The 113,502-nt window shown below is 62.3% G+C and carries 105 protein-coding genes, 2 tRNA genes and 2 pseudogenes (2 of these 109 running past the window's edge); 51 read left to right on the top strand and 58 right to left on the bottom strand.

What is annotated here, in order from left to right; genetic code table 11:
• Both ACLGL5_RS23970 and ACLGL5_RS23965 read right to left on the bottom strand, forming a co-directional pair.
• On the bottom strand, positions 1–1,368 hold the 5' portion of the coding sequence (locus ACLGL5_RS23970) for an NCS1 family nucleobase:cation symporter-1 (protein ID WP_020628874.1). The gene continues 90 nt to the left of window position 1, outside the view; the window shows 1,368 of its 1,458 coding nt (coding positions 1–1,368); the start codon lies at positions 1,366–1,368; its stop codon lies off the left edge, out of view.
• A gap of 209 nt (positions 1,369–1,577) precedes the next feature.
• Positions 1,578–2,480 carry a LysR substrate-binding domain-containing protein gene (locus ACLGL5_RS23965; protein WP_019858163.1) on the bottom strand — a complete coding sequence of 301 codons (903 nt, stop codon included), beginning with the start codon at positions 2,478–2,480 and terminating at the stop codon, positions 1,578–1,580.
• A 250-nt stretch (positions 2,481–2,730) separates the two neighbouring features.
• Between ACLGL5_RS23965 and ACLGL5_RS23960 the strand changes: the two genes are divergently transcribed.
• The 8 genes from ACLGL5_RS23960 (at position 2,731) to ACLGL5_RS23925 (ending at position 11,255) form a co-directional block, all read left to right on the top strand.
• Positions 2,731–4,239 carry a leucyl aminopeptidase gene (locus ACLGL5_RS23960; RefSeq protein WP_069092182.1) on the top strand — a complete coding sequence of 503 codons (1,509 nt, stop codon included), beginning with the start codon at positions 2,731–2,733 and terminating at the stop codon, positions 4,237–4,239.
• A gap of 54 nt (positions 4,240–4,293) precedes the next feature.
• Complete coding sequence (locus tag ACLGL5_RS23955; protein WP_069092181.1) at positions 4,294–5,199, top strand: proline iminopeptidase-family hydrolase; 906 nt, start codon at positions 4,294–4,296, stop codon at positions 5,197–5,199.
• An 18-nt stretch (positions 5,200–5,217) separates the two neighbouring features.
• A complete protein-coding gene (locus ACLGL5_RS23950) occupies positions 5,218–6,879 on the top strand; it encodes an ABC transporter substrate-binding protein (protein WP_038646838.1) in 1,662 nt (553 codons plus the stop codon).
• A 21-nt stretch (positions 6,880–6,900) separates the two neighbouring features.
• Positions 6,901–7,917 carry an ABC transporter permease gene (locus ACLGL5_RS23945; protein ID WP_019858159.1) on the top strand — a complete coding sequence of 339 codons (1,017 nt, stop codon included), beginning with the start codon at positions 6,901–6,903 and terminating at the stop codon, positions 7,915–7,917.
• Entirely contained in the window at positions 7,917–8,888 is a 972-nt protein-coding gene (locus tag ACLGL5_RS23940) for an ABC transporter permease (protein WP_069092180.1), read from the top strand. Before ACLGL5_RS23945 ends, ACLGL5_RS23940 begins: the two co-directional genes overlap by 1 nt.
• Positions 8,885–9,844: an ABC transporter ATP-binding protein gene (locus tag ACLGL5_RS23935; protein ID WP_038646833.1), complete on the top strand. Its 960-nt coding sequence runs from the start codon at positions 8,885–8,887 to the stop codon at positions 9,842–9,844. The genes ACLGL5_RS23940 and ACLGL5_RS23935 overlap by 4 nt, the downstream gene beginning before the upstream one ends.
• An 8-nt stretch (positions 9,845–9,852) precedes the next feature.
• Positions 9,853–10,833 (top strand): ABC transporter ATP-binding protein, encoded by a 981-nt coding sequence (locus tag ACLGL5_RS23930; RefSeq protein WP_069093420.1) that lies wholly within the window; start codon positions 9,853–9,855, stop codon positions 10,831–10,833.
• Between the two features lie 119 nt (positions 10,834–10,952).
• A complete protein-coding gene (locus tag ACLGL5_RS23925; RefSeq protein WP_010909507.1) occupies positions 10,953–11,255 on the top strand; it encodes a DUF982 domain-containing protein in 303 nt (100 codons plus the stop codon).
• Positions 11,256–11,352: 97 nt separating this feature from the next.
• Here ACLGL5_RS23925 and ACLGL5_RS23920 read toward each other — a convergent pair whose 3' ends face one another.
• The 7 genes from ACLGL5_RS23920 to ACLGL5_RS23890 form a co-directional block, all read right to left on the bottom strand.
• Positions 11,353–11,718 carry a YybH family protein gene (locus tag ACLGL5_RS23920; RefSeq protein ID WP_064985491.1) on the bottom strand — a complete coding sequence of 122 codons (366 nt, stop codon included), beginning with the start codon at positions 11,716–11,718 and terminating at the stop codon, positions 11,353–11,355.
• An 89-nt stretch (positions 11,719–11,807) separates the two neighbouring features.
• Positions 11,808–13,544, bottom strand: coding sequence for an SEL1-like repeat protein (locus ACLGL5_RS23915; RefSeq protein ID WP_069092179.1), 1,737 nt, complete (start codon positions 13,542–13,544; stop codon positions 11,808–11,810).
• 29 nt (positions 13,545–13,573) lie between these two features.
• Positions 13,574–14,935, bottom strand: a complete 1,362-nt coding sequence (locus ACLGL5_RS23910; RefSeq protein WP_019858151.1) for an HlyD family type I secretion periplasmic adaptor subunit — start codon at positions 14,933–14,935, stop codon at positions 13,574–13,576.
• 86 nt (positions 14,936–15,021) lie between these two features.
• The gene (locus tag ACLGL5_RS23905; RefSeq protein WP_083246762.1) at positions 15,022–17,316 is read right to left on the bottom strand and encodes a peptidase domain-containing ABC transporter; all 2,295 of its coding nucleotides are present in this window, start codon (positions 17,314–17,316) and stop codon (positions 15,022–15,024) included.
• Positions 17,317–17,524: 208 nt separating this feature from the next.
• On the bottom strand, positions 17,525–23,464 hold the full coding sequence (locus ACLGL5_RS23900; RefSeq protein WP_494372775.1) for a DUF4347 domain-containing protein: 5,940 nt from the start codon (positions 23,462–23,464) through the stop codon (positions 17,525–17,527).
• Positions 23,464–24,462 (bottom strand): DUF4347 domain-containing protein, encoded by a 999-nt coding sequence (locus ACLGL5_RS23895; protein ID WP_171903292.1) that lies wholly within the window; start codon positions 24,460–24,462, stop codon positions 23,464–23,466. The genes ACLGL5_RS23900 and ACLGL5_RS23895 overlap by 1 nt, the downstream gene beginning before the upstream one ends.
• 598 nt (positions 24,463–25,060) lie before the next feature.
• Positions 25,061–25,240: a hypothetical protein gene (locus tag ACLGL5_RS23890; RefSeq protein ID WP_064985486.1), complete on the bottom strand. Its 180-nt coding sequence runs from the start codon at positions 25,238–25,240 to the stop codon at positions 25,061–25,063.
• Positions 25,241–25,607: 367 nt separating this feature from the next.
• Here ACLGL5_RS23890 and ACLGL5_RS23885 point away from each other — a divergent pair, with 367 nt between their 5' ends.
• Positions 25,608–29,057 (top strand): hypothetical protein, encoded by a 3,450-nt coding sequence (locus ACLGL5_RS23885; protein ID WP_494372965.1) that lies wholly within the window; start codon positions 25,608–25,610, stop codon positions 29,055–29,057.
• Between the two features lie 425 nt (positions 29,058–29,482).
• Here ACLGL5_RS23885 and ACLGL5_RS23880 read toward each other — a convergent pair.
• Positions 29,483–29,932, bottom strand: a pseudogene (locus ACLGL5_RS23880) (DUF4347 domain-containing protein); the annotation flags it as partial.
• 94 nt (positions 29,933–30,026) lie between these two features.
• Positions 30,027–30,341, bottom strand: coding sequence for a hypothetical protein (locus tag ACLGL5_RS23875; RefSeq protein ID WP_069092176.1), 315 nt, complete (start codon positions 30,339–30,341; stop codon positions 30,027–30,029).
• 1,277 nt (positions 30,342–31,618) lie between these two features.
• Between ACLGL5_RS23875 and ACLGL5_RS23870 the strand changes: the two genes are divergently transcribed.
• The 5 genes from ACLGL5_RS23870 to ACLGL5_RS23850 all read left to right on the top strand — a co-directional run bounded on the left by ACLGL5_RS23870 (position 31,619) and on the right by ACLGL5_RS23850 (position 38,632).
• On the top strand, positions 31,619–31,873 hold the full coding sequence (locus tag ACLGL5_RS23870; protein ID WP_069092174.1) for a glycosyltransferase family protein: 255 nt from the start codon (positions 31,619–31,621) through the stop codon (positions 31,871–31,873).
• Complete coding sequence (locus ACLGL5_RS23865; protein WP_069092173.1) at positions 31,870–34,674, top strand: glycosyltransferase family 2 protein; 2,805 nt, start codon at positions 31,870–31,872, stop codon at positions 34,672–34,674. The genes ACLGL5_RS23870 and ACLGL5_RS23865 overlap by 4 nt, the downstream gene beginning before the upstream one ends.
• A 203-nt stretch (positions 34,675–34,877) precedes the next feature.
• On the top strand, positions 34,878–36,314 hold the full coding sequence (locus ACLGL5_RS23860) for a hypothetical protein (protein WP_069092172.1): 1,437 nt from the start codon (positions 34,878–34,880) through the stop codon (positions 36,312–36,314).
• 550 nt (positions 36,315–36,864) lie between these two features.
• A complete protein-coding gene (locus tag ACLGL5_RS23855; protein ID WP_083246759.1) occupies positions 36,865–37,446 on the top strand; it encodes a CatB-related O-acetyltransferase in 582 nt (193 codons plus the stop codon).
• Between the two features lie 325 nt (positions 37,447–37,771).
• Positions 37,772–38,632: a hypothetical protein gene (locus ACLGL5_RS23850; RefSeq protein WP_245307147.1), complete on the top strand. Its 861-nt coding sequence runs from the start codon at positions 37,772–37,774 to the stop codon at positions 38,630–38,632.
• Between the two features lie 1,909 nt (positions 38,633–40,541).
• Here the strand turns inward: ACLGL5_RS23850 and ACLGL5_RS23845 are convergent.
• Positions 40,542–40,838: a hypothetical protein gene (locus tag ACLGL5_RS23845; protein WP_069092168.1), complete on the bottom strand. Its 297-nt coding sequence runs from the start codon at positions 40,836–40,838 to the stop codon at positions 40,542–40,544.
• 114 nt (positions 40,839–40,952) lie between these two features.
• On the opposite strand from ACLGL5_RS23845, the gene dusA reads away from it, so the two are divergent.
• On the top strand, positions 40,953–41,951 hold the full coding sequence (gene dusA / locus ACLGL5_RS23840; RefSeq protein WP_019858135.1) for a tRNA dihydrouridine(20/20a) synthase DusA: 999 nt from the start codon (positions 40,953–40,955) through the stop codon (positions 41,949–41,951).
• 2 nt (positions 41,952–41,953) lie between these two features.
• On the opposite strand, the gene ACLGL5_RS23835 is transcribed toward dusA, so the two are convergent.
• A complete protein-coding gene (locus ACLGL5_RS23835; RefSeq protein WP_038646810.1) occupies positions 41,954–42,661 on the bottom strand; it encodes a TIGR02281 family clan AA aspartic protease in 708 nt (235 codons plus the stop codon).
• A 112-nt stretch (positions 42,662–42,773) separates the two neighbouring features.
• On the bottom strand, positions 42,774–43,004 hold the full coding sequence (locus tag ACLGL5_RS23830) for a DUF1289 domain-containing protein (RefSeq protein ID WP_010909481.1): 231 nt from the start codon (positions 43,002–43,004) through the stop codon (positions 42,774–42,776).
• 197 nt (positions 43,005–43,201) lie between these two features.
• On the opposite strand from ACLGL5_RS23830, the gene ACLGL5_RS23825 reads away from it, so the two are divergent.
• The gene (locus ACLGL5_RS23825; protein WP_069093418.1) at positions 43,202–44,200 is read left to right on the top strand and encodes a nicotinate-nucleotide--dimethylbenzimidazole phosphoribosyltransferase; all 999 of its coding nucleotides are present in this window, start codon (positions 43,202–43,204) and stop codon (positions 44,198–44,200) included.
• Between the two features lie 20 nt (positions 44,201–44,220).
• Here the strand turns inward: ACLGL5_RS23825 and ACLGL5_RS23820 are convergent, their stop codons facing one another.
• Positions 44,221–44,748, bottom strand: coding sequence for a GNAT family N-acetyltransferase (locus tag ACLGL5_RS23820; RefSeq protein ID WP_069092167.1), 528 nt, complete (start codon positions 44,746–44,748; stop codon positions 44,221–44,223).
• A gap of 53 nt (positions 44,749–44,801) precedes the next feature.
• A complete protein-coding gene (locus ACLGL5_RS23815) occupies positions 44,802–46,322 on the bottom strand; it encodes a sensor histidine kinase (protein ID WP_069092166.1) in 1,521 nt (506 codons plus the stop codon).
• Between the two features lie 76 nt (positions 46,323–46,398).
• Here ACLGL5_RS23815 and ACLGL5_RS23810 point away from each other — a divergent pair, with 76 nt between their 5' ends.
• The 4 genes from ACLGL5_RS23810 (at position 46,399) to ACLGL5_RS23795 (ending at position 48,875) form a co-directional block, all read left to right on the top strand.
• Positions 46,399–47,016, top strand: coding sequence for a thermonuclease family protein (locus ACLGL5_RS23810; protein ID WP_069092165.1), 618 nt, complete (start codon positions 46,399–46,401; stop codon positions 47,014–47,016).
• Between the two features lie 34 nt (positions 47,017–47,050).
• A complete protein-coding gene (locus tag ACLGL5_RS23805) occupies positions 47,051–47,662 on the top strand; it encodes a glutathione S-transferase (RefSeq protein ID WP_069092164.1) in 612 nt (203 codons plus the stop codon).
• Positions 47,602–48,276, top strand: a complete 675-nt coding sequence (locus tag ACLGL5_RS23800) for a uracil-DNA glycosylase family protein (RefSeq protein ID WP_038646800.1) — start codon at positions 47,602–47,604, stop codon at positions 48,274–48,276. Before ACLGL5_RS23805 ends, ACLGL5_RS23800 begins: the two co-directional genes overlap by 61 nt.
• 107 nt (positions 48,277–48,383) lie before the next feature.
• A complete protein-coding gene (locus ACLGL5_RS23795) occupies positions 48,384–48,875 on the top strand; it encodes an Lrp/AsnC family transcriptional regulator (protein ID WP_006205209.1) in 492 nt (163 codons plus the stop codon).
• Between the two features lie 15 nt (positions 48,876–48,890).
• Here the strand turns inward: ACLGL5_RS23795 and ACLGL5_RS23790 are convergent, their stop codons facing one another.
• The 14 genes from ACLGL5_RS23790 to moaA form a co-directional block, all read right to left on the bottom strand.
• Complete coding sequence (locus ACLGL5_RS23790; RefSeq protein WP_019858125.1) at positions 48,891–49,454, bottom strand: DUF3299 domain-containing protein; 564 nt, start codon at positions 49,452–49,454, stop codon at positions 48,891–48,893.
• A gap of 45 nt (positions 49,455–49,499) precedes the next feature.
• Positions 49,500–49,883, bottom strand: a complete 384-nt coding sequence (locus ACLGL5_RS23785; protein ID WP_244748183.1) for a GNAT family N-acetyltransferase — start codon at positions 49,881–49,883, stop codon at positions 49,500–49,502.
• 12 nt (positions 49,884–49,895) lie between these two features.
• Positions 49,896–50,078 (bottom strand): hypothetical protein, encoded by a 183-nt coding sequence (locus tag ACLGL5_RS23780; RefSeq protein WP_494372774.1) that lies wholly within the window; start codon positions 50,076–50,078, stop codon positions 49,896–49,898.
• Positions 50,038–50,742 (bottom strand): DNA alkylation repair protein, encoded by a 705-nt coding sequence (locus ACLGL5_RS23775; RefSeq protein WP_069092163.1) that lies wholly within the window; start codon positions 50,740–50,742, stop codon positions 50,038–50,040. The genes ACLGL5_RS23780 and ACLGL5_RS23775 overlap by 41 nt, the downstream gene beginning before the upstream one ends.
• 8 nt (positions 50,743–50,750) lie before the next feature.
• Positions 50,751–51,620 (bottom strand): NAD(P)-dependent oxidoreductase, encoded by an 870-nt coding sequence (locus ACLGL5_RS23770; RefSeq protein ID WP_069092162.1) that lies wholly within the window; start codon positions 51,618–51,620, stop codon positions 50,751–50,753.
• A gap of 107 nt (positions 51,621–51,727) precedes the next feature.
• On the bottom strand, positions 51,728–52,549 hold the full coding sequence (locus ACLGL5_RS23765; protein WP_038646794.1) for an ABC transporter permease: 822 nt from the start codon (positions 52,547–52,549) through the stop codon (positions 51,728–51,730).
• Entirely contained in the window at positions 52,546–53,265 is a 720-nt protein-coding gene (locus ACLGL5_RS23760; protein WP_019858121.1) for an ABC transporter permease, read from the bottom strand. Before ACLGL5_RS23760 ends, ACLGL5_RS23765 begins: the two co-directional genes overlap by 4 nt.
• Positions 53,266–53,345: 80 nt before the next feature.
• Positions 53,346–54,131 (bottom strand): ABC transporter substrate-binding protein, encoded by a 786-nt coding sequence (locus ACLGL5_RS23755; RefSeq protein ID WP_019858120.1) that lies wholly within the window; start codon positions 54,129–54,131, stop codon positions 53,346–53,348.
• Between the two features lie 159 nt (positions 54,132–54,290).
• Positions 54,291–54,794: a molybdopterin-guanine dinucleotide biosynthesis protein B gene (gene mobB, locus ACLGL5_RS23750; RefSeq protein ID WP_019858119.1), complete on the bottom strand. Its 504-nt coding sequence runs from the start codon at positions 54,792–54,794 to the stop codon at positions 54,291–54,293.
• Positions 54,791–55,417, bottom strand: a complete 627-nt coding sequence (gene mobA / locus ACLGL5_RS23745) for a molybdenum cofactor guanylyltransferase MobA (protein WP_038646790.1) — start codon at positions 55,415–55,417, stop codon at positions 54,791–54,793. The genes mobB and mobA overlap by 4 nt, the downstream gene beginning before the upstream one ends.
• Before the next feature lie 43 nt (positions 55,418–55,460).
• Positions 55,461–56,381 (bottom strand): DMT family transporter, encoded by a 921-nt coding sequence (locus ACLGL5_RS23740; RefSeq protein ID WP_069093417.1) that lies wholly within the window; start codon positions 56,379–56,381, stop codon positions 55,461–55,463.
• 182 nt (positions 56,382–56,563) lie between these two features.
• Positions 56,564–56,923, bottom strand: coding sequence for a hypothetical protein (locus tag ACLGL5_RS23735; RefSeq protein ID WP_038646786.1), 360 nt, complete (start codon positions 56,921–56,923; stop codon positions 56,564–56,566).
• A 120-nt stretch (positions 56,924–57,043) separates the two neighbouring features.
• On the bottom strand, positions 57,044–57,538 hold the full coding sequence (locus ACLGL5_RS23730; RefSeq protein WP_064985461.1) for a hypothetical protein: 495 nt from the start codon (positions 57,536–57,538) through the stop codon (positions 57,044–57,046).
• A gap of 56 nt (positions 57,539–57,594) precedes the next feature.
• Positions 57,595–58,590, bottom strand: a complete 996-nt coding sequence (gene moaA / locus ACLGL5_RS23725) for a GTP 3',8-cyclase MoaA (RefSeq protein ID WP_069092161.1) — start codon at positions 58,588–58,590, stop codon at positions 57,595–57,597.
• 196 nt (positions 58,591–58,786) lie between these two features.
• Between moaA and ACLGL5_RS23720 the strand changes: the two genes are divergently transcribed.
• Both ACLGL5_RS23720 and ACLGL5_RS23715 read left to right on the top strand, forming a co-directional pair.
• A complete protein-coding gene (locus tag ACLGL5_RS23720) occupies positions 58,787–59,140 on the top strand; it encodes a gamma-butyrobetaine hydroxylase family protein (RefSeq protein WP_069093416.1) in 354 nt (117 codons plus the stop codon).
• Positions 59,141–59,208: 68 nt separating this feature from the next.
• Positions 59,209–59,820, top strand: a complete 612-nt coding sequence (locus ACLGL5_RS23715) for a pyridoxamine 5'-phosphate oxidase family protein (protein WP_069093415.1) — start codon at positions 59,209–59,211, stop codon at positions 59,818–59,820.
• A 16-nt stretch (positions 59,821–59,836) separates the two neighbouring features.
• Here ACLGL5_RS23715 and ACLGL5_RS23710 read toward each other — a convergent pair whose 3' ends face one another.
• Entirely contained in the window at positions 59,837–60,289 is a 453-nt protein-coding gene (locus tag ACLGL5_RS23710) for a MarR family winged helix-turn-helix transcriptional regulator (RefSeq protein WP_019858112.1), read from the bottom strand.
• 47 nt (positions 60,290–60,336) lie between these two features.
• Here ACLGL5_RS23710 and ACLGL5_RS23705 point away from each other — a divergent pair, with 47 nt between their 5' ends.
• Positions 60,337–61,245, top strand: coding sequence for an alpha/beta hydrolase (locus ACLGL5_RS23705; RefSeq protein WP_069092160.1), 909 nt, complete (start codon positions 60,337–60,339; stop codon positions 61,243–61,245).
• Positions 61,246–61,257: 12 nt separating this feature from the next.
• On the opposite strand, the gene ACLGL5_RS23700 is transcribed toward ACLGL5_RS23705, so the two are convergent.
• Together ACLGL5_RS23700 and ACLGL5_RS23695 are read right to left on the bottom strand one after the other, a co-directional pair.
• A complete protein-coding gene (locus ACLGL5_RS23700) occupies positions 61,258–61,653 on the bottom strand; it encodes a rhodanese-like domain-containing protein (protein ID WP_038652669.1) in 396 nt (131 codons plus the stop codon).
• A gap of 59 nt (positions 61,654–61,712) precedes the next feature.
• Positions 61,713–62,327, bottom strand: coding sequence for a TetR/AcrR family transcriptional regulator (locus tag ACLGL5_RS23695; RefSeq protein WP_069093414.1), 615 nt, complete (start codon positions 62,325–62,327; stop codon positions 61,713–61,715).
• A gap of 100 nt (positions 62,328–62,427) precedes the next feature.
• On the opposite strand from ACLGL5_RS23695, the gene ACLGL5_RS23690 reads away from it, so the two are divergent.
• Positions 62,428–63,174 carry a 3-oxoacyl-ACP reductase family protein gene (locus ACLGL5_RS23690; RefSeq protein ID WP_069092159.1) on the top strand — a complete coding sequence of 249 codons (747 nt, stop codon included), beginning with the start codon at positions 62,428–62,430 and terminating at the stop codon, positions 63,172–63,174.
• 209 nt (positions 63,175–63,383) lie between these two features.
• Positions 63,384–65,270 carry a L,D-transpeptidase family protein gene (locus tag ACLGL5_RS23685; protein WP_038646778.1) on the top strand — a complete coding sequence of 629 codons (1,887 nt, stop codon included), beginning with the start codon at positions 63,384–63,386 and terminating at the stop codon, positions 65,268–65,270.
• A 4-nt stretch (positions 65,271–65,274) separates the two neighbouring features.
• Here the strand turns inward: ACLGL5_RS23685 and ACLGL5_RS23680 are convergent, their stop codons facing one another.
• The 3 genes from ACLGL5_RS23680 to ACLGL5_RS23670 form a co-directional block, all read right to left on the bottom strand.
• On the bottom strand, positions 65,275–65,757 hold the full coding sequence (locus ACLGL5_RS23680; protein ID WP_038646776.1) for a hypothetical protein: 483 nt from the start codon (positions 65,755–65,757) through the stop codon (positions 65,275–65,277).
• Positions 65,758–65,870: 113 nt separating this feature from the next.
• Positions 65,871–66,611: a lysozyme inhibitor LprI family protein gene (locus tag ACLGL5_RS23675; RefSeq protein WP_245307146.1), complete on the bottom strand. Its 741-nt coding sequence runs from the start codon at positions 66,609–66,611 to the stop codon at positions 65,871–65,873.
• A gap of 148 nt (positions 66,612–66,759) precedes the next feature.
• Positions 66,760–67,017, bottom strand: coding sequence for a PepSY domain-containing protein (locus ACLGL5_RS23670; protein WP_019858102.1), 258 nt, complete (start codon positions 67,015–67,017; stop codon positions 66,760–66,762).
• Between the two features lie 659 nt (positions 67,018–67,676).
• On the opposite strand from ACLGL5_RS23670, the gene ACLGL5_RS23665 reads away from it, so the two are divergent.
• The 3 genes from ACLGL5_RS23665 (at position 67,677) to ACLGL5_RS23655 (ending at position 71,171) form a co-directional block, all read left to right on the top strand.
• Positions 67,677–69,194 (top strand): hypothetical protein, encoded by a 1,518-nt coding sequence (locus ACLGL5_RS23665; protein WP_494372773.1) that lies wholly within the window; start codon positions 67,677–67,679, stop codon positions 69,192–69,194.
• A gap of 40 nt (positions 69,195–69,234) precedes the next feature.
• Positions 69,235–69,957 (top strand): hypothetical protein, encoded by a 723-nt coding sequence (locus ACLGL5_RS23660; protein ID WP_069092157.1) that lies wholly within the window; start codon positions 69,235–69,237, stop codon positions 69,955–69,957.
• 281 nt (positions 69,958–70,238) lie between these two features.
• Complete coding sequence (locus ACLGL5_RS23655) at positions 70,239–71,171, top strand: DUF4238 domain-containing protein (RefSeq protein WP_494372772.1); 933 nt, start codon at positions 70,239–70,241, stop codon at positions 71,169–71,171.
• A gap of 115 nt (positions 71,172–71,286) precedes the next feature.
• Here the strand turns inward: ACLGL5_RS23655 and ACLGL5_RS23650 are convergent.
• Positions 71,287–71,361: transfer RNA gene (locus tag ACLGL5_RS23650), tRNA-Val, on the bottom strand.
• A gap of 138 nt (positions 71,362–71,499) precedes the next feature.
• A complete protein-coding gene (locus tag ACLGL5_RS23645; RefSeq protein ID WP_069092155.1) occupies positions 71,500–72,183 on the bottom strand; it encodes a phosphoglycolate phosphatase in 684 nt (227 codons plus the stop codon).
• A gap of 190 nt (positions 72,184–72,373) precedes the next feature.
• Between ACLGL5_RS23645 and rpiA the strand changes: the two genes are divergently transcribed.
• The 3 genes from rpiA to gor all read left to right on the top strand — a co-directional run bounded on the left by rpiA (position 72,374) and on the right by gor (position 75,242).
• Positions 72,374–73,105 carry a ribose-5-phosphate isomerase RpiA gene (gene rpiA / locus ACLGL5_RS23640; protein WP_019858100.1) on the top strand — a complete coding sequence of 244 codons (732 nt, stop codon included), beginning with the start codon at positions 72,374–72,376 and terminating at the stop codon, positions 73,103–73,105.
• Positions 73,092–73,730 carry a DUF2059 domain-containing protein gene (locus tag ACLGL5_RS23635; RefSeq protein ID WP_038646770.1) on the top strand — a complete coding sequence of 213 codons (639 nt, stop codon included), beginning with the start codon at positions 73,092–73,094 and terminating at the stop codon, positions 73,728–73,730. The genes rpiA and ACLGL5_RS23635 overlap by 14 nt, the downstream gene beginning before the upstream one ends.
• A 120-nt stretch (positions 73,731–73,850) precedes the next feature.
• Positions 73,851–75,242: a glutathione-disulfide reductase gene (gene gor, locus ACLGL5_RS23630; RefSeq protein ID WP_019858098.1), complete on the top strand. Its 1,392-nt coding sequence runs from the start codon at positions 73,851–73,853 to the stop codon at positions 75,240–75,242.
• Between the two features lie 106 nt (positions 75,243–75,348).
• Here gor and mgtE read toward each other — a convergent pair whose 3' ends face one another.
• The 4 genes from mgtE to ACLGL5_RS23610 form a co-directional block, all read right to left on the bottom strand.
• Positions 75,349–76,713, bottom strand: coding sequence for a magnesium transporter (gene mgtE, locus ACLGL5_RS23625; RefSeq protein ID WP_069092154.1), 1,365 nt, complete (start codon positions 76,711–76,713; stop codon positions 75,349–75,351).
• Positions 76,714–76,984: 271 nt separating this feature from the next.
• Positions 76,985–78,877, bottom strand: a complete 1,893-nt coding sequence (locus ACLGL5_RS23620; protein ID WP_038646766.1) for an ABC transporter ATP-binding protein/permease — start codon at positions 78,875–78,877, stop codon at positions 76,985–76,987.
• Positions 78,878–79,379: 502 nt separating this feature from the next.
• A complete protein-coding gene (locus tag ACLGL5_RS23615) occupies positions 79,380–80,060 on the bottom strand; it encodes a DsbA family oxidoreductase (protein WP_019858095.1) in 681 nt (226 codons plus the stop codon).
• Positions 80,061–80,076: 16 nt separating this feature from the next.
• Positions 80,077–81,897 carry an extracellular solute-binding protein gene (locus ACLGL5_RS23610; RefSeq protein WP_038646764.1) on the bottom strand — a complete coding sequence of 607 codons (1,821 nt, stop codon included), beginning with the start codon at positions 81,895–81,897 and terminating at the stop codon, positions 80,077–80,079.
• 234 nt (positions 81,898–82,131) lie between these two features.
• On the opposite strand from ACLGL5_RS23610, the gene ACLGL5_RS23605 reads away from it, so the two are divergent.
• On the top strand, positions 82,132–82,761 hold the full coding sequence (locus ACLGL5_RS23605; protein ID WP_027046833.1) for an invasion associated locus B family protein: 630 nt from the start codon (positions 82,132–82,134) through the stop codon (positions 82,759–82,761).
• Positions 82,762–82,870: 109 nt separating this feature from the next.
• Here the strand turns inward: ACLGL5_RS23605 and hspQ are convergent, their stop codons facing one another.
• Both hspQ and ACLGL5_RS23595 read right to left on the bottom strand, forming a co-directional pair.
• Positions 82,871–83,194 carry a heat shock protein HspQ gene (gene hspQ / locus ACLGL5_RS23600; RefSeq protein WP_019858091.1) on the bottom strand — a complete coding sequence of 108 codons (324 nt, stop codon included), beginning with the start codon at positions 83,192–83,194 and terminating at the stop codon, positions 82,871–82,873.
• Positions 83,195–83,342: 148 nt separating this feature from the next.
• Positions 83,343–84,557, bottom strand: coding sequence for a UbiH/UbiF family hydroxylase (locus tag ACLGL5_RS23595; RefSeq protein ID WP_069092153.1), 1,215 nt, complete (start codon positions 84,555–84,557; stop codon positions 83,343–83,345).
• 112 nt (positions 84,558–84,669) lie between these two features.
• Between ACLGL5_RS23595 and ACLGL5_RS23590 the strand changes: the two genes are divergently transcribed.
• From ACLGL5_RS23590 to ACLGL5_RS23555, 8 genes are all read left to right on the top strand, one after another.
• Positions 84,670–85,557 (top strand): DUF2182 domain-containing protein, encoded by an 888-nt coding sequence (locus ACLGL5_RS23590; protein ID WP_064985707.1) that lies wholly within the window; start codon positions 84,670–84,672, stop codon positions 85,555–85,557.
• A gap of 14 nt (positions 85,558–85,571) precedes the next feature.
• Positions 85,572–86,186, top strand: coding sequence for a DUF1326 domain-containing protein (locus tag ACLGL5_RS23585; protein WP_027046832.1), 615 nt, complete (start codon positions 85,572–85,574; stop codon positions 86,184–86,186).
• Between the two features lie 23 nt (positions 86,187–86,209).
• A complete protein-coding gene (gene pcsA / locus ACLGL5_RS23580; protein ID WP_027046831.1) occupies positions 86,210–87,016 on the top strand; it encodes a phosphatidylcholine synthase in 807 nt (268 codons plus the stop codon).
• 28 nt (positions 87,017–87,044) lie between these two features.
• On the top strand, positions 87,045–88,022 hold the full coding sequence (locus ACLGL5_RS23575; protein WP_069092152.1) for a quinone oxidoreductase family protein: 978 nt from the start codon (positions 87,045–87,047) through the stop codon (positions 88,020–88,022).
• Between the two features lie 133 nt (positions 88,023–88,155).
• On the top strand, positions 88,156–89,733 hold the full coding sequence (locus ACLGL5_RS23570) for an ABC transporter ATP-binding protein (RefSeq protein WP_038646759.1): 1,578 nt from the start codon (positions 88,156–88,158) through the stop codon (positions 89,731–89,733).
• The gene (locus ACLGL5_RS23565) at positions 89,730–90,860 is read left to right on the top strand and encodes an ABC transporter permease (RefSeq protein ID WP_020628867.1); all 1,131 of its coding nucleotides are present in this window, start codon (positions 89,730–89,732) and stop codon (positions 90,858–90,860) included. The genes ACLGL5_RS23570 and ACLGL5_RS23565 overlap by 4 nt, the downstream gene beginning before the upstream one ends.
• Entirely contained in the window at positions 90,860–91,780 is a 921-nt protein-coding gene (locus ACLGL5_RS23560) for an ABC transporter permease (RefSeq protein ID WP_038646757.1), read from the top strand. Before ACLGL5_RS23565 ends, ACLGL5_RS23560 begins: the two co-directional genes overlap by 1 nt.
• Positions 91,781–91,831: 51 nt before the next feature.
• Positions 91,832–92,899, top strand: coding sequence for a BMP family ABC transporter substrate-binding protein (locus tag ACLGL5_RS23555; RefSeq protein WP_494372771.1), 1,068 nt, complete (start codon positions 91,832–91,834; stop codon positions 92,897–92,899).
• Between the two features lie 76 nt (positions 92,900–92,975).
• Here the strand turns inward: ACLGL5_RS23555 and rimO are convergent, their stop codons facing one another.
• The 8 genes from rimO to ACLGL5_RS23515 form a co-directional block, all read right to left on the bottom strand.
• Positions 92,976–94,289 (bottom strand): 30S ribosomal protein S12 methylthiotransferase RimO, encoded by a 1,314-nt coding sequence (gene rimO / locus ACLGL5_RS23550; RefSeq protein ID WP_069092150.1) that lies wholly within the window; start codon positions 94,287–94,289, stop codon positions 92,976–92,978.
• 164 nt (positions 94,290–94,453) lie between these two features.
• Positions 94,454–95,140: a TerC family protein gene (locus ACLGL5_RS23545; protein WP_019858078.1), complete on the bottom strand. Its 687-nt coding sequence runs from the start codon at positions 95,138–95,140 to the stop codon at positions 94,454–94,456.
• A 185-nt stretch (positions 95,141–95,325) separates the two neighbouring features.
• Positions 95,326–95,733, bottom strand: coding sequence for a DUF930 domain-containing protein (locus tag ACLGL5_RS23540; RefSeq protein WP_019858077.1), 408 nt, complete (start codon positions 95,731–95,733; stop codon positions 95,326–95,328).
• Positions 95,734–95,789: 56 nt separating this feature from the next.
• Positions 95,790–96,488: a DUF2161 domain-containing phosphodiesterase gene (locus tag ACLGL5_RS23535; protein ID WP_064985446.1), complete on the bottom strand. Its 699-nt coding sequence runs from the start codon at positions 96,486–96,488 to the stop codon at positions 95,790–95,792.
• Between the two features lie 65 nt (positions 96,489–96,553).
• The gene (locus ACLGL5_RS23530) at positions 96,554–97,360 is read right to left on the bottom strand and encodes an alpha/beta fold hydrolase (protein ID WP_069092149.1); all 807 of its coding nucleotides are present in this window, start codon (positions 97,358–97,360) and stop codon (positions 96,554–96,556) included.
• A 144-nt stretch (positions 97,361–97,504) separates the two neighbouring features.
• Complete coding sequence (locus ACLGL5_RS23525) at positions 97,505–98,302, bottom strand: sterol desaturase family protein (RefSeq protein WP_069092148.1); 798 nt, start codon at positions 98,300–98,302, stop codon at positions 97,505–97,507.
• A 412-nt stretch (positions 98,303–98,714) separates the two neighbouring features.
• On the bottom strand, positions 98,715–99,245 hold the full coding sequence (locus tag ACLGL5_RS23520) for a hypothetical protein (protein ID WP_069092147.1): 531 nt from the start codon (positions 99,243–99,245) through the stop codon (positions 98,715–98,717).
• Positions 99,246–99,584: 339 nt separating this feature from the next.
• Positions 99,585–100,454, bottom strand: coding sequence for a LysR family transcriptional regulator (locus ACLGL5_RS23515; protein ID WP_019858070.1), 870 nt, complete (start codon positions 100,452–100,454; stop codon positions 99,585–99,587).
• Positions 100,455–100,569: 115 nt separating this feature from the next.
• On the opposite strand from ACLGL5_RS23515, the gene ACLGL5_RS23510 reads away from it, so the two are divergent.
• Together ACLGL5_RS23510 and ACLGL5_RS23505 are read left to right on the top strand one after the other, a co-directional pair.
• On the top strand, positions 100,570–101,988 hold the full coding sequence (locus tag ACLGL5_RS23510) for an MFS transporter (RefSeq protein ID WP_069092146.1): 1,419 nt from the start codon (positions 100,570–100,572) through the stop codon (positions 101,986–101,988).
• 46 nt (positions 101,989–102,034) lie between these two features.
• Entirely contained in the window at positions 102,035–102,256 is a 222-nt protein-coding gene (locus ACLGL5_RS23505; protein WP_083246967.1) for a hypothetical protein, read from the top strand.
• On the opposite strand, the gene ACLGL5_RS23500 is transcribed toward ACLGL5_RS23505, so the two are convergent.
• The 4 genes and pseudogenes from ACLGL5_RS23500 to ACLGL5_RS23485 all read right to left on the bottom strand — a co-directional run bounded on the left by ACLGL5_RS23500 (position 102,253) and on the right by ACLGL5_RS23485 (position 104,059).
• Positions 102,253–102,759, bottom strand: a complete 507-nt coding sequence (locus tag ACLGL5_RS23500; RefSeq protein WP_019858067.1) for a hypothetical protein — start codon at positions 102,757–102,759, stop codon at positions 102,253–102,255. The genes ACLGL5_RS23505 and ACLGL5_RS23500 overlap by 4 nt on opposite strands.
• A pseudogene (locus tag ACLGL5_RS23495) lies at positions 102,756–102,890 on the bottom strand (sunset domain-containing protein); the annotation flags it as partial. The gene ACLGL5_RS23500 and the pseudogene ACLGL5_RS23495, both read right to left, overlap by 4 nt.
• A 326-nt stretch (positions 102,891–103,216) precedes the next feature.
• Positions 103,217–103,510 carry a helix-turn-helix domain-containing protein gene (locus ACLGL5_RS23490; protein ID WP_064985437.1) on the bottom strand — a complete coding sequence of 98 codons (294 nt, stop codon included), beginning with the start codon at positions 103,508–103,510 and terminating at the stop codon, positions 103,217–103,219.
• Between the two features lie 300 nt (positions 103,511–103,810).
• Positions 103,811–104,059, bottom strand: coding sequence for a hypothetical protein (locus tag ACLGL5_RS23485; RefSeq protein WP_141700936.1), 249 nt, complete (start codon positions 104,057–104,059; stop codon positions 103,811–103,813).
• A gap of 170 nt (positions 104,060–104,229) precedes the next feature.
• Between ACLGL5_RS23485 and ACLGL5_RS23480 the strand changes: the two genes are divergently transcribed.
• On the top strand, positions 104,230–104,754 hold the full coding sequence (locus ACLGL5_RS23480) for a hypothetical protein (RefSeq protein WP_069092143.1): 525 nt from the start codon (positions 104,230–104,232) through the stop codon (positions 104,752–104,754).
• Positions 104,755–104,830: 76 nt separating this feature from the next.
• Here the strand turns inward: ACLGL5_RS23480 and ACLGL5_RS23475 are convergent, their stop codons facing one another.
• On the bottom strand, positions 104,831–105,067 hold the full coding sequence (locus ACLGL5_RS23475; protein WP_245307142.1) for a hypothetical protein: 237 nt from the start codon (positions 105,065–105,067) through the stop codon (positions 104,831–104,833).
• Positions 105,068–105,138: 71 nt separating this feature from the next.
• Between ACLGL5_RS23475 and ACLGL5_RS23470 the strand changes: the two genes are divergently transcribed.
• Both ACLGL5_RS23470 and ACLGL5_RS23465 read left to right on the top strand, forming a co-directional pair.
• Entirely contained in the window at positions 105,139–106,002 is an 864-nt protein-coding gene (locus ACLGL5_RS23470) for an ATP-dependent DNA ligase (RefSeq protein ID WP_069092142.1), read from the top strand.
• Positions 106,003–106,088: 86 nt separating this feature from the next.
• Positions 106,089–106,544: a YidB family protein gene (locus tag ACLGL5_RS23465; protein ID WP_069092141.1), complete on the top strand. Its 456-nt coding sequence runs from the start codon at positions 106,089–106,091 to the stop codon at positions 106,542–106,544.
• A 658-nt stretch (positions 106,545–107,202) separates the two neighbouring features.
• Here ACLGL5_RS23465 and ACLGL5_RS23460 read toward each other — a convergent pair.
• Positions 107,203–107,292, bottom strand: a tRNA-Ser gene (locus ACLGL5_RS23460).
• Positions 107,293–107,569: 277 nt separating this feature from the next.
• Between ACLGL5_RS23460 and ACLGL5_RS23455 the strand changes: the two genes are divergently transcribed.
• From ACLGL5_RS23455 to ACLGL5_RS23430, 6 genes are all read left to right on the top strand, one after another.
• Positions 107,570–108,793 (top strand): septal ring lytic transglycosylase RlpA family protein, encoded by a 1,224-nt coding sequence (locus ACLGL5_RS23455; protein ID WP_069092140.1) that lies wholly within the window; start codon positions 107,570–107,572, stop codon positions 108,791–108,793.
• An 83-nt stretch (positions 108,794–108,876) separates the two neighbouring features.
• The gene (locus tag ACLGL5_RS23450; protein ID WP_069092139.1) at positions 108,877–110,043 is read left to right on the top strand and encodes a D-alanyl-D-alanine carboxypeptidase family protein; all 1,167 of its coding nucleotides are present in this window, start codon (positions 108,877–108,879) and stop codon (positions 110,041–110,043) included.
• Positions 110,044–110,119: 76 nt separating this feature from the next.
• The gene (gene tmk / locus ACLGL5_RS23445) at positions 110,120–110,794 is read left to right on the top strand and encodes a dTMP kinase (RefSeq protein ID WP_019858058.1); all 675 of its coding nucleotides are present in this window, start codon (positions 110,120–110,122) and stop codon (positions 110,792–110,794) included.
• The gene (locus ACLGL5_RS23440; RefSeq protein WP_069092138.1) at positions 110,791–111,846 is read left to right on the top strand and encodes a DNA polymerase III subunit delta'; all 1,056 of its coding nucleotides are present in this window, start codon (positions 110,791–110,793) and stop codon (positions 111,844–111,846) included. The genes tmk and ACLGL5_RS23440 overlap by 4 nt, the downstream gene beginning before the upstream one ends.
• 84 nt (positions 111,847–111,930) lie before the next feature.
• Positions 111,931–113,484: a methionine--tRNA ligase gene (gene metG, locus ACLGL5_RS23435; RefSeq protein ID WP_069092137.1), complete on the top strand. Its 1,554-nt coding sequence runs from the start codon at positions 111,931–111,933 to the stop codon at positions 113,482–113,484.
• Positions 113,484–113,502, top strand: the beginning of a protein-coding gene (locus ACLGL5_RS23430) for a TatD family hydrolase (RefSeq protein WP_019858055.1). 776 nt of this gene lie beyond the right edge of the window; 19 of the gene's 795 nt are visible here — the first part of the coding sequence; it begins with the start codon at positions 113,484–113,486; the stop codon falls past the right edge of the window. The genes metG and ACLGL5_RS23430 overlap by 1 nt, the downstream gene beginning before the upstream one ends.

The following is a 113,502-nucleotide window of genomic DNA, read 5'->3' as shown; positions in this document are numbered from 1 at the left end:
GCCATAGACGCCCCACCAGGACGGCAGCCAGTTGGTGAAGTTCGGCAATATCGACGAGAAGACGGCACCGATGCCAGCCGCGATGAAGGCATTGACGTGCCAGCCGCCCTGGAAGCGGAACTCGCCGTCCTCACGATACAGCGCCTCGACGTCGACCTCGCCTTTGCGGATCAGGTAATAGTCGACCATCATGACACCGAAGATCGGCCCCATCGTCGCGCCGATGATGCCGACGAAATGCGCCGCACTGCCTTCCCACGGCGCGAAGGGATAGAGCACAAGTGCGATGAGTGCTGCGATGTAGCCGCCCTTCTTGAAGTCGATCTGACGCGGGAAGACGTTGGAGAAGTCGAAGGCTGGCGAGACGAAGTTGGCGACGACGTTGATGCCGAGCGTGGCAACCGCGAAGGTCAGGGCCGCGAGCGCCGCCAGGAACCAGCTGTCGAACTTGGCCGAGATCTGGTCGGGATGCAGCAGCACTTCGTGGTAGACGTCATAGGCGGCAATGGTGGTGACGCCGGCGACCAGCGAGAACAGGATGAGGTTGACCGGAAGGCCCCAGATGTTGCCTTTGCGCAGCGCCGCCTTGTCCGGCGCGTAGCGGGCGAAGTCGCAGAAATTGAGATAGAGCGCCGAGAAATAGGTCACCCAGATCGCCGCGACCCCGAAGAGCGCCGTCCACGATCCGGGATCGCCCGGAATGCCGGCATCGGCGGTCTTTTCGCGCAGCACGTCCATCGGAATATCGCTGGTAAAGGCGAAGCTCCCCGATTTGACGCAGAGATAGATGGCCAGGAGCAGCATCATCACCCAGACGGCAGGCCCCGCCCAATCCTGGAAGCGGCGCACTGTTTCCATGCCCTTCTGGATGATCAGCAGCTGCAGCGCCCAGATGATGACGAAGCAGATCACTTCCAGCGTGGAATGGCCGAGAAGATGCGAGGTCTTGTTGAATTCGTCGAACCATTGCAGGCGAGTGAGCAATGCCACGATGGCGCCGGAGGCGGCGGCCGTCTGCGCGCCGTACCAGAAGCAGGCGACGATGGCGCGCACCAAGGCCGGTATGTTGGCACCCCAGATGCCGAAGGAGGCGCGGGCGAGCACGGGGTAGGGCACGCCAGTCTTGACGCCGGCATAACCGACCATGTTCATCAGCGCGTAGATGATCAGCGAGCCGATGCCGATAGCAATGATGAAATTGACGAAGCCGCCGCAGAACAGGAACAGGCTGGCGGCGAGATAATAGCCCCACAGGCTGTGAACGTCCGATGTCCAGACGTTGAAGATCGAGAATGGTCCCCAGTTTCGAACTTTGGCCGGAGCGAGATCCTCGTTGTACAGGTCAGGCGATGCGCCTTGTATGGTCACTGCAATGTCCTCCCCTTGATTGGCCACGCGCCTCCACGCGATAGCCGTGCAGGTTAAGCCTGACGCTGGGGAACCGACAAGCAATCCATTTGCCGGCTTTGGCCTTAAAGATATTCAATGCGAACGGCGATTATCGAGGGGTCGCAATGGTGGGCCACTGTTGGATATCAACAGTTCTGGTGATTCGAATTCGGGTGCCGCTTCTCCGCCTAGGCGATGGCCATGACCCGCTTGTGGTCCTCGACTTCCGACAACAGCCAGTCCTGAAACAGGCCGGTGCCCGGCTTGTTGCCGATGCTGCGGCGCTGATGCAGGTAGATGCCGGCCGGATAGGTATGGCGGGCCTGAAACGGCGCGACAAGTTTGCCTTGCTGCAGCAGATCCTGCGCCATCATCGTATCGGCGAGCGCAATTCCGGCGCCATTGATTGCCTCGCGCATGATGAGCGTACAGTCATCCAGCGTCGTGCTGGATTTCGGCGTCGTGTCCAAAACGCCTTCCTGCTCCAGCCAACGCTTCCATCTCATGCTCTCGCATTCGTGGATAAGATGATGGTTGACCAGATCGGCGGGCGATCGCAGCGGCACGGGCCCATCGAGCAATGAGGGCGCACAGACCGGCGTCAGAACCAGCGGGATCAAAAGCGTCAGGGCCGGGCCGGCCTTGTAGACGAACTCGTCGACAATGGCCAAATCGAAGTTGGCGCGCTTGCCTGACGTCGAGATCTCCAGCTCCACGGTCGGATGCAGCTTGCGAAAGTTCGGCAACCGGTCCGCCAGCCAAAGGTTCAGGACCGCCGGGACGCACAAGACCCGGACGCGTTGGGTCCTGCCGTGGCTTGGGCCATCGGCGAGGCTGACGTCGTCGGTGGCGCGCCAGATGGCCTCGAACGCTTCGGAGAGGCTGCGCGCATAGTAGGAGCCCCTGATGGTCGGTGTTATCTGGCGAAAGCCGCGTTCGAACAGATCCTGGCCGAGATTTCTTTCGAGCGCACGGATATGGCGGCTGATGGCCGAGGGTGTCAGGTGCAGCTCTTCGGCCGCATCCTTGATGCTGCCGAGACGTGCGGCGGCCTCGAAAGCTCGCATGCCATTGAGTGAAGGTAGGGCCATTGGCCGATCATGAATTGTCAGTTGAGTTTTTGTCAATCGACTTGGGCGAAATTGGCGTTTGATCGCCTGGCCTGTTCGGCGCTACCCAAAAGGCAAGAGCGACTAAGTCGCCATCAGAAAACGATTTCTTGGGGCCTCCGGCACCATTCCACCAAGGGCAGAGACCGGCAACAGGTTTAGCCATTGGCGGGCGAAGCGATGCACGCTGAGCCGAGGCCGAAGTCGTCAGCAAATGGGAGAATGCCAGTCTATGCCTCAATCGCCAGTGCCGGTCTTTGAAACGGCGGACGGGATTTCCTCGGAAACCGCTGTCGTCGTGATCTTGCGAACCGCCCAGACAGGCTTTGGCCCGCGGGCAGCGGCACTGGACGCTGATGTGAGCGGGATCCTGTCGCGTGCCTGCTCCGACCCGGCCACCTTGGCCGAATCCGGCACGTGCATCGATCTCATCGCCCCCCAGGGCGTGACGGCCCGGCGCGTGATCGTCCTGGCCCTTGGCAAGGCCGAGGCCGTAACCGCCCTGTCACTGGCGCGCGCCGGCGGTTTGCTTGCCGCGCATCTGGAAGGCAAGTGCGAGTGCGCCGCGACGCTTGTCCTCGACCCCATTGACGGCATTGACCTGCCCGCAGCCGAGATCCTGGCGCGCGTCGCGCTGGGCATGCGGCTGCGGCGCTATCGTTTCGACATGCGCAACCGGCGCCAGGGGGCGGGAGCGGACCGGACCTTGCGGGTACAGCTGGTCGGAGCAAGCAGTGCGGATCTGACCCCGGCACTGGCGCGGATCAATGCCATCGCGGACGGTGTCGAATATGCGCGCACGCTGGTCAACCTGCCGCCGAACCATCTCCACCCCGACAATTTCCACGATCATCTGGAGCCGCTGCGCGAAGCCGGCATCGACGTCGAGATACTCGATCCATCGCGGCTGAAGGAGCTCGGCATGAACGCGATCCTGGCCGTGGGTTCCGGGTCGGTGCGGCCGCCGCGCGTCGCGGTGCTGCGCTATCGCGGCAAGGGCGCTCCTTCCCAACCGATGGCTTTCGTCGGCAAGGGCGTGTGTTTTGACTCCGGCGGCCTCTGCATCAAGCGCGGCGAGCAGATGTTCGACATGAAGGCCGATATGGGCGGCGCGGCCGCCGTGGTCGGCCTGCTGATCGCGCTTGCCCGGCAAGGCAGCCCGGTGCATGCCGTCGGCGTTCTCGGCATTGCCGAGAACATGCCGTCCGGCACCGCGCTCAAGCCGCGCGACATCGTCACCACGGCGTCAGGACAGACGGTCGAGGTGTTCGACACGGACGCGGAAGGGCGCCTGATCCTGGCCGATTGTCTCTATTATGCCGCCTCGCGCTTCAACCCGTCGGTGATCGTCGATCTGGCGACGCTGACCTATTCGGTGATGCGCGGCCTGGGATCGATCTTTGCAGGTCTTTTCAGCACCGACGATGCTATCGCGTCGCAGATGATCGCTGCGGGGGAAACGGTTGGCGAGCGGTTCTGGCAACTGCCGCTCGACAAGGCCTATGACGAGGGCCTGCAATCGCCCTTCGCTGACATCCGGCACCACGCCAAGGACATGGAAGACGGTGACGCGCCTTACGCGGCGGCGTTCCTGCGCCATTTCACCGAGGATCGTCCCTGGGTGCATCTCGACATCGCCGGCAAGGAAATGGCCGACGCGGACCGTCCGCTCGGCCGCGAAGGCGCCACGGCGTTCGGCGTGCAGATGCTGGAAGAGTGGGTGCAGACCAGGCTGAACTAGGCGCCTGCTGTCGGGGACAGAAACGAAATGCGTTCAAACGTGATGGGAACCGGGATGTCGTCAGAGGTCGCTAGCAAAGAGGGACGAGCCGCGTTCGGCAGTTACGAGACCTGGTATCGTATTTCTGGCGATCTCGATGCCGACAAGCCCCCGGTGGTGATCCTGCATGGCGGGCCGGGCGCCGCCCACAACTACGTCGATGCCTACAAGCATCTCGCCCGACGGGACCGCGCCGTCATCCACTACGACCAGTTGGGTTGCGGCAATTCCACTTTGCTGCCGGAGAAAGGCGCCGAATTCTGGACGCCACGGCTTTTCATCGACGAGCTGGAAAATCTCGTCGATCATCTCGGCATCCGCGCAGGCTTCCATGTGTTAGGTCAGAGCTGGGGCGGCATGCTGGGCGCCGAGTATGGGGTAACGCGGCCGAATGGCCTGAAGTCGCTGACCATCGCCAACTCGCCGGCTTCGATGAAGCTTTGGGTCGAAGAGGCCAACCGGTTGCGCGCCGACCTCCCCGGGGACGTGCAGGAGACACTGACCCGGCACGAGCAGGCCGGCACGACGGAAGATCCGGCCTACCAGGCAGCGACGATGGTGTTCTACGAGCGGCATGTCTGCCGGGTCGTGCCTTTCCCACCGGAGGTGACGGAGACCTTCGACCAGGTCGTGCGCAACCCCACTGTCTATCATCTGATGAACGGGCCGAACGAGTTCCATGTCATCGGAACGCTGAAGAACTGGAGCATCATCGATCGGCTGCAGGCCGTCGATGTTCCGACACTGATCATCTCCGGACGCTACGACGAGGCCACGCCCGCGACCGTGCAGCCCTTCAAGGACGGCATCAAGGGATCGCGCTGGGAGATATTCGAGCATTCCAGCCACATGCCGCATGTCGAAGAGCAGGACGCGTGCATGCGGGTGGTGGGCGACTTCCTGGACGACAACGACAACTGAGAAAAGGGGAACCAAGACATGAAGAAACTGCTTTTGGCCGCATCAGCCGCGGCACTGCTGGCCGGCACGTGGCTCGCTCCGGCACAGGCTGAATATCTCAAGGAGCACCGAGGTGGCACCATCCGCCTTCTGGCCCGCTCCGCGGCGGGAACGCTCGATCCGCACATCAACTATACCGACCAGGGCTGGCAGATGTACCAGCCGATCTATGACGGCCTGGTGGCCTTCCGCAAGGCCGAGGGCATGGACGGCTTCACCATCGTCCCCGATCTGGCCGAGGCGCTGCCGCAGGTCAGCAATGACGGCAAGACCTTCACCTTCAAGCTGCGCAAGGGCATCAAGTTCTCCAACGGCCAGGATATGGGCGTCAAGGACGTCGTCGCCTCCTTCCAGCGCATCTTCAAGGTTTCCGGGCCGACTTCCGGCACCTTCTATGCCGGCATTGTCGGCGCCGACAAATGCCTGGCCGATACCAAGAACTGCACGCTGGACGGCGGTGTCGTCGGCGATGAAGCGGCCGGTACCATCACCCTCAATCTCACCAAGCCCGACGCAGAGATACTCTACAAGCTTGCCTTGCCGCATGCCGTGGTGCTGCCGGCGGATACGCCCGCCGAAGACATGGGCTCCAAGCCCATTCCCAGCACCGGCGCCTACATGATCTCCGCCTTCGACCCCAACAAGGGCATGACGGTGTCGCGCAACCCGAACTTCAAGCAGTGGAGCGAGGAAGCGCAACCTGACGGCTACCCGGATGTCGTCCAGTATGATTTCGGCCTGTCCGAGGAAGCGGCCGTGACGGCGATCCAGAACGGCGAAGCGGACTGGATGTTCGATGCGCTGCCGAGCGACCGCCTGGGCGAACTTGGCAGCAAGTCCATGGACCAGCTGCACATCTCGCCGCTTTCGGCGTGGTGGTATGCACCCCTGAACAACCGTCTCGCGCCGTTCGACAATGAAAAGGCGCGCCAGGCCGTTGCCTATGCGATCGATCGCAACACGCTGGTCAAGCTGTTCGGTGGCAAGGTGCTGGCCTCGCCGGTCTGTCAGATCCTGCCGCCGGACTTCCCCGGCCATGAGGACTATTGCCCCTTCACCAAGAACCCCGGTGCCAAATGGTCGGCGCCGGATCTCGACAAGGCAAAGCAACTCGTTGAGGAATCGGGCACCAAGGGCCAGAAGGTGACCATTATCGTCGAGGACACCGCCATTTCGCGGTCGATCGGCGTCTACCTGCAGAGCGTGCTGACCACCATCGGCTATGTCGCCGACGTCAAGCCGATCTCGTCCAACATCCAGTTCACCTACATCCAGAACACCAACAACAAGGTGCAGATGTCGGTCACCCAATGGTACAAGGACTATCCTGCGGCTTCCGACTTCCTGAACATCCTGTTCAGCTGCGCCTCCTTCCGTGAAGGTTCGGATGCCTCGATCAACATCGCCGGCTTCTGCGACAAGGACATCGACGCCAAGATGCAAAAGGCGCTGGATCTCGGCGTGACCGACCAGAAGGCCGCAGACAAAATGTGGGCCGAAATCGACAAGCAGGTCACGGACAAGGCGCCGGCAGTCGGTCTCTTCACGCCGAAGCGGCTTGACTTCGTCAGCAAACGGGTTGGCAATTTCAAGTTCAACCGGCAGTTCAACTGGATGATCACCCAGTCCTGGGTGCAGTAACGAACTGCGGAGGGCACGTCCGTGTCGAACCAAGCCGTCGCCATGCCGCGCAAGACGCGAGGGCCCTGGGCCGTCGCGTTTGCGAAGCTGGCAAGGGACAGGGCTGCCATGGCATCCCTGGCCGTGTTCCTCCTCATCGTGCTGGCCTGCCTCAGCGCGCCTCTCTACGCGAAGTGGGCCGGCGTGGACCCCTTCGCCTCGACGCTCGACGCCGTCATCCAGATCGACGGCGCCGACGTTCCGGTGATGGAACAATCGACCGAGGGGCTGGGGCTCGGCTACACGCCGCTCGGTCCGACCTGGCGGCTCGGCAATTATTTCCTCGGCGCCGACAGCCAGGGGCGCGATGTCATGGCCCGAATGCTCTATGGCGGGCTGAGCTCGCTGCTGATCTCCGGTGCGGCCACCATCTTCACCCTGATCATCGGCACGGCGGCGGGATTGATCGCAGGCTATTTCGGCGGCATCACAGATACGGTGCTGTCGCGCCTGCTGGATGTCCTGTGGGCCTTCCCGATCTATCTGCTGGCGATTTCGCTTTCCATCGTCACCATCGCGCAAGGCATCAGGATCGGGCCGATCGATATCGAGTCCGGCAGCCTATGGTTGCCGGTCATCATCATCGGCATCGTCTATGTGCCCTATGTGGCGCGTCCGATACGCGGGCAGGTGCTGTCTCTGCGCCACAGCGAATTTGTGCTGGCCGCGATCAATCTCGGCGTGCCGGGATGGCGCATCCTGTGGCGCGATATCCTGCCCAACATCACCACCACGCTCATCGTCTTCGTACCGTTGATGATGGCGCTGAACATGCTGACGGAATCTGCACTTTCCTTCCTGTCGATCGGCGTGCAGCCGCCCGCCGCGAGTTGGGGCACCATCATCCAGGACGGGCAGGCGCTGCTCTACACCAGGCCGCTGGTGGCGCTGGTGCCGGGCCTGGCCATCGCGGTGTCCGTCATGGCGCTCAATGTCTTCGGCGACGGCCTGCGCGACGCGCTCGACCCGCGCTCCAAGGTTCGGTTGGGGCGCGACTGATGATCTATGCCATCCTGCGCCGTTTCGGTCAGATGCTGTTCGTGATGTTCGGTATCTCGGTCATCGTCTTCCTGATCTTCTTCGCGACGCCGGGCGCCGACCCGGCGGCGCGCATCGCCGGGCGCAATGCAACAGCCGAAGTGCTGGAAGCGGTGCGCCACAATTTCGGCTTCGACCGGCCGCTCTACGTGCAATATGTGAAGATGATGGAGAAGATCTTCGTCACCGGCGACCTGACCTCCTTCGTCAATCGCGGCTGGAAGGTGGTGCCGGCGGTGATGGATTCGATCCCCGTCACGCTCTCGCTGGTGTTCGGGGCGGCGATCCTTTGGGTGGTTGTCTCCATCATCATCGGCATCGTTGCCGCCGCCACCCGCGACAGCTGGCTGGACAAGCTGCTGATGGCTTTGGGCCTGCTCGGCATCTCCATGCCGGTCTACTGGCTGGGCGAGGTGATGAACCTGATCACTCAGAGCCGCTACCACGACAGCTGGGCATTCTCATGGGTCCCGCCGCTTGGCTACAAGAATTTCTCCGACGATCCCAAAGGCTGGTTCCTGACGCTGGTCATACCCTGGATCACGTTGGCCATTCTCTACATCGGCATTTACGGGCGCGTGCTGCGCGCCGCTATCATCGAATCCTTGCAGGAGGACTTTATCCGCACGGCCAGGGCCAAGGGCCTGTCGGAGACGCGCATCCTGCTGCGCCATGCCTTGCGCACATCGCTCATCGCGTTCGTCACCTTGTTCGGTCTGGACTTCGGCGCGCTGGTGGGCGGCTCGGCGCTGCTGACCGAGGTGGTGTTCGGGCTGCACGGCATCGGCAAGCTCACTTATGACGCGCTGCAGAATCTCGACCTGCCGATGATCATGGCAACGGTGATGTATGCGTCCATGTTCGTGGTCATCGCCAATGCGGTCGTCGATTTCGTCTACATCCTTCTCGATCCGCGCCTGAGGACATCATGATACTGTCGGTGCGCGACCTCAAAGTATCCTTCCGCACCAATGACGGTCTGGTGCGGGCGATCGATGGCGTTTCCTTCGATCTCGAGGAAAGCGAGATCCTCGGCGTCGTCGGCGAATCCGGGTCCGGCAAGACGGTGTCGCTGCTGGCGGTGATGGGCCTCATCACCGATCCGAACGCCAGCATCGAAGGCTCGATCCGCTACAAGGGCCGTGAATTGGTGGGGCTGCCGGCGCGGGAGCTGAGGCGGCTGCGCGGCAACGAGATCGCGATGATCTTCCAGGATCCGATGACGGCGCTGACGCCGGTCTACACGATCGGCTGGCAGATCGCCGAACAGATCCGCGCGCACCAAAATATCAGCAAAGCCAAGGCGATGGTGCGCGTCGAAGAACTGCTGGCCGAGGTGAATTTTCCCAATCCGCACGAGGCGATGTCGCGCTACCCGCACCAGCTTTCCGGCGGCATGCGGCAGCGCGCGGTGATCGCGATGGCCTTGTCCTGCAATCCGGCGCTGCTGGTGGCGGACGAGCCGACCACGGCGCTCGACGTCACGGTGCAGGCCGGCATTCTCGACCTCGTGCGCAAGCTGCGCGCGACGCACAAATCGGCTGTGGTCTTCATCACGCACGACATGGGCGTGGTCTCCGAACTCGCCGACCGGGTGATGGTCATGTATGCCGGCCGCGTGGTGGAACGTGGCAGCCGCATGGAACTATTTTCCGACCCACGACATCCCTATACGCGTGCGCTGCTGGGTTCGATCCCGCCGCTGACCGGTGAAAAGCCGCGCCGCCTGCCGGCCATTCCCGGTTCGCCGCCATCGCTGCTCCGATTGCCGCAGGGCTGCGCCTTCGGCCCGCGATGCCCGGTGCACTACGAGCCCTGCGTGACCGACAGGCCAGAGCTTGGCATCGGCACTCACGCCGCGGCGTGCTTCCGGGTGGCGCAGGCATGAGCGGACCGATGACCGACAGCCCAATCCTCGAAACGCGTTCACTCGGCAAGCGCTTCGCGATCGGCACCCGTTTCTCCGCCGCAGGCAAGCGAACCGTCCATGCGGTCGACAATGTTTCGCTGACCGTGCGGCGCGGCGAGACGGTCGGCCTGGTCGGCGAATCCGGCTGCGGCAAGTCCACGCTGGCGCGCTGCCTGGTGAGGCTCTACGAAATATCCGACGGAGAGCTGCTGTTCGAAGGCGAGGACATCACCTCGAAATCGCTGTCCGAACTGAGGCCGCTGCGCCGCCGCCTGCAAATGGTCTTCCAGGACCCGTCAGCCTCGCTCAATCCGCGCCGGCGCGTCGGTGATCTGGTGGCCGAGCCGCTGCGCATCCACGGCAAGCTTTCCTCGCGCGAGATCACCGCGCGTGTCGCGGAATTGTTCGAACTCGTCGGCCTGCTGCCGGACCATGTCATGCGCTATCCCCACGAATTCTCCGGCGGCCAGCGCCAGCGGGTCGGCATCGCGCGGGCCATCGCGCTCAATCCCGATCTGGTCGTGCTGGATGAACCGGTCTCCGCACTCGACGTCTCGGTGCAGGCGCAGATCGTCAACCTGCTTGCCGATCTGCAGGAGAAGCTGAACCTCACCTACATCTTCATCGCCCACGACCTGTCGGTGGTGCGCCAGGTGTCGACCCGCATCGCTGTCATGTATCTCGGCTCGATCGTCGAGGAAGGGCCGGCCGAGGCGGTGTTTGCGACATCAGCCCATCCCTACAGCCAGGCGCTGATCTCGGCGGTTCCGGTCGTTGAGACCACGCCCAGCGGGACGCGCAAGCGCATCATCCTCACTGGCGACGTGCCGAGCCCGCTCAAGCCGCCATCCGGCTGCCGTTTCCACCCAAGATGCCCGATCGCGGTCGAGCGATGCCGCACGGAACGGCCGGAGCTGAGGGAGTATCGACCCGGCCGCAAAGTGGCCTGCCACTTCCCCGCGGTTTAGCTGGCGACCATCGACCAAAAGATTTTTTAAAGGTTCTGTTTTCTGTATGGAACCAACCGCAAGACTGTGCGTTTCATAAGGTTCGATCGGGCGGCATCGCGATCGACCGGGAGGAAACGATGGACTACCTGCATTTCTTTGCGCCCGTGCGAATCTCGCGCGGGCAGGGACACCCTGTAGAAGAAGTGGATAGTGTCGCCGAGGCGATGGTTTTCTTGCGTAAATGGCCGACGGGACGACGTGGGCCAGTGTATCAGTGCGCGCTGAATTGCTGCTCGGCAGCTTTGTCGGGGCAGATGTCGGCGGAGGAGGCCAGGAAGGCATTCACCGGCTTTGCCCGGATCACGCGGCTTCTGGACGACGACATGGCGCTGCCCGTCCCCGGCGAAACCATGGCGGACGTATACGCGCTGCGGCGGTAGCCGCACCCGGATTGCCGAACGCAAGGACTGCGGTCATGACGGCCGCAGTGTGTTGACGCGCCCGTGGTGACGTGGCCGGCCGGTTTTCCCGGAAGGCCTAATCCCAAGCGACGGAATAGCGGTCGATCACCCAAAGCCAGGAGCCGTCGGCCTGCCGCCGGGCAACCTCGCTGGTGACGTCGCCGTCGGGAAGTCGGGTCGAGGTGAGGGCAAGGTCGCCGCAAATGAGCGCCGGCCGCTGTTCTCCGACCGCAAACTTCCGTCCGGACGTAACGATCTCGGCATAGTAGTCACGAATGGCTTCATGGCCGCGCAGAAAACGTCCGCCGCCGCAGTCGATCACGGCATCCGCCTCGAACAGCGCGACCATGCCATCGACGTCGCCCGCATGCTGTCTCGCTATCAGCATGGGCTCCAGCTGCTGAGGGTCGTAGGCGCGCTTTCCCGCACTCGGATCGTTCATTGAGCGCGCCTATGAAGGAAGTTGGGATGCGTGGATCCGCCGTGGTGCAAACTTACTGGACCACTCCCGCGTCGAAACGAGCATATGGCTCATGGCGCCGGCGTGCCCGCAGCCCCCAGTTCGTCGGCGGCTTCACTGATCCCGTGCGCAGCCGCGCGTTCGAGCCAAAGGCGAGCGGCAACCGGGTCGCACTCCCCGGCGAGGCCTTTCAAGAGATAACGTCCGAGCATGAATTGGGCTTGGCTATGCCCGCGTCCGGCAGCGGCGGCGTACCATTTCTGCGCTGCCGCCTGATCGGCCGGCAGGCCGTGGCCGGCTCCGTACAGCGCGCCAATCGCAAACATCGCCCCGGCGTGACCGTCGGCGGCGGCCTGCTCAAACAGCTGCATTGCAGCCTCGGGCTCGGGCATGCCGCCGCGCCCATTGAGCAGCATCTCTGCGAGCGCCACGCGTGCGTCGAGCACGCCGGCGTCGGCCGCCCGCGCAAACCACACGCGGGCCTGAGTTGGGTCGGCCGCCACGCCGCGTCCATCCTGGAGGAGGCGGGCATACATATATTGCGCCTCGGCGACGCCTTCGGCCGCGCGCCGCAGCCAGTGTGCCGCTTGCCCCTCGTCCTGGCGAACGCCGACGCCCTTGGCGAAGCAGAGCCCAAGGTTGAATGCCGCGATGAGGTCGCCCGATGATGCGGCCGCCTCGAACCATCCGGCAACGCTTGCACCGTCATCCGGGTCGCCGGCTCCTCCGAGGATAAGATTGGCGAGGTCTGTCTGTGCCTGCTGATTGCCGCCATTTGCGGAAGAGCGCAGCCAGCGCGCTCCTTCCTCGACATCCTCAGCCACACCATTTCCCGTCAAATAGAGCGAGGCCAAAGCGCGGGCAGCGGCTTGGTGGCCCCCTTCGGCCGCCCGCCGGTACCAATTCGCGGCTTCTGCAAAGTCCGGCCGCTGCGTCTTGGCATAGCGATCGCCCAACATATAGGCTGCCTCGATATTGCCGGCCAAGGCAGCACGCCGCATCCATGCCTCCCCGGCAGCGACATCTTGGCCGACGAGTGCACCGTCGATCAGTGCCAGTCCCAACCGGAACTGGGCGGAGGGCAGGCCCTTCTCTGCAGCAGCCCGATACAGTTGAGCGGCTGCTGCCATGTCGCTTGCTACGCCGAGCCCGTGCTCGGTAAGGACCGCAAGAAGATAGGTCGCGGTCGGCAGGCCGGCGTCGGCCGCACGCCTTACCTCTTCCGCAATCCGAACTCTGTTTTCGCGTTTGCCGCGGCGGGCCAGCGACAGGGCAAAGCCAAGGCACCCTTCGGCGCAGCCGGCAGCAGCCGACTTCTCGTACCAGCGGTGTGCGGCATCGACATCGCGCATCGATGCGGGGCCGCTGGTAAGGATATAACCGAGGATCGCCTGTCCCGTGGCCGAGCCTGCCTCGGCCGCCTTGGTGGCAAAGTCGAAAGCGGCCGTGAAGTCTGGTTTTCCCGGGGAATCAGGCTTGAACAAGTGCTCCGAGGGTCCCTTGCCGTCGGCTTCCGCCGTCACCAGCCCGGTGACGTAGAGCGCGGCGAGAAGCGCCTGCGCATCCGCGCTCCCGTGGTTCGCCGCCCGCAGCAGCCATCGCGCGCCTTCCATACGGCTCGGTGGCACACCGGCGCCTTCCAGATAGCAACGCGCGACCCGGTACTCGGCGTCAACGATCCCCGCGCGCGCCGCTTTCGCCATAAGCGGAAAGGCTTCAGCGGCCTTGCCGCTGTCAGCAAGCTGGATCGCCCGACGCAACACCGCCGACGGGAAGGCCAGACCAGTCAGCCGATCCAGGATTGTCATCGATCCGAGCCTCTGATTCCTCCAGTACTCTAAGGCTCCCGCATCGCCTCCTGGCCGATCGGGAGCATGACGCCGAGAAGGTACTTGAGTATCGTGCGCCGGCCGACCTTTACGTCGGCGGTCACCGGCATGCCGGGGCTGACGGCGAAACCGGCGGGAACGCCGTGGAGGGCGACCTGGTCGATGGAGATCCGCGTGCGATAGAATGGCTCGGCGTCGGAAGGCAACATGGCCAGGGAACTGTTCGGATCGCGCGCTTGCTCCTGTGCCGAGAAGGAATCTGGGCTGAGTGCCCGCACAGTTCCATGGGCGAGGCCGTATTGCGAATAGGGGAAGGTGTCGAACTTGATGACCACCGGGTCGCCGACATGCACAAAACCGCTGCTCCTGCCAACGATGTTTGTCTCGATCTCGAGGGGCGCGTCGGCCGGCACCAGCGTGATAAAGCGCTCCCCTGACTGCATGACCGAGCCGACGGAGACTTTTGCCACCGATTGAACGATGGCGTCTGATTGGCTCTTCAACTCGACCAACTGGTTTCGAAGCTTTGCCTTGTTGAGAAGTTCGCGGGCGTCGGAGATCCGCGTGCTTGCCTCCGACAGGCTCTGCGAGACTTCAGCGCGCCAGCCCTGAATGTAGCCGTCGCGCTCGGCGGCCACCGCTGCCTGTTGGCGTTTGGCGGCTTCCGCGGTCTGCTCGGCATTGCCGAGCGCCCGGGACATTTCCGCGCGGTTGTCCTCGGCCAGGAGCGTGTTGAGGCGGCTCCCCACCTGCCTTGCCTCGAGCTGCCTGCGCATCTGTTCGATCGAGTCGGCGACCGTCAGCCGCTGCCGGTAGCCGTCGGCATCGGATTGCGATCGCGAAATCACCGAGCTGAGTTCGTCGCGCTGGCGTTCGAAATTCTCCACCTTGGCGTCGTAGACCGCCTTGCGTTGCTCGAATATCGACACCTGCAGGGTCCAACTCGGGTCGAGGCCGTTGTAGGTGAACGCCTGGCCGCTGGCCTCCGCCTTCAACCGCGCCACCTCGGCTTCAAGTGTCGAGACCTGCATCGCCAGTGCCGCCTGGTCGGCCGAGGAAAAGGTCGCATCGAGGCGGGCAAGCAATTGGCCGGCCTGGACGCGCTGTCCTTCCCGCACCTCGATCGAGCGGACAATCGCTGTCTCCAGCGGTTGCACGACGATGTTGGGGGATTGCGAGACCACCAGCCCTCTGGTCGTCACCACCTGATCGACCGGTATCAGACCCGCCAGGGCGATCAGCGCGATGACCAGGCTGGAAACGATCCAGACGATGCCGCGCGCCGCCCGCGGAATAGGCGCATTGGCGACAGCCGTCGACGGCCACTGGAACTCGAGTATGGCCGGCGTAGTCGGATCTCTCGTTTCCATCCGGTGCCACCGAGCGGGAAGGGCGGTGAGAGAGGTGCTGCTCATGGGTTACCGGACCTGATGCGAATATGAGGCGCGCGACATGATCAAACCAGCCGCGGCGGGACGGCGACGGGGCGGCCGTGGCGGCCATCGAGGTGCCGGTTCTGCTGCGACCACAACTGGCGATAGAGCGCGCATCGTTCGAGCAAGGTCGCATGCGGCGCGACGTCGAGGACCTTACCCTGATCCATGACGAGGATGTTGTCGCACTCGGTCAGCGAGGCGAGCCGGTGCGAAACGATGATCATCGTGCGCCCGCTGGCGATGCGCATGAGGTTGGCGCTGACAACCGCCTCGCTCTCCGGGTCGAGTGCGCTGGTCGCCTCGTCGAGGATGAGAATGGTCGGATCGTGGATGAGCGCGCGCGCGATCGCCAGCCGCTGCTTTTGACCGCCTGATAGATTGGGCGAACCTTCCTCGATGTAGGTGTCGTAGCCATTCGGCATCCGCTCGATGAATTCCTGGGCGCCGGCGAGGTGCGCGGCGCGCATGGCGTCGGAAAGGGTCAGGCCCGGGCGCCCGGCGATGATGTTGTCGCGGATCGATCCGCGGAACAGAAAGTTGTCCTGCAGCACCACGCCAAGCCCTTGGCGCAAATGGCGCAGGTTGATTTCCTTGAGGTCGACGCCATCAAGCTTGAGGAACCCACTGTAGTCGCGGTTGATCCCTTGCAGGAGGCGGGCGACCGTCGATTTTCCCGACCCGCTGCGCCCAACAATGCCAAACATGCTGCCGGCGGGAATATGGAAGCTGACCCGGTCGAGCGCCGGTGTCTTGGTGGCGATATAGCTAAAGGTCAGGTCGCTGAACACGACCTCGCCGACCAGCTTGGGTCTCAGGCCGGTGGAATTCGAACTGCTCTCCAGCGGCCGGTTGAGGACCGACGCTGCCTCGCCGATCGCCGCACCGACCTCCTCGTAGTCTTCAACCAGTCGGGCCAGGCCAACCAGCGGCTGGGCCACACGCTGGGCGATCATCATGAAGGCGAACAAGCCGCCGACCATGTAGCCGGTGCGGTCGTTCATCGCGAGATAGGCGCCGATCAGCATGGTGCCGAGCACCATCACACGTTCGATCGGCGTGACCAGGGTCTGCGGCCAGCTTGCCAGCTGTCCGAAGGCGAGACGCGCCTTTCCCGCTTCGGCCACCCGCTCATCCCAGAGCGCCTTGCGCTGCGGCTCGAGACCGAGCGCCTTCACCGTCTTGATTCCGACGACCGTTTCGCCGAGCGCCGCCGACTTCCAGGTCTCGGCGTCGACCACCCGCTGATATCTGCCGCGCAGCGGCCTGAGGAAGGCGAGGATGATCAGCAGGATCACCACGGCGCAGGCCAGCACGATCCAGGCGAGGGAGGCGTTGATGTAGAACATCACCGGTACCAGCACGCACAGCGTGATCATATCCAGGAACGTGCTGAGGAGTTTTCCGGTCAGGAACTCGCGGATGCGATAGACCTGGGCGAGGTGATACATCGTCTCGCCAGCCGGATGCCGTTCGAAATAGTCGAGCGGCAGGCGTAACAGCCGGCTGAAGACGTGCAGCTGCAACTTGGTGTCCAGACGGGCGCCGACGACATTGATGATCAGCCGCCGTGCATGGCCAAGCAGTGTCTCATAGGCGAAAACCACGGCGATCACCGCCGACAACAGCACCAGCGTCGAGACGCTGTTGAACTGCAGCACCTTGTTGACCACCGTCATGACGATAAGCGGCGGCAGGATGGTCAGGACACTCAGCGTGAACGAGGCGATGGTGATATCGCGCAGGGCGTGGCTTTCGAGCCGCACCAGTTCGGCGAGCCAGCGAAGGGTGAAGGGCGCATCCGCCGCGACATAGGATCGTGTGGCGCGCAGCAGCAGTGCCTCGCCCGTCCACACCTGCGACAGCCGCAACTCGTCGATGGCGACGGCTTCACCATCGTCGGGTGCATCCGCGCTTTTCAGGAAGACGATGTTCCGCTCGGCGCTCGCCCCGGTGAGGAGAGCCGCGCCGCCATCGTTGAACAACAGGACGACCGGTCCGGTTTCCTGGAAACGCAAGAGGTGGGACCAGCGGATGCGCACGGCGCGCGACCACATGCCGGCGTCCTGCGCCCACTGCGACAGATCGGCGGCGGCCGGAATCGCGCTCGCGGCCCTGAATTCGTTCGGGTCGAGCTCGACGCCGTGATAGCGGGCGGCGCGCAGCATCGCCTTGAGGCGTGGCCCGATCTTGTCAAATTCGGCCGGACCGCCAGGGATCCGCGCCATGGTGCTCTCGCCGCCCGCCGCGTCGCCTTGCGCGGAACCGGCTTGGATCGGGACCGCTTGGATTTCGGCGTTCACGGGGATGTTCACCATGGACTTGTCTTCCGGCACGCAAGCGAACTCGACAATTCCCGGGCCGAAGTGCCTCTGCCGAGGGTTTCGATCATGTTGCCATCGTACTCCGAATTGATCGGCAGCGCGAACTCTTCTGCCAAACCGTGTCCCGGGATGTTTAACGCGCGAACTTCGCTCTTCCGCGACGTTCGCGCGTTTCCCTTCGGTGGTCTCTCGCCAGTCTTGCTCACTCATGCGGCTTCAGAAGATCCTTCAGGGTCGTCTTGGCGGTGTGGTCGGTGCTGGCGTAGCCGGTACCGTGCTTGGTCGTATCCAAGGTCTGGTCCGTAGTCACGCCGGACGGCTGGTTCTGTTGGTGACCAAATCCCCTGATCGTATTGAGGATATTCAGGAGATCGGTCGTCACCGAGCCGGCCGCCAGGCCGATCAGGTGGTGTAGCGAGGGCTGGCCGCCGCTGCCATTGCCGGTCGAGCCCGGCTGCAGGAATTGCCAGCTATCCTTGAGGCCGAGCGAGTCGGGCGTGACATTGGCGGTCTTCGGGGTGGGCGTCACCAGGGTTGTCGTCGACGGAACGATCGAGTCGTTGTGACCGCCCGAGGGTCCGGTCGGACCAGTTGTGCCGGTCGGACCCGTCGAACCCTTCGGCCCGGTGTCGCCCTTCGGCCCGGTTGCCCCGGTCGAGCCTGCGGCACCGGTTGCACCCGTGGCCCCCTTGGGTCCGGTGTCGCCTTTAGGTCCGGTTGCCCCGGTCGAGCCGGTTGCACCAGTGACACCCGTCGCGCCCTTGGGTCCGGTATCGCCCTTCGGTCCGGTTGCCCCGGTCGAGCCGGTTGCGCCAGTGACACCCGTCGCGCCCTTGGGTCCGGTATCGCCCTTCGGTCCGGTTGCCCCGGTCGAGCCGGTTGCGCCAGTGACACCCGTCGCGCCCTTGGGTCCGGTATCGCCCTTCGGTCCGGTTGCCCCGGTCGAGCCGGTTGCGCCAGTGGCACCCGTCGCGCCCTTGGGTCCGGTGTCGCCCTTCGGTCCGGTTGCTCCGGTCGAGCCGGTTGCGCCAGTGACACCCGTCGCGCCCTTGGGTCCGGTGTCGCCCTTCGGTCCGGTTGCCCCGGTCGAGCCGGTTGCGCCAGTGGCACCCGTCGCGCCCTTGGGTCCGGTGTCGCCCTTCGGTCCGGTTGCCCCGGTCGAGCCGGTTGCGCCGGTGGCACCCGTCGCGCCCTTGGGTCCGGTGTCGCCCTTCGGTCCGGTTGCCCCGGTCGAGCCGGTTGCGCCAGTGACACCCGTCGCGCCCTTGGGTCCTGTGTCGCCCTTCGGTCCGGTTGCCCCGGTCGAGCCGGTTGCGCCAGTGACACCCGTCGCGCCCTTGGGTCCTGTGTCGCCCTTAGGCCCGGTTGCGCCGGTCGAGCCGGTTGCGCCCTTCGGCCCGGTTGCTCCGGTCGAGCCCGTTGCTCCAGTCGAGCCGGTCGCGCCTGTCGAACCTGTAGCTCCGGTGGAACCCGTGGCACCCGTATCGCCTGTTGCACCGGTTGAACCTGTAGCACCAGTCGATCCTGTCGCGCCGGTATCGCCTGTGGCGCCGGTTGCTCCAGTTGCTCCGGTCGAGCCCGTTGCGCCCGTATGGCCAGTCGCACCCGTGGCACCTGTTGCTCCAGTCGAACCTGTTGCTCCGGTATCACCGGTCGCACCTGTGGCTCCGGTTGCTCCAGTTGCTCCGGTCGAACCAGTGGCACCCGTGGCACCCGTGGCACCCGTTGCTCCAGTCGAGCCGGTCGCGCCTGTCGAGCCCGTGGCGCCGGTATCACCAGTCGCGCCAGTGGCGCCGGTTGCACCGATGGAACCCGTCGCGCCCGTATCTCCAGTCGCACCCGTGGCGCCGGTTGCCCCGGTCGAGCCCGTCGCTCCGGTATCGCCGGTCGCGCCTTTGGCGCCGGTTGCTCCGGTCGAACCCGTGGCACCGGTATCGCCGGTCGCACCTGTGGCTCCAGTCGAACCCGTCGCTCCAGTATCGCCGGTCGCGCCTGTGGCTCCGGTTGCTCCAATCGAGCCCGTCGCTCCAGTATCACCGGTCGCGCCTGTGGCGCCGGTAGCTCCGGTCGAACCCGTCGCTCCGGTATCGCCGGTCGCGCCGGTATCGCCAGTCGCACCCGTGGCTCCGGTTGCTCCAGTCGAGCCCGTGGCACCTGTATCGCCGGTCGCACCCGTGGCACCCGTTGCACCAGTCGATCCTGTCGCGCCGGTATCACCAGTGGCGCCGGTTGCTCCAGTCGCTCCGGTCGAACCAGTGGCACCCGTTGCTCCAGTCGAGCCGGTTGCGCCAGTGGAGCCCGTAGCTCCAGTCGAACCAGTGGCGCCGGTATCGCCAGTTGCACCTGTAGCGCCGGTCGAACCAGTGGCACCCGTTGCTCCAGTCGAACCGGTGGCGCCCGTATCGCCGGTCGCACCCGTGGCTCCGGTTGAACCCGTTGCGCCGGTATCACCTGTCGCGCCGGTATCGCCTGTTGCTCCGGTATCGCCAGTTGCACCGGTGGCGCCGGTTGCCCCGGTCGAGCCCGTAGCTCCAGTCGAACCAGTGGCACCCGTATCACCGGTCGCACCAGTTGAACCTGTAGCACCAGTCGATCCTGTCGCGCCGGTATCACCGGTCGCGCCTGTGGCTCCGGTTGCTCCAGTTGCCCCGGTCGAGCCCGTGGCGCCCGTATCACCAGTTGCACCTGTGGCGCCGGTTGCTCCAGTCGAGCCGGTCGCGCCTGTAGCTCCGGTTGCTCCGGTCGAACCAGTGGCACCCGTCGCGCCGGTATCGCCAGTCGCGCCTGTGGCGCCGGTTGCTCCAGTTGCTCCGGTCGAACCAGTGGCACCCGTTGCTCCAGTCGAGCCGGTTGAGCCAGTGGAGCCCGTAGCTCCAGTCGAACCAGTGGCGCCGGTATCGCCAGTTGCACCTGTAGCGCCGGTCGAACCAGTGGCACCCGTTGCTCCAGTCGAACCGGTTGCGCCCGTATCGCCGGTCGCACCCGTGGCTCCGGTTGAACCCGTCGCTCCGGTATGGCCTGTTGCTCCGGTATCGCCAGTTGCACCGGTGGCGCCGGTTGCCCCGGTCGAGCCCGTAGCTCCGGTCGAACCGGTGGCACCCGTATCACCGGTCGCACCAGTTGAACCTGTAGCACCAGTCGATCCTGTCGCGCCGGTATCGCCTGTGGCGCCGGTTGCTCCAGTTGCTCCGGTCGAACCCGTGGCACCGGTATCGCCGGTCGCACCTGTGGCTCCAGTCGAGCCCGTCGCTCCGGTATCGCCGGTCGCGCCTGTGGCGCCGGTTGCTCCAGTTGCTCCGGTCGAACCCGTGGCACCCGTATCGCCGGTCGCACCTGTGGCGCCGGTTGCTCCGGTCGAACCCGTGGCGCCCGTATCACCAGTTGCACCTGTGGCGCCGGTTGCTCCAGTCGAGCCGGTCGCGCCTGTAGCTCCGGTTGCTCCGGTCGAACCAGTGGCACCCGTCGCGCCGGTATCGCCAGTCGCACCCGTGGCTCCGGTTGCTCCAGTCGAGCCCGTGGCACCTGTATCGCCGGTCGCACCCGTGGCACCCGTTGCACCAGTCGATCCTGTCGCGCCGGTATCACCAGTGGCGCCGGTTGCTCCAGTTGCTCCGGTCGAACCAGTGGCACCCGTTGCTCCAGTCGAGCCGGTTGCGCCAGTGGAGCCCGTAGCTCCAGTCGAGCCGGTGGCGCCTGTATCTCCAGTCGCACCTGTTGAACCTGTAGCTCCGGTCGAGCCCGTGGCGCCGGTCGAGCCCGTGGCGCCGGTGTCACCGGTCGCACCTGTGGCGCCGGTCGCTCCGGTTGAACCTGTTGCTCCGGTATCGCCAGTCGCACCTGTAGCGCCGGTCGCACCTGTGGCGCCGGTAGCTCCGGTTAAACCTGTCGCGCCGGTATCACCCGTGGCGCCGGTTGCTCCAGTTGCTCCGGTTGAGCCGGTGGCACCGGTGGCGCCTGTAGATCCGGTCGAACCGGTGGCACCTGTATCGCCGGTTGCGCCAGTCGCACCCGTGGCACCCGTTGCTCCAGTCGAACCTGTCGCTCCGGTCGAACCCGTAGCCCCAGTTGAACCTGTTGCTCCGGTATCACCAGTTGCGCCAGTGGCGCCGGTTGCACCAGTTGAACCTGTAGCACCAGTCGATCCTGTCGCGCCGGTATCGCCAGTCGCACCCGTGGCTCCGGTTGCTCCAGTCGAACCCGTCGCTCCAGTATCGCCGGTCGCGCCTGTGGCTCCGGTAGCTCCAGTCGAGCCGGTGGCACCCGTATCACCAGTCGCGCCTGTGGCGCCGGTAGCTCCAGTCGAGCCCGTCGCTCCGGTATCGCCCGTGGAACCTGTGGCTCCGGTTGCTCCAGTCGAGCCTGTGGCGCCCGTATCGCCGGTCGCGCCTGTGGCGCCGGTTTCCCCGGTCGAGCCTGTGGCGCCTGTATCGCCGGTGGCACCCGTGGCTCCAGTTGCTCCGGTCGAACCCGTTGCGCCCGTATCGCCGGTCGCACCTGTGGCACCGGTTGCTCCAGTCGAGCCTGTGGCGCCCGTATCACCAGTTGCACCTGTGGCGCCGGTTGCTCCAGTCGAGCCCGTCGCTCCGGTATCACCAGTTGCTCCTGTGGCTCCAGTCGCGCCTGTCGAACCTGTAGCTCCGGTCGAACCCGTGGCGCCGGTATCGCCAGTTGCTCCGGTCGAGCCCGTGGCCCCGGTCGAACCAGTGGCACCCGTGGCGCCGGTTGCACCCGTATCGCCGGTTGCTCCAGTCGAGCCGGTCGCGCCGGTCGAACCCGTAGCGCCCGTATCGCCGGTTGCTCCAGTCGAGCCGGTCGCGCCGGTCGAACCCGTAGCGCCCGTATCGCCGGTTGCTCCAGTCGAACCGGTCGCGCCGGTCGAACCCGTAGCTCCGGTCGAACCGGTGGCGCCCATATCGCCGGTTGCGCCGGTTGCGCCAGTCGAACCGGTTGCACCCGTATCGCCAGTTGCACCGGTGGCACCGGTAGCACCGGTTGAGCCCGTGGCACCCGTATCACCGGTTGCACCAGTTGAACCTGTAGCACCAGTCGATCCTGTCGCGCCGGTATCGCCTGTGGCGCCGGTTGCTCCAGTTGCTCCGGTCGAACCGGTGGCTCCGGTTGAACCCGTGGCGCCGGTTGCGCCAGTAGATCCCGTCGCTCCGGTTGAACCTGTGGCGCCTGTATTACCGGTGGCACCTGTAGAGCCAGTCGAGCCCGTGGCGCCGGTCGCACCTGTTGCACCGGTTGCGCCCGTCGAACCTGTAGCGCCGGTGGCGCCTGTAGAGCCGGTCGAACCCGTGGCGCCTGTCGCACCCGTTGCGCCAGTCGGACCTGCAGCAGTCAGATCAACTACGGTCCACGTACCGGCTGTTACCGCAGTTCCAACGGCCCAAGTCCCCGAATTGCCGCTATTAACGTTGCCGGAATTGACAGTGACAGTGGCGCCGGCGGTGAGGTAGATTGGAACGACAGTAGTTCCGCTAGTCGTAATACCGGACGGTAGAGTAAAAGATCCAACGACTACCGTATTTCCACCTATAAGTGCTGTAAGAAAATAGACGCCTCCGGTAGCGTTGTTAGGGAACGCAACTTCGATAAAGCTAAGTCCGGCTGGAGCAGAGATATTGTTGTTTAGGAGGTCACTATACGCTCCAACGCCCGCCGCTGTCAGCGGCGGCCGGACCATGGCGCGAGGAGACTGCGTATCCAATTCCCATCTTCCGCCGAGCGCCGCGGCACCGACGAGACCCGTCGCCGCCGCGACGGGCGCGCCGGTCGCGCGCGACAGCGCGGCGACAAATGCCTGCCCACGGGTGCCTTCGCCTGTGCTGCAACCCCACAGCAAAAGATCGCCATCAGGCCCCAGGGCATGACCGATCGCCGCGAGATCGTCCGAATGCCGGTCGACGTTGGCGAGCGAAAGCGCGCCGGTGCTGAAGCTGAGTTCGCCCGAGCGGCCATGGACGACAATGTGGATGGCATCCAGGCTTTCGCGATCATGCAAGGCGCGTGCGATCTCTTCCGAAGCAGGCATCGAGCCGCTGAGAAGCACCGGTTGGACGCTCGGCCTCAGCCCTGCAATGAGCGTGGGAATGTCGGCGACTGAGGGGTCGATGAAGACGATTTCGCAAGTGTTTTTCATCATGCCATCCCCCGGCCAGCTTGGTTGGGGGTGGCGTCACCTATGTTGTTGAGGGTTGCCGTTATTGCCGGATTGAAATTGCCGACGGACCATGTCCCGGCGTTCTTGCCTGTCGAACTCCAACTGCCATTGTAGACAGCGATGGTGTTCGGACCTGGAGCGCCCGGACCAACAATGTACCGTCCAGCGGGAAGTGCCTCGGAGATCGCGAAAGTGCCGCCGAAATTTGTCGGAACAATAAATTGCCCGATGATATTTAGCGTCCCCCCGTCATTGAGAACTATGAAATACGTTCCAGCCGCCGTGCCGGCCGCCCACTGCCCAAACACGGTGAGTCGTTCACCTTGGCCTGTTGAGGTCAATGCCTGGGAAAATGCCCCCCCATATCCCGCCATACCCACCTCCGTCAGCGGGGGCCGCCCCATGGCATCCCTTTTCCGCACGTTCAGTTTCCAGTCGCCGCCCAGCGTCTGCGACCCGACCAGGTCGTTCGCCGCCGCTGCCGGCGTTCCCGTCGCGCACGACAGCGCGTCGATGAAATTGCTTCCGGCCGCGCCGGCGCCGGCGTTGCAGCTCCACAAAAGCAGTTCGCCAAATCCGCCCAGCGCCCGACCGATCACGGCGAGGTCGTCCCCGTCGTCGTAGAGCGTCTCGGCCGACCATTCGCCCGCCGCGAAGCTCACCCGCCCAGGCGCGCCGTGGGCGATGACGTGCACGGCGTCGAGGCCGTCGCGGCCTTCGAGCGCCAGCGCCATTTGGCGCGCGGCCGGGCGGTTGGCGTCGAGCACGATCGCCTCGACCTCTGGCCGCAGATTGGCGAGGATCGTGCCGAGATCGGACACAGAGGGGTCGACGAAAAGGATTTCTGAGGCGCCAGCCTGGCGCGCATCGGTCCGCGCATTCGGGCGACCAGTTGCCGCGGCCGGCAGCGGATGAATTTGGCGCCCATCGAACCGGGGCACAACGCCCTGGGGCGCACGCGACAACACTTGATTCACAGTACCCACTCCCGTCACCCGTGCCGCCGACGCCTCGACGGCAAACTCGCGAGCGAACTCCGGAATGGGAACGTCTGCCTTCCGCCGAGGACAGACATAGACGCGGCGTCTCACGGCGCGCCCGATGAGCGCACCTTGTTCTTCCGCTAAATTGCCTTGCTACCCAGATCCCTGCCCAAACTCGCCTGCAAAGACCTCACAGCCACGCGACCGTGCGATCCGCGGGCACCCTCTATACCCATACATTAGTAAAATCGAAAATTAGCGATTTGTAAACTATTAAGGAAGGATTTGGTAAATTCCCAGGAGCGGGGCAGCAGACCTCGATCAATATCGAGGCGCCGGACTCGCGCAAATTGTTCTGGAAATCTAAGACTTTGGCGGCTTCCTTTAAGTTGCTTTCAATCCGCAAACGGTCGCCATGGCTGGGCCGGAAGCGGACACGCCTGCAGGCGGCTGACCCTGGTACCAGGCATGCCCTACGATGCTGCGCGAGCCGACTGAGCACGAATGAAAAGCGCGCGGGCTCCGCTTTCCAGCGAAGCCCGCGCGCCCGTTCGCCAACCTGGACCGGTTACCGTCCAGGTCCATTCGCCACTCAGTCGTGCGGCTTCAAGAGATCCTTCAGGGACGTCTTGACTGTGTGGTCGTTGCTGGCGTAGCCGGCGCCAGGCTTGGTCTGATCCGAGGTGAGATCCGTGCTCGCTCCGGAAGGCTTGTTCTGGTTGTTGCCAGATCCGCTGATTGTCTTGAGGACGTTCAGCAGGTCTGTCGTCACCGAAGTCGCCGCAAGGCCGACCAGTTGGCCGAACGACGCATGCTTGCCGGGATCACTGTTGCCGTCGGGCGAGCCGGACTGCAGGAACTTCGCCGTGTCCGTCAGCCCCAGCGTGCTGGCCGTGACGTTGGCGTTATTACCGCCGTTGCCTTGGCCTCCGGAAGAGTTGCCCTGTCCCTGATGGCTGCTGTTGTCGGCATTGTTATGGTCCCCGGAATTGCCCGGCGCGTCCTGCTGTCCATTGCCGTGGCCGTTATTGCCATGACCATGATCACCGGTCTGACCGCCTGGGCCGGTTGCTCCAGTCGACCCCGTCGGACCAGGCGAGCCGGTCGCGCCGGTCGAGCCAGTTGCCCCTGTCGAGCCAGTGGCGCCAGTCGAACCGGTTGCCCCTGTCGAGCCAGTCGCTCCGGTCGAGCCGGTTGCTCCTGTCGAGCCAGTGGCGCCAGTCGAACCGGTTGCCCCTGTCGAGCCAGTGGCGCCAGTCGAACCGGTTGCCCCTGTCGAGCCGGTTGCCCCGGTCGAACCCGTCGCTCCGGTCGCGCCGGTCGAGCCAGTTGCCCCTGTCGAGCCAGTGGCGCCAGTCGAACCGGTTGCCCCTGTCGAGCCGGTTGCCCCGGTCGAACCCGTCGCTCCGGTCGCGCCGGTCGAGCCAGTTGCCCCTGTCGAGCCAGTGGCGCCAGTCGAACCGGTTGCCCCTGTCGAGCCGGTTGCCCCGGTCGAACCCGTCGCTCCGGTCGAGCCGGTCGAACCCGTCGCTCCGGTCGAGCCGGTAGAGCCCGTGGCGCCGGTCGAGCCTGTCGCGCCGGTTGCCCCGGTCGAGCCGGTTGCCCCGGTCGATCCAGTCGCTCCGGTCGAGCCGGTTGCCCCGGTCGATCCAGTCGCTCCGGTCGAGCCAGTTGCTCCGGTCGAGCCAGTTGCTCCCGTCGAGCCGGTGGCTCCGGTCGAGCCCGTGGCTCCGGTCGAGCCAGTTGCGCCGGTCGATCCAGTTGCTCCGGTCGAGCCAGTTGCTCCGGTCGAGCCGGTGGCACCGGTCGAACCCGTCGCACCGGTCGAGCCAGTGGCGCCGGTTGAGCCGGTTGCTCCGGTTGAGCCGGTTGCTCCGGTCGAGCCGGTTGCTCCGGTCGAGCCAGTCGCTCCGGTCGAACCAGTTGCTCCGGTGGCTCCGGTCGAACCAGTTGCCCCGGTCGAGCCGGTGGCACCTGTCGCGCCGGTCGCCCCGGTCGAGCCGGTCGCCCCGGTCGAGCCTGTCGCGCCGGTCGAGCCAGTTGCTCCTGTCGAGCCAGTGGCGCCAGTCGAGCCAGTTGCTCCGGTCGAGCCGGTTGCGCCGGTCGAACCGGTGGCTCCGGTCGAGCCGGTGGCTCCGGTCGAGCCAGTTGCTCCGGTCGAGCCGGTTGCGCCGGTCGAACCGGTGGCTCCGGTCGAGCCGGTGGCTCCGGTCGAGCCCGTGGCACCGGTCGAACCCGTCGCACCGGTCGAACCGGTGGCGCCGGTCGAACCGGTGGCGCCGGTCGAGCCGGTCGAGCCGGTGGCGCCGGTCGAGCCAGTCGCGCCGGTCGAGCCCGTGGCGCCGGTCGAGCCAGTTGCTCCGGTCGAGCCAGTTGCTCCGGTCGAGCCCGTGGCACCGGTCGAACCAGTGGCGCCGGTCGACCCAGTCGCGCCGGTCGAGCCCGTGGCGCCGGTCGAGCCGGTGGCACCGGTCGAGCCAGTTGCTCCGGTCGAGCCCGTGGCACCGGTCGAACCAGTGGCGCCGGTCGACCCAGTCGCGCCGGTCGAGCCCGTGGCGCCGGTCGAGCCGGTGGCACCGGTCGACCCAGTCGCGCCGGTCGAGCCCGTGGCGCCGGTCGACCCAGTCGCGCCGGTCGAGCCCGTGGCGCCGGTCGAGCCCGTGGCGCCGGTCGAGCCAGTTGCTCCGGTCGAGCCCGTGGCGCCGGTCGAACCAGTGGCGCCGGTCGAACCAGTCGCACCGGTCGAGCCGGTGGCGCCGGTCGAGCCAGTTGCCCCGGTCGAACCAGTGGCGCCGGTCGACCCAGTCGCGCCGGTCGAGCCCGTGGCGCCGGTCGAGCCGGTGGCACCGGTCGAACCCGTCGCACCGGTCGAACCGGTGGCGCCGGTCGAACCGGTGGCGCCGGTCGAGCCAGTTGCCCCGGTCGAGCCAGTTGCTCCGGTCGAGCCCGTGGCGCCGGTCGAGCCAGTTGCTCCGGTCGAGCCCGTGGCGCCGGTCGAACCAGTGGCGCCGGTCGAGCCCGTTGCACCGGTCGAGCCAGTTGCCCCGGTCGAGCCCGTGGCGCCGGTTGAGCCGGTCGCTCCGGTCGATCCAGTCGCTCCGGTCGATCCAGTCGCTCCGGTCGAGCCCGTGGCGCCGGTTGAGCCGGTCGCTCCGGTCGATCCAGTCGCTCCGGTCGATCCAGTCGCTCCGGTCGAGCCCGTGGCGCCGGTTGAGCCGGTCGCTCCGGTCGAGCCAGTCGCACCGGTGGAACCTGTCGCACCAGTCGAGCCTGTCGCCCCGGTCGAACCAGTTGCCCCGGTTGAGCCGGTTGCTCCGGTCGAGCCCGTGGCACCGGTCGAACCGGTTGCGCCGGTCGAGCCAGTCGCTCCGGTCGAGCCAGTTGCACCGGTCGAGCCCGTGGCGCCGGTCGAACCGGTTGCTCCGGTTGAACCGGTCGCTCCGGTTGAGCCGGTTGCTCCGGTCGAGCCAGTTGCACCGGTCGAGCCCGTCGAACCTGTGGCTCCGGTCGAGCCGGTTGCCCCAGTCGATCCAGTTGCTCCGGTCGAGCCAGTTGCGCCGGTGGACCCGGTTGCACCTGTAGAGCCCGTGGCGCCGGTATCACCCGTTGCACCAGTGGATCCAGTCGCTCCGGTCGAGCCGGTTGAACCAGTGGCGCCGGTCGAGCCAGTTGCGCCGGTGGATCCAGTCGCTCCGGTCGATCCAGTTGCGCCGGTCGAGCCGGTCGAACCTGTGGCTCCGGTCGAACCTGTGGCACCTGTATCTCCGGTCGCACCTGTGGCTCCGGTCGAGCCGGTCAAACCAGTTGCCCCAGTCGAGCCAGTTGCTCCGGTCGAACCCGTGTCGCCGGTCGAACCCGTCGCTCCGGTCGAGCCAGTTGCGCCGGTGGACCCGGTTGCACCTGTAGAGCCCGTGGCGCCGGTATCACCAGTCGCCCCCGTCGATCCAGTTGCGCCGGTCGAGCCGGTCGAACCTGTGGCTCCGGTCGAACCTGTGGCACCTGTATCTCCGGTCGCACCTGTGGCTCCGGTCGAGCCGGTCAAACCAGTTGCCCCAGTCGAGCCAGTTGCTCCGGTCGAACCCGTGTCGCCGGTCGAACCCGTAGCTCCGGTCGAGCCGGTTGCTCCTGTCGAGCCAGTCGCCCCGGTGGAACCCGTGGCGCCCGTGGCGCCGGTATCACCAGTCGCCCCCGTCGAGCCAGTTGCGCCGGTCGCACCAGTCGAGCCTGTGGCCCCGGTCGAACCCGTGGCGCCGGTATCACCAGTCGCACCGGTCGAGCCGGTTGCGCCAGTCGAACCTGTCGCTCCGGTCGAACCTGTGGCACCTGTATCGCCGGTCGCACCTGTGGCTCCGGTCGAGCCGGTCGAACCCGTCGCGCCGGTATCACCAGTCGCACCGGTCGAGCCCGTGGCGCCAGTCGATCCGGTTGCTCCGGTTGAGCCTGTGGCACCGGTCGAGCCAGTAGAGCCAGTAGCGCCAGTCGAGCCAGTCGAGCCAGTCGCGCCTGTCGCTCCTGTCGCACCCGCCCCGGTCGCACCCGTGGCGCCAGTAGCTCCGGTCGCCCCCGCGGGTCCGGTCGCGCCTACTTGACCTGTGGTGGCGATAAAAGCAGCGGTATCAAAATGATCGCCATTATCGCCATTATTGGCAGCGATAGGAGTAAAACTATAACCTCCTAAAACGGGGGAAAGCGTGCCATATAATTTGAAAGTGCTGTCGTAAACATAATAGATATCAGTGGTGTTTGGAATTGTTATTGTTGCTCGAAAGTCATTAATTAAACCACTTTGGTTTGCGGATGGAAGTTGAAAGCTGCCGACGACTGTATCATCTGAAGTATTAAGCGCCGGATTAGTCGGCGGAGACACATGAGTATCCACTATATAGTACGTGTTAACAGCCGAAGAGTTGCCGCTGGCAGTTATGGTCCCGGTGAGTGTAAGATCGGCGGCAGCAAGTACCCCCGAATATCTGGCCACGCCAGCTGTAGTCATCGGAGGCAAAGGCGTGGACGCGCTGGCGCGTGCGGATATCTCCCAGGCGCCGCCCAGGGCGGCCGAGCCAATCAGCGACCTGGATGCGCGAACGTCCGCGCCCACCGCCTCTTGCAGCGCCCCTATATAGACTTCGCCCACATCCCCTGATGCCGTTTCGCAGCTCCACAGCCGCAGTTCGCCGTCCGCGGCAAGCGCCCGGCCGATCGCGGAAAGATCCTCAGCCGAATCTCCCAGTGTCCCGACCGACCACTCTCCTGCAGCGAAGCTAACCAGGCCAGGCGCGCCATGTGCGATGACGTGCACCGCATCGAGCCCTGCGTGCCCTGCGAGCGCGGCAGAAATCTGCCGCGCCGCCGGCTGGCGGTCATCGAGCACGACAGCCCGGACTTCGGGCCTAAGGTTGCCGAGAACTGTCTCGAGGTCGGAGATCGAAGAATCGACAAAAAGAATTTCAGAGGCACGGGCCATGACTGGCTCCTGTTGGCTTCGAATTCAATTCAAGGGAAAACCGCCCATCGGCTGGCCGGCGAGCGGTCGGAAGAAGGATCTTTGGGCGGCGCGGTCATCTTCCCGACGAGCCGACGGCGCCGTCAGGCCGTTCGACAGCGGGGCTCTCTACGCGGAGGAAGCTACAGGCCTGGAAATTCCCGCCATCGTCGAACGTGCCAATCGCAAATGAGCCGGCTGCGGCGGGAACCTTGACGGTGAGAGCGACGGCGAGGCTTCGCTTGACGGCCTTGGGAAGAATGACCTGGCCGACGACGGCGTTCTTGGCCGTGTCCAGGATAAAATAAGGCACATTTTCGGTGGTGTCGCCGATGGGCAAGACGCCTCTAACGGCAACTTCCATCACTGCAAACCCTGCGATGTAGCTCATTTTATCCTCCTTGGTCCGCGGCCACCGTGCCGCGCCGTCAATTGCCATTGGCGCCAAATGCCCGCCGCCCGGCCAGGTCAGCGCATCTGGTGTTCGAAGTACGTGCGACAGTGCATCGATGAAATTCGTTCCGAGCGCCCGGCCGCGCGGCCGGACGTTCGGCTGCGGGAGCGATCGACTGGCCTCTTGCCTCCGGTTCCGGAAGATCGTGCCGAAATCGGATATCGAGGGATGGATGAAAAAGGGTTCGGAAACGCGGGCCGAGGCGCGCCGGTCAGCCCATTCGGCCGATCGGTTCTGACGACGCCGAGCCGCATTGTTCTATCGACTCCGTGCAGTCCGGGGCCTGCACGGTTCTTGCGATACGCACGCGATGCCACTTGAATCACAACCCACTCCCGTTACCGTGACGCTGACGTCTCGGCGACAACTCTCGAAGGAATGGGAGGCCGTCCGCCTCCAAAGGGGAGGGCATGGACACGACACACCGTTGGCGCGCCCTGGGGACGCACCTTACAATCTGCCAAACGGCCCTGATTACCCAGACCCTCTAACTCAACTCCCTGAGAGAGACTTACGCAGAAATTCGGGCATGCGGCCGTCCGATCCGCGGGCGTCCCTCAACACCGCATTTTAGTAAATTCGAAATTTAGCAAGTTGTAAACTATAAATTAAGCAATTACTAAATTAGCTGAAAGCAGGGTAGCGCCGCTTTAACAATAGCAGCGGGCTGGGTTAGAAAACCGTTATGAAAATCAGATGCTTATTAGGATTACTTGCAATCCTGCCTGCTTCGGACAGCAATTGAAGGTCTCCATCTTCCATGCAAACCCATCGACGATGGCGCAGCCAGACGGGTTGGCAATGTGTCAGCGGATGTGGGTGCCTCGACCTTGACGGCAGCCTGCAAATGGCGGCGAAATACCGAACCTAAACCGGTGGACGAAGCGGTGAATGCCGGCGGTTGCAGTTGGGGCAGGGTCCTTTCACTATCGCGGTTGCCGCCGGCTGGCACGACGGCTGGCTGCTAACCACGATGGATAAGGTTAAGCGCGGTTTCCAGAGGACGACCTGTGAGATCCGTGAGAAGGAATGATCGGCTCTTTGGAAATATCAGCTGTTGCGCGGCCGGACTGGCAAGTGGACAGCGACAGCGGGGGGAAGGCCATGAGCGATCGAGGCTTGGCAAATCCGCATCGAAACGGATCCGGCATGGCGCGGCGACACGCGAACCGTCCTTATCGCCGACAGTCACATTGAGGGCCGATGGATCACGAATGACAAACGGCAAGCGGCTCTGCCTCAACATGATCGTCAAGAACGAGATGGGGAACCTTCGACGCTGTCTCGGGGCAGTTGTCGACCACATCGACTGCTGGGTCATCGGCGATACCGGCTCGACCGACGGGACACAGGATTCCATCAAATCGTTCTTCGCTGCCCGCAACCTGCCGGGCGAGCTGAACGAATTCCCATTCCACAATTTCGAGCAGGCGCGCAACGACCGCTGCTCAGCTGAAGGAATCGCATGAGCACCATCGGCCTGTGCATGATTGTCAAGAACGAGACGAAGGTCATCCTGCAATGCCTCGCCAGCGTGCTCCCCCTTGTCGACTACGTGCTCATCGTCGACACGGGTTCCGAAGACGGCACGCAAGACCTGATACGCGGCTTCCTCGCCGATCACAATGTCCAAGGCGCCGTCATTGACGAGCCGTGGCGGGACTTCGCGTACAACCGTACCTTCGCCCTTGAACGATTGCGTGAAATCGAGACTGTCGACTATGCAATGATCATCGACGCGGACGATGTTCTGATCCGGGACGCCGACTTCGATCCGATCAGGTTCAAGTCGCAGATGGAACACGATTTATACGACGTCGAGGTGTTACATGGTGGCATTTCGTTTTATCGCCCGCAGATCTGCCGCAACCGGCTGCCGTTCGCCTTCAAGGGCGTTCTGCACGAATATCTCGAGGCCCCTCCTGGCCATCTCACGCGGGAGACCGCCAAGGGTTTTCGCGTGGCGACGGGGCGTGGCGGAGCACGCAGTCAAAACCCGCGAAAGTACCAGGACGACTCGGCCGTTCTTGAAAATGCGCTTGCAACGGAGACCGACCCCTTCCTTGTTTCGCGATACACCTTCTATCTGGCACAGAGCTACAGGGATTCCGGCGAGCGTGAAAAATCACTGGCGACCTATCTGAAGCGTGCCGAGCTGGGTTTTTGGGACGAGGAGGTCTATGTCAGCCTGCTCGAGGCGGGCAACCTGATGGCAGCACTGGGGCGGCCATTCGAGGAGGTCGTTGCCGCCTTTGAGCGCGCGGCGCAGGTCGTCCCCGCCCGCGCGGAGGCTCTACACGCCGCGAGCCTCTATTGCCGCAACCAGGGCCGGAATGCGGAAGGAACGGAATTTGCGCGTCGAGGGCTCGACCTTGTTCAACCCGCCGGACTTTTCATTCAGCCCTGGGTCTACGATTACGGAGTGCTCGACGAGTTTGCCGTCAATGCCTACTGGGCAGGCGCTTACCGGGAATCGCTCGACGCTTGTCTAAAATTGCTCGCCTCCGACAAATTGCCTGCTGAAATGACGAAGCGGGTGGTGGCCAACGCGCGCTTCGCCACCGGCAAGCTTCCGGTCAATGAGCCGCCGAAACTTGGGGCGTTCGGGACCGAGAGCTTGATCGACCAGCACAGGCTTGTCCGGCAGCGGTCGTTGCGGTCGCGCATCAAGGGCACGCCGCGCATCCTGGTGACAATCCTGGCAAAGCAGAAAGAGCCGGCACTGCCGCTGTACCTTGAGTGCATCGAGGCGCTCGACTACCCGAAGGCGTCGATCGTCCTGTACATCAGGACAAACAACAACACCGACAGGACCGAGCACATACTGCGCGAATGGGTGGAGCGCGTTGGTCACCTCTATGCCGCGGTTGAATTCGATGCCTCCAACGTGGCCGATAGAGTCGAGCAGTTTGGCGAACACGAATGGAACGAGACGCGCTTCAGGGTGCTTGGCCGAATCCGCAACATAAGTTTGCGGAAAACTCTCGAACACAGCTGCGATTTCTATTTCGTTGCCGACGTCGATAATTTCGTGCGACCGGCCACGCTACGCGAGCTTGTCGCGCTCGACGTGCCGATCGTCGCTCCCCTGCTTCGCTCCATCTCGCCCGGGCAGTATTATTCGAACTACCACGCTGAGATCGACGCCAACGGCTACTATATGCAGTGCGATCAATATGGCTGGGTGCTCAACCGCCACGTGCGCGGCATTATCGAGATGCCGCTTGTGCACTGCACCTATCTTGTCCGCGCCGACGTACTGACCGAACTGACATACGAGGACGCCACATCACGCTACGAGTACGTGATCTTTGCCGACAGCGCCCGCAAGGCCGGCATCGTCCAGTATATGGATAACCGACAGGTCTATGGCTACATCACCTTCGGCGATGGCCAATATTATGTGAGTGACGGGATCGAGCGCGCCCGAGCGCTGTTGCATGGTGCCGGCGACACGCCGGTATTCACTGCCGCCACGCCTCCGGGCGCCGTACCGATGCCAGATCGACATGTCGAGCCGAAGGATCCGCCGAAAATACACCTGATAAACCTCGACCGCAGCGTCGAGCGCTGGAGCAGGTATCAAAGCAATAACTGGCACCTAACGCACAATACGGTTCGTGTGTCGGCCGTTGACGGCACTTCTCTCGACAGGGAGGCGCTCATAAAGGAAGGTCTGATCACCAATGATTGTGCGTACCCCCCGGGCACTTTGGGATGCGCTCTATCCCATATCGGCTTATGGAAGTTGGCGGTTTCCGAGAACAAGACGATAACTATTTTTGAAGACGACGTTCGAGCATCGTTTCGATTTGTGGAGGAATCCGCCAATATACTATCTCAAGCACCGGAAAGCTGGGATTTTATACAGTGGGGATATATATACGACCCGTTGTTTATTTGGGTAAATCTCGGCTTCTCCAAAGCCAAGTTGGAATTTTACGATCGTCGATATCAAGATAAACCCACCTTGTTTCAGGCCGAGAAATTTTCTCGATCCCTCATCAAGGTAGAGCACTCATTTGGGACTCAGGCTTACACAGTCACACCACGAGGCGCGCGAATACTTCTGGAAAAGTGTCTGCCGCTACGAAGCAGACAAATTCCCTTTTCTGGAACTGCCGTCATCCTCGATGACACGGGTATCGATTGCGCGATGTGTGCGGCATATGGTTCGATGCAAGCTTACGTTTGCATGCCACCACTCGTCATTCACGATACCGAACCTCCGTCAGACCGGATAGACGCAGATCACCGAGAGCCGAGCTAGTTTGTCATGGAATCACAACAGACTCCTATTAGCGCGGCGCGCGCATGTGCGAGGGAAGACGAAGATACTGCCTATGGGGCGGTGGGGGCTAGACGCTGTCGCGCGCCAAATGTCGACACGACGGGTAATATTCGATCGGAGGGTCTGCCCGCCTCGGCGCAGAAATTGTGGCAGGTAAGATACGAAGTCCTCGGGAGAACGGCGTGAACATTGCGGGTCACATCACACTTCTCGTTCACCCACAGATGGTGAAGGTGCTCGCAAGCTTGATTCAGATGCTGGCCGATGGGCTGCGCGAGATTTCCATCGAAACTGATATTGTCCACGAATTGCCGCATGGGTTCAACGGGAAGGCAATCGTATTAGGTGCTAACCTGTATGGGGAGATTGGGTTAGCCTATCTGCCAAGAAATTCTGTTATATTTAACGTTGAAAATTACACGTCTGACTGGATGTCGAACGAATACACAAATATACTTCGTCGATTTTCTGTTTGGGATTTTAGTGAGAGTAATTCACTATTTTTGTCCGAAATCATTTCCCGACCAGTACACTACTTTAGAACATTCTATGTTCCCGGCCTTTCAAGGATAATTGATGAAAATGAAGATATAGACGTCCTATTCTATGGTTCCTTTAATGACAGGAGGTCTAAAATTCTTGACGAAATGCGCTCTCGCGGGCTGCGCGTTGAGGCGGCGTATGGCGTATTCGGCGAACAGCTTGACCGCCTTATCGCACGATCGAAAGTGGTACTCAATTTGCATTTCTACGACAGTGGGCAGCTTGAAATCATTCGCATTTTTGATCTGCTGGCGAACAGGCGCGCTGTGGTAAGCGAGGTAAACTCGGGCGAACTGGTGGATGCCGATTTGGCCAGCGCCTTTGTTGCAGCCACTTACGAGAACCTCGTCGATGTAACCGAGGCGCTAGTTAACGACCCAGATCGACGTCAAGAAGTAGCAGCAGCAGGCTTCGATGCATTTAGTCAACGCCGCGCCAAAAAAATACTTCCTGAAGCACTAGCCTGGAGTGATTTGCCACGCCTTCCGGGCGATATGGTGATTGGCAGCGGCAAGATGTATGATCCGAATATGCTCAATATCGACATTAGCACCCAATGGAATCCTGATATTGTCGCCGATATATCAGATCCGGATCTATTGACCCGTGAGTTTATAACAACGCGCTTTGGCGCTGTCCGCCTCCAGCCCGATCTGATTGTGAGTATAACCGCCTCACATGTACTAGAGCACATTCATGACCTCGTTTTAGCCATGAAAAATTGCTTGGAATTATTGGCGGAAGGCGGCCTTCTTAAGGTAGCTGTTCCATATGATTTATCATATGGTGCTTGGCAAGATCCCACTCATGTGCACGCTTTTAACGAAAGAAGTTGGCTCTACTATTGCGAATGGTACTGGTATCTCGGCTGGACCGAAGCTAGATTCGATTTGATTGAACAGACGTTTCACTACAGTCCCTTGGGCCACGAGCTTGCGGCACGGGGCGTTTCACATGACGAGATTTTGCGTGCACCGCGGGCGGTAGACGAGATGCATGTGGTGCTACGCAAGAGGCAACTAACTGAGGCTGAGCGTGCCCATGGGCGCCAAATGCGGGGCGACGTACGCGCGTGAAATTCGATGCAAGCTGCCTGCTCCTCGAATTTGCCTCGCCGTCATGACCCTTTCTTAGGGACCGGATTCAGCGTCGCAGATGGCGATCCCAAAGATCCGTTTCTCATCGCGAGGCGCTACCAATAGCTCCGCCAGCGCCCACTTCGGCGACCTTGCTTTGTCCGACAGGCAGCTATGATTTGTCGCCGTGAAAAGCTCGGCCAGCTCAGTAACTCCGTGAACTGCGTACGCGTTCCCCCAGCAGTTGCGCCGCAGTCTTCCCAACCTCGACGGTCGCCATGGTCGTTGCAGAGGCGGCGTTTCCAATCACCATGCCCCAGTCGCATGCGGTGTCCGAAGTACGGCTCACGCCGGGTGACCGTCCGTCCGTCGCTTCTGGGTAGTATTCGGCTGCCGTGGCACGCCACATGCCCTAGGCTGGCGGCGGACAAATTATATTCGGTGTCGTACCATCGGTGTCCTCGATTGCAGCAACCTGATATTGAAGTGGGGCAACGAGTCTTGTGAAGAAGGCTATCTCCGCGTCAAGGTCCAGGAGTTGAAATAATAGATGCCTCAGGTCACTCCAATCTTCACTCGATCTGCGTTGGAGGGCAGAGGTTTCGACATTGGAGAATATAGCTATGGAGTTCCCAGCGTCAGATGGTGGGGTGAAAAAGCATCGTTAAAGATCGGAAGATTTTGTTCTATCGCAGACGGCGTTGAAATATTTCTTGGAGGGAACCACCGCTCAGATTGGATAACAACTTACCCTTTTTCCGCCATCGCCCACTGGCCCGAGGCCGAAAATATACCCGGACACCCAGCGACCAGGGGCGATGTCATTATCGGAAATGACGTTTGGATCGCGAGCCATGCCATGATCCATTCTGGTGTAAGGATCGGGGACGGAGCGGTCATAGGGGCAGGAAGCGTAGTCCGGCGTGATGTTCCGCCATACGCACTCGTTGCGGGAAATCCCGCAGAGACTGTGCGACTGCGTTTTTCCGAGAGGGAGGTCGCAACTTTACTCAAGATTCGCTGGTGGGATTGGGAGGAAGAACGAATCCGTGAAACCCTTCCCATTCTCCTATCAGGAAATATTTCGCTGTTCTTCGATGCCTGCGGCATCCCAAAGGAGCTCTTTTCTTAGACTGCTTCGCTAGCAAGCCCGATTCTCTGGACGTGCGGCAGAGTCCTCCCGATCTCGATCTTGTTCGCCGCATGTGCTGTCTGCACAGCAACTTGCATACCGCCTTAAGCGACGTTCGATGGGGTTGCGGCACGCCCTGCGATGGGCGCCAAGAAGTAATTGTTGTTCAACGGAAAAAGTTGTTGGACAGAAGCTCGTCACCCCCGGAGAAAGTTCCCGATGACGCTCCGCACCACACCTCGATGGGTATGTTTGGACAAAGGAGCATAAGCTGACGAACAGGCGAAAGTTCAGTATACTTGCGGCCGTCTCGTTGGCTACCAGCTTGGCACCAGCTGCGCTGCTGAGCCGCTCTCGGAAAGCCTACGCAGCCATGCGCCCAAAAACTCCCTCGGCCCGCCCACAGCCAACCCTCCTCACCGCGCCCATTGAGCTTGCCGGCGACTGGGGTCGCATGCTTGAGGGCGCGGCTGATCAGGTCGTCGAGCGCATGCGGCATGCCTGCCTCGATGGCGTCCGCCTTGTCTCCGACCGCCAGCCAACGCGGCTGCGTGTCGACGAACACACTTCTGGCACGCCGGCCATCTGGCTGCATCCGGACGGCAGCGGCATGGCTTGGATCATCGTGGACATCGGCGAGCGGGACTGGTCAAAGCTCGCCTACCAGTTCGGCCACGAGCTCGGCCATGTGCTCTGCAACAGCTGGCAACCGGACGCCAGGCCGGCGCCGCCATGCCAATGGCTCGAGGAGGCCATGGTGGAGGCCCACTCGCTGCGCGGGCTCGGGCGTCTGGCAAGAAGCTGGAAGGAGGCCCCGCCCTTCGCCGGCGACAACGCCTTCGGCGATGCCATCGCCCGATACCGCCAGGATATCATCGACCGCTATACGGCTCTCGCCGATAGCCAGGGGCTCACCCGCGACGCCGCGGCGTGGTTCACCGATCATCGCGGCGAGATCGAAATGCCCGCCCTTAATCCGTTCGCCCAGGCTATGTCGCTGACCATCCTCGCCGAATACGACCGCGCGCCGGACTGCATCGAGGCGCTGGGGGCACTCAACCGCTGGCCCGGCCGCAGCGGCCTGGCCATTGGTGAATATCTGCGGCAATGGGAGGCGAACTGCGCCGAGCTACAGGCTTCGCCCAGATTACCGGTCCGCCTGCGCGAGCTGTTGCGCATCGTCTGATCAGCAGCAAACGACCTCCGGAAACCGCACGGAACCAGCAAGGGGCAAAGGCTTCGCGACGATCGAAAAGGCTCGTGCCGAGCGCGCTTCCACAGCCCGCCTCGGACGGGGCAAAACTGTCTGGGGCGGGCTTCGGTTCAGCCTTGTCCCCAAAGCGAGCATGGTCTTAATATTCGCTTGCGCTAATATGAAACTGACGTAACGTCACTCCCAGCATCTTGGGGATGCGCAACCGTGGGGAATTACGATGAGAGTGGTTATAGTTTGCGCGGCACTCGTGATCGCTGCGACTGGAGTCGCCGTTGCCAAGGAGAAGAAGGTGGCCGTCAGTGATGCTACGGCCCTTTGCTCTACCAAGCATTCGAGCAAGAGGCCGAGGCCAGAGCTTGACTGCAACTTGACCGGAACAGCGAAATTGCCGGACGGAACAAAGCCGGATAAGCCGCGCCTGGGATATGATACCAACCCGTGGATTATAACTGGCCCTTAGGGCCGGTTGACCCAGCCACCGGCTGTCGGTGCGGCGGCAAAGGCTGGTGGAGGGGCTCGACGGTCCGCGCCTCCAGGCGACCGCAGTTGATAACTGCATCATCGCTCTTGCGCGCTCGATCGAGTAGAGGAATATAATCCTCCATTGCGGCGACCGCCAAATGGAGATCGCCAATGGCCAGAGCCACATCTTCCAAGCAGCTATCTCAGGCTGAATGGAGTGCTTGGTGGCGGCGGCGGAAGCGCTCCACAAGAACATCGTGAGGCGGCTTATATCCCCACAACCAGCGAGCACTTCCGAGCTCTCCAAAGGACGCATGAGGCGCTGTTTAAGACGGTAAAGGATGTCACCGGCGACGATCCGCCGCTCATTCAAAGGAATGGGGCAGGTTTCTTTGCCTCCTAGGCCTTTTGTTTTGCGGCCCTGTACTCAGCTTCCCAAGGCAACGCGTCGAAGTCTGGCTTGTAGCCGCCGGCTCTGTAGGCGTCCCGGCTGATGTAACTAGCCTTGGCCCGCTCTACAATGCAGGCAAATGGCGGAATTCCAGGGCACCGGTAAAGGCCTACTGCTTCCATGAGGGTCCTCCATATACGGCCCGGCGCCTATAAGTTGGGATGTGAATAGGAACCGGGCCTAACCGACGGGCTGTTTGTGAGCACGGCGCCGCCGGCTGGTCGACGTATGCGCCAATGTAAATATGCGCGAAGCATGCATATGAAGGACGGGAGGGCCGTTGATGCCCGACAAGCCTGCAATGACCTACTGGTCAACGTCTTCGACAGGCGCACTGGAGCACCGCTGTTCACCACCAAAGACAAGCAGAAGGCGCTCGATATGGCGTCCCATTTCGGGACAGGGGCGCTGGGCATCGATCTTGCGTTGGACCGGGGGCACCGGGTGATCCCGGGCCCTGATCACGCTCCTGATCGGGTAGCAGGCTCGCCGGGCTAGAGGTGGCAGGGGTCTTCGCCCGGCGAGTTGTTGCTACGTCATCCGATCGTTGCGCTGGCTAATTTCCGTTGGAGGTTGCCCGGAATGGTGTCCGCCGGACGGTCCGCTTCTCAGGTCCGCCGCACCTCACGCACACGGATCGTCGACTTCCTTATCGTCGGCCATCCGCTCGCGCCTGGCGATTGTGAAAGCGAATACTCGCCCATCATTTTCGTCAGTCACGCGGACCCAATCTTTCTCCCATTTTTGGGAGATTGATCTGCGCGAATTCATGATCAATGCAGCCGCGTCTGGACTACATGCTTCGACCGCCTTCGATCTAATAATTCGATCGAGGCGCATCTCTGCGACATCGTAAATTGGCATAGTACGCCCCCAACAACCCACACTTCCCCAATAGCAGTATTGCTCAGTATAGAAACGGCCGCAAGTGGTGGGCGTTGGACCCGCAAACGTGCGAAATCTTGCTTACGCCAAGGAGCTGGGCGCGAAAGGTTTGGGTTTGCCGGATGCAGCCTTGGAGCGGCGAGGGGACTTGCCTACATCGCACATGTCGTCGATATGAAGGTCGATGAGTTCGCCGACGGTTTTCAGGCGCGCTGTACGCGACTTGGTAGGGGTCTCACCGCGATCGACCTGACGCTCGGCGTCGGTTGCCCAGCGTCGTGCATCGTCTCGGCGCAGGAAGGTCTCGCTGACATAGCGACCTTTGCGACGGACTTGGACACGCCAGGAGCCGGACGAGAGTTTTGTGTAGGTGGCCATTTATTCGTGTGCGCTCCGTGTGCACTGACAGATCGAAATGTGGCGAAAAGGGTCGTATTCTGACGAAAATTCGTCTGCGTTCGGCAGGTGTCAACAATTTGATGTTAAGAAAAAATGCTGAACAATCAAGATCATAGGCTGGCTATTGCACCCATGATGGACTGGACGGACCGGCATTGCCGGTTCTTCCATCGTCAGCTGACGAGCCATGCGCTGCTCTACACCGAAATGGTGGTGGCCGACGCGGTCATACAGGGCGCGCGCGAAAGGCTGCTCGGTTTTGATGCGGTGGAACATCCGGTCGCGCTGCAGATCGGCGGCTCGGATCCGGCGAAACTTGCCGAGGCGGCGCGCATTGGCGAAGCCTTCGGCTATGACGAGATCAACCTCAATGTCGGCTGTCCGTCCGATCGCGTCCAGTCGGGCACGTTCGGCGCTTGCCTGATGAAGGTGCCCGACCTCGTCGCCGACTGCGTCGCGGCAATGAAGGCGGCGGTGGCAATACCCGTCACCGTCAAGTGCCGCATCGGCGTCGACGAACAGGATCCGGAGCCGGCGCTGGATGCGCTGGCGAACGGGGTTTTCACGGCCGGCGCCGACGCCTTGTGGGTGCATGCGCGCAAGGCGTGGCTGGAGGGGTTGAGCCCCAAGGAAAACCGCGACATCCCGCCGCTCGATTATGACAGGGTCTATCGGCTGAAGGCTGGAAAACCGAGCAAATTCATCGGCATCAATGGCGGCATTCAGTCGCTTGAGGAGGCACGCGCGCATCTCGATCATGTCGACAGCGCCATGCTTGGCCGCGCCGCTTACCACACGCCAGGTATTCTGGCGGGCGTCGACGCCGGCTTCTACGGCGCGAAGCCCGAGGCGTTCGATTTCGCCGGACTGATCGATGCCATGGCGGACTATGCGGCGCGCCACATCGAACAGGGCGGGCGGCTCGGCCATGTCACCCGCCACATGGTCGGGTTGTTCCACGGATTGCCGGGTGCTCGCCGTTACCGCCAGATCCTCTCGACCGACGCTAACCGGCCCGGTGCCGGGCCTGACGTGCTGAAGACGGCTTTCGCGGCCGTCGAATTCGGTGGAGGGGCGGCCGAGGCGGCCTGAGCTCAGTCCCGCAGGATCATGCGGTCGCCACGCACGTCGAAGCCCGACAGCGAGCCGATGAAGTTCATGCCGAGCAGGCTCTGGCTCAGCATGCCCGGGGCCGCGACCATCACCGGCATGTCCTTACGCACGATGCCGCCGATCGCCACCGCATCGGTCTTGACCGCGGCGGCGCGCGCCATGCCGTTGGCTGTCGAAACCGGTATCGTGTAATTGAGCGCGGCCGGATTGAAGCCGGCGGCTTGCGCATCTTCCGACGTCAGCACCGTGCTGGTCGCGCCGGTGTCAACAACGGCCCGGATCGGGTTGCCGTTGACCAGGATGCGCGCTTCGAAATGGCCATTGTCGGCCTTGTCGAGGGTCACCGTGGCGTGGCCGTCTTCGACGCCAAGCGCCAGCGGGCTGCCGGGAACGAGACCCGCGGTCACCCGGCTGGCGATGTCTTGCAGTTCGTAGCGGTACTGGTAGCCGGCGATCAGAGCCAGCACGATTGCCGCCCAGGCGCCGAAACTGCGGGCCATGTCGCCCAATGGGCGGCCTGATCGCAGCAGGCCGGCGCCGATCAGGGCGCCGAAGGCGCCAAGCCAGATCAGCCGGCCAAAATCGTAATTCTCGACCCCAAGCGTGCTGCCGGCGGAATCATTGAGCACGAGCAGGGCCGCGCCCACGCCGATCACCGCCATCAGAATCCAGAACAGTCGGCTGCTCATCCGTGCCTCGCTAGAGCAATTCCAGGAAAAGCGTGAACGGTTTTCCCATGAGAATTGCGTTAAAACAAAGAGTTAGTGCGGTTCGCCGTTTTCCGTGAAACGGTGAACTGCCCTAGAGTGCGTCGCGTTCGCGCGCCATGCGCGTGCGGCGCGTTTCGCGGCGCGGCCGGCGCTCGACCGTTTCCAGTCGGGCCGGCAGTTCGGCCATCACATTGCGGCGCGTTTCGGGCGTCATCCCCATCCAGGCGCCGATTTCCTCGCGCGTGCGGCCGCAACCGAAGCAGAAGCCGGTTTTCATGTCGATCGAGCAGACCAGGATGCAGGGGGATTCGATGGCCGTCATGACTTTCTCTCGCGGGATCCGTGCGGACTCCGCTCTTCCACCTCCACATGGTGCAACGGCAAAGCCAATGCAAGCCCTCGCGATCGCGTCTTCCCAGGCCATCTTTGCGGCAATCAAGGCGGATGTTTGGGAGAGGTTGTGCCGATCACGCAACGCGGCTATGCCGCTCACGAAATCCAGGAATGATTGCTCACAACATGACCAGCGCTCTGCCTTTCGACGACTTTCGCAACTTGCTCGACAATCTGCCGGCGGCCGACCTCAAAGCCGAAGCGCGCGTGCGCGCGCTGTTTGCCAAGGCCGACAAGCCAGTGCATTCGCTCGGCCGCATCGAGGACATCGCGGCGTGGCTTGCCGCGTGGAGCGGCCGGGCTCCGCCCGCGGCAACACGGCCGCTGATGGCAGTCTTTGCCGGCAATCACGGCGTGACCCGTCATGGCATTTCGCCGCGCCCGGTGGCGGCAACCGCCAACGCCGTCGAGCTTTGCGCGGCAGGCGGTGCGGCGATCAACCAGATCTGCATTGCCTATGATCTGGGATTGAAGGTGTTCGACCTTGCCCTGCATATCCCGACCGGCGACATCGCAGAGGATGCCGCGCTTGACGAGCGCGGATGCGCGGCGACCATGGCTTTCGGCATGGAAGCGATCGCGGGCGGCACCGACCTGCTTTGCCTCGGCGATCTCGGCGTCGGCAATTCCACCGTCGCCGCCGCTTTGCTTGCCGCGCTGTTCGGGGGCAGGGGTGCCGACTGGGTTGGCCCGGGATCCGGCGCCGACGCGGCGATGCAGGTCCGCAAGGCCGATGTGGTCGATGCGGCGCTGGCCTTTCACCACGGCCATCTCGACGACCCGCTGGAAGTGCTGCGCCGGGTCGGCGGCCGCGAGTTCGCCGCGATAGCCGGCGCCATTCTCGCCGCGCGGATGCAGGAGATACCCGTGCTGCTCGACGGCTTTGCCGCAACGGCTGCCGCGGCGGTGCTTTATGCCGCGAGCCCTGGAGCCCTCGATCACTGTCTTCTCGCCAGCCTGTCGCCGGAGCCCGCGCATGCCAGGGCCGCCGAACTGCTTGGCTTCCGCCCGCTGCTTGACCTCGGCATAAGCCATGGCGAAGGGGCAGGGGCAGCACTTGGCGCGGGCCTGGTCAAGGCGGCGGCTCTGACCAGTTCAGGCATGGCCGCGGCGGTTCGGATCTAGAGGCCTCCCGCCCTGGCGCATCAACGCCTGGGATTGGGGAGACGATAGACGACCGAGGTGTATTTCGGATTGGAGCGCGTCTCGACGATTGAACCGCCAAGGCCTTCCGCAATTCTTCGGCTCGCCATATTCTCTTCGGCGACAGGATATTCGAAGCCATCCGGATCGAGTTCCTCGGACGCCCATGCCACCACGGCGGCGACGGCCTCCCGGCCGATGCCGTTTCCATGGACGTCCTCCGTTATCCAAATTCCGATTTCGGGCCAGGCCGTCTTTGCCGCGTGAAGGCCGACAAGTCCCAGACAGTGATCGTCCACCAGTGAGCGCACAACAAAATGCAGATCCGATCCTTCAAGGATCGGCGCCAACCAGGATCGCCATACCTCGGCAAAGGCCGTTGATGATCGAGGCGGTTCCCACTGCATGAAACGGGTGATTGCGGGCGTGATGGCGGCAAAGACTTCGTCAGCATCAACGGCCGTAAAGGGCTTGAGGCGAAGCCGTTGCGATTTGATTTCGACGCTGCTGGCATCCCAATCTGCGGTCATTGCGGTCCGCGGTCCCCTTTGAGGGCGGAATGGAAGCAAGTCGCTGGGGTCGCCTACCGCCGTCGCGCCGCCACCGCCGCGGTTGGCAGAGCCGGCAGTTCTTCCATCACCCGGCTCAGCGGGAAGATGGCAATCGCCTCCGTGCCTTCGCGCAGCTTGGAATGTAGCTCGAATTCGCCGCCATGCATGGCAAGCAGGCCTTGCACGATCGGCAGGCCGAGCCCGGTGCCTTGTTCGGCGCTCTTGATGGCGATCGAGCCCTGGCCGAAAGCGGAGAGCACGACCGGGATCTCGTCCTCGGGAATCCCCGGACCATTGTCCTTGACGGAGATGTATTGCCCGCCACCCGCCGTCCAGCCGACACGGACGCGGATCTCGCCGCCGGTGGCAGTGAACTTTATGGCATTGGACAGAAGGTTGAGCGTGATCTGGCGTACGGCACGCTCGTCGGCGAACAGTCGCGGCAATGTCTGTTCGAAATCCTGGATGACGCGGATATCCTTGTTGCGCGCCTTCAACTCCATCATGTGGCAGCAATCCTCGACGATGTTCAGCAGCATCACCGGCTCTTCGTTGAGCTGGTAGCGACCGGCCTCGATGCGCGACAGGTCGAGGATCTCGTTGATCAGGTCGAGCAGGTGCTGGCCGGAATCATGCACGTCATGGGCATAGTCCCGATAGGTGGGATTGCTCATCGGCCCCAGCACTTCGTTCGCCATCACCTCGGAAAAGCCGAGAATGGCGTTGAGCGGCGTGCGCAATTCATGGCTCATCGAAGCGAGGAAACGCGACTTTGCCAGATTGGCATCCTCGGCCCGCCGCCGCGCCTCGTCCGACATGGACTTCGCTGTCTCCAGTTCGGCGATCAACGCATCCTTTTCGGAGCGGAACGACAACACCATCAGCGAGGCGCGGTTGAGCTGACGGGCGACATAGACGAAGAAAGGCAGCGACAGGACAAGCAGCCCGGCCAGGACCGCCTCGACCGGCATCCACAGCTTGCTAGCGACGTAGGCATAGAGCGCCACCGGCACGGCGAAAGTCGCCAGCAACGCGCCGCTCAGCGATGAGGCCATGAGCGCCGTCCCGGCCATGGCAAAAAGCAGCACCACCGCCTTGACCACCTGGAACTGATCGACCTGGCAGGCGCCGCAGCCGAGCAAGACGAACCAGCCCCAGCCGAGGCCACAAAGGAAATGGCCGAGCAGGAATTCCCGTCGCGTTTGCAGGGGGTTAAGCTCGGCAGCTTCCGTGCGCTCGATGCGCCGCGCCATGAAGGCGACGATCGTATAGCAGATGAGCGTGAACAACGCCCAGAGCCCGATCTCATTGCCGACGCCGGCGAGCCAGCCGGCAGCGGCGATCGCCAGCACGAGCAACGGGATCGCCACGGCGCCGCTTGTCATGGCGCCGGCGTGGAGTTTCAACAATTCGCGGTCGAAATCGGGATTGCCGGCTTGCTGCGAAAGACGGTCGCGCGTCTTGCGCACCGCACGCGCGACATCGCTGTTGCGATGCCGTTTCCTGCGGTCCACAATGAACTTGTCCGCTGTGTTCGAGCGTTGCAAGGGCATCAAAAACTTCAAATTATTCGTGCAGCGGTTCCAAGGTGTTAAGCTACGTTCGAATGATTAACCAACCGTTTGCCATATGAGCCGTTCCTGGTCGCCAAGATCGCGCCGGCGGTACGCGGCGCCGCGCAGCCTGTGGCGCAAGGTGTTGGACTATGGTCTGGCCATCATCATTCTGGGACTGCTGATCCTGTTGGCGGCGCGCCTCGATCGGGTGGAGACGCGCCAGACTCAAGGCGCTGCCATGATCAATGATGGCGATTCGATTACGCTCGGCACCGAGCGCATCCGCATGCGCGGCATCGACGCCCCGGAATACACACAGACCTGCCGCAGGAACGGCGCCGACTATGCCTGCGGCACGCTTGCGCGCCAGTCGCTGGTGCGCCTGATCGCCGGCAGGCCGGTCACCTGCAGCGGCTGGCAGCGGGACCGCTATGGCCGGTTGCTTGGCGACTGCAAGGCCGGCGGCACCGACCTCAACCGCGCTCAGGTCGAGGCGGGCTGGGCGGTCGCCTTTGGCGACTTCGAAAGTGAGGAAGCGACCGCCCGGGCCGCCAAGGTCGGTATCTGGGCGGGTACGTTCGACCAGCCGCAGGACTGGCGCGACAGCCATCACGGCGAGGTGGTGGAGCGAAAACATGGCATGCTGGCGTCGATCGGCGACGCCGTGCGGGAGATTTTTCGCTTCTGGTAAGGCGTATCGGCTTGGAAGGAAAGGGAGGATCGAAATGAAGCTCTTCGACGGTGGCCGGGCGCCCAATCCGCGGCGGGTACGCGTCTTCCTCGTCGAAAAGGGGATCGCGGTTCCGCTGGTGCCCGTCGACATGGGCGCGCTGGAGCACAAGGGCCAAACGGTGAGCTCGCGCAACCCTTTGCGGCGCTTGCCGGTGCTGGAGCTTGACGATGGCACCGTCATCACCGAATCCGTCGCCATCTGCCGGTATTTCGAGGAGTTGCATCCGGAGCCGGCCCTGTTCGGACGCGGCGCACTCGGCAAGGCACAGGTCGAGATGTGGCAGAGACGGATGGAGTTCAATCTGCTCAGCTGCGTCGCGCAGGCCTTTCGCCACATTCATCCGGCCATGAAGGAATGGGAAATCCCGCAAATCCCTGAATGGGGTGAGGCCAACAAGCCGAAGGCGTTGGAGTTCCTGAGAATCCTCGATGGCGAGTTGGCGAAGCGGGAATTCGCCGCCGGCGACAGCTATTCGATTGCCGACATCACCGGCCTGATCGCAATCGACTTCATGAAGCCGGCGCGCATTAAGGTGCCGGAGGAGTGCACCAATGTCTTGCGTTGGCATCAGGCGATCTCCAGCCGGCCGAGTGCCGCCGCTTGAGCCTGGAACTGGACAATTTTGCCGCAAAAGTCCGGGCTTGCCGCATCTGTGCCGAAAGCCCCGTCGGAAAGCCGCTGCCGCATGAGCCGCGGCCCGTGCTGCGGCCCTCGTCCAGTGCCCGCATCCTGATTGCCAGCCAGGCGCCGGGAACCAAGGTGCACCTGTCGGGCATGCCGTTCACCGATGCTTCGGGCGACCGCCTGCGCAGCTGGCTCGGCGTGACCAGCGACGAGTTCTACGACATCGAGAAATTCGCCATCGTGCCGATGGGCTTCTGCTTTCCCGGCCAGGATGCCAAGGGTGGTGACCTGCCGCCAAGGCGCGAATGCGCGCCGGCCTGGCGTGCGCCCCTGATGGCGCTGATGCCTCGGATCGACCTGGTGCTGACGATCGGCATCTACGCGCAGTCCTGGCATATGGGCGCCGCGCGCCGCCCTTCGCTGACCGAAACGGTGATGGACTGGCGCGCCATCTGGGAGAATTCAGTCGGCGCAAAAGTGCTGCCGCTGCCGCATCCATCCTGGCGCAACAGCGGCTGGCTGAAGCAGAATCCGTGGTTTGAAATGGATTTGCTGCCTTTCCTGCGCTCGGAAATCCGCTATCGCCTTGGCTAGGCATTCAGCAAGAAATCACTCGCTTTCATAGTGATTGGCAGAATTTCTTTCTTGTGAAAGCCCCGAATAAAGGGGAATATAGCCAAACTATTCCTCAGGAGCCTCTAATGGACCGCCTTGACCGAAAAATTCTCCGCCTCCTGCAGGAGGACGCGACCCTCGCGGTGGCCGATGTCGCCAAGAAAGTCGGCCTGTCGACCACGCCCTGCTGGCGCCGCATCCAAAAGCTCGAGGAGGAGGGCGTCATCAAGCGGCGCGTCGCCATTCTCGACCACGAGAAGGTCAATGTGCGGGTCACCGTTTTCGTCTCCATCCGCACGAATTCGCACAGCCACGAATGGCTGCGCCGCTTTTCCGAGGTCATCCAAGAGTTTCCCGAGGTGGTCGAGTTCTACCGCATGAGCGGCGACGTCGACTATCTCTTGCGTGTCGTGGTGCCCGACATCGCCGCCTACGACGCCTTCTACAAGCGGCTGATCGCCAAGATCGAAATCCGTGACGTGTCGTCGTCCTTCGCCATGGAGCAGATAAAGTACACGACCGAAATCCCGCTCGACTACATGGTGCTGGACAAGGAATCCGGCGCCAACGCCGCCTGAGCGGGCGGCGCCCGCTCAGTTCTTCTTCTTGTTGAGGAAACTCCAGGGCGAGTTCACCGGCAGGGTGACGGTGTCCGGCACGGTGTCGACGCCGATCACATCCGCCTTGCGCACGCTGTAACCGGACTGGATGACGCTGACGCCATCCAAAATGAACAACTGGCTTTTCTCCATGTCCGGTTTCAGAGCGCCGGTGATGGCGACCGACTGGTAGGCTTGCGACATCTTGTAGGGATGGGCTGGCGTGACCAGCACGATCTGATTGGGCGGCGGCGTCGGCATGTGGCTGCACGCGCCCGTCCACGGCACCAGCAGGAACTGGTAGACGAGGTCACCATCGCGATCGACCGGCAATGCATAGCCGGCTAATTGTATGGTCTTGTCCTGCAGGCCGACGGACAGTGTCTCGCCATGATCCGGCAGTTTAGCCGCGATCATCGGCAGGCCTGCGTCTTCGGCGACCGCCTGGGTGGCCGGGCGCAAGTCCTTCCAGAAGATGTGCATGGTCTCGGCCGAGGCGCCGGCCGCGCAGAGAGACAACGCGGCCGCGAGCCCTGTGATTGACGTGAAATGGTTCATGGCCGCTCCCTTTGCAGGCGAGTAAAGACGCCATGCCAAATGACGTCAATGCTCGAGCCGCATCACATGTCGGCGAGAACCGGCCATGCCGGGCTCGTAGAAGCCGCGCGACGCGAACATGTCGCGAAAGCCCATGAAACGGTAGCTCGGCGACGCTTCGGCCACGGGATAGGCCTCGATGATGCGCGCGCCCTTGGCAAAGGCATGATCGATGGCTGCATCAAGTAAGGCCGAAGCAAGGCCGCCGCCGCGCAAAGCCCTCGGCACATAGAAGCAGACGATCGACCATACACCCGTCTCGCTGTCATCCTGCCGCTTTGACAGCTTGCGATAGGTCTCGCGCGGAGCGACCGAACACCAGGCAATGGTCTTGCCGTCGATCTCAGCGAGGATGCCGACAGGGGTTCCGGCATCGATGAGCGTCATCATCTGCCGCTTCTTCTAGTCGTTCTGGATATGCTCGCGGCCAGAGTGCCGCCAGGCCATGCACCAGCAGTATTTTGGCGCACCTGGCTGCTCGAACAACGTCTCGAATTTGCCACGGGTCGCCAGCGTCACCTCGGTAAAGCGGATATTGGCGAGGTCAAATTTTTCTGGCGGCGATCCGCGCGAGCGTTTTGGCATCGGTCAGTTCCTTCACGGCATTCTTGCCGTTCCAGCGTGCCGTCTTGTCGGTCGATCGCGCGAGCCTTTCGGCGACAGCAAGGGCAGCACCGTGCATAGCCATCGATCGCTTGCCGATCGAACGAAGCGCCCAGTTCACAGCCTTCTTGACGAAATTGCGCTCGTCAGTGGCATGCGCTTCGATGATCGGCAGGAAGGCGAGAAAAGTCGCCTCCGGCTCTTCCTTGCGGTGCACGACAGACCAGGCCATCATGGCGAAAGCCGTGCGTCGAACGAATTCCCGTTCATCGGCCGCGAACTCGCCGATCAGCTCTTTCCAGGCGTCCGTATCGACGAAGAGATCCGAGACGCCATCGACAATATCCCAGGAGTCGAAACTCGACGCCCATTGCCTGGCATCCCTGGCGGAAAACCGCTTCGGGTCGGCCGTGACGGAAGCGATGAACTGCGCCTCCATGATGCCTGACGCCCACAGCTCAAAGGCGCGCTCGTGGTTGCGTTTGATCTTCCGGGCGATCTGCCGCTGAATGCCATGCGGGATTCCAAGCGCGCGGTCGATCTTGATGCCGTAGCGCAGCATGCCGAGACGATTTTCCTCCGAGCCGATCGAGCGCAGATGCGCGACGATTTCGTCGGCACTCGATTGGGGCGAAAGCTCGGCCATCGCGACCCCTACTTCTCCAGGCGCGCCAGCAGCGAGGACGTGTCCCAGCGCTTGCCGCCCATGGCCTGCACATCCTTGTAGAACTGGTCGACAAGCGCGGTCACCGGCAGTTTGGCGCCGTTGCGGTCGGCCTCCGCCAGGCAGATGCCGAGATCCTTGCGCATCCAGTCGACGGCAAAGCCGAAATCATATTTGCCGGCATTCATCGTCTTGTGGCGGTTTTCCATCTGCCAGGAACCGGCAGCCCCCTTGGAAATCACCTCGATCACCTTCTCGATGTCGAGCCCGGCGTTCTTGCCGAAATGGATACCCTCCGACAATCCCTGCACCAGCCCGGCGATGCAGATCTGGTTGATCATCTTGGTGAGCTGGCCAGCGCCCGCCGACCCCATCAGCCCGACCATGCGGGCATAGGCGTCGATAACGGGCCTCGCTCTGTCGAAGGCAGCCTGGTCGCCGCCGACCATGACGGTCAGCACGCCGTTCTCGGCGCCGGCCTGGCCACCGGAGACCGGCGCGTCGAGAAATGAAAACCCACCTGCCTCCGCTGCTGCCGCCAGTTCGCGCGCGACTTCCGCCGAAGCGGTGGTGTTGTCGATGAAGACCGAACCTTTCTTCATCGATTTGAAGGCGCCTTCGGGACCTGTCGTCACCGAGCGCAGATCGTCGTCATTGCCTACGCAGGAAAAGACGAAGTCCTTGTCCTTCGCGGCCTCCGCCGGCGTCACCGCAAGGCTGCCGCCATGCTGGCCGACCCATTGCTCGGCCTTGGCCTTGGTGCGGTTATAGACGGTGACGTCGTGGCCACCCTTGTTCCTGAGGTGCGCGGCCATGGGGTAGCCCATAACGCCAAGACCGAGAAATGCCACAGATGCCATAAGCTTGCCCTTCAGACGGAAACGAAATTGCTGCGGAAGCTCTAGGCCCTGCGCTCAATTCGTCAAGACGCCTGTGGTCTGATCGACTGGCACAGGCGAAAAACGGGTCACCGCTTCAGGTGGATGGTGATCCGGCGCTCGATCCATTCGATCGCATGGCGCAACAACTCGACCATCACCAGGTACACCAGGGCCACCCAGATATAGGCCTGGATGTCGAAGGAATTGGCAAAGGCGAGTTTTGCATTGCCCATCAGGTCGTAGACGGTGATGATGGCGACGATGGCGGATGCCTTGACCATCAGGATCAGCTCGTTGCCGTAGGGCCGCAAGGCGACGATCAGAGCTTGCGGCAGGACGATCTTGCGCAGCGTCTGCAATTTGTGCAGGCCGAGGGAGGCGGCGCCTTCCCATTGGCCCCTGGGCACGCTTTCGATGGCGCCGCGCAGGATTTCGGCCTGGTAGGCGGCGGTGTTGAGCGCAAAGGCGAAGACGCCGCAGTTGAAGGCGTCCTTGAAGAAATCCCAAAGCCCGATCATCTGGAGCTCCGGTCTGAACGACCCTAGCCCGTAATAGACCAGAAAGGTCTGAACCAGCAGTGGCGTGCCCCGGAAGAAATAGACGTAACAGTAGGCAAGACCGGACAGGATCCGGTTCCTGGACATACGCCCGTAAGCAACGGGCATGGACAGGACGGCGCCAAGCACCATCGAAATGGCGACCAGTGACAGGGTAACGCCCAGTCCGCGCAGATAGGCCGGCGCATATTTGGCGAAGAAGGCCGGGTTCCAGGCAAAAAACAGATAGCTGACGATGCCGAGGCCAAAGGCGATCCACAGGCAGACCAGCGCGTAGCCGACGATGCGCGGTCGCGGCCAGCCGCGGGTCCGCGGTGGCGGCCGTTCGACCATGGCGGCGGTGGCGCTCATCGTTGTGCCTCCCGTTTGCCAAGCGAGCGCAAGATGGCACTGGTGGCGAAGGATGACACGACGGCCAGACCGAGAAAGACCAGAGCCGCAATGCTGTAAAACAGGAACGAATGCTTGGTGACGCGAGCCGCCACGCCGGCATTGCGCAGTGTCTCGGCAAGACCGACGACCGAAACCAGCGACGTGTCCTTGAGAAGGCTAAGCCAGCAATTCTCGAGACCGGGGAAGGCAATGCGCAGCAGCTGCGGCAAAATCACCAGTCGCATGGTCTGCCATTTGGACAAACCAATGGAATAACCACCCTCATACTGACCCTTCGGGATGGCGCGGAAGGCCGAGAGGAAAACCTCGCTGGCATAGGACGAGAAGATCAGCGAGAGCACGATCATGCCAGCGACGAAGCTGTTGACGTCGATGGTCGCTTCGGGGCGGAAATACCGGATGAGATGCTGCAGCAGGATTGGCATGCCGAAGAAGAACAGGAAAAGCGTCACCAGTTCCGGCAGGCCGCGAAAGACCGTGGTGTAGATATTGGCGGCGAGGCGCAGCGACGGCTCCTCGGATTGCTTGCCCAGCGCAATGAAAAAACCGATCGCCAACCCAATGGGGAGCGTCGCCAGCGCAAGCAGAACCGTTACAATGACGCCATAGGCAATGTCGTCACTCCAGCCATCAGGTCCCCAACTGAGAAGTGTCCATATGCTTTGGGCTGGCATTGACAGGTGTTATCCCCACGACGTTCCCAGGATGAATAGAAAGACGGCGGGGTATTTCCCCGCCGTCTTGATCCTGTCTATCAGGACTCGGCGCCGAAGACGTCGAACTTGAAGTACTTGTCGTTGATTTCCTTGTATTTTCCATTGGCGCGGATGGCGTCGATGGCCTCATTGAGCTTGTTGACCAGGTCGGTCTCGCCCTTGCGCACGGCAATGCCGGCGCCCGGCCCGAAGATCTCGACCGGCTGCGGCGAGGGCTGGCCGAGAATCTTGCAGCAGGCGCCATCAGGCGAGTCCAGCCATTGCTGCAGCACGACGATATCGTCCTCGATGGCGTCGAGGCGACCATTGGCCAGATCTGCCTGCTCCTCGGGGCTGCTCGGATAACCCTTCACGGTGCTGTCGGTGTAGGTCTTCGAGGCATAGTTGAAATGGGTGGTCGTCGTGGCGACGCCGATGGTCTTGCCAGCCAGATCTTCCTTGGTCACGCCCTTCAGCGTGCTGTCTTTCGGCACGGCGAGAGCCGAGGGCGTGTTGTAGTATTTGTGGGTGAAGTCGACCTTCTCCTTGCGCTCCGGCGTGATCGACATCGAGGCGACGATAGCGTCGAACTTGCCGGCCTGAAGTGCCGGGATGATGCCGTCCCAATCCTGGGCGACGAAGGTGCACTTGACCTTCATCTGATCGCAAAGCGCCTGGGCGATGTCGATGTCGAAGCCGACGAGCTTGCCGTCGGAGGTGAGGTTGTTGAACGGGGGATAGGCGCCTTCGGTGCCGATCCGCAGGGTCTTTTCCTGGGCCTGGGCGACGCCGAGCGTCAGCAGCGCAGCCGATGCGGCGAGCGCGATACGCAGTGCAATACGCATGATAGTCCTCTCTTTAATGGTCCCGGCCGTCGTTCCGAAACGGCTCTATGGGGCGGTGCTTTTGACCGCCCGCTGAAGCGATACTCCCACTCTTTCCAAGAAAAAAGCAACTGCAAAACCACCGAAATCGGCAATGGGGTTCTGCCGTTACGTTACATCTTAAGCAACGAGGCCGGTGGTGCGCTCGATGAAGTCGACTATCGATTTTACGTCGTCGAGGTCGAATGCCGGCAGGCTCTTGTCCGTAACGGCGAAATCGGCGGCGATGGCGACAATATTGGGATCACCCGCTGAAAGCGGCGTCCGATCCTTCGCTTCCAGGCGCCGCGTTTCGATCTTGCGGTGCGATTCGCGCTTGTAGCCTTCGACCAGCACGATGTCGCATGGGGCGAGCCGCGAGAGGATGCTCTGCAGCGGCGGCTCATCCTCGCCGCGCAATTCGTGCATCAGCGCCCAGCGGTTGCCGGACACGATCGCGACCTCTGTGGCGCCGGCCTGCCGATGGCGGAAGCTGTCGGCGCCCGGCTTGTCGATGTCGAAATCATGATGGGCGTGTTTGACCGTCGAGACCTTCCAGCCGCGCCGCACAAGCTCGGCGACCAGCTTTTCGGTCAGTGTGGTCTTGCCGGAGTTTTTCCAGCCGGTGATGCCGAAGACGTTCATGATGTCATGCTCTGCAACAGGCGCCCGGCCTGGGCAAGGTCGTCAGGCACATTGATGTTGAAGAAAGGATCGAGCCCAGCGGATTGCACGAGCTGGAATTCCACCTCGACGTGACCACGGCGCTCGATGAAGGTCGAAACGCGCCTGTTGTCCTCATCAACCAGAAAATGTCGCAAGGCGTCGCGACACTCCATCGGCCACAGCGCGAAGGTCGGGTGCAGCCGACCGGCCGAGGAGGCAACGGCGATTGAACCCGGATGTTCGCCGGCCGCCGCCGCAAGGCGCGCGACAAGATCAAGCGGCAGGAAAGGCGTATCGCCGGCAGCAGTGACGACGGCCTTGCAAGGCGTATTGGCAACTGCCCATTCGAGGCCGGTCAGAATTCCGGCAAGTGGCCCGGCAAAGCCTTCGACGGTGTCGGCAAGCACGGGCAGTCCGAAACGGGAAAAGCGTTCGGGATCGCCATTGGCGCTCAGCGCCAGGGTTTCGATCTGCGGGCCAAAGCGCGACAGGATTTGGTCAAGCACGCTGCCGCCGCCAAGCGGCAACAAGCTCTTGTCGCCGCCTCCCATCCGCCTCGACTGACCACCGGCCAGGACGATCCCTGCAATATCTCGCCTCATGCATCGAGCCTGTACGCCAGCCGCCGGAAATCACAAGACCCGGCTAGATTCCATCCGGCGCCATGGCCGGCCCGGTTGTTTCGGCGACGATCCTTCGCCGGCCGACAACCCGCTCGCGATAGAGCGCGTAGAGACCCGAACCGACGACGATTGTCGCGCCGACGATCATCGGCATGTCCGGTATGTCGCCGAAGACGATCAAGCCAAGCAGAATGGACCAGAGCAGCGCGGTGTAGCGAAACGGCGCGATGAAGGAGATCTCGCCCGAGCGCATCGCCATGATGATGAATTGATAACCGATAAGCACCAGCACCGCGGCCAGCGCCAGCAACGCCGTGGTCTTGCCGGTCATCGGCGTCCAGCCACCCATCGGCGACAACAGCATCGCCCCGACGACGGTCATTGCCAGCGCCGTCGCGGTCGAGACCAGCATGGTCGGTATGGTTTGGGGAATGCGCTTGGTGGCGAGGTCGCGCACGGTGCAGCAGGCGACGCTGGCCAGCGCCCAAAGGGAATAGATGCTGAAGCCATCAAAGCCGGGCCGCACGATGACCAGTACGCCGGCAAAACCGGCTGCGATCGCCAGCCAGCGTCGCCAGCCGACCACTTCGCCGAAAAACAGTGCGGCACCCATCGTCACCGCCAGCGGCAGCGCCTGAAGAACGGCCGAGACACTGCCGATCGGCAAATGGGCAAGCGCGACCAGGAATGACACGGTGGCGCCAGCTTCGCCCAGCACGCGGATTGCCACCAGCGGCTGCAGCATCAGGCGCGGCTGCAAAAGCGCGCCGCGTTGCCAGGCCAGCAGGCCGACGAAGAGCGAGGCAAAGGCTCCTCTGATCAGCATGACCTGCGCCATGTTCATCGATTGCGAAGAGTATTTGGTGATGGCGTCGTTGAGCGTGAAGCCAACCATCGCCACCATCATGAACAACGCGCCGCGAAGATTGGGGGAAAGAAGCAAGACATCTACCGGTTGCTTGGGCAAGCAAGCCTGTATCAGCCCGCCACGAAACAGCAATGGCAAAGGGCTGGGCCAGGACCGGGGCATTCGCCGGTGCCGGCATGAAATCACGTCCTCAATTCGGCGCCAATCTGGTCGGGAGGCGGCTTCGCCTCCCGGAAGCTGTGCAGGCGTGGTTATGTCTATTTCTTCGGCGTCAGCACTTCGGTGCCGTTGCCTTCCTTGCCGGCGATGGTCCAAAGGCCATGCAGCGAGCCGTCATCCTCGACCTTGTAGACGACGAGGCCGATGTCCTTGCCCATGACATAGCCGGCGGAGAATGCATCGTCGTTGCGCATGCAGATGCCGTCGGAGGAAGAGCCGCCAGTCTCCCAGTGGATCGCGCAGGTCGTCCCGCTGGTCAGGGTAATGGTGGCTTCGCCATCATATTTCGATCCGTCGAAATTGGTGCCGGCGACGGTGTAGGTTCCACCGATCGACTGAGCTGCCGCGGGCACGGCCGCAAGGCCGAGCAATGCAAGAGAAAGAATGAGTTTGCGCATGATTTTTGCCCCCTATCAGCGAAGAGCCGCTTTCAGGGGAAGGCTAGGCCGGAACGACGTGGCGGTAAATCCGGCGGCGGTTCGCGAACGAGACTTTTTCTGGGGTGTGTTCGGAAATACTCACTGCCCCTCGAGACTGCCGGCAATGGCGCCGACCAGCGGGTCGTATTTCGACTTCAGGGCTGGCGGGTAATCGATCCAGACCGTGCGGATAACGCCATCCCTGCCGAACAGGCGCCGCTCATAAAAGATCTTTCCATCCTTCGTGCCCGACAGCACCGCCCAGTTCTTGCCGGTCTTGCCGTAGGTAACGGTATAGCCAGGTTCCTTGCTTACCTTTTCATTGGCGACAAAGCCTTTCGGCGTGTCGTCATCGACGTTGAGGATGCCGGAGCAGGTCAAGCTGGCGCCATCCGCGCTCAGCCAAACCTGTCCGTCGCCATTTTCCGGCTCGGGCTGACGATCGGTGAATATCTCATCGGGAAAGGTGCAGACGGTGCCGAAGCGCGCGTTCACATAGGTGAAGGGCTTGGCGCTTGCAGTTGTTGTAACTGGCGTCGCCAAGGACAGAACTGTGGTCAGCGACGACAAGCCGATACGATAAAGACGCAGCACGATGCCCCCTTGGCCTTGGTGACCAAAGATACTCTTGCACCAAATCGGAGAAAAAATCAGCCGCCGGTGACGCTCATGTGCCGGGACACCGAGGGACGGCTGGTGCGGCGGTCGATGATGAAATCATGGCCCTTCGGCTTGCGGCCGATGGCCTCGTCGATGGCGTCGGCGACAAGTTCGTTGCCTTCGGATGCACGCAACGGCGCGCGCAGATCGGCTGCGTCTTCCTGGCCAAGGCACATATAGAGCGTGCCGGTGCAGGTCAGCCTGACGCGGTTGCAGCTTTCGCAGAAATTATGCGTCATCGGTGTGATGAAACCGAGCTTTCCGCCGGTCTCGGCGACGTGGACATAGCGGGCAGGGCCACCCGTCTTGAAGGGAATGTCGGTCAGCGTGAACTGGCGCTCCAGCGAGGCGCGCAGCAGCGACAGCGGCAGATATTGGTCGGTGCGATCGGCATCGATCTCGCCCATCGGCATGGTTTCGATGACAGTGAGATCCATGCCGCGGCCATGCGCCCAGCGCATCATGTCGGGCAGTTCAGCGTCGTTGAAATCCTTCAGCGCCACCGCGTTGAGCTTGACCTTCAGCCCGGCCGCCTGAGCGGCATCGATGCCTTGCATGACCTTGTCGAGATGGCCCCAGCGGGTGATCAGGTGGAACTTGTCGGCATCGAGCGTGTCGAGCGAGACGTTGATACGCTTGACGCCGCACTCGGCGAGCTCGGCGGCGAAGCGTGACAGCTGCGAGCCGTTGGTGGTCAGCGTCAGTTCTTCCAGCGCGCCGCTATCGAGGTGGCGCGACAGCTGGCGCACCAGATGCATGATGTTCTTGCGCACCAGCGGCTCGCCGCCGGTAAGGCGCAACCTCTTCACGCCCTTTTCGATGAAGACGGTGCAGAGCCGGTCCAGCTCTTCCAGCGACAGCAGGTCCTTCTTCGGCAGGAAGGCCATGTCTTCGGCCATGCAATAGGTGCAGCGAAAATCGCAGCGGTCGGTGACCGACACCCTGAGATAACTGATCGTGCGACCGAAGGGGTCGATCATGTTCATGTTCGAGCGTTTCCGTGGCCGTTGGCGGCGCCGTTATATACAGCTATGTGATACGATCCAGCCCGGCATTCAAGATACCGCTTCTCGATCTTTGGTAACATCCCGGAGCCGACACGGTATGTCGGTTGTTCTATCAGGACTTTTCCCCTTTCGCGAAGCGGCGTAGGGAAGGGCAATCGACATGGGATCAAACAGCATGACCGCGCCAAAAGAACTCAGGGTCTCCAAGGACCGCAAGCTGCTGTCGGTCACCTTTCCCAATCATCAGCCATTCGAACTGCCTGCGGAGCTTTTGCGCGTCGCCTCGCCATCGGCCGAGGTGCAGGGCCATTCGCCCGACCAGCGGGTGACGGTTCCCGGCAAACGCAACGTGGCCATCCTCAAGATCGAGCCGGTCGGCAACTATGCGGTGCGCATCACCTTCGACGATTTCCACGACACCGGCATCTTCACCTGGAATTACCTGCATACGCTCGGCCACGAGAGGGATGAGCGCTGGAACGCCTATCTGGCGGAGCTTGCGGAAAAAGGCTTGAGCCGCGATCGCTAGATCCCTTCGCTGTCGTCAAAACGTCATCGATGTGGAGTAGCGCCGGCAAAGGTTCGGAGACGAAGAAGATGTCGCTTGTCACCACGGTCGAACAGCTCGAGGCGCTTTACGGCGTTCCAGGCGCAGCCTCGCTGGTCAAGGAACTCGACCATGTCATTCCCGAATACGCCGCCTTCATCGAAGCTTCGCCCTTTGTCGCGCTTGCCACCAGCGGCCCGGAGGGACTGGACTGTTCGCCGCGCGGCGATCTCGCCGGCTTCGTGCGTATCGTTGATCCCAAGACAGTGATGATGCCGGACCGGCGCGGCAACAATCGCGCCGATTCGCTGCGCAACATCATCCGAGATCCGCGTGTCGGGCTGCTGTTCCTGGTGCCGGGCTCGGGCACGACGCTGCGCATCAACGGCCGCGCGCACATCACCACGGACGCCGAACTTTGCGCATCCTTCAAGGTCGACGGCAAGGCGGCGCGCTCGGTGACCGTCATCGACGTCGATTCGGTCTATTTCCAGTGCGCCCGCGCCATTGTGCGGTCGGAGCTTTGGAACCCGGCAAAACATGTCGATCCGAAATCGCTGCCGACGCCCGGAACAATCCTGGAAATCACCAGCCGCAAGAACATCGACGGCGAGGCCTACGACAAGGAATGGCCGCAGCGGGCGAAGAAAACCATGTGGTGAGTGACTGAAAAGGCTGTCAGGCCTCCTTCAGCACCTCATAGATCTTGCGCATCTGTTCGCCGATCATGTCACACTGCTCCGGCGTCGACTGGCTCATCGCTTTCTCGATCAGTGCCATATGCACTTTCAGCGCCTGCATCAGCAACGCCTCGCCAGCCTCGGTCAAGGCGAGCCGCAGGATGCGCTTGTCCTTCTCGTCGCCTTCGCGGCGCAGCAGGCCGCGCGTCTCAAGCTGCGGCAAAAGCATGGTGATGTTGGAGCGGCCGACGAGCAGTTTGCGGGCAAGGTCGTGCTGCGACATGCCGGGATGGCGGTAGAGGTTCATCAGCACGTCGAGCTGCGCCGGCTTCAGGTCCAGCGGCGCGAGTTTCACCGCCAGCGTGCGCTCCAGCACATGGCAGGCGCGCGCCACCGCGACCCAGTTGCGAAAACGCGGGTTGTCCCAGGGTAGCTCTTGTTTATTGTTCATCTTTGAACTATTATGTTCATGCTTGAACGTATGGATGGATTCTCACTATGGCATCAATCGGGCTGAAGGTCATCCGGAGCGTATTTGGTGCGGCCGAACATATTGCGCCACGCATCAGCGGGCGCGCGGCTTTCGAATTGTTCTGCCGCACACCGAGCGCAAAGGCGCTGACCGATGGCGAGCGCCGCGCCATCGGCCGTGCCGCCGAGTTCATGACCGAGGCGCGCCATCATCGGCTGAAGACGGCAACCGGCTGCGTCATGGTGCACGAGTTCCGGCCGGAGCCGGGCAGGGCCGCACTTGGCACCGTGCTTGTCGTTCATGGCTGGCGTTCGCGCACCGAATATATGCGCGCCTTGATCGAGGGCTATCGCGCGGCCGGCTACAGGGTCGTTTCACTGGACCTGCCGGGACATGGCCATTCGCAGGGCCGGCACCTGAACATGGCCAACGCGGTCGACGCGGTACGGGTCGCCGGCGAATGGTTCGGTCCGTTTGTCGCGGCGGTGGGGCATTCGTTCGGTGGCGCCGTCGCTGCCAATGCGATCGCCGGTTCCATCAAGAACATTCCGCCGCTGGCGGCCGGACGTCTCGTGCTGATCTCAGCACCGAGCTCCTTGCCGGCGATCTTCGCCGATTTCAGCCGCATGCTCAATGTCGGGCCGCGCTCACAGGTTGCGATGGCGGACCGTGTCCAGCACCTGTCCGGCCGGCCGCTGCATGAATTCACCGGCGACCGCCAGCTTGCCCAGGCGCCTGTGCCGACGCTGGTCATGCACGCGCCGGACGATCGCGAGGTGCCGGCCGAGCACGCGAAACGCTACGCCGGTGCCGGCGGCCATGTGCGGCTGCACTGGGCCGACGGTCTCGGCCACCGCCGCATCCTTGCGGACAAGGGCGTGGTGGCACGCGCTGTTGCCTTCGTCGCGGACCGCGAGCCGTCCTTGCTACATTGAGCCGCGGTCAGGTTACTTCTTCTTCTCGCCGGGCTCGACAGGCAGTCCGGCCGCCTTCCAGGCGGTGTAGCCGCCAAGGATATGCTTGACGGGCCCAAGCCCCATATCCTGAGCCGTCTTGGTGGCGAGCGCCGAACGCCAGCCGCCGGCGCAGAAGAACACAAAGCTCTTGCCCGAGGCGAAGAACGGCTTGTGATAGGGACTTTCGGGATCGATCCAGAATTCCAGCATGCCGCGTGTGACATGTTTGGCGCCGGGAATCCTGCCGTCGCGTTCGACCTCGCGCGGGTCGCGCAGGTCGACAAAGATGGTGCCTTCGTCCTCGAGCAGTCCCGCGGCTTCCTCAGGCGAAACCACTTCGATCTCGGCGTTGGCTTCGTCCAGCAGTTCGCGATAACCCTTTTTCACTATCATCCCTCCCGGCCTTGCTGGCAGGTCGGAATTTCGAGCACAACAGCCTGCGTTTGTCACGCTCTGTCGGGGCCTGCCAATACCTGCCAGGCAGCCATCGCGCCAGTGACGGTCGCCATCAGCGCGGTGCATGACGCGCCGTCGCGCGCCTGGATGGACATGCCGTGCTGGACCGTGGCGTAGAAGGTCGCCACGGCATCGCAGTCGAAATCGGCAGGCAATTCGCCCTCGGCCACACCGCGCTCCAGGCGCTTGCGCAGGGCCGCAAGATTTTCGGCGCGGCGGCGGCGCAAATCCGTGCAGATGGCACCGCTGCTTGAATCCTCATGCAGTGCGCCCAGCGCAATCAGGCAGCCCTGCGGGCGATCGGTCTGCGAATAGGCCTTGGCTGTCTGGCGCAGGAAGTTCTCGATCGCTTGGCATGCGGTCGGTGCCTCGTCCAAGGCGGCCCAGATCTCGGTTCCTTCGGCTTGCGTGTAGTATTCGGTCGCTTCGAGGAACAGCGCCTCCTTGCTGCCGAAGGCCGCATAGAGGCTGGGCGAATTGATACCCATTGCCGCGGTCAGCTCGGCGATCGACGTACCCTCATAGCCCTTGGCCCAAAACAGCTCCATCGCGCGCCGCAGGACGGCCGTTCGATCGAAGGTGCGGGGACGGCCTCTTTCCGACATGTTCATCTTTTCTGTGTTGATCGATACATAAATGAGTTGACGCGGTCGAGCAAGGCTGCCAGACATTTATGTATCAATCGATACATAAATGGAGAAACTAATGTCTTCCAGCAATTTGAACGGCAAGGCGGCACTCGTCACCGGCGGCAGCCGCGGCATTGGGGCGGCGATTGCGCGAAGGCTCGCGGCCGATGGCGCCAAAGTCGCGCTGACCTATGTGCATGGCGAGGAACAGGCCCGCGCGGTCGTTGCCGAGATCGAGGCCAAGGGCGGCCGCGCCATCGCCATCAAGGCGGACAATCGTGATGCCGTGGCGATAGACAGGGCCGTCGATGAGACCGTTGGCGTCTTCGGCCGGCTCGACATATTGGTCAACAGCGCCGGCATCTGGCGCGTGGCCCCCATCGACACATTGTCGTTAGCCGACTTCGACGAGACCATGTCGGTTAATCTCAGAGCCCCTTTCATCGCCTCGAAAGCGGCGGCGGCGCATATGGGCGAGGGCGGCCGGATCATCTCGATCGGCAGCAATCTCGCCGAACGCGTCACCGACACCAGCCTCGGCGCCTACTCCGCCAGCAAGGCAGCGCTGGTCGGCTTGACCAAGGCGCTCGCACGCGACCTCGGTCCGCGCGGCATCACAGCCAATGTCGTCCATCCCGGTTCGACCGACACCGACATGAACCCGGCGGATGGACCGCATGCCGAGCATCAGCGCCAGAAGATGGCGACGCCGCGATTCGGCAAGGCCGATGACATCGCGGGCATGGTTGCCTGGCTTGCCGGTCCGGAAGGACGTTTCGTCACCGGCGCCGCATTGACCATCGATGGCGGCGCCAACGCCTGAATTTGGGGAGCTCTGCAGGCTGGAGCGAAGCACCCGCGCTCCAGCCGTCACGATCTTGTGAAACCGTTCTGCAACAGGCTTTCCAAAATTTATGAAAGCTTAACGAAATCGGTATGAATCGGTATAGTCGCGCCTTACATCCGCCATGCGGTGAGCGAGACGGTCTAGCGTGCGGAACGGGAACCGGTTGCGACCGGAGCGGGTGATCTATGAAATTCCTCGGTAACAAAGCAACCGCGATGCCGCTTGTGGCGATCGCGGCAACGCTCGCCCTGGGCGCGCCTCAGGCAGGCGCCCAGGGGCTCTTCGACATGCTGTTCGGCGGCGGCATCAGGCATGAGCCGCAGGGCGAATTTCCGCCTCCGCCAAAGCACAAACCCAAAGCCCCGGCCGGCGGCGGTGGCGGTGGCGGCGCAAAGATCAGCAGCCCGTCCTATTACACCTACAAGGCTGACAAACTTGTTCGCGTCGACTTCTCGACGCTGTCCGCCGCGCCGCAGCCGGCGACGGCGCAGGACGCGGCCTTCGTTCCGTCGGCCACCGGGGCTGCTTTCCACGATGCCATTGCCAGCCTCAGTGACTACGAACTCTATGCCGAGCCCGATATCGCCAAGGCGTTGATCGCCTACTACTCGGCCAATCCGGACTTCATCTGGGTGAACGGAACAAGCCCCAACAACCGCGCCCAGGATGCGGTGCGGGTGCTTGGCGAGGCCGCGAGCTACGGGCTGACGCCCGCCGACTACACCGTCGATGTGCCGGCCACGACTTCGGCCTCAACGGATGACGCAGCCAAGCTCAGGGAACTCGTGCGCTTCGAGATGGCGCTGTCGGCACGCGTCTTGCGCTACGCCCATGACGCCCAGAACGGCCGTGTCGAGCCCAACCGGATGACCGGCTACTATGATTTCCCAGCCAAGCCGCTCGACATGGTCGGCGTGCTGAAGACGCTGGCGCATACGCAGGAAGTGCGCACCTATCTCGAATCGCGGCATCCGCAGAATGCGGAATATCAGGCGCTGCGCGTCGAACTGGAGGCCCTGCAGGCCAGTGCGGAAAATGAGATCGTCGTCGATCCAAAGCTGCTGCTTAAGCCCGGCGAGACCAGCCCCGAGCTGCCAAAACTGCTGTCGCTGATCGCGCGCAATCTCGATGACAATATGGGCGGCACCTATGGCGAGCTGCTGTCGCGGCTGGCGACCAGCGAGGTCTATGTCCCCGAGCTGGTACCGCTGATCAAGGCGGTGCAGGTGAAGGAAGGCATGAAGGGCGACGGCGTCATCGGTCCGCGCACTGTCGCCTTGCTGGCCGGCACGTCGAAGGCCGACAGGCTGCTCAAGGTGCAGGTGGCGCTGGAGGAGCTGCGCTGGCTGCCTTCCGATCTCGGCAGCCCGCGTGTCTTCATCAACCAGCCGGCGTTCACCGCGAGCTATATCGACAATGGCGAGGAGAAGCTGAAGACGCGCGTCGTCGTCGGTCGGGTGACCAACCAGACGGCTTTCTTCTACGACCAGATCAAGCAGGTCGACTTCCATCCCTATTGGGGCGTGCCGCAATCGATCATCGTCAATGAGATGCTGCCCAGATTGCGCAGCGATCCCGGCTACCTCGATCGGGCCGGCTACGAGGTGACGGATTCGCGCGGCAAGCGCATTCCGTCGTCAGCGGTCAATTGGGGCGCTTATGGCGCCAACATTCCCTACAGCGTGCGCCAGCAGCCGAGCGAGGCCAATGCGCTGGGCGAGCTGAAGATCCTGTTCCCCAACAAGCATGCGATATACATGCACGACACGCCGCAGAAATCGTTCTTCAAGCAGGATATGCGCGCGCTCAGCCACGGCTGCGTGCGCCTGCAGGATCCGCGCGGCATGGCGGCGGCGGTGCTCGGCACCTCGGTCGACTATGTCGCCGAGAAGCTCAAGCACGGACATTCGACCGAGGATGTGACGCGCAAGATTCCAGTCTATGTCGCCTATTTCACCGCCTGGCCCGACATGTCCGGCAAGGTCGAGTATTTCAACGACGTCTACGACCGCGATTCGCGGCTGAAGCAGGCGCTGGACGCCACCGAGGCCGTGCGCTCGCCGTCGAGCTGATCGTTTAGAATTGCGACAACGGGCGGCGGAAACCCGCCTCCCGCCCAGCGATCAGCCAGTAGATCAATCCGGCGACGAGGCCGGCGGCGGCGATGATGCCGATATCGGCCCATCGCTCCGGGTCTATGTCTTCCGCCGAGCTCGGCCAGATGAGGAAGAAGCCGCCGGCGGCGGCGGCGGCGCCGAAGACCATGTGCATCAGGGCATTGCGCAGCGAGAAGAACTCGGCGATCAGCGCGAAGATCAGCGTCTGCAGCCCGGTCACGACAATCGTCAGGAAGTAGACGAACATGCCGAGCGGCGGCACCACCAGGACGGCGATCGGGCTGACGCCCATGACGTCGAAATAGGCCGGCGCGTTGGGCAGGGAACTGAGCGCGGCGTAGATCGCCGCTACAGCGACCAGGCCGACCAGTACCGCGACCAGATAGCCGGCCAGCATCATCAGGATGCGCTTCATCACATGCTTCGCCGTCGCCATGCCCATCCCCCCATGCGGCGCAGTCAACCGTTGCAATCAGCCATCAAAGACGATCCAGCGCAAGGGCAGGTACCGAGCGGGCGGCTTTGAAAGGCTTCGTGGATTGTGAAGCACGCCGATCAGGCGCCGCCACACAGATGCTCGGAGTCCGGCAAGGCCCACGAGCCTTTCGCAGCCAGATCGATCGAATAATAGACCCGGCCACGGTCGTCGCCCTTCGGACAATCCCTGGGAATCGCGATCAGGCACATCACGACGGGTTCGCCGACCTTGGAGGCGGCAAGGCCCGGTTCGCGATCATAGGAGACGGCACCGCCGCTATTGGTGAAGGTGGCTGCGCTGCCGGCGTCGGGCGTGGCGGTTTCGAGCGGATCGTCGCCAAGCCGCGCGGTCAGCGTCTTGATATGCGTGGACGCGCATTGCCCGACGGCCGAGGGAAGGGGCTGATCGCTGTTGCCGGGATTGCGCGCGGCGGTATCCAGAGCCTTCTTGCCGATCAGGGCTATGTTGTAGTCCTGCACCCATGACGGCGCATTGCCATAGGTCTGCAAGGCGTTGTTCAGCGCGCTGACGATGCAGGCGGTATCGCTCTTGCAGGCGTTCCGGTCGGCGATCAGCCCGCGGGCGATCTTGCGCTTGTCGCCGCCGAAGGCCGGCTCGAACCCCTTGTAGGCCTTGGCGACCAGCAGATCGATGGCCGACAGCTGAGGATCGGCGCAGATCGCCTTCTCCGCCGGCAGGCTCGCCTTGGCGCAGTCGAAGGACGGCCCGTCCGCTCGCGCCGAAGTCGCCGCAAGCATGCCGCCAGCCAGGACGATGGCTAAGACGAGCAAGAAATCGGTTCGAACGGAAAATCGCATGACTACCCCCAAGCCAACAGGCGCTGCCCGCGCCTGGCGTGCATATCACACGCCAAGGATGGACAATTTGCGGCAATCGGATTGGCCGTCCAGGCGCACGGAGAAAATGGGCAGACCCGTCGAAATGGAGAGTCTCTGCTGGCAGCTCTTACTTAGGCTCGGCCGTCACTGGATCGTAGGTGATTTCGACCTTCGCCTTGTCCGACGTGTAATAAGTGACGGTATAGGCGCCATTGTCCCAGTCGACCTCTTTCACATAGCGAAAGCCGTCGCGCTGCTCGACCTTGGCGAGTATCTCCGACAGCTTCTTGGCGTTGGGCGGCGGCAGCGGCTTGTCATCCGCGGCCAGAGCAGGACCGGCGGCGAGAAGAACGGCGATGCTGGTCGCTACGAGAAATCTGGACATGGTTTTCCCTCAAGTTTCGACGCAAGGAAACGAGCTGGCGTGGCGGTTGGTTCCGCGGCTGGAATGCGAGACCATTCAGCCTACAGACTTGGCGCCGCGCTGAGGAAAATGAATCCGTCAAACCATGGTGCGCCGCTTCAATATCCCTAGCCATAAGTGCGGGCGGTTTATTGGAGTCCATTTGCGCACGCATCACATCGTCATGCTTGCAGTTTCAGGGCTTTCCATCCCGGCCGTTCCCATGCCGGTACAGAAAGCCCGGACGCTGGAGCCTGAATAATATACGGTCTATTGCGCAGACGACCGCATCGAGGTGTCGTTCTGGGACCTCGAGCAGATAAAGGTGCGGAACGGCTCCAATATCTGCCAGTTCCAGAGTTATACGAGCTGCAGCAGCGCATTGAACTTCGCCCAAAAGAATTTTGGCGGGGAAGGGGCGAGTTGTAGCTGCTAGCTGTACTGACTTGGATTGCGATTCGGTGCGCGACTGAATTATGTGAGGGGTCCACAGGGGGACCACTTTCTGGACTTGAAGGCCAGCTATCCAGTAACCGTAGGGGCCAAAGCAGCCACAAAGGGCTGCCTTTTTTTGAGGAACTGCCTCAATTCTGCCGCCTCGCAAAATACCGACGGTCGCGACCAGCCGTTTCAAGCGGGATGTGAGCCGCAAGAAGCTGCTCACGCTTCTTTCCCGCGCTGACGATGTTGGTTTCCTTCAAATGCTGTGGGCAACGTATGTGCTACAGTCCGAAAACCCTGCTCCCGCAAGCCGATACATCAAGCACCCCAAGGACGCGGCAACACCTGACCCAGCCTCATCATACGCCGTCCGACACTGGGAGCTGGACACACTTGCGACTCTAGTTTTGACCACCGAAAAGGCAAAACCCAGTCACGGAAAGAACCATTATCTGCGCACTGACGTGTGGGATGCGATGGCGACCGTGGTCACCCTTCTTCACGACCTCGAAGAAGGGGAGTCGGGCATGAAGATTACGCCGGATAACGTGTTGCAGGAGATGAGCCGAATCGCGCAGCGGCAGTTTCATTGGCAGCGGAGCTACTTCCACCCAGAAGGTATACGGCGGGCACTTTACGTATACGGTCACGAGGACGCCAAAGCGTATTTCCAAGAGAAATACGGCGTTTCACTTGATGACTTTACGATGACTTGCATCATGCTGTCCGTGGAATTCCTTTCCAGACCTTGGATCATGGATTCTAAATTTAAGCCGCTCAAAGATAATACAACAATGTTCAGCAAAGTTCTGGGCATCGTCTCACGACCGGTCGTTGGAATACGCAAGGAGGCCGGACAACTGCGAGCTTTGATGACCCAGCTAATTGGCGGCATGTGGCGCCACGCTTATCTGCCCAGCATCTTGCGGCGATATCCCCTTGTGGAGTGTAGAGGCGAGTTTATTGCGCCAATCCCCACACTGCTAATCTATAGGGCCACGGCAGGCCTTTATTATGATTTCATAGCTGATGATGCCAAGTCTCTGCTGAAAACAGCAGACAAGCAATTCGAGACGTACATTCAAGAGTTAGTTCCTGCTTATCTTCCGAATTTGGAGGGCTTGCCCGAGATTTTGATAGGCACCAAGAAGGCCAAGTTCTTGACACCGGATGTGTTGGTAAGGTCGGGTGGCGCAATCACCCTCGTTATCGAGTGCAAGGCCACAAAGAACACCTTCGCGGCGCAGTTTGCTCATGACCAGATTAAGGGCGGAAAGCGCGGAACCGACCAGCTTTGCAAGGGCGTCGTGCAACTGTGGCGATTCTTCTCGGCTGTACGGCGGGGGATTTACGTCGAGAACCCCGTTGCTCCAGAAGCACGTGGGATGGTTGTGACGATGGACAATTGGTTGCTTTTTGATACCTTCGTTCGAGAAAGTATCCTACAGCAGGCTGCTATAGACGCAGCGAAGTACCCCGAAATTCTGGAGCAGGATCGAAAGCCTGTCATCTTTTGTTCCGCGCAAGATCTGGCCGACACTTTACAGGAATCAAATGAAGCGGGCCTCTATGCTGCAATTGATGCAGCCAGCGGGGTCAAATATGCCGGTTGGGACCTGATAGGTATTTTGCGCGACTTAGGTCTCAGCATTGAGCGAAAGCCATTTCCCTTCAATATGGATGATGTGGTGCCTTGGCGAAAGGATTTGCCGAACTAAATCTCGCCCGGCTGCATTACCACCGTGATACAGATGCTCCATGAGCGAATCTCCCCGCAAGGCCTTCGACCTAACCGCAGTTGTCGATAAGCTGGACCGGAGGCACCACAAGGACCTCATTCGAGCGATTAGAGCGTTTCACGCCGTTGAGTCTGTCGAACTGGACCTCATCGACGTGGCCGCGTCCGTCAAACTGCTCAAGGATATAGACAAAGGTATTTCTGATACGACATCTCACACCGGCAGCGCGTTACTTACTCATGCGGTCATCATCTATGCGCGGGCCACCCATTCACAGGCAATTAGCCGGTTCAATGTCGGGGTGACCGGTGCCTACAATGACGCATTGAAGGCCAGACACCTTGAAATCATTGATTTGCGTAACAAGTGCATCGCCCACTTCGGCCCGGGCAAAGACCTTTGGCATGATGAGCACGTGATCTATGTCGAGACTGCCAAAGGGAATAGGCTGACGGTGACGCATCGCCGTACCAACTTCAGCCTGGGCACGATCGAGAATCTCGGAGCTCTGGTTGCGGCCGCAATCCCACATGTCAAAAAGCTGCAACTCGATCGAGCCGCCGAGCTGGCCAGCATATTACGCAAGGCGAACAAACAGGCGTGGAATCTTATTGATAGGCATGAATTCGATTTGGAAGCGTTCTTCAGCACTCCGGAAATGAAAGGGCGGGCTTGGGAAGACGCAGCCTTCACGCAGAACGTCTGGGAGACGAAGCGCAGCCAAACGGACGATAAGGGCTAGAACCAGCGCCGATCTTTCGGCCTTCATCCCACCAACAAAGATCACGCAAAGGAAGTCCATCGAGGCCCCGGCTCCGGCGGTCCTCGCGATGCCCGCTTGTGGCAAGGGGGCGGCCTTGGGTTGAGGTTGATCTCGAGAGGCAGCAGAATGAGCGCCGTCTAGCAACTCACCGAAGCGCAGGGAGGAGAGCGGCGTAGCTAGTCTAAGACGAGAGATTTAGGCGTTCGGCTTTGTCTGGAGTAAATTCTCCCGGTTTCGAATCACTTGATGGAAACACGATCGTGAACGAGCCGAAGAAACATCATTTCATGCCGGTCTTCTACCTCAAGAATTGGGTTGAGGATCGGGACGAAGGTAGACTCGTGCAATTCAGCAGGCCTTATGGCGACTTGGTGAAGCCTAAAAGGATGCATCCGGAAGGAACGGGCTACATCGACAGGCTCTACGCCAAACAGGGCTTGCCTGATGATGTTGCATTCAATTTTGAGACTGCATTCCTATCGCCGGTGGACAGCAAGGCTGCGGACGCGCTGCGAGTGATGCTCCATGACAGCCCGATCGCGGGCTGGAAGCCGGGCATGCGATGGGCATGGGCGCGGTTCATGTTGAGCATGATGTTTCGGATGCCGGAAGACATCCACAAACTCAAAGCGAACGTACGTTCTGACTGGCTTCACGTACCTGGAATTGCCGAAGACTACCTGAAAATTCGCAGAGAAACGGACCCAACGACATTTGCGGAGTATGTCAAGGCTGCTGACGAATCGTTTTTTGAAGAAGCCGCCATGGGTATCGGGCGCGAACTGATGGATCACGCTAAAATTGCGCGCGTGATGGTTCGAATGCGTTGGTCTATCGTAGACTTAGATAGAGCAGATCATGAGTTGCTGACTTCCGATCGGCCGCTCGTAGCTACCAACCAATTGCATCTCCCGACGTCGCAGATCCTAATGCCGGTGGGACCGCGCCGCCTATTTGTTGCCGTCGGCGATCGGGCCGCCAACATGGATTTGCGGCGCCTGTCTCACAACAAACTGGTTTCTATGGTGAACCGAGAGGTAGTGGGGAATGCCAGTACCTTCGTCTTTGGGGCGAATGATAGGCAGCTTGTTTTCGTACAGAACCGCATGGGTAAGGATAAAAAACCTTCTCAATTGGAGCGGTTGGGAAAACTACGAGCCGACCGGACTGACTCTATTTTGCATAGGGGGTAAATCAGCTTTGCATAGGGGGTAAATCAGCTGGAATCCCAGCGGCGCACAGACGGCGAACCATTAACCACCGCATGCCCATACCCAGAGTCATACACACAGGGCGCCAGCAGGAAAATGGTGGGCGATGCAGGGATTGAACCTGCGACCCCACCCGTGTGAAGGGTGTGCTCTCCCGCTGAGCTAATCGCCCGCTCGTTGCCCGAAGGCCAAGCGAGCCGCGATATAAGGGAGGCCGGCCGGTTAAGTCAAGGCGGTGTTAGGCGTTCTTTCAGAGATCGGATTCCGCGCCTTTCGGGGCCGTGCCGACTGTATTCTCGCTGCTGTCCGTTCAGTGTCCCGCGGCGCGGATCAGCCGCTCCGCCAGATCCACGGTCAGGGCATCGAAATGCGAGATCACCGCCGAGGGCTCGAATTCGCGGACATGCCGGTCGGTGTAGCCGAAATCGACGGCCACCACCGGAATGCCGGCGGCCTTGGCGGTGTCGATGTCGGTTTGCGAATCGCCGACCATCAGAGCGCGGTGCGGATCGCCGCCGGCCAGCCGGATGGTTTCGGTCAGGTGGCGTGGATCGGGCTTGCGGAACGCGAACGTGTCCTGGCCGGCGATGGCCGCGAAATGCCTGGTCAGGCCGAGTGCTTCGATCAGCGCCAGCGAATTGGCCTCGTATTTGTTGGTGCAGATGGCCAGGAGATAGCCAGCCTTCTCGAAGCGCGCGATCGCCTCGATGACACCGGGGTAAGGGCGCGATTTGCCGGGGATGTTGTCGGTGTAGTGATCGAGGAACAGTTTGAGCAGCCGGTCATGCTCGGCGACGTCGAGCGAGCGCTGCTGGGCGGCGTGCGCCCGCTCTATCATCACGCGGCCGCCATGGCCGACGAAGCGCCTGAAGCCGGCCTCGTCGACGGCCGTGAGTTCGCTGGCGGCCAGGCTGTGGTTCAGGCTGTCGAGCAGGTCCGGCGCCGTGTCAACCAGCGTTCCGTCCAGGTCGAACACGACGATCGGGCGACTCATGATCCATCCTGCGCAGGTTTATACATCCGGAGGCGATAGCGGCTGCGGCGCGTCAAGGCAAGCAGAGCGGTGGATAGGTGCCCAAAGGCTTTGACCACGGTCAAAGGCTTTGACCACGGGCAAAAGCTTTGACCCGGCCAGCAAAAATGCTAGGAGCCCCGAACACTCGGGTTTCTGGGCAGCAAGCGGCATGGATGCAAGACAGTTGAAGGTCGAGGCCGCGCGGGCCGCCCTTGCCCATGTCAGCGACGGCATGCGGCTCGGCATCGGCACCGGCACCACGGCGGAAGAGTTCGTGCGGCTGCTCGCCGACAAGGTCGCCACCGGCATGACGGTCATCGGCGTGCCGACGTCGGAGCGCACCGCAGCACTTTGCCGCGAGCTTGGCGTGCCGCTGTCGACATTGGAGGAAACCCCCGAGCTCGATCTCACCGTCGACGGCGCCGACGAGGTCGACCCGGAACTGACCTTGATCAAGGGCGGCGGCGGCGCACTGCTGCGCGAGAAGATCGTTGCGGCGGCGTCGCAGCGCATGATCGTCATCGCCGACCGGTCGAAGATGGTCCAGACGCTCGGCCGTTTTCCGCTGCCGATCGAAGTCAACCAGTTCGGCCTGCGCGCCACCGAGATCGCCGTAGCCAAGGCGGCTGCGGAGCTCGGCCTTTCCGGTCCGATTACATTGAGGATGACGGGAGGCCAGGCTTTTGTTACAGACGGCGGCCATTTTATCCTCGATGCATCTTTTGGCCGCATTCCGGATACAAGAGCGCTTTCGAATGCTCTCCACGCCATTCCGGGCGTGGTCGAGCATGGTCTTTTCATCGGGCTGGCGTCAGCGGCCATCATCGCCGGCGGCGACGGTATCCAAACCGTCCATGCCGCCCGAAAACCAGGGAGTTCTACCAACCATGATGTTGCATAACCGGGTTCGCGGCCTTTGCGTCGTTCTGGCGGCTTCGGCCGTTTTCGCCTTGTCGTCGCCGGCGTTCTCGCAGGACGTTACCGAATCGCACCTCAAGGCGGCCCGAGCGGCGGTCGCGGCGATCCATGCGACCGACCCGTTCGACAATATCCTGCCGCAGGCGGCGGCCGCGCTCGAATCGCAGCTCATCCAGAAGAACCCGGACATGCAGGAGCTGATCGGCAAGACGATCAACGAGAAGGCGCTGGCGCTGGCCTCGCGCCGCGCCGATCTCGAGAAGGAAGCAGCCCTTGCCTATGCGAAGGTGTTTTCCGAAAAGGAACTCAACGATATCGCGGCCTTCTACAACTCCGACTCCGGCAAGAAGCTGCTCGACAGCGGCCCGACCGTGACGCGTGATTTGGTCAAGGCAGCCGACATCTGGCAGAACGGCCTTGGCCGTGACCTCGCCCAGCAGGTCGGCGAAACGCTGGCAGCGGCCGCCAAGGCAAAGGCCAAGGCCGCGCCTGCGCCCGCCGATGGTGCCGCTCCGGCCGACAATGCGGCTCCGGCGGATGGCGCCGCGCCCGCAGACGGTTCAGCACCGGCCGACGGTTCGGCTCCCGCCGACGGCACGCAGAACTGATCCTGCGTTTTCAAATGCGGCCTTGCGGCCATCTGTGAAGCCCGGCTTGTCCGGGCTTTTCTTTTGGCCTTTGGCGGCCTACCTGTCTCTCACATTTTCCGACGTTCAAGGAGCCGCCTCATGGCCGGTTATGACTATGATCTTTTCGTCATCGGCGGCGGCTCTGGCGGGGTGAGGGCGGCGCGCATTGCCGCCGCACTCGGCAAGCGCGTCGGCATCGCCGAGGAATACCGTTTTGGCGGCACTTGCGTTATCCGCGGCTGCGTGCCGAAAAAACTCTATGTCTACGCCTCGCAATTTCCGGAGCATTTCGCCGATGCCGCCGGCTATGGCTGGACGGTGCCGGAAGCCAGTTTCAACTGGCAGACACTGGTCGCCAACAAGGACCGCGAGATCAGCCGGCTGGAGGCAATCTACAAGAAGAATGTCGAGGGCGCCGGCGGCGAGACCTTCCATTCGCGGGCGATGATCGTAGACCCGCATGTGGTGCATCTCCTGGACAACGACCGCACCGTCACCGCCGACCAGATCCTGATCGCCACCGGCGGCCGTCCGGCGGCCCACCCAGCGCTTCCCGGTCATGAGCATTGCATCTTTTCCAATGAGGCTTTCGACCTCAAGGAACTGCCGAAGGCGATCATGATCGAAGGCGGCGGCTATATCGCGGTCGAATTCGCCAACATTTTCCACGGTCTCGGCGTCGACACCACGCTGGTCTATCGCGGCAAGGAGATCCTCAGCCGCTTCGACATGGATCTGCGCCGCACGCTGCACGAGACCATGGAAAAGAAGGGGATCAAGATACTCTGCCATGCAGTGAGCGAGCGGGTGCACAAGCGGCCGGACGGCCGGCTCGACGCCCTTCTCACCAGCGGCCAGACGTTGACAGTGGACCAGGTCATGCTGGCCATCGGGCGCATCCCCAACACCGAGAATATGGGCCTGGAAGGCATCGGCCTCGAGATGACCCCGGCCGGCGCGATCAAGGTCGACGAGTACTCCCGCACCAACATCGACAATATCTGGGCGATCGGCGACGTCACCAACCGCGTGCAGCTGACACCGGTGGCGATCCACGAAGCGATGTGCTTTGTCGAGACGGCCTTCAAGGGCAACCCGACCGCGCCCGATCACGACACGATCGCGACCGCGGTCTTCTCACAGCCGGAAATCGGTACCGTCGGCCTGTCGGAAGACGAAGCCGTCAAGCGTTTCGCCGATGTCGAAATCTACCGGGCCAGCTTCCGGCCGATGCGGCATACGCTATCGGGCCGTGACGAGAAGATGCTGATAAAGCTGGTGGTCGACGGCGCTTCCCGCAAAGTGCTTGGCGCCCACATATTGGGGCCGGATGCCGGCGAAATGGCGCAGCTGCTCGGCATTCCGCTGAAGGCCGGCCTGACCAAGGATGATTTCGACCGCACAATGGCCGTGCACCCGACCGCGTCCGAAGAACTCGTCACCATGTACAAGCCGACCTACCGCGTGAAGGACGGCCAGCGCGTCCAGTGACGGGCGCGGCTTGCTGCATGAAGGTCGACGGAACCATCCACGGCAGGCAAGCCTGAAAGGCGGAAGCCGCCGCCGGCCATGGCCAGCGGCGGAGACAGCAATGCGGCTACAGCAACGTGCCGCGCAGGATCACCAGTGCCACCGAGAAATAGATCACCAGCCCGGTGACATCGACCAGCGTGGCGACAAACGGCGCCGATGCGCTGGCGGGGTCGAAACCGACCCGTTTCAGCGCGAAGGGCAGCATCGAGCCCGACAAAGAGCCGAAGGTGACGATGCCGACCAGTGCCGCGCCAACCGTCGCGGCAATCAGCGACCAATGCGGGCCGTAGTCGTAGAAGCCCATATATTGCCAGAGAGCGATGCGGCAGATGCCAACCACGCCAAGCATGGCGCCCAGCACGAGACCGGTGGGTAGCTCGCGCAACGCCACCCGCCACCAGTCACGAAGGCCGATCTCGCGCAGCGCCAGCGCGCGGATGACCAACGAGGTTGCCTGCGAGCCGGAATTGCCGCCGGAACTCATGATCAGCGGGATGAAGAGGGTGAGCACGATCGCCTTCTCTAACTCACCCTCGTAGCTCTGCATGGCGTTGGCGGTCAGCATCTCGCTGATGAACAGCGCGCACAGCCAGCCGCCCCGCTTCTTGATCATGGAGAGGAAGCTCATCTTCATGTAGGGCTCGTCGAGCGCTTCCATGCCGCCGAAGCGATGCACATCCTCCGTCGTTTCCTCGATCATCGTGTCGATGATGTCGTCGATGGTGACGATGCCGAGAATCTTGCCGTGGTCGACGACAGGCAAGGCGAGCAGATCGTATTTGGAGATCGTCTGCGCCAGGGTTTCACGATCGGTCAGCGGGGTGACCGTCACCGGCACACGGTCCGGCGCGACCGACAGGATCGGGTCGTCCGGCTCACCGGTGATGAGTCGGCGCAGGCCGGTCGACCGCACCAGGAGGTGCGTTTGCGGATCGACGATGTAGATCGCGTAGACGGTTTCGCGCGTCCGCTCGACCTTGCGGATGTAGTCCAGCGTGCGCCCGACGGTCCAGTCAGAGGGAACGCTGACGAACTCCGTCGTCATGATCGATGCGGCGCTGCCTTCGGGATAGCCCAGAATGGACAACAGGGTGGCGCGCAGTGGCGGCGCCAGTGCGCCGAGCAGTTCGGAACGTGCCGGCTCATCGAGCTCGCGCAGTATGTCGGCCGCACGGTCGACCGACATGGCGGTGAGCAGCTTGCTTGCCTTGGCACGGGGCAGGGCTTCCGCGAGTTCGGGCGCACCGTCGAGTTCGGGCTGGTCGAAGATCTCGACCAGGCGCTCGAAGGGTACCGCGCAAAGCAGATCAGTCGCGGTTTCGCGCGATTCGTGGTTGAGCGCCTCGACCACGTCGGCGACATGGTCGTTTGCAAGGATGCGGGCGATGGCGACGGCCTCGTCGTCCGCTACGGGGGAAAAATCGTTCATGGTTCACTCCTTGCCGTCCGGCAGGACATGAACCATTCAGGTCACGTCTAGGCGGACGGCGGTTGCGTTCGACTAATACTGTCGCCAGGCATGGCGCGGTGACCTTTCCGCTTGCGGGTTCGCGTTTGACTATCAGCAAGCCGGCGCAACATAGGAGCGCGCCTTGCCGAGTCAATCGCGGTGAGTGAGGAAAACGGCGCCTGATGGCTCCGATCGCGATACTGTGATCGCCGACTGCCGCGGTGCCCGGCAAGTCGCCGTGAAACCAACGTTATTTCTGCTTCAGCCGACGTGAAAAACGCAGCCATTTGTCCTCGACCGGACGTGGCTGGGTCAGAATCGTGGTGAGTTCGACCGGCAGGGTCGGAACCAGCGGCTTCTTGGTGGCGACGCCGTCGGCGATCAACACGATCGAATGATAGAACTCGGTGCCGGCAGCCGATCGTGGCGCCACCGCTTCGTGCATGACGCTGATCACCGTGACATCGGGGCAGTTGTCCTTGATCGCCTGATGGAAGGCAATCTTGCCTTCCGGGTCAAGGGCGCCGGTCGCCTCGTCGAGGAACAGCAGCCCCGGCTGCTGCAGGATGATGCGGGCCACCACCAGCTTCTGCTTCTGGCCGCCCGACAGGACCTGATCCCAGCTTTTGCCTTCACGGCTTTCATTGGCCATATGCTCGATGAAGTCGCCAAGGCCGGCCTTGTGCAGCGCGGACGCGACCTGCGCATCGCCGTGGTCGTGCTCGGAGCCCGGCAGGCAGACCAGCTGTTTCAGCGACACCTGCTGGAGCTTGATCTCCTGGGCGGCATAAAAACTCTTCACCCCATCGGGGAAGACGATGGTGCCGCGGCCGTAGGGCCAGAGGCCGTTGATCGCCTTGACCAGCGATGTCTTGCCGCAACCGGATTCGCCCTTCAGGAATGTCCACTCGCCGCGCCGGAAGCGCAAATTGGCGGCGCTGAGGAACGGTGTCGCGTCCTCGCCCTGATGCGCCAGTTCGAGCTTCTGGATGGTCAGACCGAACACCGGGTTCTGGCTGGCATAGTGGAAGTCGGACTGGCCGGTCTGGCTGTAGAACGCCTGCGGATGCTGGACGCTCTCGATCGCGTTTGCCAGTTCCGTGACACGCTGGCTGTTGGCGCGCAGCGTGGCGATGGCGGGCATGACATGGATGAACCACGAGCACTGGCTGATCAGCTGGGCGACCATTTCGGAGCCGGTGATGTAGCCCTTGTAGTCCAAGCGATTGTGTATGAACGACACCAGACCGGGACCATAGGCGACGATCCGAGCGCCGAGGAAGTTGTAGATCAGCTCGAACGACGTGTAGCTATTGTTGACGACATTGAGCTTGCCCCAGGTCTTGTCGATATCGACGTAGAGCTTGTCGTGCATCGACTTTTGCACATCTTCGCCATGCGAGGCGGCGACATGGAAGCTGCGGCGCAGGAACGTCGTCAGTTCACTGCGGTAGCTGCCCTCGGCCTGCTGCATGCGGATATTGAGCCGCTCGAGCAAACGGCCAAGCTTGACCGCAATCCACGTGTTCAGCGGCACGTAAATGGCGACGGCGAGGAAGGCCAGCACTGCGCTGCCATAACTGCCGAGGAACTCCAGTCCTTTGACCTCAACCGAGGATCCGATCAGATTTTCGCCGATAAAATAGAGCGAGGTAGCGACACCCAGAACGCCCATGGCGAGACCGATCGCCCCGCCCGTCATGTCCTTGATCGATTCCTGGATGCGCTGGTCGATGTTGTCGGGTGCGACGATATCGCCGGCCGCCGAACCATGCTGAGCATGGAAGTGGGTATGATTGCCGTCGAGCAGAGCCTCGTTGAACTGGCTATTCAGCCAGCCACGCCACTTTCGGTGCAGGGTTGCCGAGACAAGACCACGCACGCCGGTGAAGCCGGCATCCTTGAGCACGACCAGCAGAACCAATATGCCGGCATTGGTCAGAATTGCCTGCAGTGGGCTGGTATTGGCTGCATCGTGGAAGAATGCAATCGAATTGCCCAACTCGCCCAATGCCAGGGCAAACCAGACGCCGGCCTTGCTGGAAAGCGCCGTCAGCAGAGCGATGACGATGGTGAGCGTCCAGGCTTCCTTCCAGCGCTCGGAGAACCAGTAGGCCTTCATCAGCCCCCAGAAACTGCGCATCGAGGATACCGGCGTCAAATGCGACCGCCCTGCGGCGCCGCGGTGTAGTCTATCCGGTACTGACTCCTGCGATCGTCTGCCGATCCGAATCACGATCCCGCCCAAACCTTTTTTGTTTTGTTACGGATGGTAACACCAATTGATCATTTTCCATTAATTTTTATAGGAGGTCAGCGAGATTTGAAGATCCGGCCGTGTCGGGAAGGCAACAGAGCAGGCTTTCCAAGTGCTTCGCGCAAGCCGGCAGGAAGGCGATTTAACATAACAATGTCAGATGGTTACTTGGCTACGACGCGGTGAGCCACAACCTTCCCTTAGGGAAGGCGTCCACACGATTTCGTGACTCTTTTTGGCTTGTCCGGCGAGCCGATTTTTTGTTGGGGCTGACCAAATTCCCGAAAACCGGCCGTCCTTTGACCTCTGATTCCTGCCGCGATCGGCCTTTCCGGGAGCCGAGAAGTGACCTGAAACGGTCTTGTCGCCGGTGAAGGAATGACCGGCCTCAGCCGACCTTGTCCAATTCGCCGCTTGCCTTCGCCGCCGCCACCTGGCGGATGGCATCGGCCAGCGTGTCGACGTCCTGGGCGCCCATCACGGCATATTTGCCTTCAAGCAGGAAGCACGGCACGCCCGATATGCCCATGCGCGACGCCGTGGCGATCTCCGTGCGCACCGCCTCGACATCGGCGTCGGTCGGCAAGAGCGTGGCGACCACCGACGCATCCATGCCGGCCTCGCGGGCGGCTTCGACCAACACGGCATGGTCGCCGATGTTGACACCTTCCTCGAAATTCAACTGGAACAGGCGACGGACCAGCCTGTTCTGCACGGCTTCACCGGCAGCACCCGCCCAACGGATCAGGCGGTGCGCATCGAGCGTGTTCGGCGCCACCTTGATGGCATCGAAGGCAAAGGAAATGCCCTCTGCCTCGCCAAGCGGCTCGATGCGGGCATGAATCTCGCGAATGCGCTCATCGCTGCCGAACTTGGCCCGCATATACTCCCGGCGGTCCTTGCCTTGCGGCGGAATGGTCGGATCGAGCTGGAACGGCCGCCAGCGTATATGCACATCGACGTCGCCGGCCGCGGCAACCGCCTTGTCCAGCCGCTTCTGACCGATGAAACACCATGGGCAGACGACATCCGACACCACATCGACGGTTATGGCGTTCGCTTCGCTCATCTCGATCTCCGGATTTTCAGTTCGGTTTGCGCCACCATGTCGGCAGCTGATAACCGAATATGGGCGTCTTCTTCGGATGTTCCAGATAATTCCAGTAAGCAAGCCACTGCTGCGTGTTATACTGCATCGGCACCATGTAATTGCCCGAGATCAGCAGCCGGTCGAGAACGCGGACGGCGGCGACATAATCCTCCTTCGAGCGGGCGCGCAGCATCGCGTCGATCGCCGCATCGACTGCCGGATCGGCAACGCCGGCGAGATTGAACGAGCCTTCGGCCTTGGCCGCCTCGGAGCTCCAGCGCCCGAGCTGTTCGAAGCCTGGCGACAGTGAATTGTTGAAGCCGCTCGACCCGATCAGAGCCTCGAAATCGAAGCGCTGCTTGCGTGACTGGATCTGGTCGCCGTCGAGGCTACGGATGCTGACGTTGATGCCGATCTTCTCCAGTGTGCGCTGATAGATACCGGCCAGGCGCTCTTCGTCTTGCGAAGCAGTCAGGATCTCGAATGCGAAAGGTTTGCCGTCGGGATCGAGCATCGTACCGTCCTGGACGTGGTAACCGATGCTTTTCAGGAGATCGAAGGCTGTCTTCAACACCTTGCGGTCCTGACCTGAACCGTCGGTCACGGGCGGTTTCCAGGTGCCGTCCATGACATCGGGCGGCACACGGCCGGGGTAGGGGGCGAGCAAGGCCTTTTCCCTGTCGTCGGCCGGATGGCCGAGCGCGGAAAGTTCCGAGTTCTGCCAGTAGCTCATCGTGCGGGTGTATTTGCCGCCGAACAGGTTCTTGTTCGCCCATTCGAAGTCGTAAAGCATGCCGAGCGCGCGCCGAACCACCGGATTGGAGAACTTCGGCAGCCTTGTGTTGAACAGGAAACCGGTCACCACGGGCGGAATGCCGGTGTCGAAGGTTTCAGAAACCACGTCCCCCCTATGGAACGCCGGGAAGTCCAGATCGCGCTCCCGTTTGACCGGATCGCCGTCGTCGTCGATGGCGCAGAGGCCTTTCTTGAAAGCCTCGAGCTTGGCGTTGGCGTTGAGGAAATATTCGATGGTGATCTGGTCGTAATTGTCGAAGCCGCGCTTGGCCGGGACATCCTTGCCCCAATAATCGAGGTTGCGCTTGAACACGATGCGCTGGCCCGGCGCCACCTGGGCAATGGTGTAAGGGCCACTGCCAATCAGCGGCTTCAGCGTTGTCTTGTCGAAAGTCTCCTTGTCAAAGGCATGTTTCGGCAGGATCGGCGTCAGCGCAATGATCATGGGCGTTTCGCGATTGGCCTTGTCATTGAAGGTGAAGCGCACGCTGTGATCACCGGTCTTTTCAAGCTTGGCGATCAGGCTCATGCGTGCGTTGTAGGGCGGGCGACCCTTGTCGGTGAAGACGTCGTAGGTGAACAGCACATCCTCCGGCGTCACCGGCTCGCCGTCCGACCACTTTGCATTGGGATTGAGATGGAACTCGATCGACTTGCGCTCGGGATCCATGTCCGCGCTGTCAGCGAGCAGTCCATAGAGACTGAAGGCCTCGTCGTAGTTGCGCTGCATCAGCGGTTCGAAAACGAGGTTGCCGTAGGTCAGATCCATCATGCCGCGCGCCGTCGTGCGCAGGCTTTTCAGGATGAAAGGGTTGAGGTTGTCGAAGCTGCCGACAACACAATAGGTGATGTTGCCACCCTTCGGCGCATCGGGATTGACGTAGTCGAAATGGGTGTAGTCGGGCGGCAGTGCCGGCTCGCCCTGCATGGCGATGGCATGCTTCGGTTCCGACATGGCCGGCCGCAGCGAAAGGGTGAAAAGCGATATCGCGGTGATCAGCCAAACAAGAACGCGGCCCATGACCGTCTCCTTAACAGGTCGGCTTGATGATTCGGTGCGCACCCTAGCATGAGGCAGGTCCCTGCCGGCCAATCGTGTCATCAAGAATTACAAGTGGGCGGGGCTGGATTCGGCACCGCTTGCAGTGTAACACGCCGTCCGAAGTCATTCTGTTGCCTCATTTCGGCAACAGGTAGCTGGACCACACGGCATAGAGAAGCCGGTTCCGGGATCATTTGAGAGGAAGTGCACGACATGACGAGCCTGAACAGCAATGCGTACCGCCTTTCGGTCATGGCCGCGGGCGTGGTCGGCTTTCTGGGCGCAGGACTTCCCTCTGCTTCCGCACAGCAGCAGCAACAGATTCCACAGGGCTGGTTCAAGGCCTGCACCAAGCAGGAAGACGTCGATATCTGCAACGTCCAGAACATCGTCACGGCCGGCAACGGCCAGCTCGTCACGGGTGTGAGCCTGATCGAGCTCAAGGGCAAGGTGAACCGCAAGGTGTTTCAGGTGACGGTCCCGACCGGCCGCCTGGTACCTCCCGGCATCGGCCTGCAGATCGACACCGGCAAGGCCGTAAAGCTCGACTATGTCATCTGCTTCCCGGATCGTTGCGTGGCCGAAGTGCCGCTGACCGACCAGCTCGTCGCCTCGTTCAAGAAGGGTCAGGGGATCACGCTGACCTCGATCAATTTCCAGAACCAGGCCAACCCGATCAAGATCGCGCTCCAGGGCTTCAGCGGCGCCTATGACGGTCCGCCGCTGCAGCAGTCGGACATCGAGGACCGGCAGAAGAAGCTCCAGGACTTCGTCGCCAAGAACAACCAGGACTTCGCCAAGAAGCTCAAGGATGAGCAGGACAAGGCCAAGACCGCCAACTGATCACCGGCTCGGCCATTCTCGAGTCAAAGAAAAAGCGGGGTCATGCCCCGCTTTTTTCGTGTCTGGCCTTGGCCCGGATTTCCTGACCGACGAACAGAATGCCGCAAGGTCAGTGCCTGGACTGGCGTTTCGGCTCGTAACGCCCGTCCGGCCTCTTGTCGAACATTTCCTTGATCTGCGGGTGGCGGACCGGCTCGCCCGACCGATCCTCGAGGAGATTCTGCTCCGACACATAGGCGATGTATTCGGTTTCCGAATTCTCGGCGAGCAGATGGTAGAATGGCTGATCCTTGCGCGGCCGCACGTCGGCGGGGATGGCTTCGTACCATTCGTCGGTGTTGGCGAATTGGGGGTCGACGTCGAAAATGATGCCTCGAAACGGAAACAGCCGGTGGCGAACCACCTGTCCGATCGCGAATTTGGCCGTTTTCATCGTACTCACCACTGAATTCCTTGACTTTATTTGGCGCAGACTCCGAGTCAATTCAATCCCGAAGCGTTCGAGCGCCTTCAAGCTACGCAGAATGCGACGCAAAGGTTTTGATTGATGTCGCGATGTCGCGATAAAATCCGCAAAATCGCTACTGCTGCCGCATGGGTTTTCGCAGGCCGCCCGCGAGTGCTGCAAAACCACTGCCGGGGCGAAGCCCTTCGCGCATGAAGAAGGCGCGCAGCGGTGCAAAGCCGCCGAGCACGCCGAGACCGGCGCCGCGTGCCATCTGCGCGGGCAGCATGTCGGAAAGCAGCGACATGTTGAGCAGGTTGACCGCGCTGCTGCGCGCCAGAATGTCGGGCCGGCGCTTGAAATCGTAGGCGGCAAGGGCCTTGGCCGCGCCTGGATCTCCGCTATTTTCTTTTGCAATTCCAACCAGATCGTCAATATCCCTGATGCCAAGGTTGAGGCCTTGTGCACCGATCGGCGGGAACACATGCGCGGCTTCGCCGACAAGCGCCACCCTGTCTCGTGCGAAACGCAGGGGCGTCACGGTCGAAAGCGGATAGATCTGGCGGCCCGGCTCCACCGTCACCCGACCCAGCATCGACTGCATCTGCTGCTCGACCCGCAACGAGAGCGTTGCATCATCCAGGGCGGCAAGCTCTTTGGCGTTCTCGGGCTTCACCACCCAGACGAGACTTGAGCGATTACCGGGCAACGGAACCTGAGTGAACGGACCGGTTTCGGTGTGGAACTCGGTCGAGGTGGAGGCGTGCTCACGGCTATGGCCAAAATTAAGCACGAGTGCGGCCTGCGGATAGGCGTGCGAACCGGTCGAAATGCCCGCCGCCTCGCGCGCAGGCGACTGGCGACCATCGGCGGCGACCGCCAGTGAAGCGCCAATCTCGCTGCCGTCGGCGAGAACGGCATGAGCCCGATCGACATCGAGGTGCCAGGTCTTCACCATCGACCTGCGCCATTCGATCCCGGAATGCGCGGCCACCTTGTCGCCAAGCGCCGGGCCAAGGACGCTGTTGGGCAGGTTTAGCCCGAACTGCTCCTCGTCGATCTCGCTGGCGCGGAAGGTGACGACGGGGCTGCGGATCAGCCGGCTGGTCGCGTCGACGATGCGCATGACTTTCAAGGGAGCGGCCTTGGGCCTGATGGCTCCGAGGACATCGAGCCGCTCAAGCACTTTCAGGGCAGGGTTCATCAAGGCCGTGGTGCGGCCATCGGGGGCCGACGCCTCAGGCCCGACCAGCGTCACCGGGAAGCCGGCATCGGCGAAAGCCAGCGCCGCGATCAGCCCTGCCGGACCGGTTCCGGCAATCAGTATTCGCGCTGTTTCCTGATGCTCCAAGATCGGTTTCCGGCTTGCGATGCGAGGCGGGTCATCAGACCTGCCAGTCGAGAAGCATATAGGTCAGTTCATGCGGCTTGATCAACGCGGCGATTCGGCTCATTCGGGTGTCATGACTGGCCCCCAGGACGATTTCAGCCATCTCGACCGCGCCGGCCGCGCCACGGCTGATATTGCGCGCCACCCACGTTTGACGGTCAATATCGTCGTCGGCGCCAGCATTCTGCTTGCATGGTCGTCGCTGGCAACGATGGCGATTCGCGGCGCCGAGGCCTGGGGCAGTGCGCCCGGCGACACACTTCTGCGCGGCCTGCCGCAGCTGCCGCTGCCCGATTTCCTGGAGCGGTTCTTCGCGCTCTGCCTGTCGCCGGCGCCGCTGGATGCAAGCATCGTCCCGCGTGCCCTGGCGTTGATCCTGATGTGGTTCCTGATGGCGATCGCCGCGATGCTGCCGTCGGCGGCGCCGATGATCCGCACCTATTGCGAGATCGCCGATACGGCCCGGCTCAAGGGCGAGCCGGTCGTCCATCCGCTGGTGCTGGTTGCCGGCTATCTCGGTGTCTGGCTCGCCGCCTCGATGCTGTTTGCGGCGCTGACGCTCTGCGTGCATGCATTCGCCGTGTCCGGCGAAATCTACGATCCGCTGCTTGGCCTTGCCGGGGCGCTCGCACTGCTGGTTGCAGGCCTCTACCAGTTCAGCGGCCTCAAGGAGGCCTGCCTGAAGAAATGCCGCAACCCGTTCTCGATCCTGTTTTCGAACTGGAGCGCCAAACCCGTCCGCGTCTTCCGGCTTGGTGCGGCGCAAGGCATCTGGTGCCTCGGATGCTGCTGGGCGCTGATGCTGGTGATGTTCGCAGTCGGCGTGATGAACATCTTCTGGATGGCGCTGATCGGCGTGTTCACCCTGATTGAAAAACAGACCACGGGCCGTCTTCCAACCCGGCTGGCCGGTGCGATACTGCTTGTCTGGGCAGCCGCGCTGCTAGTAGTCTCGCTGTGAGTGGGGGAAATTCAATGACAGATCAGGGCTGGGCAATGAAAGGAGAGCTCGTACTCTCCTGCAATTGCACGGTTTTTTGCCCTTGCGTGCTGTCGCTCGGCAGTCACCCTCCGACCGAGGGCTACTGCCAGACCTGGGCGGGTTTCCGTATCGATGCCGGCCATTTCGGCGAGGTCGACCTGTCCGGCCTCAACCTCGGGCTGATCATGGAAATCCCCGGTTACATGAGCCGCGGCAACTGGACCGCCGGCCTCTTCATCGACAAACGCGCCTCGGTCTACGCGATCAAGGCCTTGACGAAGATCTTCACCGGCAAGGCCGGCGGAACCACATCGCTGCTGTCGATCCTGGTCGGAAAATTCCTGGGTGTGGAACAGGTGCCGATCACCTATGAGACACGGGACAAGACGCGTATCTTCCAGATACCGAAGATCATCGATGGCGCAGTCACGCCAATCGCGGGCAAGGATCGCGAGAGGGATACGGTGATCACCAATTCGGAATACTGGATTGCACCGGAGATCATCGTGGCGAGATCCGACAAGAGCAAGATGCGAGCCTTTGGCCGCAACTGGAATTTTGCCGGTCGATCGGCCGAAATCTGCAAGCTGGATTGGCGGGGCCCGTGAGCAAGAACACATCGGCCAGGAACATGGCGGCACGGAGAGCCGCCAAGAAGATCACGGATCGGATTCCGCGACCGAAGAAGAAGGTCACCTGGCCGCAGGCGAGGGCGTTCTCGGTCCATCTGCTGACGGCGTCGGGCTCGTTCCTTGCCTTCCTGTCGCTGGTGGCGGCGAGTGAGGAACGCTGGACGGCAATGTTCTGGTGGCTTGGACTGGCGCTGTTCGTCGACGGCATCGACGGGCCGATCGCCAGGAAGCTCGAGGTCAAGGAAATCCTGCCGACCTGGTCGGGCGAGCTCCTCGACAACATCATCGACTACGTGACCTATGTGCTGATCCCGGCCTTCGCGCTCTACCAGCGCGGCTTCATGGGCGAGGGTCTGTCGTTCCTGTCGGCGGCGATCATCGTTGTCTCCAGCGCGATCTATTATGCCGACACCGGCATGAAGACGAAGGAGAATTTCTTCAAGGGCTTCCCCGTGGTCTGGAACATGGTGGTGTTCACGCTGTTCGTCATCGAGCCCGGACAATGGGTGTCATTCGCGGTGGTGGTGGTGGCCGGTATTCTGACCTTCATCCCGATCAATTTCATTCATCCGGTGCGGGTCGTGCGGCTGCGGCCCATCAATCTCACAATGACCCTTTTGTGGTGCGCCTTCGGCGCGCTTGCCCTCGCACAGGCGGCGCTTGCCGCTTTCTATGACCAGATCGGTGTGTTGGGCGCACAGGTCAGCACCTTCATCAAGATCGGCATCACCATTACCGGGCTTTACCTGGCCTGTATCGGTGGCATCATGCAGTTCTTTCCAAATCTCGGCGCCAAAAAGGCCTGACTAGCCGCTCCCACAGGAATCCCAATCCATGTCCAAAGCGATCCGCATCCACGCCCATGGCGGCCCGGAAGTTCTGACCTATGAGGACGCCGGTCCCGGCCGGCCGGGTTCCGGACAGATCCTGGTCAGGCATACGGCCATCGGCCTCAACTTCATCGACGTCTATCATCGCTCTGGCCTTTATCCGCCGCCCGGAGGTTTTCCGCTCATTCCGGGCAGCGAGGCCGCCGGCGTGGTGCAGGAGGTCGGCGAGGGCGTCGACTGGCTGAAGCCAGGAGAACGGATCGCCTATTCGACGAATGTCGGGGCCTATGCCGAGCAACGCGTTATCGCCGCAAGCCTCGTGGTCAAGATTCCCGAGGGCATCAGCGACGAGCAGGCGGCCGCGATGATGCTGAAAGGCATGACATCAGAATATCTCCTGCGCCGGACCTTCAAGGTGAAGGCGGGCGACACGATCCTGTTCCATGCCGCTGCCGGCGGCGTCGGGCTCATTCTCGGCCAATGGGCGAAACATCTCGGTGCAACCGTCATCGGCACGGCAAGCTCGACCGACAAGATCGAACTCGCCAAGGCGCACGGTTTCGACCATGTCATCAACTACAAGGAGCAGGATTTCGTCGCCGGCGTCGCGGCCATCACCGGCGGCAAGAAATGCGATGTCGTCTACGATTCGGTCGGCAATGATACATTCCCGGCCTCGCTCGACTGCCTCAAGCCTCTCGGCATGTTCGTCAGCTTCGGTCAGTCCTCGGGACCGATCCCGCCCTTCTCGATGTCATTGCTGGCGCAGAAGGGCTCGCTGTTCGCCACAAGGCCGACGCTGTTCGTCTACAACGCCAAGCGCGATGATCTCGACGCCTCCGCTGCCGCGCTGTTCGACGTGGTGCTCAGTGGCGCCGTCAAGATCCAGATCAACCAGCGCTATGCGCTGAAGGATGCGGGCAAGGCGCATGCCGACCTCGAGGGGCGCAGGACAACAGGGACGACCATTCTCATCCCTTAGTCCCGCCGGGCTTGCTATCCCTTGAATTTCCGCTGAAATTCTTGAAGCTCTTTCAAGACGCGTGCCGCTTTCCGTTGAGAGCCAGCGGCGCCTACCATGCTTGCGGGAACACAGAACATATCTGGTGAACCAGATGGGAGGCACTGTGAGTGCAAATCATGATGGGGCGAACCTGCTCGAGGTTCGTGGCCTGACCAAGATATTCGGCACGCTGACGGCGTGCGATCATATCGATCTCAACATCGCCAAAGGTGAAATCCACGCGCTGCTCGGCGAGAACGGTGCCGGCAAGTCAACGCTGGTCAAGATGCTGTTCGGCTCGCTGGAGCCCAATTCCGGCGAGATTTTCTGGAACGGCCAAGCGGTGCGGATCACCAGCCCGGGTGCCGCCAAGAAGCTCGGCATCGGCATGGTGTTCCAGCATTTTTCGCTGTTCGAGGCGCTGACCGCGGCCGAGAACATCGCGCTTTCCCTGGACGACGGCTCGCCGATCAGCAGCATCGCCGCAAAGGCGAGGGCGCTTTCCTACAGCTACGGCCTGCCGCTCGATCCGGACTCGCTGGTCGGCGACCTGTCGGTCGGCGAACGCCAGCGCATCGAGATCATCCGCTGCCTGCTGCAGACGCCGCAGCTCATCATCCTCGACGAGCCTACCTCGGTGCTGACGCCACAGGAAGCCGACAAGCTGTTCGAGACACTGGAGCGGCTGCGCTCGGAAGGCAAATCGATCCTTTACATTTCGCACCGGTTGGAAGAGGTCAAACGCATCTGCGACCGCGCCACCGTGTTGCGGCACGGCAAGGTGGTGGGCCATTGCAACCCGCGCGAGGAGACAGCCTCCTCGCTCGCCCGCATGATGGTCGGCAACGAGGTGCAGGCCGTGGTGCGTGCACCGGTCGAGGGGATCGAGACCGCGCAGCCGCTGCTTGAAGTCCGCGGTCTCACCCGCAAGCCGGCAACGCCGTTCTCCATTCCGCTCAAGAACATCAGCCTCAATGTCCGTGCCGGCGAGGTGATCGGCATTGCCGGTGTCGCCGGCAACGGCCAGGGTGAGTTCTTCGAATCCGTTTCCGGCGAAGTGTTGCAGCAGGACGTCGCCTCGGTGCGCATCCGCGGCAAGGATGCGGGTGGGCTCACCATAACCGGACGGCGGTTGCTGGGTGCCGCCTTCGTGCCGGAAGAGCGCCTCGGCCATGGTGCGGCGCCGCGCATGAAACTTTCGGAAAACCTTTTGCTGTCGCGCCATGCCACGGACGGCAAGGCGTTTGTCGGCACCGGGGGAATGGTCAAGAGCGGCGCCATTTACGCTGCCTCCCAACGCATCATCGAGGCGATGGACGTGCGCAAGAGCGCGCCGGATCCCGAAGCTGCGGCACTTTCGGGCGGAAACCTGCAGAAATTCATCGTCGGCCGCGAACTCGACCGCCGGCCCAGCGTCATGGTGGTGAACCAGCCGACCTGGGGAGTCGACGCCGGCGCCGCAGCCCACATAAGGCAGGCGTTGATCGAACTGTCGCGGAGCGGATCGGCGGTGCTGGTGATCAGCCAGGATCTCGACGAGCTGTTCGAAATTTCGGACGCGATCGCGGTCATGCACAATGGCGAACTGTCCAAGCCGATGCCGATCGCCGAAGCAACCTTCGAGAAGGTCGGCCTGCTGATGGGCGGCGCTGAGCCCGGCCACGCCGAACATACGCTGGAGACGGCATGATGCGCCTCGAACTCGTCAAACGCCCGCAGCGCTCCGCGCTGTTTTCGGCCCTGTCGCCGTTCATCGCCTTCGCGCTGACGATCATCGCCGGCGCCATTCTGTTCGCGCTGCTCGGCGTCAATCCGCTGACCGCGTTTCGGATCTACTTCATCGAGCCGATCAGCCAGGTCTGGCAGCTGCATGAACTGGCGATCAAGGCGGCACCGCTGATCCTGATCGCGGTCGGCCTGTCGGTCTGCTACAAGGCCAACATCTGGAACATCGGAGCCGAGGGCCAGTTTATTTTCGGCGCCATCTTCGGCTCGGCCATTCCGGTGCTGTTTCCGCAATTCGAAGGCCCGCTGGTGTTGCCGCTGATGCTTCTGCTCGGCATGGTCGGCGGCGCGGCCTATGCGGCGATACCCGCGTTTCTGAAGACCCGCTTCAACACCAACGAGATCCTGACCAGCCTGATGCTGGTCTATGTCGCCCAGCTCTTCCTCGACTGGCTGGTTCGCGGCCCCTGGCGCGATCCGCAGGGCCATGGTTTCCCGCAGACGATCCAGTTCGGCGACTCCGCCGTGCTGCCGGAACTGATGCCGGACGCCGGACGCGCCAATTGGGGCTTTGTCTTCGCGCTGGTTGCCGCGGTGCTGATCTGGATCCTGATGGGGCGCATGCTCAAGGGCTTCGAGGTGCGCGTGCTGGGTTCCAGTCCACGGGCAGGGCGCTTCGCCGGCTTCGGCCTCAGCCGCATGGTGTTCTTCGCCTTCCTGCTGTCGGGCGCGCTGGCCGGCCTTGCCGGTATTTCGGAAGTCTCCGGCGCCATCGGGCAATTGCAGCCGGTGATTTCTCCCGGCTACGGCTTCACCGCCATCATCGTGGCGTTCCTCGGCCGCCTCAATCCGCTCGGCATCATCGCCGCGGGCCTGGTTCTGGCTCTGACCTATCTCGGCGGCGAGGCGGTGCAAAGCGCGCTCGGCATTTCCGACAAGGTGGCGCGGGTGTTCCAAGGCATGCTTTTGTTCTTCGTGCTCGGCTGCGACACGCTCATCCACTACCGCATCCGCCTGATCGGCCTGGCGCTGACGAAACAAGAAGGCGCGGCAAAGCTCGACGCTGCACCGAAGTTGAAGGAAGCCCGCTGATGGACATCACCGTCAACATCCTCCTGACCATCGCAACGGCGGCGACACCGCTGTTGATCGCGGCGATCGGCGAACTGGTGGTCGAGCGCTCCGGCGTGCTCAATCTCGGCGTCGAGGGCATGATGATCATGGGTGCGGTCGGCGGCTTTGGGGCCGGTTATCTGACCGGCTCGCCCTGGATCGGCCTTTTGGCGGCGATCGCCATGGGAGCGCTGTTCTCGCTGCTGTTTGCCGTCATGACGCTGTCGCTGGCCACCAACCAGGTGGCGACCGGCCTGTCGCTGACGCTGCTCGGGCTCGGCCTCTCCGGCATGATTGGCACGAGCTTCGTCGGCCAGCCCGGCGTCAGGCTGCCCAATCTCGACATTCCCGGCCTGAGCTCCATCCCGGTTGTCGGCAAGCTGCTGTTCGGCCAGGATCCGGTGTTCTACATCTCGATCGTGCTGACCGCCGCCGTCATGTGGTTCCTGTTCAAGACGCGAACCGGCCTCACGCTGCGCTCGATCGGCGACAGCCATGCCTCGGCACATGCGCTCGGCATCAAGGTCATCCGCTACCGCTATCTCTCGGTGATCTTCGGCGGCGCCTGCGCCGGTCTGGCCGGCGGCCATCTGTCGCTAGTCTACACGCCGCAATGGGTCGAGAACATGACCGCTGGCCGCGGCTGGATCGCGCTGGCGCTGGTGGTGTTCGCCTCGTGGCGGCCATGGCGGGTGCTGGCCGGTGCCTACATCTTCGGCGCGGTGTGGATCGGCCAGCTTCATGCACAGGCTTTTGGCATTCCGGTGCCCTCGCAGATGCTTTCTTCTCTGCCCTATCTGGCAACCGTCGTGGTTCTCGTTCTAATCTCGCGCAACAAGCGTCTGACGATGATGAACACGCCGGCATCACTGGGGCAGCCATTCGTTCCGGATCGTTGACAAAAACAAAAAGACGGGAAGCTCCAAGGCTTAACACAGAGAGGTAACACGATGAAAAAACTGCTTATTGCCCTGATGACGACGACAGCGGCTTTGTCGCTGGCCGCGTCCGCAGAGGCTGCCGACAAGTTGAAGGCCTGCTGGGTCTATACCGGCCCGATCGGCGATTTCGGCTACTCCTACCAGCACGACCAGGGCCGGCTCGAAGTCGAGAAGGCGCTCGGCGACAAGGTCGAGACCGCCTATCTGGAGAACGTCTCCGAAGGTCCCGATGCCGACCGCGCTTTCGAACGCCTGGCGCGCGAAGGCTGCAAGCTGATCTTCGGCACGTCGTTCGGCTTCATGGATGCCGAAGTGAAGGTCGCCAAGAAGTTTCCGAAAGTGATGTTCGAGCACGCCACCGGCTACAAGACCGGTGACAATCTCGGCATCTACAATGCACGCTTCTACGAAGGCCGTTATGTGCTCGGCCAGATCGCCGCCAAGGAATTGAAGTCCGGCGTTGCCGGCTACATCGTCTCCTTCCCGATTCCAGAAGTGGTGATGGGCATCAACTCCTTCATGCTCGGCGCGCAGTCGATCAACCCGAACTTCAAGGCCAAGATCGTCTGGGTCAATTCGTGGTTCGATCCGGGCAAGGAAGCCGACGCCGCCAAGGCGCTGTTCGACCAAGGTGCCGACATCATCGTCCAGCATACCGATTCGACCGCCGCCCTGCAGGTCGCCGAAGAGCGCAAGCTGCATGGCTTCGGCCAGTCGTCCGACATGATCAAGTTCGCGCCGAACGCGCAGCTGACCTCGCTGACCGACGAATGGGGTCCGTACTACATCAGCCGCGTGCAGGCAGCCATCGACGGCACCTGGAAGCCGGACAATGTGTGGCTCGGCATCAAGGACGGTGCGGTCAAGCTCGCGCCCTACACCAACATGCCCGACGACGTGAAGGCAATGGCCGAGGCGACCGAGAAGAAGATCGCCGGCGGCTGGAATCCCTTCACCGGACCGATCGCCAAGCAGGACGGCTCGGCGTGGCTGAAGGACGGCGAGGTCGCCGACGATGGCACGCTGCTCGGCATGAACTTCTACGTGAAGGGCGTCGACGACAAGCTGCCGCAGTAAGCGGCACGATCGATCGGATTTGGAGAGGGCGCCGCGAGGCGCCCTTTTCATTTGTCGGGAGAAAGCGATGGAAAGCTCAGACGGCCGAACCGTAGAGGTCGTAGGCGTCGGCGCGCTCGATCTTGACGGTGACGATGTCACCGGCACGCATCGGGCGGCGCGACTGGATGTGGACCGAGCCGTCGATCTCGGGCGCGTCGTACTTGGTGCGGCCTTTCGCCGATGTGCCATTCGCTTCGTCGATCAGCACCGGCAGGCGCTTGCCGACCTTTTTTGCCAGCTGCGTCGCCGAAATCTTCTGCTGGCGCTGCATGAAGCGGTGCCAGCGCGCCTCCTTGACGTCCTGCGGCACCTGCTCGAGGCCGAGGTCGTTGGAGCGGGCGCCCTTGACCGGTTCGTATTTGAAGCAGCCGGCACGGTCGATCTTGGCCTCGTCCAGCCAGTCGAGCAGCATCTCGAAATCCTCGTCCGTCTCGCCAGGGAAGCCGACGATGAAGGTCGAGCGGATGGCAAGATCCGGGCACACGTCACGCCAGCCGCGGATGCGCTCCAGCGTCTTTTCGCCATGTGCCGGCCGGCGCATGTTTTTCAGCACTTGCGGCGAGGCATGCTGGAACGGGATATCCAGATAGGGAAGGATTTTTCCTTCGTCCATCAGCGGGATGACGTCGGCGACATGCGGGTAGGGGTAGACATAGTGCATGCGCACCCAGATGCCGAGCTTGCCCAATTCCTCCGAGAGGTCGAGGAATTTCGCGCGCACTTCACGGTCGCCGAACATCGACGTCTGATACTTGATGTCGATGCCGTAGGCGCTGGTGTCCTGCGAGATGACGAGGAGTTCCTTGACGCCGGCCTTGGCCAGCTTTTCGGCTTCGCGCAGCACATCGGCCGCCGGGCGCGAAACGAGATCGCCACGCAGTGCGGGGATGATGCAGAAGGTGCAGCGGTTGTTGCAGCCTTCCGAAATCTTCAGGTAGGCATAGTGGCGCGGCGTCAGCTTGACGCCCTGTGGCGGCAGCAGGTCGATATAGGGATCGTGCGAGGGTGGGGCTGCCTCATGCACGGCTGCCATGACGCTCTCATAGGCCTGCGGCCCGGTGATCGCCAGCACATTGGGATGCTTTTCGCGGATCACCTCCGGCTCGGCGCCGAGGCAGCCGGTGACGATGACCCTGCCGTTTTCCGAAAGCGCGGAGCCGATGGCGTTGAGCGACTCATCGCGGGCGGAATCGAGGAAACCGCAGGTGTTGACCACGACAAGATCGGCGCCGTCATGTTTGCGGGCGATCTCATAGCCTTCGGCGCGCAGGCGCGTGATGATGCGCTCGGAATCCACGAGCGCCTTCGGGCATCCAAGGCTGACGAAACTGACGCGAGGGGCGGACATAGGCAAGTTTCCAATGGGGGCACGGGCCGAAACGCTGGTCCGGCCTCAAATCGCTGTAAATGTCGGTCTGTGGCGCATGGCAGGAGCCAATACGCGCGGCGCAATAGCATGGGTTGCGCAATCAAGCAAACCGGCCGACGGGCTGGTCCGCGCCATCGGGTGGCTCAGTGCCCTCCGGATCCGAACCAAGGCGCCAGGAAAGCGAAGTGCTCGGGGAATTGCTGCACGGCCCCGTCAAGCAGCATCTTGACCGCGACATAGAGGATGATTGCCAGACCGATATAGGCAATCCAACGGTATTTGTGCAGCAGGCGCGCGACGAACGACGCGGCAAAGCCCATCAAGGCGATGGACAGGGCCAGTCCGATGATCAGCACCGTCGGATGGTTCATGGCAGCACCTGCCACGGCCAGGACATTGTCGAGCGACATCGACACGTCGGCAATGACGATCTGCCAGGCGGCCTGCGAGAAGGTCTTGCCGGATACCTTGCCGCCGATGACGCCGTCCTTGTCGAAATCGCCATTCGACAGCGCTTCGGTCGCGTCGCGCTCCTCATCGTGGCTGACGCGCAATTCGCGCCACATCTTCCAGCAGACCCACAGCAGAAGCAGGCCGCCGGCGATCAACAGCATCGGGCCGATGGTCAGCAGCCATTGCGTGATCAGGGCGAAGAAAATGCGAAGCACGGTGGCCGCCGCGATGCCGACCAAAATGGCGCGCTTGCGTTGGGCGGCCGGCAAGCCGGCCGCGGCGAGGCCGATGACGATGGCATTGTCGCCAGCGAGCGCAAGGTCGATGGCAATGACCTGAAGAAGAGCCGAAACGCCTGCGGCGGTAAATATTTCCATCGACCAGGAAGCCCTTCGCCGAGTGTTCGTTGTCGATTGTCCAGACGGGCCTAAAGGCATGGTCCGCTGGCGTCAAGACGCAGGGACAGACAACACTGGAAAACCACTTTCGTGGCAGGGGTATTACAGGGGATTTTCAGCCGCTGCCGGCACGTGAGCCGAAGCCTACGCAAGCCCGCGAAAAACTAATCGTAGAGATTGTATTTCACCCAGTCGGCTTCCGGAATTTCGTCGCCGATCCGGTAGCGCAGCTGCAGGACTTCCATATGGTCGGGGCCGGTCTGGCATTTGAACTTCAGCCGGTACCACTGTCCCTTGCTGCGGAACGCCGCACCCGGACTCCTGATCGCATCGGCGCTCATCTCGGGCGTCGCGAAGGCGTAGGCGACGACCCGGTCGGCCTTGAACTTGCGGTCATCGTGGGTGATCCGGTCCAGGACTTCAGCATCGCAGCGCTGTTCGAGGCGTGTTTGCGGATCAAGTTTCATCAGCCCGGCACGCAATGCATTGTCCATAGCGCTGGCCGGGAAAGCCAGCGTCAGGGACGCAATGGCCATCATGCAGAGTGTCTTCATGGGCGGGACTAGCAGCATGTTTTGTCTGAAAAATCAACCAAGCGGGGCGCGCCATAGCTGGCAAGCCCCGGCATTCAGGCGGTCGACGCAATCAAAATCTCGTGTCGGACATCATCATGCGGTGTCTGCGGCCAACGGACCAGCGAGGCGCGGCCAGCATCGGTGAGATCGTAGAGGCCGCGGTCGACGCGGGCGAACCAGCCATAGACATTGTGCTGCAGGATTTTCGGCGCGATCGGCGTCAAGGCCTTCAGATCGCGCGGTCGTTTGGGTCCGTCCGCCATCGCGGCTGCACAGGTGAGGGCACTTTGGCGGTAGGCGGTCATGATCGGATTGCGCGATCCTCCACCGGCGACAGGATCACCGCGGCGACGCTGGTGCTCGTCGACAAGGCGGGATCGCCGCCGCGCATTCCTGCGCGGCTCCGGCGCGGCGGGACTGACAAGCACCTCGACCTTGTCGTTGGCTGTCACGCCAAGCACACCGAAGCCAAGCCGGCGGCAGAGATTGCGGAACCGGGCGTCGCTTTCGCGTCCCTTGCCGCGCGCCGACATGCGCGCCGCCAGCCAGACTTCGTCGCAAGCGGCCGCGCGGTCGACGCCCTGCAGCACCAATTCCAGATTGAATTGCAGTTTCAATTCGCAGATGACGACCACCGGCGGTTCGCCCTCGCGCAGCGCGACGATGTCGCAACCGCCGATCTCGCCCTTCACGACAAAGTCGAGACTTTCGAGGAACCGCTTCACCGGCGCATAAAGTGAGGTCTCGTTCATGCTTCAAGGCTTAGCCGATTCGACGCGAAAAAGCCTTCCGGCTCCTGGGGGCGCGCACCCGACGTTCAAGAATGAATGTTTTCGAGGAAGGCCAGCAGCACGCTGTTGAACTGCCCGGGCCGTTGCAGCGGCGCGAAATGGCTGACACCGGGCAGGATGATCAATTCCGATGCCGGGATGCTGCGGGCGAGATAGCTCGCGTGCTCGTGTCTGATGAACTCGTCATGCTCGCTGTGAACGATCGCCACGGGCACGCGCGTCCGCGCCAGGTCGGCGGCGGTATAGTTGGGTTCGGTCTTCATCATCAGGCCGACGGCTTTAACGAATGCGTCGAACAGGTCCGGCGTCGCCGACAATTCGGCATAGTCCTTGGCGTGCCGGGCAAAACAGCGATCGATGACCGGACTGGGCTCGAATTGCCTGGTGCCGCTCGGATCCATGTTGCAGCCGAAGAAGAACACGCCGGTGACGCGGTCGGCGGCCTTCCTGCCAAGGATCAGGGCGACGCAGGCGCCATCGCTCCACCCCACCACAGCAGCCTTCTTCAAGTGCAGCGCGTCCATCACGGCCAAGACATCGGAAGCCATCAGTTCGTATTTGTACGGTCGTTCGTCGCGGGTGCTGCGCCCATGGCCGCGACTGTCGATCACCACGACCCGGTAGCCGGCCTTGACCAGCGCGGGGACCTGAAATCCCCAATTGCCGCTGTGACCGAGGCCGCCATGCAGCAGGATCACCGGAAAGCCGGCGCCAAACGTGGCGTACCAGATTTTTGCGCCCTCATATGCCACCCGGCCTTCGTCCCTTGCGGCCGGCAGGGGCGTCGCGCCATGCGCTTCGAATTTCCTGAGATCGTCGTCGTGATGGTCCATGCCGGGAAAGCCTCAGAGGCGAATGCGCAGGACCCACAATTATTGCCGATATCAGCCGAGACCAACCCGCGACGGAACGTCTGCTGCCACCTGGCGACACCGCCAGTTTCGAGCGGCACAAGTCCTGCGCGTTGGTGTCAGCCGTTAGGCTTCGGTGCTCGGCACTGGTCGGTTCGATCGCTTCTCGCCCGGCAGGAGCGGATAGCTGACCTGCCCGAGATAGCTGGAGGGGATCGGATCATCGACGCCGTATTTTTCCGGCACCTTGTTGCCGGTGGCATTGTAGGTGCCGAACACCATGTCGAGGACAGGCAATTGCCCGGCGAAGTTCTTGTCATAGGCCTCGCGCTGGTTGGCATGGTGCCAGCGATGGAACTGCGGGCTGGCGATCAACCACTTCAAGGGGCCGAACGGTATCCGCACATTCGAATGAACGAGCAGCGTGTGCCAGAAGTAGATGACTGAAAAGATGGCGATCGAGGCTTCGGAGAAGCCGAGGAAAAAGATCGGCGTCAGCGACAATGCCTTTGTCAGGATGGCGTCGACCGGGTGGGAGTGGAATGCGCCGAGCCAGTCCAGTTCCTCGATGCCGTGGTGCACCGCATGGAATTTCCAAAGCGCCGGGATTGTGTGGAATGCCCGGTGTGCCCAGTAGACGCCGATATCCGTGATCAGGATGATTTCGGGAACCTGCAGCCAGACGGGCTGGCCGCCGACGGCCTGCGTGATCGATTGCGGAACGAGGATCGCAGCGGCTTCGAGTGTGTTGGCCGCGATCAGAACGATGACCGTTTTTACGATAAGCCCATTGAACAGCACATAGATCAGATCGACACCCAGGCCCTTGCGCAGTGCCTTCTGGGGCCGCTCGGCAAACAGATGTTCGAACGGAATGAAGATCAGTGCGCAAATCAACAGCCCCTTGATGCCAAATATGTCCATTCGCCCGCCTCTATTGCCGTCTTTAGCCAGAACGCTCGCGCCTCGGCTTCCGGGAGAGAACCACATTTCTCCTTTCCAAAGGCTTGATGCCGGTGTCCGAGCCATAGGCATGGCCGAGCCATGGGATCGGGGCGAGAGTGTCACATCGGTGTCGTAACCGGGCGATATGTGGACAAGGCGCGGTCGACGAACGCAGCGCGTGCCGCGCGTCCTCCCAGGACTAACCCCTCCGGTTCCCTGCCGGCGGGGTTTTCTATTTCCATCTTGGCAGTCGCGAATTGTCCTTGTTGTCGTGTGGCCTACGGTCAGCACAGGACACCCCGCCATGCACGTTATGGCCGAGAGCTTGACCAACCAGACTTCCGTCCTTGAGGTGACCTGCCGCCGTAAAGGCGGCGGCTTCCGATCTGGACTATTTCACTGGAATCATCAGGTGCGCATAGGGCGTGTCGGGAAACATGACATATGGCTGTGTCTGATCCGGCTCGTGGGGATACAACGCCATTATGGTCGGGGCGTTCATGACCATTACGTGGGGGCCATCGTGTACCCATTTGCCGTCTGCAGGCGGCCTAGGGGCATAGGGATCGGCATTGCTCGCCGCATCGCCCCCCTTCAGCATGTAGGCGAAAGCGACCTTGCCTTCGGGCGGCGCGCTCTTGGACATGATCGCGTGCATCCACGCCATCCCGTTCTCATCTGTGCACATGGGATCGTCTGTGGGAGTGCCGGGGTCGTCAGGGATGCAAGTGAAGCCATTCGTGCCCTTTCTGAGCGTCTTCATCTCCCAGTTCACGACAGCGGCATTCTTGCCGACTGCCTCAGGTGCTGCCGAAATCGCATTCTCAATCAGCTGCTCATCGGTTTTGTCGGCTGCCACGGCGGCAGATACCCAAGCGACGGCAATAGATGCCAAAAACACACGGCTTGAATGGATGCGCATTGCTTACTCCCCTCGCGAGCGTCAGGGTGATCTGCGCGTCACAACGGTCAGCTCCCGCTCTTTGGAGTTGGCTGCTGCCCCATGCCTAGTGCGCGCCAATGAAGACTCTACTCCTATTCATGCGCGAAACCTAATATGGCAACGCAAACGCATTTGCGGGTAAGCTGATGGAGGAGATATCCTTGAGCTATTCCGCCATCGCTAACCGTTGCGATCCGCTTGAACCAGCCGTCATCCTCGACATCTTTGTCCAAGGTATTGGCCGCGCCCGATGCGGCAATCGGCAAGGTTCGGCGGACATTGCGTGCCACGGTCCTTCAGCGCATTCACTTCCAATCATCACGCGGCCGGATCGAACGCCCCGACCAGTTCGCGGATCAGCGCCTGGATCCGCGCGGTCTTGTAGAGATCGGCGTGAGCGACGAGCCAGACGTCGAAATCGGCCGAGCGCTCGGGCATGATCCGCACCAGCTCCGGCTCGGCGTCGGCGCGGTAGCAGGGCAGTTCGGCAACGCCGATGCCGGCTGCCGTCGCCTCGACAAGGGTGACGGATGATGATGTGCGGAACACCACCTTGCCGGCGCCGGCCGGCTCTCCGCAGAGGACCGAAGGCATCGTCGGCACCACCGGCTGCTGGTAGACGACGAGATCGTGGCCAGCAAACCCGTCGCCGGGGGCTGGCGTGCCACGGGCGGCGAGATAAATACGGGAGGCATAGATTCCGGTTTTGAGCGTGGCGAGGCGGCGCACGATCAGATCGGGCGCGTCGGGCCGGATGGTGCGGATGGCGATGTCGGCCTCGCGCCGGGTCAGGCTGGCAACGTCCTGAGAAGTCAGGCAGACGACCTCGATGCCGGGATGTTCGGCGCGCATGCGGGCGATGGCCGGAATGACGAACCGCTTGCCGAGCGAGTCGGTCGTGGCCACCCGCACCGTGCCGATCAGCCGTTCGTCGATGCCCATCACCCGTCGCTCCATCTGCGCGACGGACCGCTCGATCACTTCGGCCGGTTCGACCAGCGCTTCGCCGGCCGGCGTCAGCACATAAAGGGACGGCGTGCGCAGGAACAGCCGCGCGCCGAGTTCGTCCTCCAGCGCCGCCAGCCGGCGGCCGACCGTCGCCTGATCGACGCGCATCTTGCGCGCGGCGGCGCGCAGCGTTCCCGCCCGCGCAATCTCCAGGAAGAAGCGTGCATTGTCCCAGTTCATCGTGACCCTCCCGGCGACGCGAAGTGGATGATGCAAGTTTGCATCAGAGAAAGGCAGATATACTGCTTTATCGCATCAAATGCCTCCCTAGATTGGAACCTGCAGGAGGTGTCCGATGACAGGATGCGAAACACTGGAAGACAGCCGCGCTGGTTCAGCCGGTACCGACGACGCAATCTCGGCGAGGCGGCGCAGGTTCACCTTGTGGCTCGTGGCCGGCGGCATGTTCATGGCGGTGCTCGACGCCACGATCGTCAACGTCGCACTGCCGGCAATGCGCGCCGATCTCGATGCGACGGTTGGCGACCTCGCCTGGATCGTCGATGCCTACACGCTGAGCATGGCGGCACTCATCCTCGCCGGAGGCGTTCTCTCGGATCGCTGGGGCGCGAAGCGCGTCTATCTCGCCGGGCTGGCCCTGTTCGTCCTCGCTTCCGTCTTGTGTGGCGCCGCCGGAGCGGTCGCGTGGCTTGTCGCGACCCGGCTGGCGCAGGGCGTCGGGGCCGCCTTGTTCCTGCCCGCTTCGCTGGCCGTCGTGCGGGAAACCTTCGACGATCCCGACGAACGAGCGCGCGCGATCGCGACATGGGCCGGCATCGCCTCGGTCGCGGCGGCGATCGGACCCGTGCTCGGCGGGTTGCTGGTTGGCAGTTTTGGTTGGCGCAGCGTCTTCCTCGTCAACGTGCCGGCGGGCTTGCTGGCATTTGGCCTGACGATTCGGATCGTGCGGCTCCGATCGACGCAGCCGACGAAGCGGTTCGACTGGGGCGGGCAACTCACCAGCATCGTCATGCTCGGCGCCCTCTGCTTCGCCGCGATCGAATTGCCGGAACGGGGAGGAGGGTCGTTTGCGATCCGGCTTGCGGCGGCCATCGCTGTCGGCGCCGCCCTAGGCTGGTTCCTGATCGAGCGCCGCACTCGCGATCCGATGGTCCCGCTCGTGTGGTTCCGAAACCCGACCTTTCTCGCGGCCAACCTTGTCGGTTGCCTCGTCTATGTCGGCTATTTCGGCATGCTGTTCATCCTGAGCCTTTATCTGCACGGCGACTACGGGCTCGACGCCAGGCGAACCGGGCTTGCACTGCTGCCCGTCGCGGCGAGCCTGTCGGTCGGCAATGTGATCGCGGGCAGGCTCCAGGCGAAAGTGTCGCCGCAGCGCCTCATCGCGGGCAGCTTGATCTGTGCGGCCCTTTCCGCGCCCCTGGCAGCCGGGCTGCTGGTCGGCCATGCGCCCTGGCCGGCTATCGTCGGGTCGCTTGCCATCTTCGGTGCGGGCACGTCCACGTCCGTGCCCCCGGTGATCGCCACCGTGATCGAGCAGGTTCCCGAGGCCGCGTCGGGCGTGGCATCCGGTCTCTTGAACGCGCTGCGCCAGACCGGGAGCCTGCTCGGCGTCGCCGCCGCGAGCGCCGCCTCGACGCTAACGCCAAACCTGCCCGCGGCTCTATGGATTGTCGCGGTGATGGCTGCAGTTGTCTACGCTTTCGCCGCAGGATCGGCGATCGGCTGGATCTGCGCGCCCGCAAGGCCGTGACCGGCCCGGGCTCATGCTGGCGGGCTTAGCTTTAAACCACTCCAGGGTGAAGTATTTGGCCGATATCGATAGTTGGCCGCTGCGGCTCGTCGTGAACGGCGCCTTTCAACAGAAGTCCCGCGCCGGCCAAGATAGCGAGGACGGCAAAGGCGGCCAGCGCAATGGCAACCCGAGTGCTCCTTGGCGACGCTTTCACAGCCTGGATCAGGTCTTCGAACGTGGCTTCCATCAGCAGATGCTAGACAGCCACTCGCCAACAAGCCGTTAACGCCCCGGCGCGCGCGTGGATATGACGGCGGCCATCATATCGAGACCGCGAGCGGCGCGAATAGGGTCAAACAGCGCGAGCAGCAAAGAGCCTATGGCGATCGCCAGTAGGAGATAGGCTAGCACCTCTAACGGCCTGTGCGTCCAGTGCGTAGGAAGGGCCGGCGGAACCGTCCAGGAGGGCGGCGCTGAAAGCTTCGGAATTCGACGCTCTGCCTTCCTGGCTCGTTTCATATCAAGTCGCTGCTGAGCGAATTGCTGCCGGGTCTGTTCCGATGACGAAAGGGAATTGGCCCGCAGCCAGGCTTTGAATTTGCCGGCGTGGACCTGCACTCTGATGGCGGGAAAGCCTTGGCGGCGTTGCTCAACTTCAGACGCTTTGAAACTTTCCCACCACTCCTCCCAGGTCGGCGGCAGATCACCGACTTCCGAAAGCTTGAGGATGAGTGCGTAATCATGAGGAGTGTAGACCGGGGCGGCCGGCCATTGACTGGTGTCCGTCATCGCCGAGCCTTGCGCCAGCCGGCCGCGCGCGCCTCGTCCTCGGTGCAAAACCATCGCTCGCCATACTGGGGGCTTATCCGCGTTTCCCAGTAATGTTCTTGGCCGGGCACGTGGTAAACGCGCTCCCCATTGGTCAGCCTGCTCACGAACTATTTGATGCTGGACTTTGCCACGTCCAATTTCCCCCCAGAATGCTTCCAATCGACGTGTGAGTCCATACATCAGACGCCGCTAAACTGTTGTCGGTGCCAATTGTGCTGCATTGACAGAAAACTCGCCGGGCGAGGAACCCCAATACCTCAAGCCCGGCGAAGTTTACTTCCTGATCCCCGATCAGGACCGGTGGGAGGAGCACCGGCAATCTCTGCAATGCAAAACGGGTGCCAACATTTTTCGTCCCGAAACGAGACAGTCTAAAGCTAGCCATTGGTGGGCGGCCAGGCTGCTCTAGTTGCCACTACGCCTTTCTCTGCCGGCCGCGCCACATTCTATTGTCGGTGACGAGACCGCTGTCACCTTCAGGGCGGGCTAGCGATGAAGAGCCTTCCGAGGTGAAGACAATTCCGGCGTCCTCAAATGCTTTGCGAATGGCCGTGATGTTGTGGGGACGGGGTTTCCTAGTGCCGTTCTCAAGAACGGCGATCGTCATCTCGCTAAGATTGGCTTTTGCGGCGAGGCGCACTCGCGACCAGTTCAGTAGGGCTCGCGCTGCCCTTGCTTGATCTGCTGTGAGGAGGTGTCGGCTGTCCATAGGCACGGAACATTCAACACGGCTAAAATGTTCCCGTGACTCGCCCTTATGTCGCTGAGCAATGTCGTGCCGCTGGGCGACCCGGCGCCGGCCGACACTCGGGCAATTCCACGCTGCCACCTATCCGTCGACCAGAAGCTCGCCGTCAGCCGCTGGCTGCTCAAGGTCAAGGCACAGTTGCCGCATGGCCATTTCGGGCCGTGGGTAGAGAAGCAGCCGGGCTTGAGCCGCGGCATGGCCCTACGTACGGTGCATGGTGCTGGCACGGGCCTATCAGACGCAGCAGGCCGTCAAGGCCAGTCAGTTTTTGTTCGGGTCGCTGGCAGAGTGCAATTTGGCACGGATAGCCTCAAGCTCGGCCTGTCTCTTCTTGCGTTTAGCGTCCCTTGCCTTTTGTTCGGGAGTGGCGGTTCCGGCTGCTATTGCTGCTTCGTCGGCGGCTTGTCGGAGTTGCTTCTTGAAGCCCTTCCCCTTGGCCATGGCCGGCTGCGCGAAGGCCATGGCGCTTACGATCAAGACGGTCAGAGTCGTCAATAATGCCTTTCTCATACGCACCTCCTCCATCGCCCACATTGTATCGCAGGGTGGGGGTCGGCGCGACTGCTATTGGGCGCACAGGCAAGCGCATGAGCGAGCCGGACGTTTCGGCGGCGTAAGGAGAGCGGGCAGAGGGAAACGCGCGCTGGCGCGGCGCGGCTAGCCGGTCTAAGTTCGGTCTTTTGGGGGAGCCGGGCAATGAAACGGGCCATTGCTTTCTGCCTGTTGATCGTCACCTGCTTCGCGGGAACAGCAAGGCTACCGTCATTCTCGAGAACTGGACACCTGAACTTGAAGGGCTTGTCAGGGGCATCACGGGCCAGATCGAGGAAATGCCGTTCATCAGAGCATGGGCTTACGCGGAAGCGATTGACCGATATTGCTTCCCTGCAAAGTCGTACGCCAATGTTGTCGGCGTCACGTTGAAGGAGACCGCTCGCCATCAGGATAGTTTTAGCCCGGGAATGCTAGCAAGCGCTGAACGTGATGCGGCAGATCATCTGCGAGGCGAGTATCTGGCTTGCGCCCCCGCGATGAAGTTCGTTGAGGAAACGGTCGCTCGAATGCCCGAGCTTGTTGAGAAGCTCAACGTACTGCAGATGCAAATCAACGACGTCAAGGCCAAGATCGCTACGGCTTGCGCAATAAGAGCTCGGGAAGGATCCCCACCCCTTAAGATATGCATCGGCGGCTATTTGCCCGATTGATGCGGCCCGCAGCAAGCCGCGCTTACGCTTAGAGCGGCGGCCAGCCGAAACGCGCGATGGTGGGCTTCCTGGCCTGCTATTTGATGCTGGGGGCAGGCGGTTTCATCATCACGCGCAACTGCATCTTTTCGATAGTAGCGACGATGGCAGCCGCCAGCGCTTCCGCCTCATGAATCAACTCCGGCCCATAGAGGCCGTTCACCGCTTCCTCGCTCGGCAGCACGCCGGCGGGCAGTGTTCCTCGATCGTGCGCCGGATAAGCGTTAGGGCTGCCCGGCATTCGTCGGCTTCGATCTTCATCACGTTCAAACATGCAATTCGTCTAAAATGTTCCGGAACTATTTTAGCGCAGGCTAATTGAATAGCGGTTTGTGAGTCCTGTGCATGCGTTTGAGGTTCATCGCTCCCTTGATGCCGGCCCTTGTCGAGCAGCCTCCAGAAGGCGACGGCTGGATTCACGAGGTGAAGTTCGACGGCTACCGCTCGCAACTGATCATCGATGAGGACGGCACCAGGATCTACACGCGTAACGGTCACGACTGGACGGCCAGATATCGCGACCTGGTGAAAGAGGCGGCGAACATCGGCGCCGACAATACGATCGTTGACGGTGAGATCATCGTTTTGAACGAGGCCGGCCTGTCCGACTTCGGCGAGCTGCGAAAGGCGATCACCAGGCGGCAACACGACCTGTATTTCGTGGCCTTCGACCTTCTGCACCTCAACGGCCACGACCTTCGCGAAATGGCGCTGGAGGAGCGCCGCGAGATCCTGACCAGCATGATCGAGCCCGGCGGGCGTATTCAGTTCAGCGAGCCATTGCCGGGCGAAGCGAAGGCCATCTTCCATCTGCTCGACCAGGCTGGGCTTGAGGGCATGGTTTCGAAGCGCAAGGATAGCAAATACCGCAGCGGTCCGTCGACGAGCTGGTTGAAGGCGAAATGCTACTCTGTCGACGAATACGAGCTGATTGGCGTCGAGCGTGAAGCCGGCAAGCCGGCCTTTGCCCTGATGGCCGATCGCAAAACCGGCCGCTATGTCGGTTCGGCCTTCATCAACTCCAGCCAGGCTATCCGCGAGCGGCTGTGGAAGCGTGTCCAGGAGCATGCCGGGCCTGCGCCCCAGGGGATGAAGCGACCGGCGACGCAATGGGTCAAGCCTGGCATCATTGGCCGTGTGAAGCACTTGCGCGGCGAAGAGGATCTGCGGCACGGTTCGCTGCAGGATTTCCGGCTGGAGACGGACTGAACGCATTGGACGCTCTACCCGACCCGAACAGGTGGAACCTTTGCCAGCACGAAACCTTCTCCTTGTGACCCTAGGGAGGAAAACCAATGGCAAATCTTGGAAGAATGGCTGTCGCCATACTCGGCATTCTGGCCTATCAAAATCGCGACAAGATCGGAGACTTGATCCGCGGTGCGAGAAATACCGATCCGAACAATCCTCAAGGCGGGCTCTTGGATCAGGTATCCAAGAGTGTCTCGGGGACGGCGTTGGGGGACATCCTCGACCGCTTCAGGAATGCGGGAGCAGGGTCGAAGGTGGATTCGTGGGTCAGTCCCGACCCGAACCAGCCGATCGACCCGAAGGATGTCGAAACAGCGATAGACGAGGAGACTCTCACGTCGCTTTCCATGCAAACTGGCCTGTCGCGCGATGAACTGATTGCCAGGATCACGAAAGACTTGCCGGAGGCGGTCGACAAGCTGACTCCAAATGGCGAACTGCCATCACCCACTGATGAGATTACACTCCTCGATCAGGTGCCACCACGCACAGGGACCTAACCTGATCCTGCGACGGAACATTATCTGCGAGGCAACATTCAAAGGTCGGTCAGCCAACGGAGGCTTTCCATGACCCGAAGACGAGTGGACAAGGAACGATTCGAGCGCGCCGATCGTGAGGCTAAAATTGCGATTGAGGCGGAGCGTCAAAGCCGGATTGTCAAGACGGCGCGGCTACGGGAAGAGCGGCTGTCCGTTGAGCAAGCGGTTGAGAAGCCTCCCCGGGGTCAAGCGTCGGCTAGCGGCCGCAAAGGTCACTGAGACGACGAAGGCCGACGTCATCTTGGTCGACGAACTGACAGCTGATCGCCGACGCAAAGGCCCTTGGCATTAAGCGGAGCGAGATCGATGAAGAGGGCGAAAGCCTCTATCGGACGATCCTCGACGCGATTTTGCAGTCACCGGCAAGGAAGTCGAGTTCATCCGCTGGTTTGGAGGCGGATGGGCCCAGCGATCGCGTGCCTGTCCATTCCCGTACGGCTGGGGAGGATCTCCGAACCTGTCAAAGCCCTGACGTCTGGATCAGGTTGGCAACTCGCATACAAAGCCTAGTGGTGAATTCGCCATTGTTGGCGGCGAAATCCCAGAAGAAGGCCCCCAGGCAAAAAAGGAGAATGGAGAATCGCATTAGCGCATTCTAATAGTTATGCGAGAAATCTGGCGGAGGGAGTGGGATTCGAACCCACGGTGAACTTGCGCCCACGCCGGTTTTCAAGACCGGTGCCTTAAACCGCTCGGCCATCCCTCCAGTGACTGTCCATCACATTCGACTGCTCTAGTGTGCCCGGCAAAGGCCTGTCAACCGGCTTGCGTGTCCGCGCGTGTTCCTTCACCGACCCGCGCGACAGGGGCAATGCCACAATCTTGCCCGGTTCCGGCCACAATCGATTAATATCGTGATAAACAATTCCTGCGCACAAAGGATCGGGGTTCAGGGTGCCGTTGGTATTGTCGAGCGAGTGCTTTGGCTGCTCTGCTGTTCAAACGACGGCATCTTGATTGAGACTGTAGGGGATTTCAGGATAATGCAGGCTACGACGCGCCCGCGTCTTCGTCGCTCTTCCACGCTCACGCTGCTTGCTGCGTCGGCTGCCTTGCTGGCGGCTTGCGCGTCGCAGCCTGAGCCGAAGGCGATGGTCAATCCCAAGCATCGCTCCAAGGAATATTTCGCCGAAACCGAATATGGCGTGAAGGCGAGCCCGCGCGTCAATTTCATGCGGCGCGGCGGCGGTCGTGACCAGCTCGGCAAGCCTTACCAGGTGCGCGGCAAGTGGTACTATCCCAAGGAAGACCGGCACTACGCCAAGGTCGGCCTGGCCTCCTGGTATGGCGACGCCTTCCATGGCCGGCTGACCGCCAATGGCGAAGTCTATGACACGGCGCAACTGACCGCCGCGCATCCGACCATGCCACTGCCGAGTTACGCCCGCGTCACCAACCTCGAAACCGGCAGTTCGGTCATCGTGCGCGTCAACGACCGGGGGCCGTATCATGAGGGCCGCATCATCGACGTCTCCGAGCGCGCGGCGCAGATGCTCGACTACGACAAGGTCGGCACCGCCAAGGTCAAGGTCGAATATGTCGGTCGTGCGCCGCTCGACGGCAATGACGACCAGTATCTGATGGCCTCCTACCACCCGGGCAACAGGATTCCCGATCCGTCGGACGGCCTGCCGACCGGCGTCATGGTGGCCATGAACGGACCGTCGCCAAGCCTGCCGGTGGGCGCGGCCGCCGTGCCGTTTCCCGGCCAGCTGACGGATTCCGGTCAGGCCGTGCAGCCGTCCCTGTCGGCGCAGGCACCGGCTTTCGGCGATCTGGCACTGCCCGATTTCGGACCGATCGTGCCGGAGCGTCCGGAGATCCGCCTGCCGCCGCAGTCGCCGTTCGCTGTGGCCTCGCTGTCCTACGCGGATGAACGCGTGCAGCGCGCCGACGTCTTTGCCGCGCTGGATGACAGCGGCATGTCGCCCGCCGATATCCTGCGGTCGTGGAAAAAGTCCAATCCGCAGGCGTCACCGTCCAGCGCCGACTATGTCGCCGCCGGCACGTTCGACGACGCCACCGAAGCCAAGCGCGTGGCAGCGGCACTTCAGCCCTTCGGCCGAACGGAAATCCAGCGTTCCGACCTCGACGGCAATGACTGGTACGCGGTCAATCTCTATCCGAACGGCCATGGCGGCCTGGACGAATTGCTGCAGGCGGCATGGTCGCACGGCGCACCCGATGCACTGGCTGTGCGCAACTGACCTATTTTGCCCGGGCGGTTGATCCGGCGGAAAAAACCCTGATAGCTTGGCTGTGCCAAAACCGGCAAACGGGTCGAGATTTCATGCAGTTGCGCGCCTTTCCGCCATTTGCCGGCTTTCTGGGACTGGCTTTGCTGCTGCTTTGCCTCGTACCAGCTCAAGCGCAGCTTTTCGAGACCAAGGCCACGCAGGCCTTCATGATCGATGCCGACACCGGTACGGTGCTGTTCTCGAAAGACGCCGACAAGCCGATCCCGCCCGCCTCGATGGCCAAGCTCATGACCATGGAAGTGGTTTTCAACGCCATCAAGTCCGGGCGCCTCAAGCTCGACGACACTTTCGTGGTCAGCGAAAACGCCTGGCGCAAGGGCGGCGCGCCATCGGGCACATCGACGATGTTTGCCAAGCTCAAATCGGCGATCCGGCTCGAGGATCTGATCCAGGGCGTGACCGTGCAGGCGGCCAATGACGGCTGCATCGTCATTGCCGAAGGCATGGCCGGATCCGAGGACAGTTTTGCCGCGCAAATGACCGAGCGTGCCCGCCAGATCGGGCTGAAGACATCGACCTTCGTCAATTCGACCGGCCTGCCGGAAGACGGCCAGCAGACGACGGTGCGCGAGCTGGCGCTGCTGGCGCTGCATTTGTGGCGCAATTATCCGGATTTCTATCGCTACTACGGGCTGAAGGATTTCACCTGGAACAAGATCTCGCAGAGGAACCGCAATCCGTTGCTGGCCATGGACATCGGGGCCGACGGTCTGGCTGTCGGCGCGAGCGAGGTCTCGGGCTTCGGTATTGTCGCTTCGGTCGGCCACAACGGCACGCGGGTGATCATGGCGATGAGCGGATTGGCCAACGACAAGGAGCGTGCCGAGGAGGCGCGCAAGCTGCTCGACTGGGGCGCGCGCTCCTTCGAGAAGACCGAGATCTTCGCCAAGGACGAGGTGGTCGGGGAGGCCCAGGTTTTTGGCGGTGCGAAATCCGGCGTGACGCTGAAGGCAAAAGGGCCGATCGACATCTTCCTGCCGATCACCAACCGCGACAAGCTGACGGCCAGGATCGTCTACACCGGGCCGGTTGCGGCACCCGTGGAGGAGGGGCAGCCGGTGGGTGCGCTGCGCGTCTGGATCGGCGACACGCTGAGCCAGGAGACACCGCTTTTCGCTGCCGAATCGATCGGCGTCGGCACATTGCCGCAGCGCGCGCTCGATGCCGTCAAGGAACTGGCGATCGGCTGGCTGCGATAGCACCGACGGCATGGACGTTTTCCCGAACCCGGACTATCTAGTGCGCAACAATCCACCTGGACAAAGGCCCTTTCGATTGGCGCGCGGATTTTTCATCACCTTCGAAGGCGGCGAGGGCGCAGGCAAGTCGACGCAGATCGAGCGGCTGGCGAGAAAGATGCGCGCCAAGAAGTATGATGTCTTGCTGACGCGCGAACCGGGCGGCTCGCCAGGCGCCGAAGCGGTCCGGCATGTGCTGCTTTCGGGTGCCGCCGAGCCATTCGGACCGAAGATGGAAGCGCTGCTCTTCGCCGCCGCGCGTTCCGACCATGTCGAACAGGTCATCCGGCCGGCGGTCGAGCGCGGCTCCATCGTGCTCTGCGACCGTTTCCTGGATTCCTCGCGCGTCTACCAGGGCGTCACCGGCGGGATCGACCCGGCGTTCATGGCCGCGCTGGAACAGGTCGCCATCAATGGCATGATGCCCGATATGACGCTGATCTTCGATATCGATCCGGCCGAGGGCCTCAGGCGCGCGACGCTGCGGCGCGGCAGCGACGCCGACCCCGACCGCTTCGAAAAGGAGACGCTGGCCATTCATCAGGCCCGCCGCGCGGCCTTTCTGGCGATCGCCGCGGCAGAGCCGGAACGCTGCATCGTCGTTGACGCCTCCGCCGATCCCAATACGGTGGAGGATGTCGTCACCGCGGCCGTCTTCGCGGCGCTGGAGGCGAGGGCGCCCGCGCGCAACAGGCAGGCCGCACCGGTATGATCTTCGAACGCATCGCGCCGGAACAGCATGACACGCTGGACGGCGTGCCCGAACCGTCCGAAACGCCCCGTCTGGTCGGGCACAGGCAGGCGGCCGACATGCTAGCCGCCGCCTATCGATCGGGAAAGCTGCCGCATGCGCTGATCTTCGCCGGGCCGGTCGGCATCGGCAAGGCGACGCTGGCCTTCCACCTGGCGCACCATCTCTTGAAGCACCCGGCCTTCGAGCAGGCGCCGGAACGCCTTGCCAGTCCCGATCCGGCCTCGCCGCTGTTTCGCCAGATCGCGACCGGGGCGCATCCGGGCGTGCTGCACCTGACCCGGCCGATGAACGACAAAACCAAGAGCTTCAAGACGGTCGTCACCGTCGACGAGATCCGCAGGGTCAGTCGCTTCCTGTCGATGACCTCGCATGACGGCAGCTACCGGGTCGTCATCGTCGATCCGGCCGACGACATGAATGCCAACGCCGCCAATGCCTTGCTGAAGAATCTTGAGGAGCCGCCGGCGCGTACGCTGTTCATTCTCATCGTCCATGCGCCGGGAAGCCTGCTGCCGACGATCCGCTCACGCTGCCAGGTGATACGCCTGACGCCACTCGACGCCGAGGAGTTGATGGGTGTGCTGGAAACCGCCGAGCCGCCGCCGCCGGACGATCCGGCCGCGCGGGCGGCACTAGTCGAGCGGGCAGGCGGCAGCGCCCGCAACGCGATCCTTTTGACGCAATATGGCGGGCTGGAGATCGCCGAGACGCTCGATGCGCTGGTGGCGAAGGGAAAGAGCGACATCGGCGGCGCCTATCGGCTCGCTGAAGCCGTCGCCGGCCGCGACCAGGCGATCCAGTTCGATATCTTCAACCGCCGGGCGCTCGACCTTTTATCGGATGCTGCAAGCCAGGCTGCGCTCGCCGGCGACCTCGCAAGGGCGAAAACATTGTCGGACACTTGGCACGAGGCGCTCGACGCTATATCTGAGACCGACACCTACAATCTCGACAAGAAGCAGCACGCCTTGACCATGATCGACCGCCTGAATTCTGCGATGCGAATGTGACGGTCTCCACCGGGATGGCAATCGCCATTCCGATGCGATATCCACCGCCACGGCTTCCATTCAGACATTCATGACGGTTCATTCATGTCACGCGACACATTCTACATCACGACCGCGATTTCCTATCCGAACGGCAAGCCGCATATCGGCCATGCCTACGAGTTGATCGCCACCGACGCGCTTGCGCGCTTCCAGCGCCTCGACGGCAAGCAGGTCTTCTTCCTCACCGGTACCGATGAGCACGGCATCAAGATGCTGCAGACGGCGAAGCGCGAAGGCATTTCGGCGCGAGAGCTGGCCGATCGCAACGCGGCCGATTTCAAGCGCATGGCGACCGCGCTCAACGCCTCCAACGACGATTTCATCCGCACCACGGAAGATCGGCACTATGCGTCCTCGCAGGCGATCTGGAAGGCGATGGACGCCAATGGCGACATCTACAAGGGCGGCTATGCCGGCTGGTACTCGGTGCGCGACGAAGCCTATTACGGCGAGGAGGAGACGGAGGTCCGTCCCGACAATGTCCGCTATGGGCCGCAGGGAACGCCGGTCGAATGGGTCGAGGAAGAGAGTTATTTCTTCCGCCTCTCGGCCTATCAGGACAAGCTCATCGCGCTTTATGAAAGCCAGCCCGACTTCATCGGCCCGGCCGAGCGCCGCAACGAGGTGATGAGTTTCGTCAAATCGGGGCTCAGGGATTTGTCGATCTCGCGCACCACGTTCGACTGGGGTGTCCCGGTGCCAGGCGACGAGAAGCACGTCATGTATGTCTGGGTCGACGCGTTGACCAATTACATCACCGGTGTCGGTTATCCCGATGAAAACGATGATAAATGGCGCTTCTGGCCGGCCGATGCCCACATCATCGGCAAGGACATTGTGCGCTTCCATGCGGTTTACTGGCCGGCCTTCCTGATGTCGGCGGGCATCCCGCTGCCGAAGCGGGTTTTCGGCCACGGCTTCCTGTTCAACCGTGGCGAGAAGATGTCGAAATCGGTCGGCAACGTCATCGACCCGTTCACCATGATCGAGCATTACGGTCTCGACCAGGTGCGCTACTTCTTCCTGCGCGAGGTGCCGTTCGGCCAGGATGGCAGCTACAGCCATGAAGCGATCGTCAACCGCACCAACGCCGACCTTGCCAATGGCCTCGGCAATCTGGCGCAGCGGTCGCTGTCGATGATCGCCAAGAACTGCGGCGGCGTGGTGCCAAAGCGCGGTGCTTTGACGGAAGCCGACAGCGCCATCCTGGATCAGGCGGTGACCGCTCTCGCCACCGCGCGCAAGGCCATGGCCGGGCAAGGCATTCATCTGGCACTGGCGGCGATCTTCGATGTGGTGGCGGAAGCCGATCGATACTTCGCTGGACAGGCACCATGGGCGCTGAAGAAAACCGATCCGGAACGCATGGAAACGGTGCTGTGGACCACCGCCGAAATCGTGCGTCGCGTCGCACTTCTGAGTCAGCCTTACATTCCAGGATCGGCAGCGAAGCTGCTTGACCTGCTGGCGGTGCCCGCGGACAAGCGTGATTTCGTACATGTGCACGCCGACCACGCGCTTGTGCCCGGCACGGCATTGCCCGTGCCGGAAGGCGTGTTTCCGCGTTACGTCGAACAGCCGGGCGCGAACGCCTGATGCTTGTCGACAGCCACT

Source organism: Mesorhizobium sp. U510 (genome assembly GCF_059180695.1).
This window is presented reverse-complemented; position numbering and strand designations above follow the sequence as displayed.

Bases quoted from the DNA above. Each gene is read 5' to 3' on its own strand.
- ACLGL5_RS23965 (WP_019858163.1), bottom strand. From the start codon at position 2,480: ATGGCCCTACCTTCACTCAATGGCATGCGAGCTTTCGAGGCCGCCGCA.
- ACLGL5_RS23960 (WP_069092182.1), top strand. From the start codon at position 2,731: ATGCCTCAATCGCCAGTGCCGGTCTTTGAAACGGCGGACGGGATTTCC.
- ACLGL5_RS23955 (WP_069092181.1), top strand. From the start codon at position 4,294: ATGTCGTCAGAGGTCGCTAGCAAAGAGGGACGAGCCGCGTTCGGCAGT.
- ACLGL5_RS23950 (WP_038646838.1), top strand. From the start codon at position 5,218: ATGAAGAAACTGCTTTTGGCCGCATCAGCCGCGGCACTGCTGGCCGGC.
- ACLGL5_RS23940 (WP_069092180.1), top strand. From the start codon at position 7,917: ATGATCTATGCCATCCTGCGCCGTTTCGGTCAGATGCTGTTCGTGATG.
- ACLGL5_RS23935 (WP_038646833.1), top strand. From the start codon at position 8,885: ATGATACTGTCGGTGCGCGACCTCAAAGTATCCTTCCGCACCAATGAC.
- ACLGL5_RS23930 (WP_069093420.1), top strand. From the start codon at position 9,853: ATGACCGACAGCCCAATCCTCGAAACGCGTTCACTCGGCAAGCGCTTC.
- ACLGL5_RS23925 (WP_010909507.1), top strand. From the start codon at position 10,953: ATGGACTACCTGCATTTCTTTGCGCCCGTGCGAATCTCGCGCGGGCAG.
- ACLGL5_RS23920 (WP_064985491.1), bottom strand. From the start codon at position 11,718: ATGAACGATCCGAGTGCGGGAAAGCGCGCCTACGACCCTCAGCAGCTG.
- ACLGL5_RS23915 (WP_069092179.1), bottom strand. From the start codon at position 13,544: ATGACAATCCTGGATCGGCTGACTGGTCTGGCCTTCCCGTCGGCGGTG.
- ACLGL5_RS23910 (WP_019858151.1), bottom strand. From the start codon at position 14,935: ATGGAAACGAGAGATCCGACTACGCCGGCCATACTCGAGTTCCAGTGG.
- ACLGL5_RS23905 (WP_083246762.1), bottom strand. From the start codon at position 17,316: ATGGTGAACATCCCCGTGAACGCCGAAATCCAAGCGGTCCCGATCCAA.
- ACLGL5_RS23900 (WP_494372775.1), bottom strand. From the start codon at position 23,464: ATGAAAAACACTTGCGAAATCGTCTTCATCGACCCCTCAGTCGCCGAC.
- ACLGL5_RS23875 (WP_069092176.1), bottom strand. From the start codon at position 30,341: ATGAGCTACATCGCAGGGTTTGCAGTGATGGAAGTTGCCGTTAGAGGC.
- ACLGL5_RS23870 (WP_069092174.1), top strand. From the start codon at position 31,619: ATGACAAACGGCAAGCGGCTCTGCCTCAACATGATCGTCAAGAACGAG.
- ACLGL5_RS23865 (WP_069092173.1), top strand. From the start codon at position 31,870: ATGAGCACCATCGGCCTGTGCATGATTGTCAAGAACGAGACGAAGGTC.
- ACLGL5_RS23855 (WP_083246759.1), top strand. From the start codon at position 36,865: ATGCCTCAGGTCACTCCAATCTTCACTCGATCTGCGTTGGAGGGCAGA.
- ACLGL5_RS23845 (WP_069092168.1), bottom strand. From the start codon at position 40,838: ATGGCCACCTACACAAAACTCTCGTCCGGCTCCTGGCGTGTCCAAGTC.
- dusA (WP_019858135.1), top strand. From the start codon at position 40,953: ATGCTGAACAATCAAGATCATAGGCTGGCTATTGCACCCATGATGGAC.
- ACLGL5_RS23835 (WP_038646810.1), bottom strand. From the start codon at position 42,661: ATGAGCAGCCGACTGTTCTGGATTCTGATGGCGGTGATCGGCGTGGGC.
- ACLGL5_RS23830 (WP_010909481.1), bottom strand. From the start codon at position 43,004: ATGACGGCCATCGAATCCCCCTGCATCCTGGTCTGCTCGATCGACATG.
- ACLGL5_RS23825 (WP_069093418.1), top strand. From the start codon at position 43,202: ATGACCAGCGCTCTGCCTTTCGACGACTTTCGCAACTTGCTCGACAAT.
- ACLGL5_RS23820 (WP_069092167.1), bottom strand. From the start codon at position 44,748: ATGACCGCAGATTGGGATGCCAGCAGCGTCGAAATCAAATCGCAACGG.
- ACLGL5_RS23815 (WP_069092166.1), bottom strand. From the start codon at position 46,322: ATGCCCTTGCAACGCTCGAACACAGCGGACAAGTTCATTGTGGACCGC.
- ACLGL5_RS23810 (WP_069092165.1), top strand. From the start codon at position 46,399: ATGAGCCGTTCCTGGTCGCCAAGATCGCGCCGGCGGTACGCGGCGCCG.
- ACLGL5_RS23805 (WP_069092164.1), top strand. From the start codon at position 47,051: ATGAAGCTCTTCGACGGTGGCCGGGCGCCCAATCCGCGGCGGGTACGC.
- ACLGL5_RS23795 (WP_006205209.1), top strand. From the start codon at position 48,384: ATGGACCGCCTTGACCGAAAAATTCTCCGCCTCCTGCAGGAGGACGCG.
- ACLGL5_RS23790 (WP_019858125.1), bottom strand. From the start codon at position 49,454: ATGAACCATTTCACGTCAATCACAGGGCTCGCGGCCGCGTTGTCTCTC.
- ACLGL5_RS23785 (WP_244748183.1), bottom strand. From the start codon at position 49,883: ATGATGACGCTCATCGATGCCGGAACCCCTGTCGGCATCCTCGCTGAG.
- ACLGL5_RS23780 (WP_494372774.1), bottom strand. From the start codon at position 50,078: ATGCCAAAACGCTCGCGCGGATCGCCGCCAGAAAAATTTGACCTCGCC.
- ACLGL5_RS23775 (WP_069092163.1), bottom strand. From the start codon at position 50,742: ATGGCCGAGCTTTCGCCCCAATCGAGTGCCGACGAAATCGTCGCGCAT.
- ACLGL5_RS23770 (WP_069092162.1), bottom strand. From the start codon at position 51,620: ATGGCATCTGTGGCATTTCTCGGTCTTGGCGTTATGGGCTACCCCATG.
- ACLGL5_RS23765 (WP_038646794.1), bottom strand. From the start codon at position 52,549: ATGAGCGCCACCGCCGCCATGGTCGAACGGCCGCCACCGCGGACCCGC.
- ACLGL5_RS23760 (WP_019858121.1), bottom strand. From the start codon at position 53,265: ATGCCAGCCCAAAGCATATGGACACTTCTCAGTTGGGGACCTGATGGC.
- ACLGL5_RS23755 (WP_019858120.1), bottom strand. From the start codon at position 54,131: ATGCGTATTGCACTGCGTATCGCGCTCGCCGCATCGGCTGCGCTGCTG.
- mobB (WP_019858119.1), bottom strand. From the start codon at position 54,794: ATGAACGTCTTCGGCATCACCGGCTGGAAAAACTCCGGCAAGACCACA.
- mobA (WP_038646790.1), bottom strand. From the start codon at position 55,417: ATGAGGCGAGATATTGCAGGGATCGTCCTGGCCGGTGGTCAGTCGAGG.
- ACLGL5_RS23735 (WP_038646786.1), bottom strand. From the start codon at position 56,923: ATGCGCAAACTCATTCTTTCTCTTGCATTGCTCGGCCTTGCGGCCGTG.
- moaA (WP_069092161.1), bottom strand. From the start codon at position 58,590: ATGAACATGATCGACCCCTTCGGTCGCACGATCAGTTATCTCAGGGTG.
- ACLGL5_RS23720 (WP_069093416.1), top strand. From the start codon at position 58,787: ATGACCGCGCCAAAAGAACTCAGGGTCTCCAAGGACCGCAAGCTGCTG.
- ACLGL5_RS23715 (WP_069093415.1), top strand. From the start codon at position 59,209: ATGTCGCTTGTCACCACGGTCGAACAGCTCGAGGCGCTTTACGGCGTT.
- ACLGL5_RS23710 (WP_019858112.1), bottom strand. From the start codon at position 60,289: ATGAACAATAAACAAGAGCTACCCTGGGACAACCCGCGTTTTCGCAAC.
- ACLGL5_RS23705 (WP_069092160.1), top strand. From the start codon at position 60,337: ATGGCATCAATCGGGCTGAAGGTCATCCGGAGCGTATTTGGTGCGGCC.
- ACLGL5_RS23695 (WP_069093414.1), bottom strand. From the start codon at position 62,327: ATGTCGGAAAGAGGCCGTCCCCGCACCTTCGATCGAACGGCCGTCCTG.
- ACLGL5_RS23690 (WP_069092159.1), top strand. From the start codon at position 62,428: ATGTCTTCCAGCAATTTGAACGGCAAGGCGGCACTCGTCACCGGCGGC.
- ACLGL5_RS23685 (WP_038646778.1), top strand. From the start codon at position 63,384: ATGAAATTCCTCGGTAACAAAGCAACCGCGATGCCGCTTGTGGCGATC.
- ACLGL5_RS23680 (WP_038646776.1), bottom strand. From the start codon at position 65,757: ATGGGCATGGCGACGGCGAAGCATGTGATGAAGCGCATCCTGATGATG.
- ACLGL5_RS23675 (WP_245307146.1), bottom strand. From the start codon at position 66,611: ATGCGATTTTCCGTTCGAACCGATTTCTTGCTCGTCTTAGCCATCGTC.
- ACLGL5_RS23670 (WP_019858102.1), bottom strand. From the start codon at position 67,017: ATGTCCAGATTTCTCGTAGCGACCAGCATCGCCGTTCTTCTCGCCGCC.
- ACLGL5_RS23660 (WP_069092157.1), top strand. From the start codon at position 69,235: ATGAGCGAATCTCCCCGCAAGGCCTTCGACCTAACCGCAGTTGTCGAT.
- ACLGL5_RS23645 (WP_069092155.1), bottom strand. From the start codon at position 72,183: ATGAGTCGCCCGATCGTCGTGTTCGACCTGGACGGAACGCTGGTTGAC.
- rpiA (WP_019858100.1), top strand. From the start codon at position 72,374: ATGGATGCAAGACAGTTGAAGGTCGAGGCCGCGCGGGCCGCCCTTGCC.
- ACLGL5_RS23635 (WP_038646770.1), top strand. From the start codon at position 73,092: ATGATGTTGCATAACCGGGTTCGCGGCCTTTGCGTCGTTCTGGCGGCT.
- gor (WP_019858098.1), top strand. From the start codon at position 73,851: ATGGCCGGTTATGACTATGATCTTTTCGTCATCGGCGGCGGCTCTGGC.
- mgtE (WP_069092154.1), bottom strand. From the start codon at position 76,713: ATGAACGATTTTTCCCCCGTAGCGGACGACGAGGCCGTCGCCATCGCC.
- ACLGL5_RS23620 (WP_038646766.1), bottom strand. From the start codon at position 78,877: ATGCGCAGTTTCTGGGGGCTGATGAAGGCCTACTGGTTCTCCGAGCGC.
- ACLGL5_RS23615 (WP_019858095.1), bottom strand. From the start codon at position 80,060: ATGAGCGAAGCGAACGCCATAACCGTCGATGTGGTGTCGGATGTCGTC.
- ACLGL5_RS23610 (WP_038646764.1), bottom strand. From the start codon at position 81,897: ATGGGCCGCGTTCTTGTTTGGCTGATCACCGCGATATCGCTTTTCACC.
- ACLGL5_RS23605 (WP_027046833.1), top strand. From the start codon at position 82,132: ATGACGAGCCTGAACAGCAATGCGTACCGCCTTTCGGTCATGGCCGCG.
- hspQ (WP_019858091.1), bottom strand. From the start codon at position 83,194: ATGAAAACGGCCAAATTCGCGATCGGACAGGTGGTTCGCCACCGGCTG.
- ACLGL5_RS23590 (WP_064985707.1), top strand. From the start codon at position 84,670: ATGACTGGCCCCCAGGACGATTTCAGCCATCTCGACCGCGCCGGCCGC.
- ACLGL5_RS23585 (WP_027046832.1), top strand. From the start codon at position 85,572: ATGACAGATCAGGGCTGGGCAATGAAAGGAGAGCTCGTACTCTCCTGC.
- pcsA (WP_027046831.1), top strand. From the start codon at position 86,210: ATGGCGGCACGGAGAGCCGCCAAGAAGATCACGGATCGGATTCCGCGA.
- ACLGL5_RS23575 (WP_069092152.1), top strand. From the start codon at position 87,045: ATGTCCAAAGCGATCCGCATCCACGCCCATGGCGGCCCGGAAGTTCTG.
- ACLGL5_RS23570 (WP_038646759.1), top strand. From the start codon at position 88,156: ATGGGAGGCACTGTGAGTGCAAATCATGATGGGGCGAACCTGCTCGAG.
- ACLGL5_RS23565 (WP_020628867.1), top strand. From the start codon at position 89,730: ATGATGCGCCTCGAACTCGTCAAACGCCCGCAGCGCTCCGCGCTGTTT.
- ACLGL5_RS23560 (WP_038646757.1), top strand. From the start codon at position 90,860: ATGGACATCACCGTCAACATCCTCCTGACCATCGCAACGGCGGCGACA.
- ACLGL5_RS23555 (WP_494372771.1), top strand. From the start codon at position 91,832: ATGAAAAAACTGCTTATTGCCCTGATGACGACGACAGCGGCTTTGTCG.
- rimO (WP_069092150.1), bottom strand. From the start codon at position 94,289: ATGTCCGCCCCTCGCGTCAGTTTCGTCAGCCTTGGATGCCCGAAGGCG.
- ACLGL5_RS23545 (WP_019858078.1), bottom strand. From the start codon at position 95,140: ATGGAAATATTTACCGCCGCAGGCGTTTCGGCTCTTCTTCAGGTCATT.
- ACLGL5_RS23540 (WP_019858077.1), bottom strand. From the start codon at position 95,733: ATGCTGCTAGTCCCGCCCATGAAGACACTCTGCATGATGGCCATTGCG.
- ACLGL5_RS23535 (WP_064985446.1), bottom strand. From the start codon at position 96,488: ATGAACGAGACCTCACTTTATGCGCCGGTGAAGCGGTTCCTCGAAAGT.
- ACLGL5_RS23530 (WP_069092149.1), bottom strand. From the start codon at position 97,360: ATGGACCATCACGACGACGATCTCAGGAAATTCGAAGCGCATGGCGCG.
- ACLGL5_RS23525 (WP_069092148.1), bottom strand. From the start codon at position 98,302: ATGGACATATTTGGCATCAAGGGGCTGTTGATTTGCGCACTGATCTTC.
- ACLGL5_RS23520 (WP_069092147.1), bottom strand. From the start codon at position 99,245: ATGCGCATCCATTCAAGCCGTGTGTTTTTGGCATCTATTGCCGTCGCT.
- ACLGL5_RS23515 (WP_019858070.1), bottom strand. From the start codon at position 100,454: ATGAACTGGGACAATGCACGCTTCTTCCTGGAGATTGCGCGGGCGGGA.
- ACLGL5_RS23510 (WP_069092146.1), top strand. From the start codon at position 100,570: ATGACAGGATGCGAAACACTGGAAGACAGCCGCGCTGGTTCAGCCGGT.
- ACLGL5_RS23500 (WP_019858067.1), bottom strand. From the start codon at position 102,759: ATGACGGACACCAGTCAATGGCCGGCCGCCCCGGTCTACACTCCTCAT.
- ACLGL5_RS23490 (WP_064985437.1), bottom strand. From the start codon at position 103,510: ATGGACAGCCGACACCTCCTCACAGCAGATCAAGCAAGGGCAGCGCGA.
- ACLGL5_RS23485 (WP_141700936.1), bottom strand. From the start codon at position 104,059: ATGAGAAAGGCATTATTGACGACTCTGACCGTCTTGATCGTAAGCGCC.
- ACLGL5_RS23475 (WP_245307142.1), bottom strand. From the start codon at position 105,067: ATGTTTGAACGTGATGAAGATCGAAGCCGACGAATGCCGGGCAGCCCT.
- ACLGL5_RS23470 (WP_069092142.1), top strand. From the start codon at position 105,139: ATGCGTTTGAGGTTCATCGCTCCCTTGATGCCGGCCCTTGTCGAGCAG.
- ACLGL5_RS23465 (WP_069092141.1), top strand. From the start codon at position 106,089: ATGGCAAATCTTGGAAGAATGGCTGTCGCCATACTCGGCATTCTGGCC.
- ACLGL5_RS23455 (WP_069092140.1), top strand. From the start codon at position 107,570: ATGCAGGCTACGACGCGCCCGCGTCTTCGTCGCTCTTCCACGCTCACG.
- ACLGL5_RS23450 (WP_069092139.1), top strand. From the start codon at position 108,877: ATGCAGTTGCGCGCCTTTCCGCCATTTGCCGGCTTTCTGGGACTGGCT.
- ACLGL5_RS23440 (WP_069092138.1), top strand. From the start codon at position 110,791: ATGATCTTCGAACGCATCGCGCCGGAACAGCATGACACGCTGGACGGC.
- metG (WP_069092137.1), top strand. From the start codon at position 111,931: ATGTCACGCGACACATTCTACATCACGACCGCGATTTCCTATCCGAAC.